Annotated in this window: 110 protein-coding genes and 3 pseudogenes (2 of these 113 running past the window's edge); 49 read left to right on the forward strand and 64 right to left on the reverse strand. The window is 72.2% G+C overall.

The features are described from left to right. Nucleotides 1-319, forward strand: the final stretch of a protein-coding gene (locus tag ACWEVP_RS22660) for an amino acid ABC transporter permease (protein ID WP_452064548.1). The gene continues 596 nt to the left of window position 1, outside the view; the window shows 319 of its 915 coding nt (coding positions 597-915); its start codon lies beyond the left edge, outside the window; its stop codon occupies nt 317-319. A 94-nt stretch (nt 320-413) separates the two neighbouring features. Then, complete coding sequence (locus tag ACWEVP_RS22665; protein ID WP_452064549.1) at nt 414-1,151, forward strand: SDR family NAD(P)-dependent oxidoreductase; 738 nt, start codon at nt 414-416, stop codon at nt 1,149-1,151. A 131-nt stretch (nt 1,152-1,282) separates the two neighbouring features. Here ACWEVP_RS22665 and ACWEVP_RS22670 read toward each other — a convergent pair whose 3' ends face one another. Continuing rightward, complete coding sequence (locus tag ACWEVP_RS22670; protein ID WP_452064550.1) at nt 1,283-1,957, reverse strand: YoaK family protein; 675 nt, start codon at nt 1,955-1,957, stop codon at nt 1,283-1,285. Continuing rightward, a complete protein-coding gene (locus ACWEVP_RS22675) occupies nt 1,950-2,885 on the reverse strand; it encodes a DUF4037 domain-containing protein (protein ID WP_452064551.1) in 936 nt (311 codons plus the stop codon). Before ACWEVP_RS22675 ends, ACWEVP_RS22670 begins: the two co-directional genes overlap by 8 nt. Before the next feature lie 171 nt (nt 2,886-3,056). Between ACWEVP_RS22675 and ACWEVP_RS22680 the strand changes: the two genes are divergently transcribed. Next, nucleotides 3,057-3,908, forward strand: a complete 852-nt coding sequence (locus ACWEVP_RS22680; RefSeq protein WP_452064552.1) for a helix-turn-helix domain-containing protein — start codon at nt 3,057-3,059, stop codon at nt 3,906-3,908. Here the strand turns inward: ACWEVP_RS22680 and ACWEVP_RS22685 are convergent. The 3 genes from ACWEVP_RS22685 to ACWEVP_RS22695 are packed head-to-tail and all read right to left on the reverse strand — an operon-like array spanning nt 3,895 to nt 6,197. Continuing rightward, a complete protein-coding gene (locus tag ACWEVP_RS22685) occupies nt 3,895-5,007 on the reverse strand; it encodes an amidohydrolase family protein (RefSeq protein ID WP_452064553.1) in 1,113 nt (370 codons plus the stop codon). The two genes, ACWEVP_RS22680 and ACWEVP_RS22685, sit on opposite strands and share 14 nt — an antisense overlap. Beyond that, the gene (locus tag ACWEVP_RS22690; protein WP_452064554.1) at nt 5,004-5,531 is read right to left on the reverse strand and encodes a GNAT family N-acetyltransferase; all 528 of its coding nucleotides are present in this window, start codon (nt 5,529-5,531) and stop codon (nt 5,004-5,006) included. Before ACWEVP_RS22690 ends, ACWEVP_RS22685 begins: the two co-directional genes overlap by 4 nt. 18 nt (nt 5,532-5,549) lie before the next feature. Continuing rightward, nucleotides 5,550-6,197 carry a class I SAM-dependent methyltransferase gene (locus ACWEVP_RS22695; protein ID WP_452064555.1) on the reverse strand — a complete coding sequence of 216 codons (648 nt, stop codon included), beginning with the start codon at nt 6,195-6,197 and terminating at the stop codon, nt 5,550-5,552. Nucleotides 6,198-6,288: 91 nt separating this feature from the next. On the opposite strand from ACWEVP_RS22695, the gene ACWEVP_RS22700 reads away from it, so the two are divergent. Then, a complete protein-coding gene (locus ACWEVP_RS22700; RefSeq protein ID WP_452064556.1) occupies nt 6,289-6,900 on the forward strand; it encodes a TetR/AcrR family transcriptional regulator in 612 nt (203 codons plus the stop codon). A gap of 54 nt (nt 6,901-6,954) precedes the next feature. On the opposite strand, the gene ACWEVP_RS22705 is transcribed toward ACWEVP_RS22700, so the two are convergent. Genes ACWEVP_RS22705 through ACWEVP_RS22720 form a run of 4 tightly spaced genes read right to left on the reverse strand, consistent with a single transcriptional unit; the run spans nt 6,955 to nt 10,781 of the window. Continuing rightward, nucleotides 6,955-7,707, reverse strand: coding sequence for a succinate dehydrogenase/fumarate reductase iron-sulfur subunit (locus tag ACWEVP_RS22705; RefSeq protein ID WP_452064557.1), 753 nt, complete (start codon nt 7,705-7,707; stop codon nt 6,955-6,957). Next, a complete protein-coding gene (locus ACWEVP_RS22710; RefSeq protein ID WP_452064558.1) occupies nt 7,704-9,620 on the reverse strand; it encodes a fumarate reductase/succinate dehydrogenase flavoprotein subunit in 1,917 nt (638 codons plus the stop codon). Before ACWEVP_RS22710 ends, ACWEVP_RS22705 begins: the two co-directional genes overlap by 4 nt. A 52-nt stretch (nt 9,621-9,672) precedes the next feature. After that, nucleotides 9,673-10,497: a hypothetical protein gene (locus ACWEVP_RS22715; RefSeq protein ID WP_452064559.1), complete on the reverse strand. Its 825-nt coding sequence runs from the start codon at nt 10,495-10,497 to the stop codon at nt 9,673-9,675. Further along, on the reverse strand, nt 10,494-10,781 hold the full coding sequence (locus ACWEVP_RS22720; protein ID WP_163046790.1) for a hypothetical protein: 288 nt from the start codon (nt 10,779-10,781) through the stop codon (nt 10,494-10,496). Before ACWEVP_RS22720 ends, ACWEVP_RS22715 begins: the two co-directional genes overlap by 4 nt. Before the next feature lie 252 nt (nt 10,782-11,033). On the opposite strand from ACWEVP_RS22720, the gene edd reads away from it, so the two are divergent. The 4 genes from edd to ACWEVP_RS22740 all read left to right on the forward strand — a co-directional run bounded on the left by edd (nt 11,034) and on the right by ACWEVP_RS22740 (nt 17,100). After that, complete coding sequence (edd, locus tag ACWEVP_RS22725; RefSeq protein WP_452064560.1) at nt 11,034-12,923, forward strand: phosphogluconate dehydratase; 1,890 nt, start codon at nt 11,034-11,036, stop codon at nt 12,921-12,923. Continuing rightward, complete coding sequence (eda, locus tag ACWEVP_RS22730; RefSeq protein ID WP_452064561.1) at nt 12,920-13,525, forward strand: bifunctional 4-hydroxy-2-oxoglutarate aldolase/2-dehydro-3-deoxy-phosphogluconate aldolase; 606 nt, start codon at nt 12,920-12,922, stop codon at nt 13,523-13,525. Before edd ends, eda begins: the two co-directional genes overlap by 4 nt. A 204-nt stretch (nt 13,526-13,729) precedes the next feature. Beyond that, complete coding sequence (locus ACWEVP_RS22735; protein ID WP_452064562.1) at nt 13,730-15,697, forward strand: PEP/pyruvate-binding domain-containing protein; 1,968 nt, start codon at nt 13,730-13,732, stop codon at nt 15,695-15,697. Between the two features lie 17 nt (nt 15,698-15,714). Beyond that, a complete protein-coding gene (locus ACWEVP_RS22740; RefSeq protein ID WP_452064563.1) occupies nt 15,715-17,100 on the forward strand; it encodes an MFS transporter in 1,386 nt (461 codons plus the stop codon). Between the two features lie 346 nt (nt 17,101-17,446). On the opposite strand, the gene ACWEVP_RS22745 is transcribed toward ACWEVP_RS22740, so the two are convergent. The 4 genes from ACWEVP_RS22745 to ACWEVP_RS22760 all read right to left on the reverse strand — a co-directional run bounded on the left by ACWEVP_RS22745 (nt 17,447) and on the right by ACWEVP_RS22760 (nt 21,453). Next, a complete protein-coding gene (locus tag ACWEVP_RS22745; RefSeq protein ID WP_167455171.1) occupies nt 17,447-17,992 on the reverse strand; it encodes a regulatory protein RecX in 546 nt (181 codons plus the stop codon). Nucleotides 17,993-18,077: 85 nt separating this feature from the next. Further along, a complete protein-coding gene (gene recA / locus ACWEVP_RS22750) occupies nt 18,078-19,124 on the reverse strand; it encodes a recombinase RecA (RefSeq protein ID WP_452064564.1) in 1,047 nt (348 codons plus the stop codon). Between the two features lie 239 nt (nt 19,125-19,363). Further along, entirely contained in the window at nt 19,364-19,558 is a 195-nt protein-coding gene (locus ACWEVP_RS22755; RefSeq protein ID WP_436392660.1) for a DUF3046 domain-containing protein, read from the reverse strand. 44 nt (nt 19,559-19,602) lie between these two features. After that, nucleotides 19,603-21,453, reverse strand: coding sequence for an Hsp70 family protein (locus tag ACWEVP_RS22760; protein WP_452064565.1), 1,851 nt, complete (start codon nt 21,451-21,453; stop codon nt 19,603-19,605). Between the two features lie 179 nt (nt 21,454-21,632). Here ACWEVP_RS22760 and ACWEVP_RS22765 point away from each other — a divergent pair, with 179 nt between their 5' ends. The 6 genes from ACWEVP_RS22765 to def are packed head-to-tail and all read left to right on the forward strand — an operon-like array spanning nt 21,633 to nt 31,155. Continuing rightward, nucleotides 21,633-22,883, forward strand: a complete 1,251-nt coding sequence (locus ACWEVP_RS22765) for a four-carbon acid sugar kinase family protein (RefSeq protein WP_452064566.1) — start codon at nt 21,633-21,635, stop codon at nt 22,881-22,883. Then, nucleotides 22,880-23,908 carry a 4-hydroxythreonine-4-phosphate dehydrogenase PdxA gene (gene pdxA / locus ACWEVP_RS22770; protein ID WP_452064567.1) on the forward strand — a complete coding sequence of 343 codons (1,029 nt, stop codon included), beginning with the start codon at nt 22,880-22,882 and terminating at the stop codon, nt 23,906-23,908. Before ACWEVP_RS22765 ends, pdxA begins: the two co-directional genes overlap by 4 nt. Beyond that, on the forward strand, nt 23,905-25,182 hold the full coding sequence (locus ACWEVP_RS22775; protein WP_452064568.1) for an MFS transporter: 1,278 nt from the start codon (nt 23,905-23,907) through the stop codon (nt 25,180-25,182). The genes pdxA and ACWEVP_RS22775 overlap by 4 nt, the downstream gene beginning before the upstream one ends. After that, nucleotides 25,154-25,954 (forward strand): DeoR/GlpR family DNA-binding transcription regulator, encoded by an 801-nt coding sequence (locus ACWEVP_RS22780; RefSeq protein WP_452064569.1) that lies wholly within the window; start codon nt 25,154-25,156, stop codon nt 25,952-25,954. Before ACWEVP_RS22775 ends, ACWEVP_RS22780 begins: the two co-directional genes overlap by 29 nt. Then, nucleotides 25,935-30,617, forward strand: a complete 4,683-nt coding sequence (locus ACWEVP_RS22785; RefSeq protein WP_452064570.1) for a DEAD/DEAH box helicase — start codon at nt 25,935-25,937, stop codon at nt 30,615-30,617. Before ACWEVP_RS22780 ends, ACWEVP_RS22785 begins: the two co-directional genes overlap by 20 nt. Nucleotides 30,618-30,654: 37 nt before the next feature. Beyond that, on the forward strand, nt 30,655-31,155 hold the full coding sequence (gene def, locus ACWEVP_RS22790) for a peptide deformylase (RefSeq protein ID WP_452064571.1): 501 nt from the start codon (nt 30,655-30,657) through the stop codon (nt 31,153-31,155). Between the two features lie 20 nt (nt 31,156-31,175). Here the strand turns inward: def and ACWEVP_RS22795 are convergent, their stop codons facing one another. From ACWEVP_RS22795 to ACWEVP_RS22810, 4 genes are all read right to left on the reverse strand, one after another. Beyond that, nucleotides 31,176-32,252, reverse strand: a complete 1,077-nt coding sequence (locus tag ACWEVP_RS22795) for a GNAT family N-acetyltransferase (RefSeq protein WP_452064572.1) — start codon at nt 32,250-32,252, stop codon at nt 31,176-31,178. A gap of 95 nt (nt 32,253-32,347) precedes the next feature. Beyond that, nucleotides 32,348-33,079: a VOC family protein gene (locus ACWEVP_RS22800; RefSeq protein WP_452064573.1), complete on the reverse strand. Its 732-nt coding sequence runs from the start codon at nt 33,077-33,079 to the stop codon at nt 32,348-32,350. Nucleotides 33,080-33,138: 59 nt separating this feature from the next. Beyond that, nucleotides 33,139-33,909, reverse strand: coding sequence for a maleylpyruvate isomerase family mycothiol-dependent enzyme (locus ACWEVP_RS22805; RefSeq protein WP_452064574.1), 771 nt, complete (start codon nt 33,907-33,909; stop codon nt 33,139-33,141). Continuing rightward, nucleotides 33,899-34,312, reverse strand: coding sequence for an SAV_6107 family HEPN domain-containing protein (locus ACWEVP_RS22810; protein WP_452064575.1), 414 nt, complete (start codon nt 34,310-34,312; stop codon nt 33,899-33,901). Before ACWEVP_RS22810 ends, ACWEVP_RS22805 begins: the two co-directional genes overlap by 11 nt. A gap of 1,097 nt (nt 34,313-35,409) precedes the next feature. Here ACWEVP_RS22810 and ACWEVP_RS22815 point away from each other — a divergent pair. Both ACWEVP_RS22815 and ACWEVP_RS22820 read left to right on the forward strand, forming a co-directional pair. Continuing rightward, on the forward strand, nt 35,410-35,922 hold the full coding sequence (locus tag ACWEVP_RS22815) for a YbaK/EbsC family protein (RefSeq protein ID WP_452064576.1): 513 nt from the start codon (nt 35,410-35,412) through the stop codon (nt 35,920-35,922). Then, entirely contained in the window at nt 35,919-36,491 is a 573-nt protein-coding gene (locus tag ACWEVP_RS22820) for a GNAT family N-acetyltransferase (protein ID WP_452064577.1), read from the forward strand. The genes ACWEVP_RS22815 and ACWEVP_RS22820 overlap by 4 nt, the downstream gene beginning before the upstream one ends. An 18-nt stretch (nt 36,492-36,509) precedes the next feature. On the opposite strand, the gene ACWEVP_RS22825 is transcribed toward ACWEVP_RS22820, so the two are convergent. Further along, nucleotides 36,510-37,376, reverse strand: coding sequence for a DMT family transporter (locus ACWEVP_RS22825; RefSeq protein WP_452064578.1), 867 nt, complete (start codon nt 37,374-37,376; stop codon nt 36,510-36,512). 500 nt (nt 37,377-37,876) lie between these two features. Between ACWEVP_RS22825 and ACWEVP_RS22830 the strand changes: the two genes are divergently transcribed. Next, on the forward strand, nt 37,877-38,110 hold the full coding sequence (locus ACWEVP_RS22830) for a helix-turn-helix domain-containing protein (protein ID WP_452064690.1): 234 nt from the start codon (nt 37,877-37,879) through the stop codon (nt 38,108-38,110). After that, nucleotides 38,046-38,567: pseudogene (locus ACWEVP_RS22835) on the forward strand (IS30 family transposase); the annotation flags it as partial. The gene ACWEVP_RS22830 and the pseudogene ACWEVP_RS22835, both read left to right, overlap by 65 nt. Before the next feature lie 59 nt (nt 38,568-38,626). On the opposite strand, the gene ACWEVP_RS22840 reads toward ACWEVP_RS22835, so the two are convergent. Then, nucleotides 38,627-40,309 carry a DUF885 domain-containing protein gene (locus tag ACWEVP_RS22840; RefSeq protein ID WP_452064579.1) on the reverse strand — a complete coding sequence of 561 codons (1,683 nt, stop codon included), beginning with the start codon at nt 40,307-40,309 and terminating at the stop codon, nt 38,627-38,629. Between the two features lie 42 nt (nt 40,310-40,351). Then, nucleotides 40,352-41,236 (reverse strand): methylenetetrahydrofolate reductase, encoded by an 885-nt coding sequence (locus ACWEVP_RS22845; protein WP_372668704.1) that lies wholly within the window; start codon nt 41,234-41,236, stop codon nt 40,352-40,354. Nucleotides 41,237-41,285: 49 nt separating this feature from the next. Here ACWEVP_RS22845 and merB point away from each other — a divergent pair, with 49 nt between their 5' ends. From merB to ACWEVP_RS22870, 5 genes and pseudogenes are all read left to right on the forward strand, one after another. Continuing rightward, the gene (merB, locus tag ACWEVP_RS22850) at nt 41,286-41,978 is read left to right on the forward strand and encodes an organomercurial lyase (RefSeq protein ID WP_452064580.1); all 693 of its coding nucleotides are present in this window, start codon (nt 41,286-41,288) and stop codon (nt 41,976-41,978) included. 60 nt (nt 41,979-42,038) lie between these two features. Further along, a complete protein-coding gene (locus ACWEVP_RS22855) occupies nt 42,039-43,130 on the forward strand; it encodes a polyprenyl synthetase family protein (protein ID WP_452064581.1) in 1,092 nt (363 codons plus the stop codon). 1 nt (nt 43,131) lies between these two features. Beyond that, nucleotides 43,132-44,604, forward strand: a complete 1,473-nt coding sequence (gene crtI / locus ACWEVP_RS22860; protein ID WP_452064582.1) for a phytoene desaturase family protein — start codon at nt 43,132-43,134, stop codon at nt 44,602-44,604. Then, nucleotides 44,601-45,177: pseudogene (locus tag ACWEVP_RS22865) on the forward strand (phytoene/squalene synthase family protein). The gene crtI and the pseudogene ACWEVP_RS22865 overlap by 4 nt, the downstream one beginning before the upstream one ends. Next, nucleotides 45,174-45,953, forward strand: coding sequence for an LLM class F420-dependent oxidoreductase (locus tag ACWEVP_RS22870; protein ID WP_452064583.1), 780 nt, complete (start codon nt 45,174-45,176; stop codon nt 45,951-45,953). The pseudogene ACWEVP_RS22865 and the gene ACWEVP_RS22870 overlap by 4 nt, the downstream one beginning before the upstream one ends. On the opposite strand, the gene ACWEVP_RS22875 is transcribed toward ACWEVP_RS22870, so the two are convergent. From ACWEVP_RS22875 to ACWEVP_RS22890, 4 genes are all read right to left on the reverse strand, one after another. Continuing rightward, entirely contained in the window at nt 45,954-46,475 is a 522-nt protein-coding gene (locus tag ACWEVP_RS22875) for a CGNR zinc finger domain-containing protein (RefSeq protein WP_452064584.1), read from the reverse strand. Between the two features lie 33 nt (nt 46,476-46,508). Further along, on the reverse strand, nt 46,509-46,808 hold the full coding sequence (locus tag ACWEVP_RS22880; RefSeq protein WP_452064585.1) for a hypothetical protein: 300 nt from the start codon (nt 46,806-46,808) through the stop codon (nt 46,509-46,511). A gap of 358 nt (nt 46,809-47,166) precedes the next feature. After that, nucleotides 47,167-47,412, reverse strand: a complete 246-nt coding sequence (locus ACWEVP_RS22885) for a hypothetical protein (RefSeq protein ID WP_452064586.1) — start codon at nt 47,410-47,412, stop codon at nt 47,167-47,169. Between the two features lie 177 nt (nt 47,413-47,589). Further along, nucleotides 47,590-47,958 carry an Rv2175c family DNA-binding protein gene (locus ACWEVP_RS22890; protein WP_364447219.1) on the reverse strand — a complete coding sequence of 123 codons (369 nt, stop codon included), beginning with the start codon at nt 47,956-47,958 and terminating at the stop codon, nt 47,590-47,592. Nucleotides 47,959-48,061: 103 nt separating this feature from the next. Between ACWEVP_RS22890 and pknB the strand changes: the two genes are divergently transcribed. From pknB to ACWEVP_RS22915, 5 genes are all read left to right on the forward strand, one after another. Further along, nucleotides 48,062-50,095: a Stk1 family PASTA domain-containing Ser/Thr kinase gene (pknB, locus tag ACWEVP_RS22895; RefSeq protein ID WP_452064587.1), complete on the forward strand. Its 2,034-nt coding sequence runs from the start codon at nt 48,062-48,064 to the stop codon at nt 50,093-50,095. A 17-nt stretch (nt 50,096-50,112) separates the two neighbouring features. Then, complete coding sequence (locus ACWEVP_RS22900; protein WP_452064588.1) at nt 50,113-50,301, forward strand: hypothetical protein; 189 nt, start codon at nt 50,113-50,115, stop codon at nt 50,299-50,301. Nucleotides 50,302-50,356: 55 nt separating this feature from the next. Beyond that, nucleotides 50,357-51,862, forward strand: a complete 1,506-nt coding sequence (locus tag ACWEVP_RS22905; RefSeq protein WP_452064589.1) for an SPFH domain-containing protein — start codon at nt 50,357-50,359, stop codon at nt 51,860-51,862. A gap of 136 nt (nt 51,863-51,998) precedes the next feature. Further along, a complete protein-coding gene (locus ACWEVP_RS22910) occupies nt 51,999-52,703 on the forward strand; it encodes a hypothetical protein (protein WP_452064590.1) in 705 nt (234 codons plus the stop codon). A 185-nt stretch (nt 52,704-52,888) separates the two neighbouring features. Further along, the gene (locus tag ACWEVP_RS22915) at nt 52,889-54,205 is read left to right on the forward strand and encodes a wax ester/triacylglycerol synthase family O-acyltransferase (RefSeq protein WP_452064591.1); all 1,317 of its coding nucleotides are present in this window, start codon (nt 52,889-52,891) and stop codon (nt 54,203-54,205) included. Nucleotides 54,206-54,213: 8 nt separating this feature from the next. On the opposite strand, the gene ACWEVP_RS22920 is transcribed toward ACWEVP_RS22915, so the two are convergent. After that, the gene (locus tag ACWEVP_RS22920; RefSeq protein ID WP_452064592.1) at nt 54,214-55,035 is read right to left on the reverse strand and encodes a helix-turn-helix transcriptional regulator; all 822 of its coding nucleotides are present in this window, start codon (nt 55,033-55,035) and stop codon (nt 54,214-54,216) included. An 86-nt stretch (nt 55,036-55,121) separates the two neighbouring features. Between ACWEVP_RS22920 and ACWEVP_RS22925 the strand changes: the two genes are divergently transcribed. After that, on the forward strand, nt 55,122-55,904 hold the full coding sequence (locus ACWEVP_RS22925; protein ID WP_452064593.1) for an SDR family NAD(P)-dependent oxidoreductase: 783 nt from the start codon (nt 55,122-55,124) through the stop codon (nt 55,902-55,904). Here the strand turns inward: ACWEVP_RS22925 and ACWEVP_RS22930 are convergent. The 6 genes from ACWEVP_RS22930 to gltB all read right to left on the reverse strand — a co-directional run bounded on the left by ACWEVP_RS22930 (nt 55,901) and on the right by gltB (nt 67,195). Continuing rightward, nucleotides 55,901-57,292: a class II 3-deoxy-7-phosphoheptulonate synthase gene (locus ACWEVP_RS22930; RefSeq protein WP_452064594.1), complete on the reverse strand. Its 1,392-nt coding sequence runs from the start codon at nt 57,290-57,292 to the stop codon at nt 55,901-55,903. The genes ACWEVP_RS22925 and ACWEVP_RS22930 overlap by 4 nt on opposite strands. A gap of 68 nt (nt 57,293-57,360) precedes the next feature. Next, on the reverse strand, nt 57,361-58,485 hold the full coding sequence (locus tag ACWEVP_RS22935) for a ScyD/ScyE family protein (protein ID WP_452064595.1): 1,125 nt from the start codon (nt 58,483-58,485) through the stop codon (nt 57,361-57,363). A gap of 149 nt (nt 58,486-58,634) precedes the next feature. Next, entirely contained in the window at nt 58,635-60,017 is a 1,383-nt protein-coding gene (locus ACWEVP_RS22940; RefSeq protein WP_452064596.1) for an alpha/beta hydrolase, read from the reverse strand. Between the two features lie 81 nt (nt 60,018-60,098). Further along, entirely contained in the window at nt 60,099-60,986 is an 888-nt protein-coding gene (locus ACWEVP_RS22945; protein ID WP_452064597.1) for a trypsin-like serine peptidase, read from the reverse strand. Nucleotides 60,987-61,143: 157 nt separating this feature from the next. Further along, nucleotides 61,144-62,649 (reverse strand): glutamate synthase subunit beta, encoded by a 1,506-nt coding sequence (locus ACWEVP_RS22950; protein ID WP_452064598.1) that lies wholly within the window; start codon nt 62,647-62,649, stop codon nt 61,144-61,146. Continuing rightward, complete coding sequence (gene gltB / locus ACWEVP_RS22955; RefSeq protein ID WP_452064599.1) at nt 62,642-67,195, reverse strand: glutamate synthase large subunit; 4,554 nt, start codon at nt 67,193-67,195, stop codon at nt 62,642-62,644. Before gltB ends, ACWEVP_RS22950 begins: the two co-directional genes overlap by 8 nt. Nucleotides 67,196-67,506: 311 nt before the next feature. Between gltB and ACWEVP_RS22960 the strand changes: the two genes are divergently transcribed. Beyond that, nucleotides 67,507-68,292, forward strand: a complete 786-nt coding sequence (locus ACWEVP_RS22960; protein ID WP_452064600.1) for an SDR family oxidoreductase — start codon at nt 67,507-67,509, stop codon at nt 68,290-68,292. A 3-nt stretch (nt 68,293-68,295) separates the two neighbouring features. Here ACWEVP_RS22960 and lgt read toward each other — a convergent pair whose 3' ends face one another. The 4 genes from lgt to ACWEVP_RS22980 are packed head-to-tail and all read right to left on the reverse strand — an operon-like array spanning nt 68,296 to nt 73,051. Further along, complete coding sequence (lgt, locus tag ACWEVP_RS22965; RefSeq protein WP_452064601.1) at nt 68,296-69,318, reverse strand: prolipoprotein diacylglyceryl transferase; 1,023 nt, start codon at nt 69,316-69,318, stop codon at nt 68,296-68,298. A gap of 18 nt (nt 69,319-69,336) precedes the next feature. After that, nucleotides 69,337-70,506 (reverse strand): M20 metallopeptidase family protein, encoded by a 1,170-nt coding sequence (locus tag ACWEVP_RS22970; protein ID WP_452064602.1) that lies wholly within the window; start codon nt 70,504-70,506, stop codon nt 69,337-69,339. Next, complete coding sequence (locus tag ACWEVP_RS22975; protein WP_452064603.1) at nt 70,503-71,627, reverse strand: amidohydrolase family protein; 1,125 nt, start codon at nt 71,625-71,627, stop codon at nt 70,503-70,505. Before ACWEVP_RS22975 ends, ACWEVP_RS22970 begins: the two co-directional genes overlap by 4 nt. Then, nucleotides 71,624-73,051: an APC family permease gene (locus ACWEVP_RS22980; protein ID WP_452064604.1), complete on the reverse strand. Its 1,428-nt coding sequence runs from the start codon at nt 73,049-73,051 to the stop codon at nt 71,624-71,626. The genes ACWEVP_RS22975 and ACWEVP_RS22980 overlap by 4 nt, the downstream gene beginning before the upstream one ends. 50 nt (nt 73,052-73,101) lie before the next feature. On the opposite strand from ACWEVP_RS22980, the gene ACWEVP_RS22985 reads away from it, so the two are divergent. Continuing rightward, nucleotides 73,102-74,460, forward strand: coding sequence for a glutamine synthetase (locus tag ACWEVP_RS22985; protein ID WP_452064605.1), 1,359 nt, complete (start codon nt 73,102-73,104; stop codon nt 74,458-74,460). Here ACWEVP_RS22985 and ACWEVP_RS22990 read toward each other — a convergent pair. From ACWEVP_RS22990 to ACWEVP_RS23025, 8 genes are all read right to left on the reverse strand, one after another. Next, a complete protein-coding gene (locus ACWEVP_RS22990) occupies nt 74,413-75,096 on the reverse strand; it encodes a peptidoglycan recognition protein family protein (protein WP_452064606.1) in 684 nt (227 codons plus the stop codon). The genes ACWEVP_RS22985 and ACWEVP_RS22990 overlap by 48 nt on opposite strands. A 46-nt stretch (nt 75,097-75,142) precedes the next feature. Continuing rightward, nucleotides 75,143-75,691, reverse strand: coding sequence for a Uma2 family endonuclease (locus ACWEVP_RS22995; protein ID WP_452064691.1), 549 nt, complete (start codon nt 75,689-75,691; stop codon nt 75,143-75,145). A gap of 75 nt (nt 75,692-75,766) precedes the next feature. Beyond that, the gene (locus ACWEVP_RS23000) at nt 75,767-76,144 is read right to left on the reverse strand and encodes a MerR family transcriptional regulator (protein ID WP_452064607.1); all 378 of its coding nucleotides are present in this window, start codon (nt 76,142-76,144) and stop codon (nt 75,767-75,769) included. Between the two features lie 34 nt (nt 76,145-76,178). Next, nucleotides 76,179-76,970 carry a tryptophan synthase subunit alpha gene (trpA, locus tag ACWEVP_RS23005; protein ID WP_452064608.1) on the reverse strand — a complete coding sequence of 264 codons (792 nt, stop codon included), beginning with the start codon at nt 76,968-76,970 and terminating at the stop codon, nt 76,179-76,181. Beyond that, nucleotides 76,967-78,196 carry a tryptophan synthase subunit beta gene (trpB, locus tag ACWEVP_RS23010; protein WP_452064692.1) on the reverse strand — a complete coding sequence of 410 codons (1,230 nt, stop codon included), beginning with the start codon at nt 78,194-78,196 and terminating at the stop codon, nt 76,967-76,969. The genes trpA and trpB overlap by 4 nt, the downstream gene beginning before the upstream one ends. Continuing rightward, on the reverse strand, nt 78,175-78,984 hold the full coding sequence (gene trpC, locus ACWEVP_RS23015) for an indole-3-glycerol phosphate synthase TrpC (protein WP_452064609.1): 810 nt from the start codon (nt 78,982-78,984) through the stop codon (nt 78,175-78,177). The genes trpB and trpC overlap by 22 nt, the downstream gene beginning before the upstream one ends. 124 nt (nt 78,985-79,108) lie before the next feature. Next, nucleotides 79,109-79,636 (reverse strand): Trp biosynthesis-associated membrane protein, encoded by a 528-nt coding sequence (locus tag ACWEVP_RS23020; protein WP_452064693.1) that lies wholly within the window; start codon nt 79,634-79,636, stop codon nt 79,109-79,111. A gap of 34 nt (nt 79,637-79,670) precedes the next feature. Then, complete coding sequence (locus tag ACWEVP_RS23025; protein WP_452064610.1) at nt 79,671-81,227, reverse strand: anthranilate synthase component I; 1,557 nt, start codon at nt 81,225-81,227, stop codon at nt 79,671-79,673. Between the two features lie 54 nt (nt 81,228-81,281). Here ACWEVP_RS23025 and ACWEVP_RS23030 point away from each other — a divergent pair, with 54 nt between their 5' ends. Further along, a complete protein-coding gene (locus ACWEVP_RS23030; RefSeq protein WP_452064611.1) occupies nt 81,282-81,929 on the forward strand; it encodes a TetR/AcrR family transcriptional regulator in 648 nt (215 codons plus the stop codon). On the opposite strand, the gene ACWEVP_RS23035 is transcribed toward ACWEVP_RS23030, so the two are convergent. Then, the gene (locus tag ACWEVP_RS23035) at nt 81,910-82,860 is read right to left on the reverse strand and encodes a hypothetical protein (protein ID WP_452064612.1); all 951 of its coding nucleotides are present in this window, start codon (nt 82,858-82,860) and stop codon (nt 81,910-81,912) included. The two genes, ACWEVP_RS23030 and ACWEVP_RS23035, sit on opposite strands and share 20 nt — an antisense overlap. A gap of 162 nt (nt 82,861-83,022) precedes the next feature. Between ACWEVP_RS23035 and ACWEVP_RS23040 the strand changes: the two genes are divergently transcribed. Both ACWEVP_RS23040 and ACWEVP_RS23045 read left to right on the forward strand, forming a co-directional pair. Continuing rightward, a complete protein-coding gene (locus ACWEVP_RS23040) occupies nt 83,023-83,856 on the forward strand; it encodes a helix-turn-helix domain-containing protein (RefSeq protein ID WP_452064613.1) in 834 nt (277 codons plus the stop codon). A gap of 71 nt (nt 83,857-83,927) precedes the next feature. Next, nucleotides 83,928-84,068, forward strand: a complete 141-nt coding sequence (locus ACWEVP_RS23045; protein ID WP_452064694.1) for a DUF397 domain-containing protein — start codon at nt 83,928-83,930, stop codon at nt 84,066-84,068. Here ACWEVP_RS23045 and ACWEVP_RS23050 read toward each other — a convergent pair. The 5 genes from ACWEVP_RS23050 to hisF all read right to left on the reverse strand — a co-directional run bounded on the left by ACWEVP_RS23050 (nt 84,023) and on the right by hisF (nt 87,017). Next, entirely contained in the window at nt 84,023-85,060 is a 1,038-nt protein-coding gene (locus ACWEVP_RS23050) for a DUF3592 domain-containing protein (protein WP_452064614.1), read from the reverse strand. The genes ACWEVP_RS23045 and ACWEVP_RS23050 overlap by 46 nt on opposite strands. A gap of 100 nt (nt 85,061-85,160) precedes the next feature. Continuing rightward, a complete protein-coding gene (locus ACWEVP_RS23055) occupies nt 85,161-85,514 on the reverse strand; it encodes a DUF1304 domain-containing protein (protein ID WP_452064615.1) in 354 nt (117 codons plus the stop codon). Next, nucleotides 85,511-85,873, reverse strand: a complete 363-nt coding sequence (hisI, locus tag ACWEVP_RS23060; protein WP_452064616.1) for a phosphoribosyl-AMP cyclohydrolase — start codon at nt 85,871-85,873, stop codon at nt 85,511-85,513. The genes ACWEVP_RS23055 and hisI overlap by 4 nt, the downstream gene beginning before the upstream one ends. Continuing rightward, entirely contained in the window at nt 85,870-86,247 is a 378-nt protein-coding gene (locus tag ACWEVP_RS23065) for a hypothetical protein (RefSeq protein WP_285454215.1), read from the reverse strand. The genes hisI and ACWEVP_RS23065 overlap by 4 nt, the downstream gene beginning before the upstream one ends. Next, nucleotides 86,244-87,017, reverse strand: a complete 774-nt coding sequence (hisF, locus tag ACWEVP_RS23070; protein WP_452064617.1) for an imidazole glycerol phosphate synthase subunit HisF — start codon at nt 87,015-87,017, stop codon at nt 86,244-86,246. Before hisF ends, ACWEVP_RS23065 begins: the two co-directional genes overlap by 4 nt. A gap of 38 nt (nt 87,018-87,055) precedes the next feature. On the opposite strand from hisF, the gene ACWEVP_RS23075 reads away from it, so the two are divergent. The 5 genes and pseudogenes from ACWEVP_RS23075 (at nt 87,056) to ACWEVP_RS23095 (ending at nt 92,051) form a co-directional block, all read left to right on the forward strand. Next, nucleotides 87,056-87,784 carry a TetR/AcrR family transcriptional regulator gene (locus ACWEVP_RS23075; RefSeq protein ID WP_452064618.1) on the forward strand — a complete coding sequence of 243 codons (729 nt, stop codon included), beginning with the start codon at nt 87,056-87,058 and terminating at the stop codon, nt 87,782-87,784. Then, a pseudogene (locus ACWEVP_RS23080) lies at nt 87,757-88,901 on the forward strand (phytase). Before ACWEVP_RS23075 ends, ACWEVP_RS23080 begins: the two are co-directional and overlap by 28 nt. A 138-nt stretch (nt 88,902-89,039) precedes the next feature. Next, nucleotides 89,040-90,533 carry a right-handed parallel beta-helix repeat-containing protein gene (locus ACWEVP_RS23085; RefSeq protein WP_452064619.1) on the forward strand — a complete coding sequence of 498 codons (1,494 nt, stop codon included), beginning with the start codon at nt 89,040-89,042 and terminating at the stop codon, nt 90,531-90,533. Nucleotides 90,534-90,594: 61 nt separating this feature from the next. After that, the gene (locus ACWEVP_RS23090; RefSeq protein WP_452064620.1) at nt 90,595-91,092 is read left to right on the forward strand and encodes a SigE family RNA polymerase sigma factor; all 498 of its coding nucleotides are present in this window, start codon (nt 90,595-90,597) and stop codon (nt 91,090-91,092) included. Beyond that, nucleotides 91,089-92,051, forward strand: a complete 963-nt coding sequence (locus ACWEVP_RS23095) for a hypothetical protein (protein ID WP_452064621.1) — start codon at nt 91,089-91,091, stop codon at nt 92,049-92,051. The genes ACWEVP_RS23090 and ACWEVP_RS23095 overlap by 4 nt, the downstream gene beginning before the upstream one ends. On the opposite strand, the gene ACWEVP_RS23100 is transcribed toward ACWEVP_RS23095, so the two are convergent. Then, nucleotides 92,041-92,979, reverse strand: a complete 939-nt coding sequence (locus ACWEVP_RS23100) for a hypothetical protein (protein ID WP_452064622.1) — start codon at nt 92,977-92,979, stop codon at nt 92,041-92,043. The two genes, ACWEVP_RS23095 and ACWEVP_RS23100, sit on opposite strands and share 11 nt — an antisense overlap. A 147-nt stretch (nt 92,980-93,126) precedes the next feature. Here ACWEVP_RS23100 and ACWEVP_RS23105 point away from each other — a divergent pair, with 147 nt between their 5' ends. From ACWEVP_RS23105 to ACWEVP_RS23115, 3 genes are read left to right on the forward strand one after another with little or no spacing between them, the layout of a single operon-like run. After that, nucleotides 93,127-93,840, forward strand: coding sequence for an ABC transporter ATP-binding protein (locus ACWEVP_RS23105; RefSeq protein ID WP_452064623.1), 714 nt, complete (start codon nt 93,127-93,129; stop codon nt 93,838-93,840). Beyond that, on the forward strand, nt 93,837-94,571 hold the full coding sequence (locus tag ACWEVP_RS23110) for an ABC transporter permease (protein WP_452064624.1): 735 nt from the start codon (nt 93,837-93,839) through the stop codon (nt 94,569-94,571). Before ACWEVP_RS23105 ends, ACWEVP_RS23110 begins: the two co-directional genes overlap by 4 nt. A 13-nt stretch (nt 94,572-94,584) precedes the next feature. Beyond that, nucleotides 94,585-94,971: a PPOX class F420-dependent oxidoreductase gene (locus ACWEVP_RS23115; protein WP_452064625.1), complete on the forward strand. Its 387-nt coding sequence runs from the start codon at nt 94,585-94,587 to the stop codon at nt 94,969-94,971. Here the strand turns inward: ACWEVP_RS23115 and ACWEVP_RS23120 are convergent. The 5 genes from ACWEVP_RS23120 to ACWEVP_RS23140 are packed head-to-tail and all read right to left on the reverse strand — an operon-like array spanning nt 94,955 to nt 98,153. Next, nucleotides 94,955-95,431 (reverse strand): GNAT family N-acetyltransferase, encoded by a 477-nt coding sequence (locus tag ACWEVP_RS23120; RefSeq protein WP_452064626.1) that lies wholly within the window; start codon nt 95,429-95,431, stop codon nt 94,955-94,957. The two genes, ACWEVP_RS23115 and ACWEVP_RS23120, sit on opposite strands and share 17 nt — an antisense overlap. 44 nt (nt 95,432-95,475) lie before the next feature. After that, nucleotides 95,476-95,817 (reverse strand): DUF1330 domain-containing protein, encoded by a 342-nt coding sequence (locus ACWEVP_RS23125; protein ID WP_452064627.1) that lies wholly within the window; start codon nt 95,815-95,817, stop codon nt 95,476-95,478. 57 nt (nt 95,818-95,874) lie between these two features. Beyond that, the gene (priA, locus tag ACWEVP_RS23130) at nt 95,875-96,612 is read right to left on the reverse strand and encodes a bifunctional 1-(5-phosphoribosyl)-5-((5-phosphoribosylamino)methylideneamino)imidazole-4-carboxamide isomerase/phosphoribosylanthranilate isomerase PriA (protein WP_364445586.1); all 738 of its coding nucleotides are present in this window, start codon (nt 96,610-96,612) and stop codon (nt 95,875-95,877) included. Between the two features lie 36 nt (nt 96,613-96,648). Beyond that, nucleotides 96,649-97,266 carry an imidazole glycerol phosphate synthase subunit HisH gene (hisH, locus tag ACWEVP_RS23135; RefSeq protein ID WP_452064695.1) on the reverse strand — a complete coding sequence of 206 codons (618 nt, stop codon included), beginning with the start codon at nt 97,264-97,266 and terminating at the stop codon, nt 96,649-96,651. Between the two features lie 32 nt (nt 97,267-97,298). Continuing rightward, the gene (locus tag ACWEVP_RS23140) at nt 97,299-98,153 is read right to left on the reverse strand and encodes a hypothetical protein (RefSeq protein ID WP_452064628.1); all 855 of its coding nucleotides are present in this window, start codon (nt 98,151-98,153) and stop codon (nt 97,299-97,301) included. Nucleotides 98,154-98,323: 170 nt separating this feature from the next. Here ACWEVP_RS23140 and ACWEVP_RS23145 point away from each other — a divergent pair, with 170 nt between their 5' ends. Genes ACWEVP_RS23145 through ACWEVP_RS23155 form a run of 3 tightly spaced genes read left to right on the forward strand, consistent with a single transcriptional unit; the run spans nt 98,324 to nt 100,290 of the window. Beyond that, complete coding sequence (locus ACWEVP_RS23145; protein ID WP_372668814.1) at nt 98,324-98,500, forward strand: hypothetical protein; 177 nt, start codon at nt 98,324-98,326, stop codon at nt 98,498-98,500. Nucleotides 98,501-98,548: 48 nt separating this feature from the next. Then, on the forward strand, nt 98,549-99,724 hold the full coding sequence (locus ACWEVP_RS23150; RefSeq protein ID WP_452064629.1) for an acyl-CoA dehydrogenase family protein: 1,176 nt from the start codon (nt 98,549-98,551) through the stop codon (nt 99,722-99,724). A gap of 35 nt (nt 99,725-99,759) precedes the next feature. Then, nucleotides 99,760-100,290, forward strand: a complete 531-nt coding sequence (locus ACWEVP_RS23155) for an NIPSNAP family protein (protein ID WP_452064630.1) — start codon at nt 99,760-99,762, stop codon at nt 100,288-100,290. A 42-nt stretch (nt 100,291-100,332) separates the two neighbouring features. Here ACWEVP_RS23155 and ACWEVP_RS23160 read toward each other — a convergent pair whose 3' ends face one another. Beyond that, complete coding sequence (locus ACWEVP_RS23160) at nt 100,333-101,217, reverse strand: transketolase family protein (RefSeq protein WP_452064631.1); 885 nt, start codon at nt 101,215-101,217, stop codon at nt 100,333-100,335. Beyond that, nucleotides 101,214-101,909: a thiamine pyrophosphate-dependent enzyme gene (locus ACWEVP_RS23165; protein WP_452064632.1), complete on the reverse strand. Its 696-nt coding sequence runs from the start codon at nt 101,907-101,909 to the stop codon at nt 101,214-101,216. The genes ACWEVP_RS23160 and ACWEVP_RS23165 overlap by 4 nt, the downstream gene beginning before the upstream one ends. A gap of 53 nt (nt 101,910-101,962) precedes the next feature. Between ACWEVP_RS23165 and soxR the strand changes: the two genes are divergently transcribed. Both soxR and ACWEVP_RS23175 read left to right on the forward strand, forming a co-directional pair. Then, on the forward strand, nt 101,963-102,424 hold the full coding sequence (gene soxR, locus ACWEVP_RS23170; RefSeq protein ID WP_452064633.1) for a redox-sensitive transcriptional activator SoxR: 462 nt from the start codon (nt 101,963-101,965) through the stop codon (nt 102,422-102,424). Between the two features lie 33 nt (nt 102,425-102,457). Next, on the forward strand, nt 102,458-102,991 hold the full coding sequence (locus ACWEVP_RS23175) for an RNA 2'-phosphotransferase (protein WP_452064634.1): 534 nt from the start codon (nt 102,458-102,460) through the stop codon (nt 102,989-102,991). Nucleotides 102,992-102,994: 3 nt separating this feature from the next. Here ACWEVP_RS23175 and ACWEVP_RS23180 read toward each other — a convergent pair whose 3' ends face one another. Next, nucleotides 102,995-103,582, reverse strand: coding sequence for a TetR/AcrR family transcriptional regulator (locus ACWEVP_RS23180; RefSeq protein ID WP_452064635.1), 588 nt, complete (start codon nt 103,580-103,582; stop codon nt 102,995-102,997). Between the two features lie 205 nt (nt 103,583-103,787). Between ACWEVP_RS23180 and ACWEVP_RS23185 the strand changes: the two genes are divergently transcribed. After that, entirely contained in the window at nt 103,788-105,980 is a 2,193-nt protein-coding gene (locus tag ACWEVP_RS23185; protein WP_452064636.1) for an MMPL family transporter, read from the forward strand. Between the two features lie 43 nt (nt 105,981-106,023). Here the strand turns inward: ACWEVP_RS23185 and ACWEVP_RS23190 are convergent, their stop codons facing one another. The 4 genes from ACWEVP_RS23190 to hisD are packed head-to-tail and all read right to left on the reverse strand — an operon-like array spanning nt 106,024 to nt 109,197. Continuing rightward, nucleotides 106,024-106,182, reverse strand: a complete 159-nt coding sequence (locus tag ACWEVP_RS23190; protein WP_452064637.1) for a hypothetical protein — start codon at nt 106,180-106,182, stop codon at nt 106,024-106,026. Then, a complete protein-coding gene (gene hisB, locus ACWEVP_RS23195) occupies nt 106,179-106,778 on the reverse strand; it encodes an imidazoleglycerol-phosphate dehydratase HisB (RefSeq protein WP_452064638.1) in 600 nt (199 codons plus the stop codon). Before hisB ends, ACWEVP_RS23190 begins: the two co-directional genes overlap by 4 nt. Next, nucleotides 106,775-107,875 (reverse strand): histidinol-phosphate transaminase, encoded by a 1,101-nt coding sequence (locus ACWEVP_RS23200; protein ID WP_452064639.1) that lies wholly within the window; start codon nt 107,873-107,875, stop codon nt 106,775-106,777. Before ACWEVP_RS23200 ends, hisB begins: the two co-directional genes overlap by 4 nt. Then, entirely contained in the window at nt 107,875-109,197 is a 1,323-nt protein-coding gene (gene hisD, locus ACWEVP_RS23205) for a histidinol dehydrogenase (protein WP_452064640.1), read from the reverse strand. Before hisD ends, ACWEVP_RS23200 begins: the two co-directional genes overlap by 1 nt. A gap of 83 nt (nt 109,198-109,280) precedes the next feature. Here hisD and ACWEVP_RS23210 point away from each other — a divergent pair, with 83 nt between their 5' ends. Next, entirely contained in the window at nt 109,281-110,075 is a 795-nt protein-coding gene (locus ACWEVP_RS23210) for a carbon-nitrogen hydrolase family protein (RefSeq protein ID WP_452064641.1), read from the forward strand. Here the strand turns inward: ACWEVP_RS23210 and ACWEVP_RS23215 are convergent. Together ACWEVP_RS23215 and ACWEVP_RS23220 are read right to left on the reverse strand one after the other, a co-directional pair. Further along, on the reverse strand, nt 110,072-110,743 hold the full coding sequence (locus ACWEVP_RS23215; RefSeq protein ID WP_452064642.1) for a response regulator: 672 nt from the start codon (nt 110,741-110,743) through the stop codon (nt 110,072-110,074). The genes ACWEVP_RS23210 and ACWEVP_RS23215 overlap by 4 nt on opposite strands. After that, nucleotides 110,740-111,292 carry the 3' portion of a response regulator gene (locus tag ACWEVP_RS23220; RefSeq protein WP_452064643.1) on the reverse strand. 140 nt of this gene lie beyond the right edge of the window, so 553 of the gene's 693 nt are visible here — the last part of the coding sequence; its start codon lies off the right edge, out of view; its stop codon occupies nt 110,740-110,742. Before ACWEVP_RS23220 ends, ACWEVP_RS23215 begins: the two co-directional genes overlap by 4 nt.

The following is a 111,292-nucleotide window of genomic DNA, read 5'->3' on the forward strand; positions in this document are numbered from 1 at the left end:
GCCGGCCCTGGTCAGCCAGCTGGTGGTCATCCTGAAGGACACCGCGCTCGCCGGCCAGCTGACCATCGGCTACGACGAGCTGATCCGCGGCTCCGGGCCGATCACCGGCAACTTCAACAACACGATCCCGACGCTGATCGTCATCGCGATCATCTTCATCGTGTTGAACCTGGCCCTGTCGTGGTTCGCCTCGTGGCTGGAGCGCAAGCTGTCGCGGCGGAAGAAGGCCCCGCGCGGCGCGAAGCCGCTGGAAGCCGCTCCAGCGGCGGTGACCGCGGCGACGGACTTCTCCACCGGGAACAGTTCGGGCGGTCTCTGAGGTTCCGCGGAAACGGGTGGGTGCGCGAATCGCACCCACCCGCTTTTTCGTGCCCGGGTTGTCCTACCCGGGGGTCTCCCCTAGCGTCGAGCGCATGGGCGTCGCACTGGTGACCGGCAGTTCCCGCGGACTCGGCCGGGTGATCGCGCGCAGACTGGCGCGGGACGGGCTCGCCGTCGCGGTCAACGGGCACAGTGACGACGCCGACCTCGAGACGGCGGCGGAGGGCATCCTCGCGGAGGGCGGCAAGGCGGCGGCGTTCGCCGCCGACGTGACGGACCGGCGTCAGGTCGGCGAGCTCGTCGACGGCGTCACGGCGCTGCTGGGCCCGATCACGGTGCTGGTGCTGAACGCGACCGGCCCGCAGCCCGAGGCTCCGGTGTCCCAAGTGGACTGGCCGGACCACCTGGCGCAGCTGGACTTCTTCGTGCGGTCGCCGGTGCTGCTCGGGCACGCGGTGCTGCCGGGGATGCGGGCCCGCGGCCACGGCCGGATCGTCCACGTCGACTCGGAGGTCGCGGATCGCCCGCCGCCCGGCCGCTCGGCGTACGCGACGGCGAAGAGCGCGCAGATCGGCCTGACCCGCGCGTGGGCGCGCGAGCTGGCCCCGGACGGCATCACGGTCAACACGGTGGCCCCGGGCTTCGTCCCCGTGGAGCGCCACGCGGAGGTCGACGAGACGGAGCGCGAGGCGTACCGCGCGTCCGTCCCGGCGGGCCGGCTCGGCACCCCGGAGGACGTCGCGGCGGCGGTGAGCTTCTTCGCGTCGGAGGAGGCGGGGTTCGTCACCGGCCAGCGCCTGCTGGTCGACGGCGGGCGCGCCCTCGGCTGACCTGGCTGCCGGGGTTCGGGCCGGCGATCAGCCGCGGCACGGCGCACGGCGAGCCGCCTGCCGACACCTGCGTCAGCGACGTCGTGTGCGGTCCCGGCGGCGCACACGGGATCACTGTGGACGAACGCAGTTCAGGCCGGGTTCCCGGCCGGCCCGCGCTGCCGCGACAGCACCGCCAGCACGCCGAGGATCAGCAGCAGGGCCAGCGCCAGCGCCGTCCACATCGCGACGTGCAGCTGCAACAGCCCGCCGGCCAGCGCGCCCACCAGCATCGCCCCCACGGCCGCCACCTTCCGCAGCGGGTGCGCCCCCGGGCCGCCCGCTGCCTTCGAGTCCGCCGCGAAGCCGGTCAGCGTCATCGTCAGGACGGTTGTCGTGAGGTCGGGCGCGCCGATCCGGCGGACCGCCGCGTTCTGCACGCCCATCGCCACGCCCAGCACGACGATCAGCAGCTCGCCGCCCGCCCGGGTGCCGGTGCCGAGCGTCGCCGACAGCACCACCGCCACCGCCACCAGCGCCGCCTGGACCGCGGTCGCCTGCCGGAGGGCGTCGTGGTCGTCGTCCCGGCGGGCCAGCCGCCCGCCGGCGAGCGCGCCCGCCAGGAACGCCAGCACCGCGGTCAGCGACGCGAGCACCGACAGCGTCGTCTCCCCCGCCGCCGCGAACCCCAGGAACACGACGTTGCCGGTCATGTTGGCCACGAACACCCGGCCCAGGCCGAGGAAGCTGACGGCGTCGACGACCCCGGTCACGACGGTCAGCGTCAGCAGCAGCGCGGCCAGGTCGCGCGGTTTCGGTTCAGCCATGCGCGCAGTCAACCACCGCACGGGTCAGCTCGCGGTGCCCGAGCACGTCGGTGCTGTCGACGAACTGGTCGATCGCTCCGGTCATCGGCCGCTCCCCGGCCAGGGAGCGGACGAACCGCTCGGCGTGGACCACCCGGAACGGGCGATCGAAGAAGCGGCTCACGCGCGGCTCGACCGGTTCGGTGAGGCCGAGCGCGTTGTGCAGCCCGGCGACGTTCTCGTAGGCCGCGACGAGGTGCCGTTCGCGTTCTCGCCAGTCCGTCGCCGCGAGGGCGCCGGTGAGGTGCGGGCTCAGCGCCGCGGCCGCGGGCAGCCGCGCGAAGGCGCTCCCGAGCCACTTGCTGTACGGCGGGTACCGGCGGGCCATGAGCAGGCACAGCCGCATGAGGTCCCGCACGAGCCGCGCCGCGACGACGGCCGAGCCCAGTTCGTCCCCGACCTCCCCGCACCGGCCGACGAACGAGTCCTCCTGGCCGATGCGCTGCCACTGGCACGCGAGGACGTACCGCCAGACGTCGTCCGGGTACCAGGCCACGCGGCGCCTGAGCGCCTCGAAGCCGAGGTCGTCGTGGTGCACCGCCCCGCCGGTGAACTCGGCGAAGACCTGGGTCGGGGTGGCGAGCCAGTCGCGGCGGCCGGCGTGGCGCGGGTCGAAGCCGAGGAAGCCGCGCACCCACCCGTCGAGCGTCGCGACCACCAGTTTCGCCGGGTGGCCGCCGAAGGTGGCCGGGACCGGGACGTCCCGGACCTCCGGGAGGAAGAGGAAGACGCGGGCGGTCCAGTCGTGGTCGGTGGAGCGCGCGGTGTCGAAGCCGAGGACCTCCGAGCCGGGCCCGACCAGCGCGGCGCTGTGCGGCCCGTCGACGACCGGGGCGACCGCTTCGGCGTAGAAGCGGCGGCTCAGCTCGATTCCGGAAAGGAACGTCATGAATGCCAGTGTGGCCTACTAACGCGCGAAGCGCCCTTCATTATGCGAAGCTGCTTCGCAGCGCTTCGTGAGCGAAATCCGTTGTCGCACAGGCAGAACAGCAACATCCGTTCCGGTGAACCCCTGCGCGGCAGGAGCCGTTTTGTCGGTGGTTGCCTTTAGCGTGCGGGCATGACCGAAAAGAGCACGGTACGCACGCGCGAAATGGGCGTCGAGCTGAAGTCCCAGCGCGAGGCGAAACAGATGTCACTGCGTGAGGTGGCCCGGCGCGCCCACTGGTCGGCGTCGAAGGTGTCCGGCTGGGAGAACGGCAGGCGCATCTCGCCGATCGACCTGGCGATCTACCTCGCGCACTGCGGCACCGAGGCGCCCGAGCGCGAGCGGCTGCTGCACCTGACCCGGCCACCGAGCGAGCTGTACTGGGTGCGGCCGTACTTCGACGAGCTCGTCGACCCGATGAAGTCCTTGATCATCCAGGAAAACCTGGCGACGGCGGTGATCTCGAACAGCCCGGCGGCCCTGCCGGGCATGCTCCAGACCGAGGACTACGTGCGCAGCGTCTACGAGCTGTCCGGGCGCTACACGACAGACCGGCTGAAGACACTGGTCCGCGCGAGGATCGAGCGGCAACGGCTGCTGCAGCGCCGAAACCCGCCCCACTGCGTCTACTTCGTGTACGAGCACACGCTGAGATCGATCCTGCGCGACCCGGCTTTGATGCATGAACAGCTGCAGTCGTTGGTACTGGCCACGAACCTCCCCCACTGCACGATCCGCGTGGTGCCCGCCTCGGCACCGCCGTACCACCTGGTCGGCAGCCGGTTCACCATTCTGGAGTTCGCCGAACACCCGCCGGTGGCCTACGAAGAAACCTTCTCCGCCGGGCTGTTCGTCGACGACCGGGTGGCGGTCGAAGCCTTCTACGTCCTCCGCACGAGGCTGGAACAGGCGGCCTTGTCCGAACGCGAGTCGCGGGAGTTCCTGGTCCGCCTGACCGAGGAGTTCGAACTCATGGCGAAGTGACCAGCCGGCCGTCGTGCCAGACCGCCCGGACCCGGGCCGGCAGATCCGACACGTCGAGATCCACGCCGTCGAGCAACACCACGTCCGCCCGCAGCCCCGCCTCGACCCGCCCGCGGTCGTGCTCGAGCCTGAGCAGCCGCGCCGCCTCGGAGGTCGCCGCCTTCACCGCGGCCGCGTCCCCCAGCACCGCGGCCAGCAGGCGCAGCTCGGTCGTCAAGTCGACATGGGGACGCGGGGCCAGGTCCGACCCCGCGGCGATCCGGACGCCCGCCTCCGCCGCGAGGCGCAGCGAACGCCGGTGCGTGCCGGCGAACTCGGTGTCGCTCATCGGCGACAACGTCGGCACGTACCAGGCGTCCGCCAGGGCCGTGACGGCGTCGTCGTCGAGGAACGTGCCGTGCTCGATGCTGCGCGCTCCCGCCCGGGCCGCCGACGTCACGGCCGCCGAGGTGTGCGCGTGCGCCAGGACGTCGCGGCCGCAGCGGGCGGCCTCGTCGACCACGGCGGCGAGCTCGTCGTCGGTCGGGCGGACGTCCACGCCCGCGCGGACCGCCCGCATCGAGCCGCTCGCGCCGACCTTGATCCAGTCGGCGCCCGCGCGCACCATCCGGCGGACGGCCGCGCGGGCGGCGTCCGGCCCGTCGAACAACGGGTCCGGCAGCGACGGGTCGCCGTAGTTGTCGACGGCGCCGGCGGCCGGATCCCACGCGTCGCCGAGCCCGCCGGTCGGCCCCAGCTGGCGCAGGCTGACCAGCAGGTCCGGCCCGGTGATCCAGCCCTCGGCCAGCGCGTGCTTGAAGCCGGCGTCGGCGCCCCAGGCGTCCCGGACAGTCGTGATGCCCCGCGCGAGCAACCGCCGCAGCACCGGCACGGCCTCGAGGATCCGGGCGCTGCGCGGCAACGGCTCGGGGCGCCGGAAGGCGACGTGCACGTGGCAGTCGATGAGCCCCGGGATCAGCAGCCCACCGGAGCAGTCGACGGGCGGGCCTTCGAGGCCGAGCCCGACTTCGGCGATCCGGGCGCCGTCGAGCCGGACGTCCGCACGGGTCGTCTCCCCGGTCTCGGGGTCGAACACGTGCGCCCCGGCGAGCACCGTCACCCGAGCGCCTTGCGGTAGACGAGGAAATCGCACGGCGTGGCCAGCGACGGCGCGAGGTGCGGGTAGTCCACCGCGAGGTCGGCGCGGTGCGTCACGCGGTAGCCGAGCCGGTCGTACCACTCGGCGAGGAACTGCTTGGCCGGGTGCGTCCACTCGCGCGGCACCAGCAGTTCCAGCTGCATCTCACGGCAGCCCGCGTCCCGGCTCGCCCGCTCGGCGAACGCCACCAGCTCGCGCCCGATGCCGAGGCCGCGTCGCGCGGGATCGGCCGCGAGCATGCCGAACTCGCCGGTCGTCTCGTCGAGCCGCCGGACGCGCACCGACCCGGCGAGGTCACCGTCGGCGAACGCGACGGCGATCTCCCCGGCCCGCGCGAAGCCGGCCACCTCGTCAGCGGCGGTCCGGTCGGTGCTGCCCAGCCACAGCCCCTTCTCGGACTCGGCGTAGACCTGGTTCACCAGCCCGGTGATCCGGCCGATCAAGGCGGGGTCGGCGGACGGCGGCAGCAGCTCGATCTCCAGCACCCTGCCATCCTGCCGTGATCACGGCTTCGACGCTCGCACGCAGAGCAGGAACCCGCCGGCCCGGCTCTCCGACTCCACCTCGAAGCCGGCCTCCGCGAGCATCGGCGAAATCCGTTCGACCGGGTTGTCCCGCATCTGCGGCCCGGCGGTCGTGCCCACGAGGTGCCGGCCCAGGCGGCCGCGGGGCGGGCGGAAGTCCGCCAGCAGGATCCGGCCGCCGGGGCGCAGGACCCGGAACATCTCGCGGAACGCCGTGCCCCGCACCGCCTCCGGGATGTGGTGCACGGCGAGGCTGGACACCACGACGTCGAACGAGCCGTCCGGCGCGGCCAGCGCCTCGGCCCGGCCCGCTTCGAACGAGCAGTTCGCCGTGCCGCGCAGGCGGCGCGCCTGCGCGACCATCGGCTCGGACGGATCGATCCCGACCGCCCGCCCGCCGGGCGACGCGGCTTCGGCCGCCAGCGCCGTGAGGTACCCGGGTCCGCAGCCGACGTCCAGCACCCGGTCCCCCGGCGCGACGCCCGCCAGCTCCACCAGCCGGCCGAACGTGCGCTTCCGCCGGCCGGCGAACACCGCCACCGACAGCACTTCGTACGCCCGGGCGTGCTGGATCGCTCCCGGCGCCCGCGCGTCCGGTCGTCCGTGCAGCAGTTGTCCCAGCTTCATGACCCACCCCATAACTTAGTCGCGACTAAGAACGTGTCCGCCAGGTTAGTCGTCACTAAGTAGGACGGCAAGGGGCACTACGCTGGGTCTCGTGACCGAGTCAGCCCGCCGGGTCCGGATGAGCGCCCCGGACCGTCGCGAATCGATCCTCGCCGCCGCCACCGAGGTCTTCGCCGAGGTCGGCTACCTGCGGGGCAAGACCTCCGCCGTGGCGCGCCGGGTCGGCGTCAGCGAGCCCGTCGTGTTCCAGAACTTCGGGACCAAGGCCGCCTTGTTCGCCGCCGTGGTCGACCGCGCCGCGGACCACGTCTGCCGGCTCATCGACCGGACGACCGAGAGCGCGACGCCGGTCGCCGTGCTGCTCGAGACGATGCTGGACCCGGGCCACCTCGACCAGGTGCACAGCGCGGGCTCGATCGGCGCGATCTTCGCCGACGCCGCCGCCATCACCGGGGAACCCGAAGTCGAAGCGGCCGCGAAGAAGTCCACGCAGCGCTTCGCCGGCTCGCTCACCGCGCTGCTGGACCGCGGCCGCGCCGAGGGCGAACTCCGCGCGGACCTCGACGCCGAAGCCGCCGCCTGGTGGCTGCTCTCGCTGGTCGCGTCGCAGAAATTCCGGCGCCGGACCGCCGCGGAGCCGGCCGCGGTCGAAGCCCGGCTCGCCGCCGGCACGCTCGGCTTCCTGCTGGCGCCGCGGAAATGAAGACGCTCGCGAACCGGCTTGATCGCACGGTTCGCGAGCGTCGGGAGGGAAGCGCTACTTGTCGCGGCGGAAGAGCTTGTTGCCCAGCCACACGATCGGGTCGTACTTGCGGTCGGCGACGCGCTCCTTCATCGGGATGAGCGCGTTGTCGGTGATGTGGATGCCTTCCGGGCAGACCTCGGTGCAGCACTTGGTGATGTTGCAGTACCCCAGGCCGTGCTCGTCCTGCGCGGCGTCCCGGCGGTCGGCGACGTCGAGCGGGTGCATCTCCAGTTCCGCGATGCGCATCAGGTACCGCGGCCCGGCGAACGACTCCTTGTTCTCCTCGTGGTCGCGCACCACGTGGCAGGTGTTCTGGCACAGGAAGCACTCGATGCACTTCCGGAACTCCTGCGACCGCTCGACGTCCACCTGTTGCATCCGGTACTCGCCGGGCTTCAGCCCCGGCGGCGGCGTGAACGACGGGATCTCCCGCGCCTTCGTGTAGTTGAACGACACGTCGGTGACCAGGTCGCGGATCACCGGGAACGTCCGCAGCGGCGTCACCGTGATCACCTCGTCCTCGGTGAACGTCGACATCCGCGTCATGCACAGCAGCCGCGGCTTGCCGTTGATCTCCGCCGAGCACGAGCCGCACTTGCCCGCCTTGCAGTTCCAGCGCACCGCCAGGTCCGCGGCCTGCGTGGCCTGCAGCCGGTGGATGATGTCGAGGACGACCTCGCCCTCGTTCACCTCCACCGTGAAGTCCTGCAGGCCGCCGCCCGTGTCGTCGCCGCGCCACACCCGGAAACTCGCCTTATAGCTCATGCTTTGCTCCCGGGGTGGGTTTCGAGCTCACCGTCGGTGTAGTACTTCCCGAGCTCGCCGAACTCGAACAGCTCCAGCAGGTCCTGCCGCAGCGGCACCTGCTCCTTCACCGTGACGTCGATGTCCGGCACGACCGGGTTGTCCCCGTCCGAGGCCGAGCACACCAGCAGCTTGTGCCGCCACTCGGGGTCCATGCCGGGGAAGTCGTCGCGCGTGTGCCCGCCGCGGCTTTCGGTCCGCGTCAACGCGGCCTTCGCGACGCACTCGCTGACCATCAGCATGTTGCGCAGGTCGATCGCGAGGTGCCAGCCGGGGTTGAACTGCCGGTGCCCCTCCACCGTGACGCGCAGGATCCGCTCCCGCAGCTCGCCGAGCTTCGTCAGCGCCTGCTCGATCTCGCCCGCCTTGCGGATGATGCCGACCAGGTCGTTCATCGACTGCTGCAGCTCGGTGTGCAGGGTGTACGGGTTTTCGGCCGACGCGCCGGCGGGCGGGTCGAACGGCGCGAGCGCCATCTTCGCCGCGGCGTCCACATCGGACTCCAGCACCGCGGGCCTGCCGTCGAGACCGGACACGTACTCGGCCGCGCCGAGGCCCGCGCGCCGCCCGAACACCAGCAGGTCCGACAACGAGTTGCCGCCGAGCCGGTTGGACCCGTGCATGCCGCCCGAGCACTCGCCGGCGGCGAACAGGCCGGGCACGCTCGCCGCCGCCGTGTCCGGGTCGACCTCGATGCCGCCCATGACGTAGTGGCAGGTCGGGCCGACCTCCATCGGCTCCGCCGTGATGTCGACGTCCGCCAGTTCCTTGAACTGGTGGTACATCGACGGCAGCCGCTTCTTGATCTCCTCGGTCGGCAGCCGGCTGGCGATGTCGAGGAAGACGCCGCCGTGCGGGGACCCGCGTCCTTCCTTGACCTCGGAGTTGATCGCGCGGGCCACCTCGTCGCGGGGCAGCAGGTCCGGCGTGCGCCGGTTGTTGTCCGCGTCGGCGTACCAGCGGTCGGCTTCCTCTTCGCTTTCGGCGTACTGGCCCTTGAACACCTCGGGCACGTACTCGAACATGAACCGCTTGCCGTCGGAGTTCTTCAGCACGCCGCCGTCACCGCGCACGCCCTCGGTGACGAGGATGCCCTTGACGCTCGGCGGCCAGACCATCCCGGTCGGGTGGAACTGGACGAACTCCATGTTGATCAGCTTCGCGCCCGCGCGCAGCGCCAGCGCGTGGCCGTCGCCGGTGTACTCCCACGAGTTCGACGTCACCTTGAACGACTTGCCGATGCCGCCGGTGGCGAGCACGACCGCGGGTGCCTCGAAGAGGATGAACCGGCCGCTCTCGCGCCAGTAGCCGAACGCGCCGGCGATCTTCCCGTCGGTGGTGAGCAGCTCGGTGACCGTGCACTCGGCGAAGACCTTGATCTTGGCCTCGTAGTCGCCGGTCTCGGCGAAGTCCTCCTGTTGCAGCGAAACGATCTTCTGCTGCATCGTGCGGATCAGCTCGAGGCCGGTGCGGTCACCGACGTGAGCGAGCCGCGGGTAGGTGTGCCCGCCGAAGTTGCGCTGGCTGATCCGGCCGTCGGCGGTGCGGTCGAACAACGCGCCGTAGGTCTCCAGCTCCCAGACGCGGTCGGGCGCCTCCTTGGCGTGCAGTTCGGCCATCCGCCAGTTGTTGAGGAACTTCCCGCCGCGCATGGTGTCGCGGAAGTGGACCTGCCAGTTGTCGTTCGAGTTCGCGTTGCCCATGGACGCGGCGCACCCGCCCTCGGCCATCACCGTGTGCGCCTTGCCGAACAGGGACTTGCACACGACGGCGACGCGGAAACCGCGTTCGCGCGCCTCGATCACCGCGCGCAGACCGGCGCCACCGGCCCCGATCACCACCACGTCGTAGCTGTGGCGTTCGACCTCGGTCATAGAAGAATTCCACCTCGGAACTGGGGACGTCAGTTTTAGGGAGAAAGGCGTGCTAGTTGACGAATCTCAGGTCCGAGATCGCGCCGCTGGCCACGAGCATGACGTAGAAGTCGGTCAGCACCAGCGTGCCGAGCGTCGTCCAGGCCAGCGCCATGTGCCGGGTGTTGAGCTTCGTGACCTGCGTCCAGATCCAGTAGCGCACCGGGTGCTTGGAGAAGTGCTTGAGCCTGCCGCCGGTCACGTGCCGGCACGAGTGGCAGGAAAGCGTGTACGCCCACAGCAGGACCACGTTGCCGAGCAGGATGATGTTGCCCAGCCCGAACCCGAAGCCGCCGGTCTTCCCGTGGAACGCCGTGATCGCGTCGTAGGTGTTGATCAGCGAGACGATCAGCGCGACGTAGAAGAAGTAGCGGTGGACGTTCTGGATGATGAGCGGCAGCCGTGTCTCGCCCGTGTACTTCGCGTGCGGTTCCGCGACGGCGCAGGCGGGCGGGGAGAACCACACGGCCCGGTAGTAGGCCTTGCGGTAGTAGTAGCAGGTCAGGCGGAAGCCGAGCAGGAACGGCAGCACGACGAAGCCGAGCGGGATCCAGCCCGGCAGGTCGCCGAACCAGTGGCCGAAGTGGCTCGAGCCCTCGACGCAGGAAGTGGACAGGCAGGGCGAGTAGAACGGCGTCAGGTAGTGGTAGTCGGGCACCCAGTACGCGGTGCGCACGAACGACCGGACCGTCGCGTAGATGATGAACGCCGACAGCCCGAGCACGGTCAGCAGCGGCTGGAGCCACCACCGGTCCGTGCGGAGGGTGCGCTCGGCGATCCGGGCCCGCTTGGGGGCCCGGACGCCGGTGCCGACGCCGTTGTCAGCCGGAGCGCTCACCGCTGGTCGCGCTTGTAGCCGCCGACGCCTTCGTCATCGGCGCCGTGCCAGAGCGCCGGGTCGTAGGGGGTGTCGGGCACCGGGACGCGCTCGGCGGGCTTCGCCTGGGCGGGCACGGCCAGGGGCGTGCCGTCGAGGTCCGCGGTGTCGATGTCGAGGCGCTCCACGTCGTTGGCGAGCCGGCGGACCGCCGACGCGTCGCCGTAACGCGAGCGCAGTGCGCCGACGCACTGCCTGAGCTGGCCGATGGTTCGCCGCAGCTCGGCGATTTCGGAGGTGGACATCAATCCTCCCGGTGTGGTGGGGCCGGCGGAAGCCGGGCGGGCGATCACTCGCCCCTACGGCTTTACCGTGCGTCGTGCAGTGTGACAACTAGCACACTAACGGCTCTGGGGGTGATCGGGGTCACGCGGGTCGATCTTCTGAATCGATTTTGATTCGGCGTTTTCCCGAGGTACTGTGGCCAGTGTCACGACCCAGAGGCGCCAGCGTTGCCGTCCCGCGGACCACCCCACACCAGTGATCCGGAGCCGGACATGAGCCCCACCCCCACCACGAAGCTGCACCGAGTCGTCGCCGACGTCACCGAACGCGTCGCGGCCCGCAGTGCCGCGACCCGCGCGGCCTACCTCGGCCGCGTGGCCGCCGCGCACGAAGAAGGCCCGGTCCGCCGCGGTCTCGCGTGCAGCAACCTCGCCCACGGTTTCGCCGCGATGGACGGCGTCGACAAGGAGGCGCTGCGGGCCGCGCGGGCCCCCGGCGTCGCGATCATCTCGTCCTACAACGACATGCTGTCGGCGCACCAGCCGATGCAGGAGTACCCGGCGTGGCTGAAGAAGTCCGTGCGCGGCGCGGGCGGTGTCGCCCAGTTCGCCGGCGGCGTGCCCGCGATGTGCGACGGCATCACCCAGGGCCGGGCGGGCATGGAGCTGTCCCTGTTCAGCCGCGAGGTCATCGCGATGTCGACGGCGATCGCGCTGTCGCACGACATGTTCGACGCCGCGCTGTTGCTGGGCGTCTGCGACAAGATCGTGCCCGGCCTGCTGATCGGCGCCCTGTCGTTCGGTCACCTGCCCGCGCTGCTCGTCCCGGCGGGGCCGATGAACTCCGGGCTGCCGAACAAGGAGAAGGCCCGCGTCCGGCAGCTGTACGCCGAGGGTCTCGCGACCCGCGAAGACCTCCTCGACGCCGAGGCGGCGTCGTACCACTCGGCCGGCACCTGCACCTTCTACGGCACGGCCAACTCCAACCAGATGGTCGTCGAGGTGATGGGCCTGCACCTGCCCGGCGCCAGCTTCGTCCAGCCGGGCTCCTCCCTGCGCCAGGCGCTCACCGAGGAAGCCGGACGGCGGATCGTCGAGATCTCGCGCGGCGAGCAGTACACGCCGGTCGCGCGGATCCTCGACGAAAAGGCGTTCGTCAACGGCGTCATCGCGCTGCTCGCCACCGGCGGCTCGACCAACCACACGATGCACCTGGTCGCGATCGCCGCGGCCGCGGGCATCCAGCTGACCTGGGACGACTTTTCGGACCTCTCGGCGGTCGTGCCGCTGCTGGCGCGGGTCTACCCGAACGGCAGCGCCGACATCAACCACTTCCACGCCGCCGGCGGCATCCAGTTCCTGGTGGGCACGCTGCTCGACGCGGGGTTGCTGCACGAGGACGTGCACACGGTCGCCGGGTTCGGGCTGCACCGCTACCGGGCCGAGCCGATCCTGTCCGACGGCGAGCTGGTCTGGCGCGACGTGCCCACCCGCAGCCTCGACGAGGACGTGCTGCGCCCGGTCTGGCGCCCCTTCGCCGCCGACGGCGGGCTGCGGATGGTCGAGGGCAACCTCGGCCGCGCGGTGATCAAGGTGTCGGCGGTGGCGCCCGAGCACCGCGTCGTCCAGGCGCCGGCGCGGGTGTTCACCACCCAGGAGGCGTTCAAGGCCGCGTTCGAAGCGGGCGAGCTGGACCGCGACGTCGTCGTGGTGGTCCGGCAGCAGGGGCCGCGGGCCAACGGCATGCCGGAGCTGCACGGGCTCACCCCGGCGCTGGGTGTGCTGATGGACCGCGGGCACGCCGTGGCGTTGCTCACCGACGGCCGCATGTCGGGCGCGTCGGGCAAGATCCCGGCGGCCATCCAGGTGACGCCGGAAGCCGCGGCGGGCGGCCCGATCGCGCGCATCGCCGACGGCGACGTCATCCGGCTGGACGCGACTTCGGGCTCCCTCGACGTGCTCGTCGGTGACGAAGAACTCGCCCGCCGTGAGCTTGTGGACTCCCCGCCGTCCGAAGCATCCTGGACCGGCACCGGCCGAGAGCTGTTCGCCGCGTTGCGCCGGACGGTCGGCCCTGCTGACCAGGGCGCTTCGGTGTTCGGCGGTCTGACCCCGGAGCACTTCGGAACGCCCGCTTTCACAACCCAGGAGGTCGGTCAGTGACCACCGGTCAGGACCTGCTCGAGCTGTCCCCCGTGATGCCCGTCGTGGTGATCGACGACGCCGACGACGCGGTGCCCACGGCCCGGGCCCTGCTCGCCGGCGGGATCGGGGTCATCGAGCTGACCCTGCGCACCCCGGCGGCGCTCGCCGCGATCGAGCGCGTCGCGGCCGAGGTGCCGGAGATCGTCATCGGCGCCGGCACCATCACCGCGGCCGACCACGCGAAGCAGGCGGCGGACGCGGGGGCGAAGTTCCTCGTGACGCCGGGCTGCACCGACGCGGTCGTCGACGCGTGCTTCGAGACCGGGCTGCCGTTCCTGCCCGGCGCGAGCACGGTGTCCGAGGCGATGCGGCTGGCCGAGCGCGGGCTCACGGCGTTGAAGTTCTTCCCGGCCGAGGCGTCCGGTGGCGTCGCGTACCTGAAGTCGATCGCGGGTCCGTTGCCGCAGCTGAAGTTCTGCCCGACGGGCGGGATCACCGTCGCTTCGGCGCCGTCGTACCTGGCGCTGCCGAACGTCGGCTGCATCGGCGGTTCGTGGCTGACGGCCTCGCTCGACCCCGCGACGATCGAGAAGCTGGCCGCGGAAGCCGCACAGCTGTAGCGGAAATCACCCCGCGTGGTGATCGCGCCCGAACGGCGGAATGCGCGTCCGCATTCCGGGAGCACCGTTCCAGCTTTCTGGAACGGTGCTCCGAGCGGGTGTGGCGGCGGTCATGAATCCCGCTGAATGGAGCAATCGCGGCTCCAGTGGGTGATTTACCGGCCTGTTATCGTTTCCTCTCGCTGTTTCGAGCGAGGAGATCCGGTGTCCCTGACCGATGTGGTCGCCCCCAGTCCTGCCCCCGAGAACGTCGCCGCACTCGTCGGCGAACGTCTTTCACTGTCCGCCCTCCACCAGTTGGGCGGCACCCTCGGCGGCTATTCCTTCGTCAAGGTCGTGGTCGACCGCGAAAACGCGGTGATCCACTTCCTGAACGACGCCCGCCATTCCTTTCACGCGATCTATATCGGGGAAGAGATCCTCGGCGTCCCCGAAGAACGGGTGCGCGCGGAGATCGATTCCTACAACCAGGAGTTCTACCACGCACCGGACCGCCGGTTCCTGCTCGGCATCCTGGCCCGGCACCCGCAGCTGCTTTCCCTCGAGACGGTCGAGGTCGACACGATGCCGGCCGCGCTGATCCGCGAGTTCCACGCGTTCGTCGCGCGGTACGTCGACCCGGCGCTGCCGCTGGTGTTCAAGCCCGCCAACCAGCTGCAGGAACGGATCGTCCGGGAGATCCCGCCGGGCGAGCTGCCCCGGGTGTTCGCGCACGAGCTGTTCTCGACGGCGCCGTTCGTCCCGCTGAACCCCGGCACCGCGACGGGCCGGCTTCGCGCGTTCCGCACCGAGGCCGAGTACCGCGCCGCGACGCTGGAGTGGTCGGACATCATCGTGATGGACCGCGTCCCGGACGACATCCCGCGGCTCTCGGGCATCGTCAACGCCCGCCACACGACGCCGTTGTCGCACACCAACGTCCTCGCCACCGGCTGGCAGATCCCGAACGCCGTGCAGGTGGGCGCCCTGGCCGACATCGAGGGTCGCGGGCTCGACGGCAAGTGGGTCGAGTACACAGTGGACGCTCGAGGGCTCTCGCTGCGGGAGGTCCCCGAGCCGGCCTCGGCGGCCCCGCCGAAGTGGTACGCCCAGCGCGTCAAGCTGGAGGAGCCGGAGTCCGAGCACAGCCCGATCGTGAACTTGAAGCGGTTGCGCGCGACCGACCGCTACCGGTACGGGACGAAGGCGGCCAACCTGGGCGAGCTGCACCACGTGCTGGCACACGGTTCGCAGCGGCTGCTCGGCTTCTACCAGGTGCCGCGCCCGCCGCGGGAGAACCTGCTGCCGTACCTGGCCCGGCTGCTGGACGTCCCTGTCGACGCCGATCTGGGCGCCGCGGCCCGGCGGCTGCTCGACGAGCGCGTCCGCGTGCCCCGCGGGATCGCGTTGCCGTTCTCGTTGCAGCGGCGGTTCCTCGAGTCGTCACCGAGGATCCAGCAGGCCATCGGCAAGCTGAAGATGGCGCTGGAACTGGACGCCCGCGAAATCGAGCCGCTGTGCGTCGAGCTGCAGAGCCTGATCCGAGCGGCGCGGCTGCCGGGCGCGCTCGCCGGGGAGATCGACTCCGCGCTGGTGTCGCAGCTGGCCGGGGTGCGCTCGTTCGTCGTGCGCAGCTCGTCGAACGCCGAAGACCTGGCCGGGTTCTCGGCGGCCGGGATCTACGAGTCGCTCAACCACGTCACCACGGCCGAGCGGATCTTCGCCAGCGTCAAGGAGGTGTGGGCGTCGCTGGTATCGGTGCGCAGCGTCCGGCTCCGGCACCAGGCCGGCATCTCCCTCGACGAGTGCTACATGGGCGTGGTGATCCAGGAGCAGGTCGCGGCCGACTTCGGCGGCGTGCTGGTGACGACGAACCCGATGAACCGCGCGGACTTCCGCACGGTGTACGTCAACGTGTCACCGCGCGTGACCGACGTCGTCGAGGGGTCGGCGCTGCCCATGCAGTACCTGTACTCGACGGTCGAGGGCGGCGGCCGCACGGTGTCGCTCGGCGACGCCACGGCGGACCTCGACGCGCGGGCGCACGACCAGCTGCAGCGGCTCGCGATCGCCGGCCGCCTGCTGCAGGGGCACTTCTCGCCCGACTACACGTTCGACTCGCCGGTGGACGTCGAGTGGCTCGCCGACGGCGAGCACCTCCACCTCGTGCAGCTGCGCCCGTATTCCGTTTGAATTCAGGAGAAACCGTCATGCTGGGCCTTCGCCTGCCCGCGAACCCCGCCGTCCGGCGCACCGTCCGGCTGACCTACGGGTTCCAGTTCTTCTTCGGCCTGCTGCTGTGGGTGCCGATCTTCTACCAGTACCAGAAGCTCGTCGGCCTGTCCGACGGCGAGATCTTCGGCATCCAGAGCATCTACTACGTCGTGTTCTGCCTGCTGGAGATCCCGACCGGGATGCTCGCCGACCGGTTCGACTACCGCACGTCGCTGGCGGCCGGCGCGGGCGTGCTCGTGGCGGCGAACCTGGTGCCGGTGTTCCTCGGCTCGTACACCGGGTTCCTGCTGCACTTCGTCCTGATCGCCCTGGCGCGGTCGCTGGTGTCGGGCGCGCAGAGCGCGTACCTGTACGAGTACCTGCACACTTCGGGCGCCGGTGAGCACTACCTCCGGGTGGAGGGCGTCGGCCGGGCGTACAGCCTGGTGGGCAAGATCGTGTACTGGCCGGTGATCGGCCTGCTGATGGCGTGGAACCTCCCGTCCCCGTACTGGCTGACGGCGATCAACGCGGGCGTGGCACTGGCGTTCGCGCTGAAGCTCCCGCCGATCCCCGGCGGCCGCCGGGTCACGGGCAAGACGGCGTCGCTGCTGGCGGGCGTCGGCGGCGCGCTGTCGGCGTTGCGTTCGTCGCGGTGGCTGGTGCTGCTGATGGTGCAGGGCATCGCGATGTTCACGCTGGTGCGGATCTGCCAGGTGAACCTGTTCCAGCCGATCCTGGAGTCGAAGTCGTTGTCGGTGAACTGGTACGGCGCGGTGCTGGCCGCCATGACGGTCTTCGAGGCACTGGGCGCGGCCCGCCCGCACCGCCTCCGCCGCGCGATCGGCCCGGTGGGGTCGGTGTTCACGCTGACGATCGTGATGGCGCTGTGCCTTGGTGTGGTCGTGTTCGTGGGTGCCCTCCCGGCGGTGGTCCTGTTGTGCGTGTTCGCGGTGGCGACGGGGATTTCGTTCCCGGTGCAGAAGCAGCTGCTGAACGACTCCATCCCGGACTCCCGCTACCGCGCGACGCTCCTGTCGATGGAGTCCATTGTGGACCGTGCGGTGTGCGCCCTGGTGGCGGTGGCGCTGGGCGCGTACCTGGCGGCCGGGCGGCTCGACGAGTTCCTGGTGCTGTCGGCGGTGGTCACGTGTGTGGTGATGGGGTTGCTCGCGGTGCTGCTGCTGGCGGTCCGCAAGCACCGCTCGGACCGCCGGGTACCCACCGGGCAGGCACCCGCGGAACCGGCCGTGCCGCTCCGCGTTTCGCCGGCGGACCCGCGGCCGGCGGATTCCACCGCGCTCAGCGGCTCGGCGGGTCCGGAAGGCCGGTTCTCCGGCTCGCAGTTCCGGCGGCGAGAGGTGGACCAGGTCGGCAACTGAGCCACCTGGCAAGCCCGCGCCCGGGGAGCCGGCAGCCCCGGTCGCCGACCGTCGACGGCCGGTCCCACGAGGGCATCAGACCTGGCCGGCAACCGCCCGGCGGGCGCGATCGCCCCCGCGCCGGCAACGGCCGCCCGCGCGGCCATCCTCATGCCGGCAACACCAACCACCACCCAGCCGACGCAGCCATCCCCACACCGGCAGCACCGAACACCACCCAGCCGACGCAGCCATCCCCACACCGGCAACACCGACCTTCGCCGGCCGGCGCGGCCATCCCACGTCGGCAACACCAACCACCGCCCAGCCGGCGCGGCCTTCCCCGCGCGCGCCGGCCGGGGGCGGGTCAGTCGATGACGGCGTCGTCGAGGAGGGTGGACTCCGCGCCGTACTCGCGGAGTTCCTCCCTGATCACCGTGTACGCCAGCCCCTGCGGGTAGCCCTTGCGGGCGAGGAAGCCGAGCAGCCGGCGCAGCGCCGTCTGCTCGTCGACGTTGCCGAGGGATCCGAGGCGCTTGCGGACCAGTTCCCTGGCCATCTGCTCCTCGGATTCGCGGTCGACCTCTCCCGCCGCCTGCGCGGCGACCTCACCGTCGACGCCCTTGCGCCGCAGTTCGGCCACCAGCGCGGTGCGGGACAGCCCCTGGTTCGCGTGGCGGGACTTCACCCACAGCTGGGCGAACTCCTCGTCGTTGACCAGCCCCGCCCGGTCGAGCTTGCCGAGCAGGGTTTCACTGGTCTCCTCGTCGAATCCCTTGCGCTGCAACGCCTGCCGCAGTTCTTCCTGAGTCCGCGGTCGAGCGGCCAGGAGATCGAAGCAGATCTCCTTGGCCTTCTTGTACCGCTCCTCGGGAGGCAACTCGGCCGGCGGAACCTTGGGCGCCCTCGCCACCTACGTCACTCCTCGTCTTCACAAACCCGCGCCCGAAGTCAACGCGACCACGGCCGGCGGGGGTCCGGGGGTCCGCCCCCTTCGATCAGAAGTCGACCGGCGCCGGGACGGCTTCGACCGCGGCCGCGTCGAGCTGCGGGCCGATGCCGAGCTTCTCCTTGATCCGCTTCTCGATCTCGTTGGCGATGTCCGGGTTGTCGCGCAGGAACCGGCGCGCGTTCTCCTTGCCCTGGCCGAGCTGGTCGCCTTCGTAGGTGTACCAGGCGCCGGACTTGCGCAGGATCGACTGGTCGACACCCATGTCGATCAGCGAGCCCTCGCGGGAGATGCCCTGGCCGTACAGGATGTCGAACTCGGCCTGTTTGAAAGGCGGGGCCACCTTGTTCTTGACGACCTTGACGCGGGTCCGGTTGCCGACCGCCTCGCCGGCGTCCTTCATCGTCTCGATGCGGCGCACGTCCAGGCGGACCGATGCGTAGAACTTCAGCGCCTTGCCACCGGTGGTCGTCTCCGGGGAGCCGAACATGACGCCGACCTTCTCGCGGAGCTGGTTGATGAAGATCGCCGTGGTGCCCGAGTTGGACAGCGCACCGGTGATCTTCCGCAGCGCCTGGCTCATCAGGCGGGCCTGGAGGCCGACGTGCGAGTCGCCCATCTCGCCCTCGATTTCGGCGCGCGGCACGAGCGCGGCGACGGAGTCGATGACCAGGATGTCGAGCGCGCCGGAGCGGATCAGCATGTCCGCGATCTCCAGGGCCTGCTCACCGGTGTCCGGCTGGGAGACCAGCAGCGCGTCGGTGTCGACGCCGAGTGCCTTGGCGTACTCCGGGTCGAGCGCGTGCTCCGCGTCGATGAACGCCGCGATGCCGCCGGCGCGCTGTGCGTTCGCCACGGCGTGCAGGGCGACCGTCGTCTTACCCGAGGATTCCGGGCCGTAGATCTCGACGACCCGGCCGCGGGGCAGCCCGCCGATGCCGAGCGCGACGTCGAGGGCGATCGACCCGGTGGGGATCACGGCGATGGGCGGCCGGGTGTCCTCGCCCAGGCGCATCACCGAGCCCTTGCCGTACTGCTTGTCGATCTGCGCGAGCGCGAGCTCGAGCGCCTTGTCCTTGTCGGGTGCTGCAGGCATGGAAGTCCACCTCGCTGGTCGAAGCCCCGGCTCTCCGGGGGCTCTGTGTCGGTTCTTCAGCTGTCCGGTCCGACGCTAGCGGCGGGGACCGACAATTCCAGGCGCGGCGCCCAATCTGTGGATCGCTGGACCCGATGTGGACAACACCATAGACGAACACCTGTTCGAGGTCGGCAGCGACACACCCTTGCGCTAGGATTTTTCGCCCACCCGGGTCGGACGCCCGGGAAACGCCCAGGTCAGCGCCGTTCGCGCGGGACGTCGAAGGCGTCGCAGACCTCTCGCCAGATCTCCTTGGCCGGGATTCCCGCGGTCAGCGCCTGGTCGACGGTGCGCCCGCCGAGCCCGCTGAGCACGTGGTCCCTGGCCAGCACCTGGGCCCGCCCGGGGCCGAACTCCTCGGCCATGAGCCGCCGGAAAACCGTGATCCGCATCGGACCCACTCTAACCGGCGGCGCGAACGGTCCGTTCGCGCCGCCTACTCCCCCGGCTGGACGCTCGCCTCGAAGTAGTCGGCCAGCGTGCCCGGCGTGGTCGCCTCGGCCTGGTCCGCCGAATTCAGCTGGTAGATGAACCCCACCAGCGGCCGGTCCGACACCGTGAACACGAGCACCGCCGACGTCCGGCCCGCGGCCGACGAGTAGTGCCCCTTGAGCCCGTTGCCGCCCCAGTCGGCCTCCGTGCGGTCGCCGCCCGCCGAGGTGAGCAGGCCGTCGGTGTACTGCTTGAGCCGGTCGGCGTTGTCGCCCTGGACGTAGGTCACCTGCGTGCCCGCCCGGCCCGGCGCGGAGCACGTCGAGGACACGCCGAGGCTCTCCGCCGGCGCCGCCGGGCCGTTGCCCATGCCCGGCTTGCAGTCGCCGGTGTCGGCGATCTTCCCGGCGAGCTGGCGCAGGCAGCCGGTGAGGCCCTTGGCGTCGGCCTGCCCCGGCGTCCTGCACTGGTCGGCGGTGTAGGTCGTCGCCGAGGACGACGACGTCAGGAAGTACGTCAGCCCCGCCGCGAGCACCACCACGACCGCGGCCGCGATCCCGATGAGCAGCTTCTTCTTCCCGCCGGGCTTCGGCTCGGTCTTCTCCGCCGCGGCCGCGGGCGAGTACGCGGGGAAGTTCGACGGCACCGGCTGCGGCCCGCTGGGCGGGAAGTTCGACGGCGCGTACCCGGGGTACTGCGGCGGCGGAGCCGGGGGCGCGTACTGCGGGCGGGGCGGGCCGCCGGCGGCGACGGCCCCTTCGACGTTCTGCGTCCGCGCGCCCATGCCGTCGCGCGCCACGTGCTGCGCACCGAGCGCGACGGCGGTCTCCGGCTGGTCGAGGCTGCCCGGCACGACACCGAGCTTCTCCGCGATCATCGTGCCGACCAGCGGCAGCCGGCTCGACCCGCCGACGAGGTAGATGCCGGCCAGCCGGTCCGGGGTCAGCCCGGACGAGCGCAGCGTCCGCGACAGCAGTTCGACGCTGCGCAGCATCGCCGGCCGGACCAGGCCCTCCAGCTCGCCGCGCGTGACCAGGACGTCCTTGAACGGCTCGGGCATCGGCACCTCGGTCTGCGGGTGCCGCGACAGCGCCTCCTTGGCCGCCTTGACGTCCTCCTGCAGCGCGCGCCGGGTCCGCCGGTCGCCGGTGGACTCCGGCCGCAGGAGCCGTTGCCAGCGCTGCGGGTCCGAGTGCGAGACCTCGCGCCCGACGTGCACCATGAGCGCCTGGTCGACGTCGAGGCCGCCGAGGTCGGGCAGGCCGTCCTCGGCGAGCACGGTGAAGCCGTTCTGCGTGGCGCCGACGACGGCGACGTCGAAGGTGCCCGCCCCGAGGTCGTAGACGGCGAGCGCCTGGCCCGGTGCGAGGGACTTGCCGGGGAACGACGCGAAGTGCGCGGCCGCGGCGACCGGTTCGGGCACCAGCAGGATGTTCTGGCCCATGCCGGCGAGCCGGGCGGCCGACATCAGCACGTTGCGGCGGGTCTGGCCCCACTGCGCGGGGTGGGTCAGCCGGACCTCGTCGGGCTGCTCGCCGCCGAGCTGGCGGGACGTTTCTTCGAGGACGCGGCGCAGGATGGCGGCCAGCGCGTCGGTCACCGGGACGACGTCGGTGCCGAGCAGCAGGGTCTGCTCGTCGATGCGGCGCTTGGGGTTCGGCTCGAAGCGCGTCGGGTCGAGGCGGGCGCGGCGCTCGGCGTCGCGGCCGACCATGATCGTGCCCTCTTCGGTGGCGAACACGGCCGACGGCATGTTGGCCGAGCCGTCGACCTCGACGACCCGGGGCGGCCTGCCGTGCGCCGACAGGACGGCGACGGTGTTGGACGTCCCGAGGTCCACGGACAGGATCCGCACAGCACTCCCCTTCGCGAAACACGCCGTGACGGCGTTCGCGGTGATGCTGCCATGCGCGCGGTCACCGTGCGTGCGGACCCGCGAAAGTCACCGCCGCTTGACGGAGAGGTGGATCACGGTGCACGATAGTTGCGCAGTTCGGTCAATCGAGTTGCACGAACTGCGCAAAGGAGCGGGTGATGCCGAAACTGCTCGTCCTCGGGGACGACCTGACCGGCAGCAACGCGACCGGAGCGCTGTACGCCCGCTTCGGGCTGCGCGCGGTTTCCGTCAACGCGCCGCTCGAACCGGACGCGCCCTGCCTCCGCGCGGGAAGCGGGATCGACGCGCTGGTGGTCAACCTGGGTACCCGGCACGCCTCGCCGCCACACGCCGCGCGGGCGGTCCGGGAGGCGGTCGAGCTGGCCGGGCCCGTCGAGCTGACGGTGAAGCGCGTGGACACGACCCTGCGCGGCAACGTCGGGGTGGAGACCGAGGCCGTCCTGGCCTCGGCGCCCGACGCCCGCGCCCTGGTCGTGCCCGCGTTCCCGGACGCCGGCCGGGTCACCCTCGGCGGCCTGCACCTGGTCGACGGCGTGCCGCTGGCCGAAAGCCCGGCCGCCCGCGACCCCCTCGCCCCGGTCGGGACGTCGCGGATCCGCACGCTGCTGCGGCCCACCGACCGCGAGATCGCCGAGCTGCCACTGGACGTCGTCGAAGAAGGCGTCGACGCGGTCGAGGCGGCCCTGCGCGGTCCGGCCGGGGTCGTCGTCTGCGACGCCACGACGAACCGGCACCTCACCACCGTCGCCAAGGCGGCCGCCCGGCTCGCGGCCGAAGGCACGCGCTGGATATCCGTGGATTCCGGGCCGTTCGGCGTCCGGCTGGCGGCCGCGCTGGGCCTCGCGCCCGGCCACGGCACCGTCCCGCCGGTGCTCGCGGTGATCGGCAGCATCACCGGGCAGACCCGTGATCAGGTGCTGGAAACCGAGCTGGTGCTGGACGCGCGGTACGTCGACGTCGACCCGGACCGGCCCGATCCGCCGGCGATCGCGGCCGCGGCCGGGGAACTCCTCGCCGCCGGGCACCGCGTGGTCGGCATCCGGACCGTCGCACCCGCGCCGGGCGCGCCGGTCGACGCGGGCGTCGCGGCGCGGATCCCGCCGGCGCTGGGCGAAGCGACCCGGCTGGTGCTCGGCGCGCACCGGATCGGCGGGCTCTACGCCACCGGCGGTGACATCGCCGTCGAGGTCACGAAGGCACTCGAGGCCGACGGCTTCGAGATCGACACCGAAGTGCTGCCGCTGGCGGTCGCCGGGCGGCTTTCCGGCGGCCCGCACAGCGGGCTCCCCTTCGCCACCAAGGGCGGGTTGATCGGCGGCCGGGACGCCGCCGTCGCCTGCCTGGAACACCTCAACCACGTGCTGGCCACCGGAAGGAAGAACCCGTGAGCGACCTCCCGATCCTCGCCGTCACCCTCGGCGACCCCGTCGGCATCGGCCCGGAGATCACCCTCAAGACCCTCGCCGAGCCCGAGTCCCTGCAGCTGGCCCGCGGGGTGGCGGTCGGCGACGCGATCGTGCTGGAACGCCTGGTCCGGCACCTCGGCCTGCACCTGGAGATCAACCCGATCGCCACGGTCGCCGACGCGCGCTTCACCACCGGCGTGATCGACATCCTCAACCTCGGCGTGGTCCGGGAGGACCTGCCGTGGGGCGAAGTCAACGCGACCGCGGGTGCCGCCGCCGTCGGCGCGATCGAAGTGGCCACCCGGCTCGCGCTGGCCGGCGAGGTCGACGCGGTCGTGACGGCGCCGATCAACAAGGAGGCGATCTGGGCGGCGGGCTCGAAGCACCTCGGGCACACCGAGATGCTCGGCGAGCTGACCGGCTCGACCCGGTTCAACACGATGTTCTGGGTGTCCGGGCTGAAGATCTTCTTCGCCACCCGGCACCTTTCGCTGCGCGAAGCGATCGACCGGATCACGCGGGAGAACATCGAGCACGCGATCCGCGAGGCCTACACCGCGCTCGAAGTCTTCGGCACGGAGAAACCGAGACTCGCCGTGGCGGCGCTGAACCCGCACGGCGGCGAGAACGGCAAGTTCGGCGACGAGGAGATCGTCGCGATCGCGCCCGCGGTGGCCGCCGCGCGCGCCGCCGGGCTCGACGTCGTCGGTCCGATCCCGGCGGATTCCGTGTTCCACCAAGGGATCCAGGGCCGGTTCGACGGCGTGCTCTCGCTTTACCACGACCAGGGGCACATCGCGTCGAAGACGTACGACTTCGACGGCACGGTCTCGGTGACGGTCGGCCTGCCGATCCTGCGCACCTCGGTCGACCACGGCACGGCGTTCGACATCGCCGGCACCGGCCGCGCGTCGCACGGCACGATGCGCGCGGCGTTCAAGGCCGCGGCCACGCTGGCGCCGTACGCGCGGAAGCTGCCCGCCATCTACCCGCCGGGCGTCCGGTGATCCCCCGCAAGCGCTGGGCGTACGTCATCCCGGTCGCCGTGGTCATGTACATGCTGGCCTACCTCGACCGCACGAACGTCGCGGTGATCCTGCCCTACATCGGCGACGACTTCCCGTTGTCGGCCAGCGCGAAGGGCCTGGCGAGCGGCATCTTCTTCGTCGGCTACCTCGTGCTGCAGATCCCGGCCGCGGTGCTGGCGGCGAAGTGGAGCGCCCGCAAGACGGTGCTGATCCTGATGATCGCGTGGGCGTTCGCGGCGGTGCTCTGCGGCCTGGTGCGGAACGAGACGCAGCTGCACCTGGCGCGGCTGCTGCTCGGGCTGTTCGAGGGCGGTGTGTGGCCGGCGGTGCTGATCCTGCTAGCGTCTTGGTTCCCGCAGGCCGAACGGGCCCGGGCGAACGCGCTGTGGATGACGTGCCTGCCGATCTCGGCGATCGTCATGTCCCCGCTGTCCGGGCTGATGCTCGACCACATGTCCTGGCGCTGGGTGTTCGTCATCCAGGGCCTGCCGCCGCTGCTGTGGGCGGTCGTCTGGTGGTTCGCGGTGGCCGACCGGCCGGCGAAGGCCCGCTGGATCTCCGCGGAGGAACGCGAGTACCTCGAAACCACCCTGCGGGCCGAGGAAGAAGCGAAGCCCGCGTTCGTCAGGCAGGGTTACCGGCAGGCACTGGCCAACCGGCAGGTGCTGCTGCTGATCGGCGTCTACTTCTTCTGGATCACCGGCTTCTACGGCTTCAGCCTGTGGCTGCCGTCGGTCGTGAAGACGATGACGGGCGGCTCGGCCACCGCCGTCGGGTTCCTGTCGGCGGTGCCGTACGTGCTGGCGCTGGCCGGGATGGTCGCGTGCGCGCACTGGTCGGACCGCACCGGCAACCGGCGGCTGGCCGTCGCCGTGCCGCTGGTCGTGGCCATCGCCGGACTGCTGCTCGGCAACCTCGTGCACTGGCCGGCGTGGGTGCAGCTGGTGCTGCTCTGCGTCGTCGCGACCGGCGTCTACATGCCGTACGGGCCGTTCTGGGCCATTCCCAGCCGCATCCTCGGCATCGAGGTCGTGGCCGTGGCGATGGGCCTGATCAACGCGCTGGGCAACCTCGGCGGGTTCGCCGGGCCCTACCTGGTCGGCTGGCTCACCGACGTCACCGGCGGCGCGACCACCGGGTTCGTCGTGCTGGCGGCGTTCCTCGCCGTGGCCGCCGCGCTGGCGTTCTTCGGACTGAAACCGGCCGTCGTGGAAGACTCGGCGCATGTCCCAGCCGCGACCAGGAACCCGTGACCGGCGCGCGATGCTCCTCGAGGCCGTCCGCGACGGCTCGGGCGGCATCGCGGAGCTGGCCGAGGAGTTCGGTGTCTCGGAGTCGACGATCCGCCGCGACCTCGCCTCCCTCGCCGGCGCCGGGCACGTCGTGCGCACCTACGGCGGCGCGCTCGACACCGAACGCAGCCCGCGCGAGAAGGACCGCGAGAACGCGGCGGCGAAGGACGCCATCGCCCGGCAGGCCGCAGCGCTGGTGCGCGACGGCGAAGTCGTGCTGCTCGACGCCGGCACGACCACCGGCAGGCTCGCCCGCCACCTCGCCCACCGCGAGGGGCTGACCGTGGTCACGAACGGCGTCACCGCCATCCGCGAGCTGGCCGGCTTCGCCGGGATCGACCTGATCGTCCTCGGCGGCCGGCTGCGGCACCCCAACGAGGCCATCCTCGGCGAGAGCGTGCTCGCCCAGCTGCGGCACATCTCCCCCGATCGGGTATTCCTGGGCGCGGACGGCGTGGTGCCCGGGCGGGGGCTGTGCTGCCCGTCACTGGAGCAGTCGGTGGTCAAGCACGCGATGCTGCACGCGGGCGCCGAGGCCTACGTGCTGGCCGACCACTCCAAGCTGGACCAGGCCCCTTTTTCCTACTGGACGCCGCTCGACCGCGAGTACCGGCTGATCACCGACGAGCCGGAGATCGACGCGGTGTACCCGGCGTTCGCCGACAGCGTGATCGTGGCCGACCGGCCCGAAACTGTCGGTGGTGCCGCGCATCATGGACGACGTGGCAGTTGACGTGCTCGACCTCTTCTCCCCCGCGACCCGGGACTGGTTCGCGGGGGCCTTCGCCGCGCCCACCGCGGCCCAGGAAGGCGCCTGGCAGGCGGCGCACGCGGGCGAGCACGCCCTCGTCGTCGCGCCGACCGGGTCCGGCAAGACCCTGTCCGCGTTCCTGTGGGCGCTGGACCGGCTTTCCGTGGAACCACCGCCGGCGGAGGCCACCAAACGCTGCCGGATCCTCTACGTCTCGCCGCTGAAGGCCCTGGCCGTCGACGTCCAGCGGAACCTGCGCGCCCCGCTCGCCGGCATCTCACAGGCCTCCCGGCGGCTCGGGCTCCCGGTGCCCGAGATCGAGGTCGGCATGCGCACCGGCGACACCACCGCGGCCGAGCGCCGCTCGTTCGGCAAGACCCCGCCGGACGTGCTGGTGACCACGCCGGAGTCGCTGTTCCTCATCCTCACCTCGTCGGCGCGGGAGTCGCTGCGCGGCGTGGAGACCGTGATCGTCGACGAGGTGCACGCGGTCGCCGGCGGCAAGCGCGGCGCGCACCTGGCGCTGTCGCTGGAGCGGCTGGACTCGCTCCTGCCGAAGCCGGCGCAGCGGATCGGCCTGTCGGCGACGGTCCGCCCGATCGACGAGGTGAGCGCGTTCCTGGCCGGCGGCCGTCCGGTGCGGGTGGTCCAGCCGAAGCTGGCGAAAACCATCGAAGTGCGCGTCGAGGTGCCGGTCGAGGACATGAGCAACCTCGACGCACCGCGCAGCGGCCCGGCGCCGAGCCCGCTCGACGCGCTGGAGTCCCTCGAGTCGCTGACCGAGGCGTTCCCGCCCGGCGACATCGCCCCGGGCGGCCTGGGGACGCTGGAGGAGATCGCGGGCAACCCCGTGCAGCGGCCGTCGATCTGGCCGGCCGTCGAAGAGCGCGTGCTGAGCCTGATCCGGGCCCACCGGTCGACCATCGTGTTCGCCAACTCCCGCCGGCTCACCGAGCGGATGACGGCCCGGCTCAACGAACTGGCCGCGGAGCAGACGGAGCTCACGCCGGAGGACTCGTTCCCGGCCGAGGCCGTCGGGCAGTCCGGGGTCAGCACCGGTGCGCCGCCGGTGATCGCCCGGGCGCACCACGGGTCCATGTCGCGGGAGCAGCGCACCCACGTCGAGGAGGACCTCAAGTCCGGGCGGCTGCCGTGTGTGGTGGCGACGTCGTCGCTGGAGCTGGGCATCGACATGGGCGCGGTCGACCTGGTCGTCCAGATCGAGGCGCCGCCGACGGTGGCGTCCGGCCTGCAGCGCGTCGGCCGCGCCGGGCACCAGGTCGGTGCGGTCTCTTCCGGCGTGATGTTCCCCAAGTTCCGCGGCGACCTCGTCTCCTGCGCGGTGGTCGCCGAACGGATGGCGGCCGGCGCGATCGAGGCCGTCCGCTACCCGCGCAACCCCCTGGACGTGCTGGCGCAGCACGTCGTCGCGATGGTGGCGCTGGAGCCCTGGACGGTGCCGGACCTGGCGGCGCTGGTGCGGCGGGCGGCGCCGTTCGCGTCGCTGCCGGACGACGCGCTGCACGCGGTGCTCGACATGCTCGCCGGCCGGTACCCGAGCGAGGAGTTCGGCGAGCTGCGGGCGCGGATCACGTGGGACCGCGTCGGCGGCGAGCTGCGCGGGCGCCCCGGCTCGCAGCGCCTCGCCGTCACTTCCGGCGGCACGATCCCGGACCGCGGCCTGTTCACCGTGATGACGCCGGGCGGGGACGACAAGCCCGGTTCGCGCGTCGGCGAGTTCGACGAGGAGATGGTGTACGAGTCGCGCGTCGGGGACACCATCCTGCTCGGCACGTCGTCGTGGCGGATCACCGACATCACGCACGACCGGGTCATCGTGGTGCCCGCGCCGGGCGAACCGGCGCGGATGCCGTTCTGGAAGGGCGACGCGCCGGGCCGTCCGCTGGAACTCGGCCGGGCGCTGGGGAAGTTCGTCCGCGAACTGTCCACTTCGGACGCGGACAAGGCACGGGAGCGGGCCACCGCAGCGGGGTTGGACGAGCGGGCGTGCGACAACCTGCTCCAGTACCTGGCCGAGCAGAAGGAAGCCACGAGGCACGTCCCGAACGACCGGACGATCCTGCTGGAGCGGTACCGCGACGAGCTGGGCGACTGGCGGATCGTCGTGCACTCGCCGTTCGGCGCGCAGGTGAACGCGCCGTGGGCCCTCGCGATCGCCGCGCGGCTGCGGGAGAACCGCGGGGTCGACGCGCAGGTGGCGCACTCCGACGACGGCATCGTCCTGCGCCTGCCCGACGCCCTCGACGCCGACGGCGCGGACGTCACGATCGGCGCGGACGACATCCTGCTCGATCCCGAAGAGGTGGAGCAGCTGATCGTCGCGGAGGTCGGCGGCTCGGCCGTGTTCGCGGCGCGGTTCCGGGAGTGCGCGGCGCGGTCGCTGCTGCTGCCGCGCCGGGATCCCCGGCGCCGCACTCCCCTGTGGCAGCAGCGGCAACGCGCGTCGCAGCTGCTGTCGGTCGCGGCGAAGTACGAGCGGTTCCCGGTCGTGCTGGAGGCGATGCGCGAGGTCCTGCAGGACGTCTACGACGTGGGTGGCCTGCGCGAGCTGATGGCCGACGTCCGGGCCCGCAAGGTCCGTCTCGTAGAGGTCGAGACGCCGGCCGCGTCGCCGTTCGCGCGCAGCCTGCTCTTCGGTTACGTCGGGATGTTCCTGTACGAGACCGACGCGCCGCTGGCCGAGCGGCGGGCGGCGGCGCTGTCGCTGGATTCGGCGCTGCTGGCCGAGCTGCTGGGCACCGAGGCGATCCGGGAGCTGCTGGACCCGGAGGCCGTCGCCGAGGTGACCCGGTCGCTGCAGCGCCTCGACCCCGACCGGCACGCGCGCTCGGCGGAGGACGCCGCCGACCTGCTGCGGTTCCTCGGCGACCTGACCGTCGAGGAGGCCGCGGAGCGCGGGATCCGGGCGGAATGGCTCACCGAGCTGGAGGCGGCGCGGCGGGCGATCCGCGTGCGGATCGGTGGCACCGAACGGTTCCTGGCGATCGAGGACTCCGGCCGGGTCCGGGACGCGTTGGGCACCGCCCTGCCGGTGGGCGTGCCCGAGGCGTTCACCGAACCGGTCGCGGACCCGCTCGGCGACCTGCTGTCGCGCTACGCCCGCAGCCGGGGGCCGTTCGCGGCGGCGGACGTGGCCAAGCGGTTCGGGCTCGGGATGGCCGTCGTCACCGGGGTCCTCGACCGGATGACCGGCGAAGGCCGCCTGGTCCGCGGCGAGCTGAGCCCGGTCGGGCACCCGGACACCCACGGCGTGGGCAGTTCGGTCAGCACTGAGTACTGCGACTCCGCGGTACTGCGGCGGCTACGGCGAGCGTCGCTGGCGAAGCTGCGGGCCGAGGTCGAGCCGGTCGAACCGGCGGCGCTGGGCCGGTTCCTGCCGTCGTGGCACGGGTTCGGCGGCCGCGTCCGGGCGGCGCCGACGGCGGACGACGTGCTGTCGGTGGTCGAGCAGCTGGCCGGGGCGCCGTTGCCGGCGAGCGCGGTGGAGTCGCTGATCCTGCCCGGGCGGCTGCCTGGCTACTCCCCCGCGCTGCTGGACGAGCTGACGACCGCGGGCGAGGTCACGTGGGCGGGCTGCGGCGCGCTGTCCGGCGGGGACGGCTGGATCGCCCTCGCGCCCACCGACGTCGCCGACCTGCTGCTGCCGGAAGTCGTCGAGGACATCCCGACCGGTCCGCTGCACGAGGCTCTCCTGTCCACTTTGGAGGGTGGTGCGCTGTTCTTCCGGCAGCTGGTGGACCGCGCGAGCGTGCTGGTGGACAAGGCCCCGAACGACGCCGAAGTGGTGGCCGCGCTGTGGGACCTGGTGTGGGCAGGGCTGGTCACCGGCGACACACTGGGGCCGCTGCGGGCCCAGGTGGCCGGGCACGGCGCGCACAAGCCGCGGCGCCAGGCACCCCGCGGCCGGTACGCGCGGCTGCGGGCGGGGCGGCCGCAGATGCCGTCGCGGTCGGGGCCGCCGACCGTCGCCGGCCGCTGGGCGCTGACGCCGAACCGCGAGACCGACGCGACCCGCCGCGCCCACGCGCGCACGGAGGCGTTCCTCGAACGCCACGGCGTCCTGACCCGCGGGGCGCTCGACACCGAACGCGTCACCGGTGGGTTCTCCGGGATCTACAAGGTGCTGCGCGGCATGGAGGACACCGGCCAGGTGATCCGCGGCTACGTGGTGGAAGGGCTGGGCGCGGCCCAGTTCGCGGCGAAGGGCGCGGTGGACCGGCTGCGCGCGCTGTCGGGTCCGGGCCGTCCGGCGCCCGGCCGCGCGGTGGTGCTGGCGGCGGCGGACCCGGCCCAGCCGTACGGCGCGGCGCTCCCGTGGCCGGCGGCGACGGGCGACACGAAACACCGTCCGGCCCGCAAGGCCGGCGCGCTGGCTGTGCTGGTGGACGGCGTGCCGGCGCTGTACGTCGAGCGAGGAGGCAAATCACTGCTGAGCTTCACGGAAGAGCGGCAACCGCTGGTGGACGCGGCACAGGCGCTGTCGGCGGCGGTGCGGGAGGGCTGGCTGGGCCAGCTGTCGGTCCAGCGCGCCGACGGCGAGCAGGCCCTGACCTCGGAGCTCGCGGAGGTGCTGAGGGAGGCGGGTTTCCGGGCCACACCGTCGGGCCTGCGCCTGCGGGCCTAAGCTGCCGGTTCGACACCGCACGAAGGATGTTCTGCTCATGGCGATGCGCGAACTGCGCTATTTCGGCGACCCGATCCTCAAGTCCGTCTGCGACCCGGTCACCGTGTTCGACGACAAGCTCGAGGCGCTCGTGCGCGACCTGGTCGACTCGGTGAAACCCGCCGGACGCGCCGGGCTGGCGGCACCGCAGATCGGGGTCGGGCTGCGCATCTTCAGCTACGACGTCGCCGGGCTCACGGGGTACGTGATCAACCCGGAGATCGCCGAGCTGTCGGAGGAGACGCACGAGATCAACGAGGGCTGCCTGTCGGTCCCGGAACTGTGGTTCCCCACGAAGCGGGCGAAGCACGCGAAGGTCCGCGGCGTCGACATCCACAACGAGCCGATCGAGGTCGAGGGCGAAGACGTGCTGGCCCAGTGCCTCCAGCACGAGACCGACCACCTCGACGGCATCCTCTACCTGGACCGGCTGACCGCCGACCGCAAGAAGACGGCGCTGCGCGAGGCTCGCGAGAAGGACTGGTTCTGGAAACGCTGACCGGCTGAGCCCCGGCCTGCTCAGTCGCGCAGGAACATCCTCAGCTGGGTGCTCTCCTCGGCCGAGCGTTCCGTGCGCAGGCCCGCGCGAGCGGCCGTGCGCGGCAGCACGTCGTCGCCGGACAGGCAGTCCGCCCGCAGCTCCGTGATCCCCTGCGCCTCCGCGAGCGCCGCCAGGCGGGACAGCAGCTCCGTGCCGATGCCCTGGTGCTGCCAGTCGTCCTCCACCAGCAGCGAGATCTCGGCGCCACCGGAAGCCGACGGGATCAGCTGGGCCAGCCCGATCACGTCGCGGCCGAAGACGGCCAGCACGCTCGTCCCGCGCGGCGGCACCAGCAACCGGTGCAGCCAGCGGCGCGGGACCGTGCGGACGCCGGTGTGGTAGCGCCGGAAGAGCGTCGCCGTCGAGCAGCGGCGGTGCAGTTCGGCCACCGCGTCGGCGTCGGCCGGGACGCCTTTGCGCAGGACGATCGCCGCGCCGTCCGGGCGGTTCAGCACCACCGGGCCAGCGACGTTGCGGGCCGCCGCGCCCAGCAACGTCACCAGCGCCTCGGCGCGGGTGAGTTCCAGCTGCACGAAGGGCGCCCACCGGCGCCGCGCCACCAGCGCGTCCCCGCCGCCCAGCGCGAACACCGCGCGGTGCCCGCTCTCGGTGCGGCCCGGGTTCGCCTCGGCCGCGGGGACGCGCGTGACCACGTCCGCGGCCAGCACGTCCTTCAGCACCTCGGCGAGCCGGGCCGGGTCGTCGATCGCGCGCCGGGTCGCGAGCAGCGTCGACGACGAGGGGTCGACCAGCTCGTGGACGTCGGCGTCGATGATCGCCGTGCACTCGCAGCCCTCGGCGCGGATGGCGTCGACGAGGTGCTGCCGGGGCAGGCCGGTCGCGGGGCGCAGCACGATCTCGTCGAGCACTCCGCCGGGCACGGGCAGCACCGTCAGGCCGAGGATGTTGCACTCGAGATCGGCGAGCCGGATCGCGATGCGGGCCAGGGTGCCGGGGTGGTCGTGCATCCGGACCCGCACCCGCCACGCCGACGGCGAACCCGCGTCGACGTCGGCCGCCGGGTCGAGCTGGGGCAACGCTCTGGAGGTCTCCATGCCCCCACGGTCCCCCGCGCGTGTTGCCGCTCCGGGACGCGAGTGTTTCGCGCAGATCAGCGTTCGGGACGGCTCGGCAACGCGGGCGAAACGCCTCAGCGCGGGGTCAGCACGCAGAACTCGTTGCCTTCCGGGTCCATCAGGACGCGCCACGGCAGGTCCGGGCCGCCGAGGTCGGCCGGCGCCGCGCCCGCGGCCACCACTTCGGCCACCGACGCACCGTGGTCGGCGCCGGCCGGGGGCGCGACGTCGAGGTGCAGGCGGTTCTTGACCCGCTTCACGTCGTCGTTGCGGAGGAACTCCAGCCACGGCCCTCGCCCCGACGGCGCCCGCAGCCCGACCAGGACGTCACCCTCGCGGGCGCTGATCGGCCGGCCCGTCAGCCGGGTCCAGAAGCCGGCCAGGCGCTCCGGGTCGTGGGCGTCGACGACGATCGACGCGACCGCGCCCGACCCGGCGTAGCGGTCGCGGGGTTCGAGGACGCAGAACTCGTTGCCCTCCGGGTCGGCCAGCACGACCCACGGCACGGCGCCCTGCCCGAGGTCGACGCGGCGGCCGCCCAGCTCCAGGGCGCGCGATACCAGCTCCTCCTGGTGGGCGAGCGTCGTGCTCGCCAGGTCCAGGTGGATCCGGTTCTTCACCTCCTTGGGCTCGGGCACCGGGACGAACACCAGGTCCAGGTCCCAGCCGTCGGTTTCCGGGGCGCGCACGTCGACCTCGTCCGGCTCCTCGACGGCGACGCGCCAGCCGAGCAGCGCGGCCCAGAAGTCGGCGAGGACCCTCGGCCGCGCCGCGTCGATCACCAGGTTCACCAGGCGCGTGTTCATGCGCCGCAGGCTAGCCGCCACCCCCGACAGTTCCGGTTCGGCTTCCCCACCTACCGGGTTCATCGGGTCGCGAGCCGCAGCAGCGCCCAGAGCTGGGCCGCCTGGTCGTGCACGCCCCGCACGGTCACCGAGGTCAGGGACGACCGGCCCCACAACCACAGGTAGATGCGCTCGGGCTCGGCGGCGGTGACGACGTCGTCCGCGGCCTCGGCCTCCTCGGCCGAGCAGCGCCAGGCCTCCGTCACGTCGGGCCCGGCGCGCGCGATCCAGCTGTGCGCGCCGGTGCGCACGCCGACCGAGCCCGCCTTCGTGCCGGTCAGGCCCAGCATCGGCAGTTTCTGGCCGAACCACAGCGTGAGGGCCTCGTCGATGCCGTCGATCGCGAGGTCTTCGTCGATCCCGCGCGGCTCCGCGCCCGCCGCCTGGTCGACGTCGACGCGGTGGACCAGGGTTTCGTGCAGCATCCGGCGGCGCCAGAATCCGTACGTCGGGTCCGCCGGCCACCATGTGTCGGCGTGGTCCTCGGGATCGTGGGCGGCGAGCTCGTCGAGCAGCTCCGTCAGACCGGTTTCGAGGTAGGCGGTCAGGCTCTGGCCGGGCTCGGGGTCGCGCTGCCAGTCGTCCGGGCCGCGGCCGTCGGCCAGCCGGCGCCGGACCATCCGGTAGAGGCTCCCGACGTGCCGGGCGACCTCGCCGAGTGACCAGCCGGGACAGGCGGGCACCGGCGCTTCGGTCGGCGCCGCCTGGACGGCTTCGGCCAGCACCCGGCCTTCGATCCCCAACGCGGTGAGCAGCCGCCCCTGGTCGACCGGGCCGTGCTCACGCGACATGGGCTTCCCCGGTGATCGGCAGGCCGTGCACGAGGCGGCGGACGAGTTCGAGGAAGGGCGTGGCGGCGCGCACCAGCCCGGCGGCCGACTCGGCGGTGACCTTGCCGGTGATCCCGGCCTGCGCGGCGGCGCGCGCGGCCGAGTTGCTCGCGAAGAAGGCGGACCATTCACGCAGTTCGGGGGCGACGGAGTCGAGCAGCACCCAGCTGCTGGCCGGCCGGGCACGCCCCCGGTGCGGACGGCCCCGGGCGGCGAGCACGGCGGCGGCCCCGCGCAGGGCGGCGAGGTAGGCGCCGACGAACTGTTCGACGGGATCGGTCTCGCGCTCGGCTTCGGCGAGACCACGCCGGGCCTGGGCGAGCAGCCCGGCGGCCACGGGCGGAGCGGGCGGGCGAAGGGACATGGGCAGCTGGGACTGCTCGAGCTCACCATCGGCGGCAGGCTGGTGCGGAGGCACCGGCAGCGGGGACTGCGCATCAGCAGCAGCAGGCGGTCGCAGCTCAGGCGCGGCGGGCGGCCGCGGCGCTTCGGCAGGCCGAGGCTGCTCGGACACCGACGCCACGACAGCGGGCGACTCCAGCTCGGCGGCCGGACGCGCCGGCTCGGCGGAATCGCCGGCCCCAGACCCTCCGGCAGGCCGAGCCCGCTCAGACACCGACCCCACGGCAACAGGCGACTCCAGCACGGCGGCCGGACGCGCCGGCTCGGCGGAATCGCCGGCCACAAACCCTCCGGCAGGCCGAGCCCGCTCAGACACCGACCCCACGGCAACAGGCGACTCCAGCACGGCGGCCGGACGCGGCAGCTCGGCGGAATCGCCGGCCACAAACCCTCCGACAGGCCGAGCCCGCTCAGACACCGACCCCACGGCAACAGGCGACTCCAGCACGGCGGCCGGACGCGGCAGCTCGGCGGAATCGCCGGCCACAAACCCTCCGACAGGCCGAGCCCGCTCAGACACCGACCCCACGGCAACAGGCGACTCCAGCACGGCGGCCGGACGCGGCAGCTCGGCGGAATCGCCGGCAGCAGGCCGAGCCTGCTCAGGCACCGACGCCGCGGCAGCGGGCGGCACCGGCTCGGCGGCCGGACCCGTCGTCATCGGCAGCTCCGGCTGGCCGGCGTCCACCGGGCGGCGCCGCGGCTTGCGGGGCTCCACACACCCCGGGACCGGCGGGGCCGACGACACCGACGGGCGCAGCGGGGACCGCCCGGTGTGCGGGCGCAGGGTCATAGGCAGCTGCGGCTGCCCCGGCTCCGTGGGGGACACGACCTCGACGGACATGACGACCCTCCTCCTGCTGCGCGGGTGAGCCCGATCATGTGCCCGGCGCCGAGACGCTTCCCCCGCCCCGGAGCCGGGCACCTGACCGGTGCGCGCTCACCGATGTCGAACGTCTGTTCGAACAAAATCCAGAGTAACCCTCCACCCGGCCTCCGCTCAACCCCGGGGGTGGAATCCCGCGGGACACCAGGTCGGTGGCGTGATCTCATAGGCTCATGAGTTCGCTGGACCACCCCGCCGTCGCCAAGGTGGCGGCCGCGCTGGCCGAAGCCGGGCAGCACGCCGCCGCCGAGGGCATCCGCGTGCTGCCCGCCGAAGTCCGGACCGCCGCTCAGGCGGCCGAAGCGCTCGGCGTGCCCGTGGGCGCCATCGCCAACAGCCTCATCTTCCGCCTGGGGTCCGACAAAAACGCGCTCCTCGCCCTCACCTCGGGGGCGCACCGCGCGGATCCGGCCACCCTCGAACGCCTGGCCGGGGCCGAAATCGGCAAGGCCGACGCCGATTTCGTGAGGGCGCACACCGGACAGCCGATCGGCGGGGTCGCGCCCACCGGGCACCCCACCAAGCTGCCGACGCTCGTCGACACCGCGCTGCGCGCCCACGACGTCGTGTGGGCCGCCGCGGGGCACCCCAAGACCGTCTACCCGACCACCTTCGCCGAGCTGGTGGCCTTGACCGGGGGCACCCCCGGCGCGCTCGACGGCGCGGAGGAAGATGGATCGCTGTGACCGCGATGCCCGCCGGCTGCTCCCGCTACGTCCAGCTCTCGACGGACGAGTTCCGCGCACGCCTGCCCGAAGCCCTGGACATCTACGTCCGGGCGATGCGGTACCCGGCGGGCACCGCCGAGCAGCGCGCGCCGATGTGGCTCACCCACGCGCTGCGTGAGGGCTGGCGCTGCATGGCCGCGCTCGACGCCGACGACGTCCTGCTCGGGCTCGCCTACGGCTACCGCGGCCGGGCCGGGCAGTGGTGGCACGAGCAGGTCCGCCACGGCCTGAGCCGCCGCTTCGGGCCCGAGGCGGCCGAGCGCTGGCTGTCGGACTACTTCGAGCTGACCGAGATCCACGTCAAGCCGGAGAACCAGGGCCACCAGATCGGCGAGGACCTGCTGCGCGGTCTGCTGGACGGCGTGCCGAGCGCGAACGTCCTGCTGTCGACGCCCGAGGGCACCAGCCGGGCGTGGAAGCTCTACCGGCGCACCGGCTTCGTCGACGTCCTGCGCGACTACCACTTCGCCGGCGACCCGCGGCCGTTCGCGATCCTGGGGCGGTCGCTGCCCCTCGACGCGCGCTGAGCCGAGGGGCAGCGTCCGCTACCGGGGTTCCGGCCGCCAGTACCCGATCACCAGCGCCGCGACCAGCACGCCGGCGCCGCACCACGCCGTGACGCTCAGCCGTTCGCCGAACAGCAGCGCGGCCAGGACCGTGGCGGTCAGCGGCTCGAGCACCGCCGACAGCGCACCCAGGACGGGGTGCGCCGTCGCGAGGCCGCGCAGGTACGCGGCGTAGGCGAGCGCGGTCGGTACCGCGCCGAGGTAGCAGACCACCGCGAGGACGTCGGCGTGCAGCGGCAGCGCCATGCCCGTCCAGCTCGCCGCGGGGGTGAGCAGGAGGCCGCCGATCAGGCCGCCGAACGCGGTCGTGGCCAGCGGGTCCATGACCGGTTTCGCGGTGAGCAGCGTCAGTGCCGCGAAGCCGGCCGCGGCGAGCAGCGCGAAGCCGACGCCGCCGAGGAGGTGGGCGGGTTCCTCGGGTGACCAGCGCAGCAGGACGAGACCGGCGAGGGTGCCCGCGACCGAGACGAGCGTCCAGCGGCCCGGTTTCCGCACCGCGGCCAGGGTGACGAAGACCGGGGCCGCGCCGATCGTGGTCATGGTCGCGATGCTGACGGAACTGAACGCGACGGCGGCGAAGTAGCTCGCCTGGAAGAGTGCGAACAGCCCGCCGACGGCGAGGAGCCGCCGGGCCGCCGGGGCGGTACGCGGAAGGGCGCCGCCTTTGAGGAGGACGGCCAGGGTGGCGATCCCGCCGCCGACGAGCAGCCGGTAGGCGGCGACGGCGAGCGGGTGGAGGCCGGCCAGCTGGGCGAGCAGCGAGCCGGCGAGGCCGCCGGTGCCCCAGAGGACACCGGCGAGGACGAGCGCGGCCGAAGAGCGGGCGCGCGTGGGGAGAACGAGCAAGGGAAACGCTCCTGCGTCGAAGGAAAAGGGAGTTCGACGACGCGGGGCGGTACGCAAGACGAATCAGCCGCGGGCGCTGGAGGCCACACGGCGGAGGACCACCCCGCTCAGTCGCGGGGCGGCGGGGTGACGAAGAGAATTCGGCGCACGAAGGGGAACTTAGCGCCGGGTGAGGGGCGGCGCGATGGGTTTTCCACAGGGCGGTGCAGTTGTGGACAGCCAAGCCGCGAGAGGGCTTTTCCAGCGGGTTTGTCGGGCGGGGCCGATAGGCTGGACGTGGGGACGCCCCCCTGGGTGGGCGGTTTCCAGGGGTGGCTGCAACACCTGAGTGTTCAGGAGTTGCCGCATGTCCTGACCGCCGAGCGGGTGGCTTACTTTGCGCTGGTGGAAGCGGGAACTGGCAGCGGAGAGGCAGCCGGCGGGTCGGAGTGCATTACCGGACCGCCACACGCTGGCGGGCAAAGGTGGCCCAGGCCGCAGCTACTCCGCCGTCGGTGGGGGTGTCCTCGCGATTGTCGAGCTTGGATGAGCGGGGCCGGATCGCTGATCGGGTCCGAGAGCCCGGGGTTTCGCTGCGGGCGATCGCTGCGGAGCTGGGCCGCCCGGTGTCGACAATCAGCCGGGGACTGGACCGCAACCAGCAACCGAATGGCGTATATCCGCCCGGATCGGCGACGGCCGCGGATGGCCACCCCGATGGTGATGATCAGCGACCGGCCGGCCGAGGCCGCTGATCGGGCGGTGCCGGGCACGGGGAAGGCGATCTGATCATGGGCGCTCACGACCGCCGCGCGATCGCCACACTGGTCGAACGCACTACCCGCTACGTCGTGCTGCTGCCCCTGCCCGGCGGCTATGCCCCGACCCTGGTTCGTGACGCCCTCATCGCGAAGATCGCCGCATTGCCAGCGCAGCGAGAGGCACCTGCACGGCCGGTTCACCGCGGCCACGGACATGCCGGTCTGCTTCTGCGACCCGCACGCCACCCTGGCAACGCCGCTCGAACGAGAACACCAACGGCCCGCTGCGCCAGCACTTCCCCACGGCACCGACCTCTCGATGCACACCGCCGCGCACCTCGATGCCGTCGCCACCGAACTCAAACACCGCCCCAGAACGACCCTCGACCGGGCCAGCCCAACGCATGACACAGTCACTCAACACCACCCACCAGCAGCAGTGTGGCAATGACCGCTAGAAGACGCCGAAGGGCGGGGGCCGCCCGTGGTCGGCGGGCCCCCGCGCACACCTCAGTCCAGCTGGGCCAGCTGCTCCCGCAGCGTGTCCAGGCCCATCCCGCCCATGCGCAGCGCCTCCGTGTGGAACCGCTTGATGTCGAACTCCGCGCCCGCCCGGGCCTGCGCGTCGGCCCGGGCGGCCAGCCACAAGCGCTCGCCGATCTTGTACGCCGGTGCCTGGCCCGGCCACCCCAGGTACCGGTCGATCTCGTCGCGGACGTGCGCCTGGTCCGTGATCGTGCGGGTCAGCATGAACTCCAGCCCCAGCTCCGGGGTCCACCGGGACCCTTCGTGGAAGCCGGTGCCGGCGGGGATGACCAGCTCGAGGTGCATCCCCAGGTCCACCACGACCCGGGCCGCACGGAACAGCTGCTCCGACAGCATCCCCAGCAGGTCGCCGTCGTCGGCCAGGTAGCCCAGCTCCTCCATCAGGCGCTCCGCGTACAGCGCCCAGCCCTCCGCGTGGCCCGAGGTGAACGCCATCAGGCGCTGGTACTTGTTCAGCCCCTCGGACTGGTCCACCGCCGTCGCGATCTGCAGGTGGTGACCCGGGGCTCCCTCGTGGTAAACGGTGCTCGTCTCTCGCCACGTCGAGAACTCGTCGCGGCCCGACGGCAGGGACCACCACATGCGGCCCGGGCGGCCGAAGTCCTCGCTCGGGCCCGTGTAGTACGCGCCGACGCCGCCGCCCGGCGGGGCGATCTTGCACTCCAGGGCCATCACGCGGTCGGAGATGTCGAAGTGCTTGCCGCGCAACGACTTCAGCGCCTCGTCCGACAGGTGCTGCATCCACGCTTCGAACTCGGCGCGGCCGCGGACGCGGTAGCGCGGGTCGGCGTCGAGAACCGCCGCGGCTTCCGCCAGGGACGCGCCCGGTTTGATGCGGTTCGCGACCGCGCGCATCTCGGACTCGATGCGCGCGAACTCCGCCCAGCCCCACTCGTACGCTTCGCGCAGGTCCAGCGCCGCACCGACGAAGTAGCGCGACCACAGGCGGTAGACGTCCTCGCCGACCGCGTCCTTCACCGGGGCCTTCGGGGCCAGCTCGGCGCGCAGGAACCCGGCGAACTCCGCGAACGCCTCCTCGGCCGCCCGCGCGCCGTGCGCGAGATCCGCCGCGAGCGACGGCGAAGACGCGCCCTCGACCAGCCGGGTGAAGAAGCCCGTCTCGTCCTTCAGGCCGGCCCAGGTCTCGCACTGCTCCGCGACCTTGCCGACCTGGCGCAGCGCCGCGACGTGCCCCGCGTCGGCCGCCGTGAGCAGGCCGCTGCGGACGTTCGCCAGCGCGTGCGGGACCTCGCCGAGGCGCGCCGACACGACCGACCAGTCCTGCTCGGTTTCCAGGGGCATCAGGTCGAACGCCATCCGCAGCTCCTGCACCGGGCTGGAGATGACGTTCAAGCTCGCGACGTCGAGGCCGGCCTCGTGGATCTCCAGCTCCAGGCCGACGCGCTCGGTGAACACGGCCTTGGCGGCGCGCTCGGCGGCGTCGCGCGGCTCGGCGGCGGTGACGGCGGCGTGCGCCCGCGCGGCCAGCCCGGCGCGCTCGGCGAACCCGTCCGCCGAGTAGTCGGTCAGCCGGTCGTCGTACCCCGTGACGCCGTAAGCGGTCGCGGCGACCGGGTCCGCGGCCGCGTAGTCGTCGACGTAGCGGTCACAGATGCCGTGCACGCCGTCGGAAGCAGTAGAAGCCATGCGGCGCACGCTACCGGCCCACGACCGGCCGGTGGTACGTACTTAAGCACGGGCCGGGACGAGCCCCAGCCGCGCGATCACCTCGCGCGTCGCCTTCGACCGGTTGAACGTGTAGAAGTGCAGGTTCGGCACGCCTTCGGCGATCAGCTTCTCGCACAGCTCGGTGGTGACGTCGATGCCCGCCGCGCGGAACGCCTTGGGGTCGTCGGCCAGCGGTTCGAGCCGGTCGAGGACCTTGCGGGGGGCCGGCGCGCCGGACAGCTTGATCGTCGTCTGCAGGGTCCGCATGGTCGTCAGCGGCATGACGCCCGGCAGCACCGGAACGTCGCAGCCGGTCGCGGCGACCCGGTCGCGCAGCCGCAGGAAGTCCTCGGGGTCGTGGAACAGCTGCGCGATCGCGAAGTCCGCGCCCGCGCGCAGCTTGCGGACCAGGTACTTCGTGTCCGACTCCAGGTCGGACGAGCGCGGGTGGCCGTAGGTGTACGCCGAGACGCCGACGCAGAAGTCACCCAGCTCACGGACCAGTTGGACCAGCTCTTCGGCGTAGGTGAGGCCCTCGGGGTGCGGGATCCACTCGCCGTAGACGTCGCCGGGCGGGTCGCCGCGCAGCGCGAGGATGTTGCGGACACCGACCGAGGCGTACCAGCCGATCACGTTCCGCAGCTCGGCGACGGAGTGGTTGACCGCGGTCAGGTGCGCCATCGGCACCAGCGTCGTCTCGGTCGCGACGCGGGCGATGCTGCGGACCGTGCCGTCGCGGCTGGAGCCGCCGGCGCCGTAGGTGATCGACATGTAGGCCGGGTCGTAGGGCTCGAGCTCCCGGATCGCCTTCCACAGGACGGCCTCGTCCGCCGCGTCCCGGGGTGGGAAGAACTCGATGGAGAACTTCGGCCCGTCTCCTCGCAACCGCTCGATCACCGACGTCATACCTCGAATGTTAAGGGTCTCCGCTCTAGACTCGATACAGGAGTGAGCGATGAGGTACGACGACGCGAGCTGGGACGAAGACGTGCGCCTGGCCGTTTACCACGCCTTCGCCGACCGCGGCCGCGCGCCGACCGGGCCGGAGCTGGCCGACGCCGCGGGCGGGTCCCTCGCCGTCGCCAAGCAGGCGCTGCACCGCCTCGCCGACGCCCACCACCTGGTTCTCGACGAGTGCGAGCACGTGGTGCTGGCCCACCCCTTCGCGGCCAAGTCGCTCGGTTTTTCCGTGATGGGCTCGCACACGCTCTGGTGGGGCGGCTGTGCCTGGGACTCCTTCGCCATCCCCCACCTGGTCGACGACGAGCCGGAGGTGCTCGTCGCGACCCGCTGCCCGGGCTGCGGCCAGCCGCACGCCCTGGTCGTGAACCGGGCGGAACCGCCGGAGGGCGCGCAGGTGGCGCACTTCCTCGTGCCCGCCGCCCGGATGTGGGACGACGTGCTGCACACCTGCGGGAACCAGCGGCTGTTCTGCTGCGAGTCCTGTGTGGACGCCTGGCTCGCGGCGACCGGGGGCGAAAAGGGGTACGTGATGGACCTCGTCACGCTCTGGCGGCTCGCCCGCGGCTGGTACGCGGGCCGGCTCGAGCGCGGTTACCGGCGGCGCGAGCCGGACAGCGCGGTCGCCTACTTCGCCGAGGCGGGCCTGACCGGGCCGTTCTGGGCCCCGGCCACGGCCGGAGTCTGATTCGCCACATCCGGGTGCCCCGGCGCCCCGCACCCCCGCGGGTTCGGCGAGGATGGCGGGATGAACGCGCCCGTCTCCGACGCCAATCTGCCCGTCCACGTCGAGCGCGCGCTGGCCGGGTTCCTCGACACGGCGGGCACCGCGATCCTGGACACCGAGCCGACCGTGGCCGCCGGGATCGACGCGCTGCGCGGGTTCGTGCTGAACGGCGGCAAGCGGCTGCGCCCGACCTTCGCCTGGTGGGGCTGGCGCGGCGCGGGCGGCGACCCGGCGGGCCCGGACGCCGAAGGTGTGCTGCAGGCGGTGGCCAGCCTGGAGCTGATCCAGGCGTGCGCGCTGATCCACGACGACCTCATCGACTCCTCCGACTCGCGCCGCGGCTTCCCGACCGTGCACATCGCGGGCGCGAAGCTGCACGCCGACCGAGGCTGGCTCGGCTCCCCCGCGACGTTCGGCCTGGCCACCGCGGTGCTCGTCGGCGACCTGGCCCTGGCCTGGGCGGACGACATGTTCGCCGAGGCCCCGCTGCCCGCGGAGACGCTCGCCGCCGCGCGCCCGGCCTGGCGCGCGATGCGCACCGAGGTCCTCGCCGGCCAGTACCTCGACGTCCGCACGCAGGCCACCGGCGACGCTTCCGTCGAGGCCGCGCTGAAGATCGACCGGCTGAAGACCGCCGCCTACACCGTCCAGCGGCCGCTGCACCTGGGCGCCGCGCTCGGCGGGGCGTCCGACGAGCTGATCGCCACGCTGCTGGAGTTCGGCGGCGAGGTCGGCGTGGCGTTCCAGCTGCGCGACGATCTGCTGGGCGTGTTCGGCGACCCGTCGGTCACCGGTAAGCCCGCCGGTGACGACCTGCGCGAGGGCAAGCGCACGCTGCTGGTCGCGCTCGGCCTGCAGCTCGCCGCCGAGAAGGGCGAGACGGCCGCGGCCACCGTGATCGCGGACGCGATCGGCGACGCGGACCTCTCCGACGAGGGCGTCGAGACCGTGCGGATGGCGTTGCGGCAGGTCGGCGCGGTCGACGCGGTCGAGCGGCGGATCGACGAGCTGACGACGGCGGCGCTGGCCGCGCTGGACCGCGCGCACCTGGCCGGGCCCGCGCCCGAAGCGCTGACCGGTCTGGTCGTCAAGGCCACCCAGCGGACGTACTGACGTGCGGACGATCGACGGCCCGGCCGACCACGTCGTCGTGATCGGCGCCGGGCTCGCCGGCCTTTCGGCGACCCTGCACCTGCTCGGCGCCGGCCGGCGCGTGACGCTGCTCGAACAGGCGGACACCCCGGGCGGGCGCGCCGGGCAGGAGAACTTCGGCGGCAACGCCGTGGACACCGGCGCGAGCGTGCTGACCATGCCGGAGCTGCTGGAAGAGGCGTTCGCCGCCGTCGGCGAGCCCCTGGCGAAGAACCTGCGGCTGACCCGGCTGGACCCGGCGTACCGGGCGCGGTTCGCCGACGGCAGCTCGCTGGCGCTGCACACCGACGGCGACGCCATGGAAGCCGAGATCCGCGAGTTCGCCGGTGCCCGCGAAGCGGTGGGCTACCGGGCGCTGCGGCGCTGGCTGAGCGAGCTGTACGCCGTGCAGAAGGACCGGTTCATCGGGACGAACTTCGACTCGCCCGCCGACCTGGCGCACCCCGCGCTGGCGAAGCTCGCGGCGCTGGGCGGGTTCGGCAGGCTCGGCCCGCGCGTCGGCCGGTACCTGCTCGACGAGCGCGTCCGGCGGCTGTTCACCTTCCAGGCCCTCTACGCCGGCCTCGACCCGGCGAGCGCGATCGGCGCGTACGGCGTCATCTCGTACATGGACACCGTCGGCGGCGTCTACTACCCCGAAGGCGGCATGGGCGAGATCGGCCGGGCGATGACCGGCGCGGCCGCGCGGGCGGGCGCCGACGTCCGGTTCGGCACCGAAGCCGCCTGGCTCGAACGGGTGAATTCGCGGGTGCGGGCGGTCCGGACGCGCTCGGGCGAGCGGATCGCGTGCGACGCCGTCGTGCTGGCCACCGAGCTGACGGCGGCCTACCGGCTCCTCGGCGCGCGGCCCAAGCGGCTCGTGCCGCTGCGCTACTCGCCGTCGGCCGTCGTCCTGCACGGGCGGACCACCGAGAAGTGGGACCTCGGGCACCACACGATCTTCTTCGGCGACGCCTGGGAGCGGACGTTCGCCGAGATCATCCGTGAGGGCAAGCTGATGAGCGACCCGTCGCTGCTGGTCACGCGGCCGACGGCGACCGACCCCGGGCTGGCCGGCCGCGGTGGCGAGATCGTCTCGGTGCTCGCGCCCGCGCCGAACCTGCGCGGCGGGCCGATCGACTGGGACCGCGTCCGCGAGCCGTACCGCGAAGAGCTCTTCCGCACGCTCGAAGCGCGTGGCCTGACCGGGTTCGGCGACGAGTTCACCGTCGACGAGACGATCACCCCGGCGGACTGGGCGGCGCGCGGGCTCGCCGCCGGGACGCCGTTCTCGCTGGCGCACACGTTCGCGCAGACCGGCCCGTTCCGGCCGGCGAACCTGGTGCGCGCGGCGGGCAACGTCGTGCTGGCCGGCTGCGGCACCACGCCCGGCGTCGGCATCCCGCCCGTGCTCATTTCCGGACGGCTGGCGGCGGAACGGATCACCGGCCGGTGAACGAACTCGACGCGGCGGGCATCCTCTCGCCGGACCTGCGGGCCGCGTACACGGAGTGCCGCCGCATCAACGCCCACCACGGTCGCACGTTCTTCCTGGCCACCCGGCTGCTGCCGGCGCGGGCCTTCGCGCGGATGGCCGACGAGCTGGTCGGCAACCCCGAACCGGGCAGCGATCCGGCGGCGTCCCTCGACCGGGTCGGCGACCTGGTGCTCACGGCCCTGCCCGACACCGTGCGGCGCTACGGCATCGGGCGGAAGCGTTCGACGCGTTCCTGAAGTCCCTGCGAATGGACCTTTCGCCGGTCAAGTACCGGACGTTCGCTGAGCTGAGCGAGCACACGTACGGCTCGACCGCGGCCGGCTTTACCTGCCGACGTCGGAACTCGTCGCGCGGACGCGGGCGGCGTACCGGCGGGCCGAAGCGGGGGTTTCGCAGCTGCTCCCGCACTACGACATCCTCACCCGGCGGGCGGTGGTCCCGAAGTCACGGAGGCTGGTAGTCGCACTACCCCCGTTGGCCGTGGTCTGGGCGCGCGGGACGTTCCAAGGCGGTCGTAGGCTGCGATCATGACCGAACGACGCATCCGGATCGGCCTGCAGCTCCAGCCGCAGCACGCCGACTACGACACCATCCGGCGCACCGCCTCGGCGGCCGAGGACCTCGGCGCCGACATCGTCTTCAACTGGGACCACTTCTACCCGCTGTACGGCGATCCCGACGGCCTGCACTTCGAGTGCTGGACGATGCTGGGCGCGTGGGCCGAGTCGACGTCCCGCGTGGAGATCGGCGCGCTGGTGACCTGCAACAGCTACCGCAACCCCGAGCTGCTGGCGGACATGGCGCGGACCGTGGACCACATCTCCGGCGGCCGGCTCATCCTCGGCATCGGTTCGGGCTGGTTCGAGAAGGACTACGACGAGTACGGCTACGAGTTCGGCACGGCCGGCGGCCGCCTCGACGACCTGGCGGAGTCGCTCCCGCGCATCGAGTCGCGGCTGGGCAAGCTGAACCCGGCGCCGACGCGCAAGATCCCGGTCCTGATCGGCGGCGGCGGCGAGAAGAAGACGCTCAAGCTGGTGGCCAAGCACGGCGACATCTGGCACGGCTTCGGCGACCCGGAGGTCGTCGAGCGCAAGGTGAAGATCCTCGACCAGCACTGCGCGGACGTCGGCCGCGACCCGGGCGAGATCGAGCGCTCGTGCGGCGTGCAGGGCGAGCCGGACGAGCTGGGCCCGAAGCTGCTGGGCCTGGGCGTCACGACGTTCACGGTCGGCGTGGGCGGCCCGGACTACGACCTGGGCGCGCTCGAGAAGTGGATCGCCTGGCGGGACAAGACGAACGGCTGATCACGCTCGTGCCCGGTGCGCGGCGACCCTTTCCCGTGTCGCGCACCGGGTTGAGCAGTACCTCCGCGGGCTCCCGCCGCCGGTGTGGGCGAACGGTTTCCCGCACGACGCGGACGCGCACAACCCGCCCGGCACGTCCTGGCGCTCGGCCAGCAGTGACGCCAGCCCCAGCGCCGACGACGTCACCAGCCACGCTCCCCACGGCCCGTCGTCGGCCGCGTCCACGTGCAAGTGCCAGCCGTAGCCCTCTTCGTGGTCCGTCAGGCGCGGTGGGCCCGCGTACTTCGCGAACAACGCGTTGAGCACCGCGGCCGCCGTGGTCACGTCCGGGGCCGCGAACACCTCGCGCAGTTCGCGCGCGGCAGCCCGCAACTCCAGCACGTCCGCGGCCGACAGGGAAACGTCCGGTTCGCCGTGCGCGTGCAGAACGCGAGCCACGGCCCGCGGAGCGGGGTCGGGCACCAGCAGCACGCCCAGCAACTCGACCGCGCGCTGCACGGAATCCCGGTGCGGAAAGGCCATACCCCACTGTAACGTCTTGCCCATGTTGAGGCGTTACCTGGCCGGGGCGACGCTCGCGCGGACCGGCGACGAGCTGTCCGGGCCCGCCCTGCTGCTGCTCGGGCTGACCGCGGGCCCGCACGCCGGGTCGGCGCTGCTCGCCGGGCTGACCGCGGCCGCCGCCGTGGGCGGGCCCGTCTTCGGCGCCTTCCTCGACCGCAGTCCCGCGCCCGGACGGCTGCTCGCCGGCGCCCTCGCCGGGTACGCCGGCGGGCTCGCGGTCATCGCCACGGTCTTCGGGCACCTGCCCCTGGCCGGCGTGGTCGCCGTCGCGGTCGTGACCGGCCTGCTCAACCCGGCCATCGCCGGCGGGTGGACGGCTCAGCTGCCCGCTGTCGCCCGACCGCGGCTCGAGAGAGCCAGCCGCCTCGACGCCCTGACCTTCACCGCCGCCGCGCTCGCCGGTCCCGGGCTCGCCGGGCTCCTCGGCGGCCCCCTCGGTCTCGGGCTGGCCGTCGGCCTGGTCGCGGCGGCCACGCCGATCGCCTGGCGCCTCCCCGAGAAGCGGCGCGCGGCCGGGACCCGCCTGCGCGACGGCTTCACGGTCCTCGTCCGCAACGTCCCGCTCAGGCGCGCGACGACGGCGTCGACGATCTCCTGCGCGGGCATCGGCATGGTCACCGTCTGTTATCCCCTGCTGGGCGCGGCTCACCTACGCGGCCCAGAGGACGGCGCCCTCCTGCTGACCGTCCTCGCGGTCACGTCCCTGCTCGCCAACGCGGTTCTCACCCGGAGACCGCTGCCGCCGGAGCGGACCGTCTGGCTGAGCACCCTGGTCCTGGCCGCGAGCGCCGCGCTGGCGGCCGCCGGCCACGGCGTCACGCTGCTGGTCGCCGCCGCCGCGCTGGCCGGGATCGCCGAAGGACCGCAGCTCACGGCCTTGTTCGCGATCCGCCACCGCGAGGCACCGGAGCACGTGCGGGCTCAGGTGTTCACGACGGCGGCGAGCGTGAAGATCACCGGCCTGGCGGCGGGAGCGGCGCTGGCCGGCCCGCTCGCGGCGTGGTCGCTGCCGGCGTGCCTGTGCGCCGCCGCGGCCGTGCACCTCAGCGCCGCTGCGACGTATCTGCGCAGGTCAGAAAGCCATCGCCTGCGCGCGCCGCTTGACCTCGGTGCCGTGGCTGGTGCGCAGGGCGTTGATCGGGGTGCTGCCGGGCAGGGTCTCGTCGGCCGTGAAGAGCCAGCGCAGCATCTCGGTCCGCGAGAACCCGGAGTCGGCGAGCACCGTGATCGTGCCGGCCAGGCCCTTGACGACCCCGTCCTTGACGAAGAAGTCGCTGGGCACGCACAGGTCGCCGTCGCGCTTGAGGGCGATCAGCTGCCCGTCGCGCAGCATCTGGCGGACCTTGTTGGCGGAGGTCCCGAGGACGTTCGCCACCTCCGCCAGCGGAAGAACCGCGATGGCGGTGTCGAGGACGTCGTCGGCGACAGGAATCCCACTCACACGTGACACTCTGCCACATTCCGCACTCACTCCCGCTAGTGCGCACGGGTGACCCGCGAGGTCTCCTCCACGAACCGTGTGCGGTTCCGTACGATCCATACTCGTGACTCGCACCCACCCCAGCCTGGTCGGCACGCTCCTCGAGCGGCGCTACCGGGTGGACCGGCTGCTCGCGCACGGGGGGATGTCTTCCGTCTACCGGGGGACCGACACCCGGCTGGACCGGCCGGTCGCGATCAAGATCATGGACCCGCGGTTCGCCGACGACCGGTCGTTCGTGGACCGCTTCGTCCGGGAAGCGCAGTCGGCGGCCCAGCTGCACCACCCGCACGTGGTGGCGGTGCACGACCAGGGCTTCGACCTGCCCCAGGGCGCCGAGTCCGGTCTCGCGTTCCTGGTGATGGAGCTGGTGGACGGCGGGACCCTGCGCGACCTGCTGGACGAGAAGGGCCCGCTGGACGTCGCGCTGGCGCTGAGCGTGGCCGAGCCGGTGCTGTCGGCGCTGGCCGCCGCGCACCGGTCGGGACTGGTGCACCGGGACGTCAAGCCGGAGAACGTGCTGATCGGCCGGACCGGGCCGCACACCGGCGGCGCGGTGAAGGTCGCCGACTTCGGCCTGGTGCGGGCCGTGGCGAGCGCGGGCACGACGAGCTCGAGCGTCATCCTCGGCACCGTCGCCTACCTGTCGCCGGAACAGGTCGAAACCGGCTCGGCGACCGCGCGCGGCGACGTCTACTCGGCCGGCATCCTGCTCTACGAAATGCTGACCGGGCAGGTGCCCTACACCGGCGACACCGCGATCTCGGTGGCCTACCGGCACGTGAACGACGACGTCCCGCGGCCGAGCGAGCTGCGCCCGGACCTGCCGCCGGAGCTCGACGAGCTGATCACCCGCGCGACCCGCCGGGACCCCGAGCTGCGCCCCGCCGACGCCGGGGAGTTCCTGACCGAGCTGACGGCGGTGCGCGCGCAGCTGGGCCTGCTGCCGGTGACCGTCCCGGTCCCGGTGTCGCACGGCCAGGGCGACCTCGCCGACACCGAGCGCACGCTGCCGCGGATCCCGCAGGTGCCCGGCGGCGAGATGACCATGCCGGTGCACCGGCCGAACGCGACGCGGGCGCTGAGCCACCCGGGCACCCCGCCCCCGGGCATCACCCAGCAGATCCCGCCCGTGCGGCCGCCGGTGGCGCGGCGCCGGAGCGAGCCGGAGCCGGAGAAGCCGGCCGACAACCGGAAGCGGATCGCCGTCATCGCCGGCGCCGTACTGCTGTTCGGCGGCCTGATCACGGCGTTCATCTTCATGCTCACCGACACCGGCGGCGACAAGACCGCGACCGTGCCGAAGCTCGTCGGGCTGAACCAGGCCGCGGCGGGCGACGCGCTGCGCGCGGTGAAGCTGACCCCGAAGTTCAGCCAGGAGTACGACAACTCGGTGCCGTCGAACACGGTGCTGCGCGCCGAGCCCGCCGAGGGCACGCCGCTGACCCCGAACTCGACGGTGTCGGTCGTGCTGTCCAAGGGCCGCCCGACCGTGCCGGACGTGCGGCCCGGCACCGCGCTGCCCGACGCCGAGCAGGCGATCAAGACCGCGCAGCTGACCCCGGTGCGCGGCACCGACGACTACGACGCCGAGGTGCCGCAGGGCGCGGTGATCCGCACCGAGCCGTCCGCGGGCAGCCAGCTGAACATCGGCGGCCAGGTCACGATCATCGTGTCGAAGGGCCCGATCCCGCTGCCGCCGGTCCCGGACGTCACCGGCCGGAGCAAGGACGAGGCGTTCCAGCTGCTGCAGCAGGCCGGGTTCGAGCCGTTCCAGGCGGGCGAGGAGTTCAAGCAGGAGGTCCCGGGCGGCGCCGTCACGCGGACCGACCCGCCGGCGAACTCCCAGGCCAAGGAGAAGCGGATCGGCGTCTTCGTCAACAACGCCGTCCAGGTGCCGGACGTCCGGTTCCGCTCGTTCGACGACGCCCAGAAGATCCTCGAGCAGGCCGGGCTGAAGGCCGACCGCGACGGCGGCCGGGGCCGCGGTCCCGGTGGCGGCGGTGGCGGCTTCGACTTCGTCTTCCAGCAGGACCCGCAGCCGGGCACGTTCGTGCAGAAGGGCTCCAAGGTCAAGCTGAAGGGCTTCGGGGGATGATCGGGAGCCGAGGCCGTGTGACCGGCACGATCGGCCCCGGCCTCATCGGCGAAGTCCTGCTGAACGTCCGGGGCGGCACGGAGGCGTTCTACGCCTACCCGGCCGACCCGGACGAGACGTTCAGCTCCGGGACGCAGGTCCTGGTCGTCGACTTCGAACCCCCGCGGACGGTTTACGTCGAGCGGTGGCAACCGTTGAGCCGCTGACGGCGTCGAAGGGGCACCAACACACCCACAACAGAAAAGCGAGGGGGTCGGTGCCATGAGTCTCGTGGAAATCCTGCTGTATTCGGTAGGTGGGCTCATCGTCGCGCTGGTGGTGATCTTCGGGATCCTGCGGCTGCTGTACAAGGTCGCGGAGCCGAACGAGGCGCTGATCATCTCCGGGCTCGGTGTCCGCGTCGACCGCGCGGACACCGCGGACAGCCTCGGCTTCAAGATCATCACCGGCCGCGGCGTGAACGTCCTGCCCGGCTTTCAGACCGCGCGCCGGCTCTCGCTGGACACCCGCGGCGTCAACCTGCAGGTCTCCTGCGTCACCAAGCAGGGGCTGCCGGTGACCGTCCGGGCGGTCGTCATCTACAAGGTCGGGGACGACTTCGCGTCGATCGCCAACGCCGCCCGCCGGTTCCTGGACCAGCAGAAGGGCATGAACGACACGATCCACGAGCTCTTCTCCGGGCACCTGCGCTCGATCGTGGGCGGGCTGACCATCGAGGAGATGATCCACAACCGGGACGCGCTCACCGGCGAGGTGCGCCAGTCCTCGGCCACGGAGATGATCAAGCTGGGGCTGATCGTCGACTCGCTGCAGATCCAGGAGATCGACGACGAGTCCGGCTACATCCTGAACCTGGGCAAGCCGCACGCCGCCGCGGTCGCCGCGTCGGCCCGCATCGCCGAAGCGCAACGCGACCAGGAGGCCGCCGAGGTCGAGCAGGTCTCCGCCGCGAAGAAGGCGGCGGCGGTCCGCGAGAGCCAGATCCAGCAGGCCGGCTACCAGGCCGAGGTCGACCAGGCGCGGGCGAAGGCGTCGCAGTCGGGCCCGCTGGCCGAGGCGACCGCGCGTCAGGAGGTCGTCGTCCAGGAGACGCGGGCGGCCGAGCTGGAGGCGGCGCTGGCCGAGCAGCGGCTGCAGTCGCAGGTCCGCAAGCCGGCCGACGCGAAGGCGTACGACACGCGCACGACGGCCGACGCCGCCCGTGACGCCTCGATCGCCAAGGCGCAGGCCGAGGCGAAGGAGACCGAGCTGCGCGCCGCGGCGGACGCCACCCGCGTGAAGACGGCCGCCGAGGCCGAGGCGCAGGCCACGAAGGCCCGCGCGGAGGCGACGGCGGGCGCGACCCGGGCGACCGGTGAAGCCGAGGCGGCCGCGGCCAAGGCCCGCGGTCTCGCCGAGGCCGAAGCCGCGAAGGCACGCGGCCTGGCGGAAGCCGAGGCGGCCCGTGCGAAGGGTCTCGCCGAGGCGGACGCGATCAAGGCGCGGGCGGCGGCGCTGGCGGACAACCAGGAAGCGGTCGTCGCCCAGCAGCTGGCCGAGCGCTGGCCGGAGATCGTCGAGGCGGGCGCGAGCGCGTTCGGCAACGTCGACCACATGGTCGTGCTCAACGGCGCGGACGGGATGTCGGACATGTTCGCCAAGGCGCTCTCGCTCGGCGGAACCGGTCTCGGCCTGGCCCGGCAGCTGATGGACGCCATGGGCAAGCCGGCCGAGAAGGAGCTCGAAGAGACCGCGCGGACGAACGGCGAACTCAAGCTGAGCGACTAGCGGGTCACGCTGCGTACGGCCTTTGTGTCCCGGATCACGGGAGGCAGGGGCCGTACGCCCGTTCGGGGGCGGAAATTCCCGGGCGGTTGTCCTACCGTGGGCGCATGGTGCCGGACAGCGTGTCGCGGGCCGCCCGATGAGCAGCTTCTTCACCGGCGGTCCCCGCGAGCGTCCCCTGTTCCCCGTCCCGGAACAGGAGCTCTACGCGTTCAACGGCCGGCACTGGACCGATCCCCCGCGCGAGTACATCGTCCCGGCCGTGCTGCCGCTGGCGCAGCCGCTGGGCCGGTCCGAGCGCACGGTCGTGGCGCTGCGGGCGGTCGAGGTCTGGCCGGAGGCGCTCACGCTGCGTGTCACGGTGTACTCCCGGGACAGCCTGGTCGACGACCCCGCCGAGGGCCTGATCGACCACCGGCGCAAGCCCGACTACAACGGGCTGCTGATCGGCGTGCTCTACGCCGACGGCAGCCGGGCGAGCTCCGAGACGGTCTCGGTGCCGTCGGCGTCCGAACCGGAGGAACCGGTGCTGCGGGCGCACCCCGTCGGCGGCACGCGCTTCGCCGTCGAGCACGAAGTGTTCCTGTGGCCGCTCCCGCCGGCCGGCCCGCTGAAGCTGGTCGTCCAGTGGACGGACCGGGAGATCCCCGAGACGCGCACGACGCTCGACGGCGGCGCGATCCGGGCCGCGGCGAAGGACGCCGCGGAAATCTGGCCGGGGCTGGGCAAGCGGCAGGTGAACGGCCTGCCGGTGCGCCGCGTCGGCAAGCAGGTGGCGCTCACCCCCGAATGGGGGCCCGCCGTGGTCCGGGCGGAAGAACCCCCGCCTGCGCCGGAAAGCTGAACGTTCTTCTTGATCTGTGATCCCGGGCACCGGCGCCCGGGGTGTCTCGAATGGATGAACGGGGTGGGTAGTTAGCGTCGTGGAAACACTTCGACCACCCGACCGTCATGTCGGGCTGGTGCAGTGAGGTTTCCTCCCTTCCGACGCACGTGGCCGTGCAACCCGCGAACCCGGAAAGGTCGCCCATGGCAGGCTCACCGCTCAGCGCGCTCGACGTCGCTTTCCTGTGCCTGGAAAGCGAAACCTCCCCGATGCACATGGGTGCGGTGGTCACCTTCGCCGCCCGCGGCCCGGTGGACCCGGCCGCGCTGACCGCGTTGCTGGCCGAGCGCGCCGCCCGGCTGCCGAAGCTGCGCCAGCGCGCCCGCGCGGAGCTGTTCCCGCCCGGTTCGGCCAGCTGGACCGACGACCCGGAATTTGTTGCGGCGAACCACATTCACCACGTGACACTCAGTTCGCTGTACGAGCCGGACCCCCTCGCCGCGTACGCGTCGCGGTGGATCGCCGAGCCGCTCGACACGTCCCGGCCGCTGTGGCACCTCACCCTCGTCACGGGACTTCCGAACGGGAAGTTCGCGCTGTTGCTGAAACTCCACCACGCGCTGACCGACGGGGCCGGCGCGTACGCCGTGGCGGCCGGCCTGCTCGACGGCGTCAAGCTGCCGGAGCGGATCGCGCCGTCGTCCCCGCCGATCCCGGCGCCGCGCTCCACTTTGGACACGGTGAAGGACGCGCTGGGCACGGTCTGGGGCCAGGCGAACGAGACGGCCGGGATCGCGTCGTCGCTCGTGCGGGCCGCGCGGCCGCCGCTGTCGCCGGTGTCGGCGCCGCAGTCGGCCGAGCGCCGCCTCGGGTTCGTCCGGCTGCCGCTGTCCGAGCTGCGCCGCGTGCGCAAGGCCCACGGCGGCACGACCAACGACGTCGTGCTGGCGGTGCTGTCCGGCGCGCTGCGCGAATGGCTGGTGAACCGCGGCCACCGCGCCGACGGGCGCACGCTGCGCGCGCTGATCCCGGTGAGCGTCCGCGGCCGGGCGGCCGACCAGCTCGGCGGCAACAAGCTGTCGGGCTACCTGTGCGACCTGCCGGTCGGCGAGGACGACCCGGTCGAGCGGCTGCGGGTGGTCCGCCGGGCGATGACCCGCAACAAGGCGGCGGGCCCGAGCCGTGGCGCGGGGGCGCTCCCGCTGCTGGCCGGCCGCGTCCCGCCGCTGCTGCACCGCCTGGGCACGCGTACGGCGGGCCTGGCCGCGCCGATGCTGTTCGACCTGGTGATCACGACGGTCCCGGTGCCCCCGGCGCGGCTGTCCCTCGGCGGCGCCCGGCTGGCGGAGGTGTACCCGTTCGTCCCGCTGGCCCCCCGGCACGCGGTCGGCATCGCGGTGGCGACCTACCGCGACTCGGTCCACATCGGACTGCAGGTCAACGGCGAGGCGGTCCCGGACGTCGGCTCCCTGCGGGACGCGGTGCTGAAGTCCGCGGCGCGCCTGCTCGACGCCTCCTGACCCGCTCCTCAGGACGCGGCCCCGACCACTTCCAGGAACGCCAAGGCCTCCGCGCTGCGGGAGCCGGGCGGTGCCGTGTAGAGCACCAGGTGCTGGTCGCGCTCGGGGAGGGCGAGGGAGTCGCAGTCGACCGTCACCTCGCCCACCGTCGGGTGGCGGAACGTCTTGGTGAGCACCGGCGTCGCCCGGACGTCGTGCCTCTCCCACAACCGGGCGAAGTCGGCGCTGCCCTCCCGCAGCTCCTCGACGAGCCCGCGCACCGCCGGGTCGGCCGGGTAGCGGGCCAGGGTGGCACGCAGCTCCATGACGACGGTGAGCCGGAACTCCGCGACGTCGGACACCCCGTACAACGCCGGCCCGAGGAACGCCTTCCGGGCGAGGTTGCGCCGCTCGGGCGGGGCCGCGGCGAAGTCCTCCATGAGCGCCGCCGCGAGGTCGTTCCACGCCAGCACCTCGAACGTGGCGGAGATGACCATGGCGGCCGTCTGCGGCAGCCGCTGCAGCAGCGCGAGGATGCTGGGCCGCACGTCGCGGCGGTGCACGTCGGTCCGGATCGGGGCGGTGCCCGCCACGACGTGCAGGTGCTCGATTTCGGCGTCGGTCAGCCGCAGCGCCTCGGCGATCCCGGCCAGCACCTCGCCCGACGGGCGCGGCGCCCGGCCCTGCTCGAGGCGGACGTAGTACTCGGTGGAGATGTGCGCGAGCACCGCGACCTCCTCGCGGCGCAGGCCCGGGGTCCGCCGGCGCGGCCCGGCGGGCAGGCCGACGTCCTGCGGCCGCAGCCGCTCACGACGGCTGCGGAGGAACGCCCCGAGCTCCTGCTTGTCCACCTCACCAGTATGCGGACGTTCCGGCGCCGGATCCTGGTACGGCTTGTGCCTGCCTCCCAGTGGCCGCCCGGGGCACCGTCGGTGTCATGACGAACCCCAGTGACTCCCCCTCGATCGGCCTGCTCACCGGCAAGGTCCTGCTCATCACCGGCGCCAGCCGCGGCATCGGCGCGGCCGCGGCGCGCCTCTTCGCCCGGGAGGGCGCCGCCGTCGTGCTGGCCGCACGCGGCACCGAGGCCCTCGACCGCATCGCCGGCGAGATCCGCGAAGCGGGCGGCACCGCCGACGCCGTGGCGCTGGACCTGGCCGACCCCGCGAGCATCCGGGCCGCCGTCGACCGCGTCGAGCAGCTCCACGGCCGCCTCGACGGCGCGTTCAACAACGGCGCGGCCATCCAGCGGCCCGGCCCGCTCGAGACGACCGCCGAGGACGACATCGACGTCCAGTTCGCGGTCAACTTCCGCGCGCACTGGATCGCCATGACCGCCGAGGCCGCGCTCATGCGCCGGAGCGGCGGCGGGGCGATCGTGAACACCTCCAGCATCGGCAGCCGCCGCGCCAACCCCGCCCTGCCCGCCTACGGCGCGATGAAGCGGGCGCTGAACAGCCTCACCGAGACCGCGGCCGTGACCTGGGGCCCGCAGGGCATCCGGGTCAACGGCCTCACCCCCGGCGGGACCGCCACGGACATGATCGACGCGTGGGAGGCGGCGTCACCCGGGGTCGTCGACCGGATCACGGCTTCGATCCCGCTCGGGCGCATGGCCGAACCCCGCGAGGTCGCCGAGGCGGCCGCCTGGCTGCTCAGCGACCGCGCGTCGATGGTGACCGGCGCGATCGTGCCGGTCGACGGCGGGGCCGGAGCCTAACCGCGGAGCATCTCCGCGACCAGGAACGCCAGCTCCAGCGACTGCTGGGTGTTCAGGCGCGGGTCGCAGGCCGTCTCGTAGCGGCCCGACAGGTCGATGTCCGAGATCTCCTGCGCCCCGCCCAGGCACTCCGTGACGTCCTCGCCCGTCAGCTCGACGTGGATGCCGCCCGGGTAGGTGCCCAGCTGGTTGTGGACCTCGAAGAAGCCCTGGACCTCGTCGACGATGCGGTCGAAGTGGCGGGTCTTGTACCCGGTGGAGGACTCGTGCGTGTTGCCGTGCATCGGGTCGCACTGCCAGATGATCTTGTGCCCGGAGGCCTCGACCTTCTCCACGATGGCCGGCAGGACCTCGCGGACCTTGCCGTTGCCCATCCGGGAGATGAGCGTCAGGCGGCCCGGCTCGAAGCGCGGGTCGAGCCGCTCGACGTACTCCAGCGCCTGCTCGGGCGTGGTCGTCGGGCCGATCTTCAGCCCGATCGGGTTGGCCAGCAGCTCGGCGAACGCGATGTGCGCGCCGTCGAGCTGGCGGGTCCGCTCGCCGATCCACAGGAAGTGCGACGACAGGTTGTACAGCTTCGGGTTCGACGCGTCGGCGTTGTCGAGCCGCAGCATCGACCGCTCGTACTCGAGCAGCAGCGCCTCGTGGCTGGCGAAGATCTCGGTGGACTGCAGCGAGGTGTCGGTGACGCCGCAGGCCGACATGAACCGCAGGCCGCGGTCGATCTCGTTGGCCAGTGCCTCGAAGCGCTGCGCCGCGGGCGAGGCCGTGACGAAGTCCTTGTTCCAGTCGTGCACCTGGTGCAGGTCGGCCATGCCGGCGCCGGTGAGGGCGCGGACCAGGTTCATCGCCGCGCCCGCGTTCGCGTAGGCGCGGATCATCCGGCCGGGGTCGGGCACGCGCAGCTCGGGCTTGGCGACGAGGGAGTTGATGATGTCACCGCGGTAGACCGGCAGGCCCAGCGCGTCCGTCGCCGACGACCGCGGCTTCGCGTACTGGCCGGCGATGCGGCCGACCTTGACCACCGGCAGGCTCGCGCCGTAGGTCAGCACGACCGCCATCTGCAGCAGCGTGCGCAGGTTGGCGCGGATGTGCGGCTCGGTGTTGGACTCGAACGTCTCCGCGCAGTCACCGCCCTGCAGCAGGAACGCCTCGCCGCGGGCGACCATCGCCAGCCGGTCCTTGAGCCGGTCGATCTCGGCCGGGACGGTGATCGGCGGCACGCTCTCCAGCACGCCGCGGACCCGCCGCGTCGCCTCCGGGTCGGGCCACTCCGGCTGCTGCGCGGCGGGCAGGGCCAGCGCCTTGTCGAGCCGCGCGCGCAGCTCCGGCGGCAGCGGCGGCAGTTCGGGCAGGGTGTCGACGGGGACGTCCACAGTCCAGTTCACGAACACCAGGATAAGGTTCCCTCTCTTGGGCGCTTCCTCAGGTTCACCGACCCCCCGGTCGAGGGCGGTCAGCCGCGCGGGACGAGCCGGACGACCGAGCCCGTGCCCTGCGACGTGCCGTTGTTGCTGACGAACACCTCGTCACCCCGCACGGCCAGCCCGGTCGCCGCGGCCAGGCCGTCCGACGCCAGCACGGTCCGGCTGCCGTTCTTCTCCACCCGGGTCAGCACGCCCGGAGAAGGCGGCGCCGCGATCCCGTCTCGAGCGAACGTCAAGGCCAGCAGCCTGCCCGTGCGGTCGAAGGCCAGGTCGGTCAGGGCCGTGAAGCCGTCGGCGTGGATCCGGGGCTGCTGCCCGGGCACCACCCGCCACACGCGGGCCGCGCCGACGGCGATGCTGCTCAGCTCGGACACGTAGAGCGCGCCGTCCGGGCCGGTCACGACCGACGTCGGCACGCTCTGCACCGGGATCTGCGTCCCCGGCGGCAGGCCGAGCACGGGCGGGGCGGTGACGAGCTTCGGCGGGAACACCGCGAGCACGCTGATCCGGCCCCGGCCGTCGACGTAGAGCAGGTCGTTGCCCGCCGCGTCCGTGACCGCGAAGCCGTCGCGGTAGCGCGTCATCCCGAACGGGTTCGAGTCGATCACCGGCGTGTCCGGGCCGGCCCCGGCGCCGTGGTCGGGGTTGTTCTTCGCCTCGAACGCGGCGAAGTCCGGACCGGGCACGACGTGCCGGCCGAAGGCGGCCGACAGCTTCCCGAGCAGCCGCCCGTCCTGGCCGAACGGATTGGCGCCGGTCGCCGGGTCGATGAGCACGTCGCCGGCGAGCAGGGCCGGGAGGCCGTGGACGAACGCGACGTCCGTCGGGCCCGCGACCGCGGCCCCGCCGGGCGCGGCCGCGGACGGCAGGCCGGTCAGGATCCGGCGAACGCCGCCGTGGCCGTCGAGCAGCGCCACCGCGCCGCTGAAGCCGAAGCAGGCAGGCCCTTCGGGGCCTTCGACGCACTTCCCGGTACCACCGGCGCCGGCTTCGGCGACGTAGACCTTGCCGTCGTGGACGGTCAGGTGCCGGGGGTTGTTCAGCCCGGTGGCGACCGTCTTCAGGCCGCCCTGGCCGGCTTCGGCGCCGGGCGCGGCGACGACCACGGCCGCGGCCGACACGGCCGCCACCGCGGCCCGCACGAGTCTGGACATGACTTGCCACCTCTCCGCCCGGCCCCGTGATTGATCCACAGTGGACCCGGGAGCCGTGGCGGAGTGATTGTGCGCCACGGAAACCCGAAAATCGGCGGCGACGACCGGATGGGTGACCTAGTCAGCCCCATCGGGCAGCGGGGATTTTCTCACCGGCACGCGCGGTCCGTCACCGGGAAAACCCCGTCGCGCAGGTACTCCAGCACCGCCGCGTTCCCGCAGGCGTTGTCCCGCGTGAAAACACCGTGCCCGCCCGCGTCGACCGTCACCAGCCGCGCCCGGTTTCCGAACGCCGCTCGCGTTTCGCGGGCGCCCGACAGCGGGGTCGCCGGGTCACGCTCGTTCTGCACCAGCAGCACGTCGGCCGGGCCCGCGCCGCCGACGCGCACCGGGGGTTCGGTGCGCTCGACCGGCCAGAACGCGCACGGGTTCACGTTCGCCGCCGCCGGGCCGAACATCGGGTGCCGCTGCCGTTCGCGCTCGACCGCGTGCCGGTAGTAGCCGAGCTGCTCGGGCCAGTCCGAGTCGTTGCACAGCACCTGCAGCTGGAGGGCCGCGTGGTTGTCGCCGTCGAGCGGGCCCGCTTCCGCGCGGGCCGTGCCCGCCCACTCGGCGGCGAGCGCGGGGAAGAACGCGTCGTCGTACAGCGCGTTCCAGGTGTTCGCGCGGAACTCCGGCCCGCGGGCCGCGGCCAGTTCGAAGAACTTCGCCGTCACCGCCGCCGGCGTCCGCCCGAGGTGGTAGGCGTCGTCGCGGGCGGCGGCCCAGGCGGCGAAGTCCGGGAAGCGGTCGTCGAACCCCTCGGCGAAGCGCTGGTTGGCGCGGACGTCGAGGCCGGCCGGGCCGAGGACGCTGTCGAGCACGATCCGGTCGCCGCGGTCCGGGAACATCGACGCGTACGCGGCGCCGAGGTAACTGCCATAGGACACGCCGTAGTAGGAGATCTTCCGCTCCCCCAGCGCTTCCCGGATCCGGTCGAGGTCGCGTGCGGTGTTCGCGGTCGTCATGTGCGGCAGGAGGTCCGCAGTCGCGGCCTCGCCGCACTGCTTCGCGACCACACGCGCTTTGGCCGCGGTCGCGGCGACGTCACGCGGGCCGTCCGCGTACGGGCCCAGCACGGCGCCGCGCTGCTCGGGCGTCATCGCGCACGTCACCGGCGTGCTGTAGCCGGTGCCGCGCGGGTCGAACCCGATGACGTCGTAGGCGTCCGGCAGGCCCGAGCCGCCCATCCGCTGCACCAGCTGGGCGGGCATGGCGAGCCCGGGACTGCCCGGGCCGCCGGGGTTCATCAGCAGGACGCCGCGCCGCTTGCCGGGCACGCCGGCGTGCCGGGAGATCGTCAACTCGATCGTGCGGTCCGGGTGCGCGTAGTCGAGCGGGACGCGTAGGGTCGCGCATTCGAGCCCGGCCGTGGGCGAGGGCGACCTGCCGTAGTCCGGGCACGACGTCGTCCACTCGAGACTCGGGGACGCGTCCGCCGGAGGTGCGGCGAGCAGGGACAGGAAAGCCAGGAACACCAACGATTTCCGCATACCCCGAGCCTGGCCCGGGAGCTGCGCGCGGGCGTCAGCCCAGGGGCCGGACCCTTGCGTCCTCCCCTGGGCTGACAGTGCTCACGCGGCTTGCGCGCGGTTGTACAGGTTCTGCGCGTCGGTGCCGAAGTACGGCCCGAACATGTAGCCGGGCAGGAAGGTGTAGCCGAAGCTGTTCACCGAGGCCTGGACGCCGGCGCCGGTGCCCTCGTTGAACGACAGGAACCACGGCCCGCCGCTGGAGCCGCCCGTCATGTTGCACCGCATGGCGTGGTCCTGCGTCAGCAGGAAGTCGGTGAAGGTGCTGCCGCTGCAGTAGATCAGCTTCGTCCCGTCGTAGGGCGAGGCGGCCGGGTAGCCGAAGGTGTACATACTCTGGTTCTTCGGCTGGTTGAAGGCGATGCCCTGGGCGCCGACGACGTCGGTGAGCTTCTGCCCGTTGAGCGGGTTCACCACGGCCATGCCGACGTCGTAGTTCATGTCTTCACTGGCTTCCCACTGCGGCGTGGTCAGCGTGGACTTGGCGGCCCACTGGCCGTAGGGCGCGTTGCCGTTGTCGTAGCCCGGCACGAAGACCCACTCGGTGTGCCAGGTGCCCTGGTACTTGACGCAGTGCCCGGCGGTGACGACGACGCTGCCGTTGGCGCTGGTGACGGCGTCCCCGGAGCACGAGGCCTTCTGGCCGTTGAAGAGGAAGAACACGCGGCCGGCGGTCTGGGTGACCTTGCCGCCGCCGGTCCAGGCGCCCCCGCCGTTGGGGATGCTCTGGATGATCGCGCTCTGCCCGCGCGCCACGTCCTTCGGCGTGAAGGCGGGGGTTTTGACGAGGTTGTCCATCGGGATGGCCGCCCGCATGGCATCGGGCGTCCAGAAGGGCTTCGGCGCGGCCTGGGCGGGCGCGCCGACCAGGGCGAACGCGAGGGAAAGGATCGCGGTGACGACCGCTGCCCGGAAAGTCGTGTGCTTCAAGACGCCCACCTTCCGCCGAGGTGAATTGCCGCGGAACCGGCACAGTTACCCGAAAGTAGTTGTCCGTGCGCGGAGAGCGCAGCCGCCATTCGGAGCAATGGGTCGAAACGGTCGAAAGCCCCCTCACCAGCGGCGAGGGGGCTTTCGGAGCCGGAAATCAGACGACGGCGAGGGGCAAAGCCGTCGGGTGGACCGGGGCCGGGAGGTCCGACGCCCCGGTCAGGAACGCGTCGACCGCGTTGGCCACCGAACGGCCCTCCGCGATCGCCCACACCACCAGCGACGCGCCGCGGTGGGCGTCGCCGCAGACGAACACCCCCGGGGTCTCCGTCTGCCAGTCCGCGCCGCACGACAGCGTGCCGCGCTTGGTCAGCGACAGGCCCAGCCCGTCCAGCAGCGGCATCTCCTCGACGCCTTCGAAGCCGATCGCCAGCAGGACCAGGTCCGCGGGCAGCGTCTCGACCTCGTCGTTGACCGGGATCACCTCGCGGCGGCCGGTCGCCGGGTCCTTCTGCACCTTCACCTGCTGGAGCTCCACCGCCGTGACGCGGCCTTCGGAACCGACGAACCGCTTGACCGCCACCGCGAACTTCCGCTCGCCCGCCTCCTCGTGCGCCGGGTACGTGCGCAGGATGTAGGGCCAGGTCGGCCACGGCGACCGCTCGTCGTCCCTCGCGGACGGAGGCATCGGGTACTGGTCCAGCTGCGTCACCGAAAGCGCGCCCTGGCGGGTGGCCGTGCCGTAGGAGTCGGCGCCGGTGTCGCCGCCGCCGATGATCACGACGTGCTTGCCCTTCGCGTCGATCGACGGCGGGCCGTCGCCCTCGACGAACTTGTTGGCCGGCACCAGGTGTTCCATCGCCAGGTGGATGCCGGCCAGCTCGCGGCCCGGCGTCGTCGTGTCGTCGCGGCCGCGCAGCGCGCCGACCGCGAGCACGACGGCGTCGTACTGCTCGCGCAGTTCCTCCACCGACAGGTCGACGCCGACCTCGCAGCCGGTGACGAACCGGGTGCCTTCCTTGCGCAGCTGCGCGAGGCGCCGGTCGAGGACCTTCTTCTCCATCTTGAACTCGGGGATGCCGTAGCGCAGCAGGCCGCCGAGGCGGTCGTCGCGCTCGAACACCGTGACCTCGTGGCCGGCGCGCGTCAGCTGCTGGGCGGCGGCGAGCCCGGCCGGGCCGGAGCCGACGACCGCGACGCGCTGCCCACTGGGCACTTCGGACACCTGCGGCTGGACGTAGCCCGCTTCCCAGGACTGGTCGGCGATCGTCTGCTCGACGCGCTTGATCGCGACCGGGCCGCCCGACAGCGGCGAGATCGACAGCACGCAGCCCGCCTCGCACGGGGCCGGGCACAGCTTCCCGGTGAACTCGGGGAAGTTGTTGGTGGCGTGCAGCCGGTCGCTCGCCGCGGCCCAGTCGCCGCGGCGGACCAGGTCGTTCCACTCCGGGATCAGGTTGCCCAGCGGGCAGCCGGAGCCCCCGGAGTGACAGAACGGGATGCCGCAGTCCATGCACCGCGACGCCTGCTTGCGCACCTTTTCGTTGCGCTCCCCGGAATCGACGTCGGCGTAGACCTCGCCCCAGCTCGCCAGCCTGTCCTCTTTGGACTTCTTCTTCGGCTCTTCGCGGTCGTACTTCAGGAAACCGGTCGGGTCAGCCACGAGCGGCCTCCATGATCGCCTCGTCGACGTCGCGGCCGGCGGCGCGGGCCGCCTTCGCCGCGTCCAGGACCCGCTGGTAGTCGCGCGGCATCACCTTCGTGAACGCCACGGAGCGGCGCGGCCAGTCGCCGAGCAGCGAGGCCGCCACCGCGGAGCGGGTGAGATCGTAGTGCTGTTGCACGGTTTTCTTGAGCCAGGCGAGGTCGTCCGCGCTCGGCTTGAGCAGGTCCACCATGTCCTGGTTGACCTTCTTGGCGTCGACGTCGAGCAGGAACGCGATGCCGCCGGACATGCCGGCCGCCAGGTTCCGCCCGGTCGGGCCGAGCACCACCGCGCGGCCGCCGGTCATGTACTCGAAGGCGTGGTCGCCGACGCCCTCGGCGACGACCGTGGCGCCGGAGTTGCGGACGCAGAAGCGTTCGCCGACCTGGCCGCGCAGGAAGATCTCGCCGCCGGTGGCGCCGTAGGCGATCGTGTTGCCCGCGATCGTCTGCGCCTCGGCGGCGAAGGCCGCCTCCGGGTCGGGGCGGACGACGATCCGCCCACCGGACAGGCCCTTGCCGACGTAGTCGTTCGCGTCGCCGACCATGTCCAGGGTGATGCCACGCGGCAGGAACGCGCCGAGCGACTGGCCCGCCGACCCGGTGAGCGTGACGTTGATCGTGCCCTCGGGCAGGCCGTCCCCGCCGTAGCGGCGGGTGATCTCCGAGCCGAGCAGCGTGCCGACGGTCCGGTTGACGTTGCGCACCGGCATTTCGATGTTGACGTGGTGCGCGTCTTCCAGGGCCGCCTCGGCGAGCTGGATGAGCGTGCGGTCCAGGGCGTGCTCGAGGCCGTGGTCCTGGCCGCGGGTGCGTCGCTTGGCGCCGCCGTACGGAGTCTCCGAGGGCATCTCGAAGATCGGCGCCAGGTCCAAACCGGACGCCTTCCAGTGGTCGACGGCCTCGTCGGTGTTCAGCAGCTCGGCGTGGCCGATGGCTTCGTCGAGGGTGCGGAAGCCCAGCGCTGCCAGGGTTTCCCGGACCTCTTCGGCGACGAACTCGAAGAAGTTGACCACGTGCTCGACCTGGCCGGTGTAGCGCTTGCGCAGTTCCGGGCTCTGCGTGGCGACGCCGACCGGGCAGGTGTCGAGGTGACAGACGCGCATCATGATGCAGCCCGCGACGACGAGGGGGGCCGTCGCGAAGCCGTACTCCTCGGCGCCGAGCAGCGCCGCGATGACGACGTCGCGCCCGGTCTTCATGGCGCCGTCCACCTGCACGGTGATCCGGTCGCGCAACCCGTTGAGCAGCAGCGTCTGCTGGGTCTCGGCGAGGCCGATCTCCCACGGCGTGCCCGCGTGCTTGAGCGAGTTCATCGGGGACGCGCCCGTGCCGCCGTCGTGGCCGGAGATGAGCACGACGTCGGCGTGGGCCTTGGACACCCCGGCCGCGACCGTGCCGACACCCAGCGAGGACACCAGCTTCACGTGGATGCGGGCGTGCTCGTTGGCGTTCTTGAGGTCGTGGATCAGCTGGGCGAGGTCCTCGATGGAGTAGATGTCGTGGTGCGGCGGCGGCGAAATGAGGCCGACGCCCGGCGTCGAGTGCCGGGTGCGCGCGATCCACGGGTACACCTTGTTCGGCGGCAGCTGGCCGCCCTCGCCGGGTTTCGCGCCCTGCGCCATCTTGATCTGGATGTCGTCGGCGTTGACCAGGTACTCGCTCGTCACGCCGAACCGTCCACTCGCGACCTGCTTGATCGCGCTGCGACGTTCGGGGTCGTAGAGCCGCTCGGGGTCCTCGCCGCCCTCACCGGTGTTGGACCGGCCGCCGATGCGGTTCATCGCGATGGCCAGCGTTTCGTGGGCCTCGGCCGAAATCGAGCCGTACGACATCGCGCCGGTGTTGAAGCGCTTGAAGATCGCTTCGGCGGGCTCGACCTCGTCGAGCGGCACCGGCTCGCGGACGCCTTCCTTGAACTTGAACAGACCGCGCAGCGTGCCGCCTTCGCGGTAGAGGCGGTGCACTTCGTCGGTGTACTTGCGGTAGACCTCGTCGCGGCCGGTCTTGGACGCGTGCTGCAGCAGGAACACCGTCTCCGGGGTGAACAGGTGCAGCTCGCCCTCGCGGCGGTAGGCGTACTCGCCGCCGGTGTCGAGTCCACGGTGGACGCGCTCGGTCGGGTTGTCCGGGTACGCGCGGCGGTGCCGGACGGCGACCTCTTCGGCGAGCACCTCGAGCCCGACGCCGCCGAGCTTCGAGGACGTCCCGGTGAAGTACTCGTCGAGCAGGTCCTGGCTCAGGCCCAGGGATTCGAAGACCTGGGCGGCGGTGTACGCGCCGACCGTCGAGATGCCCATCTTGGACATGATCTTCAGGACGCCCTTGACCAGCGCCTGCACGTAGTTGCGGACCGCCTTCGCCGGCTCGATGCCGGTGACCGCGCCCTGCCCGATCATGTCCTCGATGGTCTCGAAGGCCAGGTACGGGTTGACCGCGGCGGCGCCGTAGCCGAGCAGCAGCGCGATGTGGTGGACCTCGCGGGCGTCACCGGATTCGACGACCAGCGCGACGCGCAGGCGTTCCTTGGTGCGGACCAGGTGGTGGTGCACCGCGGAGACCAGCAGCAGCGACGGGATCGGCGCCATCCGGTGGTCGGAGTCGCGGTCGGACAGCACCAGCGTGCGCGCGCCGGCGGCGATCGCTTCGGACGCCTCACGGCGGACGCGCTCGATCGCGCCGGCCAGCGCCTCGGCGCCACCGTCCACTTCGTACAGTCCGGAAAGGACACTGCACGCGAAGCCGGGGAGGTCGCCGTCGTCGTTGATGTGGATGAGCTTGGCCAGCTCGTCGTTGTCGATGACGGGGTACGGCAGCTTCAGGTGCCGGCAGGAGGCCGGGCCGGGGGCCAGGAGGTTGCGCTCCGGGCCCATGATCCGCGCCATGCACGTGACGAGCTCTTCGCGGATCGCGTCCAGCGGCGGGTTGGTCACCTGGGCGAAGTTCTGCTTGAAGTAGTCGTAGAGCAGCCGGGATCGCTGGGACAGCACCGCGGGCGGGGTGTCCGAGCCCATCGAGCCGATCGGCTCCGCGCCCTTCTCGGCCATCGGCGCGAGCAGGATCTTCAGCTCTTCTTCGGTGTAGCCGAAGGAAAGCTGGCGGCGCAGCACCGAGTCGTGGCTCTGCACGACGTGGTCGCGGTCGGGCAGCTCGGCGATCTTCAGCAGGCCCGCGTGCAGCCAGCCCTCGTACGGGAGCTTGCCGGCGAGCGCGGACTTGACCTCTTCGTCGTCCACGATCCGGCCCGCTTCGGTGTCCACGAGGAACATCCGGCCGGGCTTGAGCCGCCCCTTGGCCACGACGTCCTTGGGCGCGACGTCGAGGACGCCGGCCTCGCTGGCGAGCACGACGCGGTCGTCGGCCGTGCGCCACCAGCGCGCGGGGCGCAGGCCGTTGCGGTCCAGGACCGCGCCGACCAGGGTGCCGTCGGTGAAGGTGACGCACGCGGGGCCGTCCCACGGCTCCATGAGGCTCGCGTGGAACTGGTAGAACGCGCGGCGCTCGGGCTTCATGGTGGAGTGGTTCTCCCACGCCTCCGGGATCATCATCAGCACGGCGTGCGGCAGCGACCGGCCGCCCAGGTGCAGCAGCTCCAGGACCTCGTCGAAGGACGCGGAGTCGGACGCGTCCGGCGAGCAGATCGGGAACAGCCGGGACAGGTCGCCGGGGATGAGGTCGGACTCCAGCAGCGCCTCGCGGGCCCGCATGCGGTTGCGGTTGCCGCGGATGGTGTTGATCTCGCCGTTGTGGGCCACGAACCGGAACGGGTGGGCCAGCGGCCACGACGGGAAGGTGTTGGTGGAGAAGCGGGAGTGCACCAGCGCGATGGCGCTTTCCAGGCGTTCGTCACGCAGGTCGGCGAAGAACGCGGGCAGCTGCTCCGGGGTCACCATGCCCTTGTAGACGATCGTCCGCGAGGACAGGGACGGGAAGTAGGTGCCGCAGCCGGAGTTCGCGCTTTCGTGCTCGACGCGCTTGCGCAGGCAGAAGGCGAGCCGGTCCAGCTCCAGGCCGGTTTTCCCGTCCGCCGTCACGAACAGCATGGCGAAGTGCGGCATGACCGAGCGGGCGGTCGGGCCGATGTCGGCGCGGTCGGCGTCGACGGGGACCTCGCGCCAGCCGAGGACCTCCAGTCCTTCTTCGACGGCGATGCGTTCGGCCAGCCCGACGGCCTTGCGGCGCTGCTCGGTGTCGTCGGGCAGGAACGCGATGCCGGCGGCGTAGGCGTGGTGGCCGCGGGAGTCGGGTTCGGGGAGCGCGAAGCCGGCTTCGGCGCGCAGCAGCGTGTCGGGGAGTTGCAGCAGGATGCCGGCGCCGTCGCCGCTGGTGGGTTCGGCGCCGGCGGCGCCGCGGTGGTCGAGGTTGGTCAACGCGGCGAGGCCGTCGGTGACGATTCCGTGGGAGCGCCGCCCGCGGATGTCGGCCACCATGGCCACACCGCAGGAGTCCTGTTCGGTCTCGGGGTCGTAGAGACCCTGCTTGCCGGGGATGGCGGAGAAGATCATGAAGGGACCTCCTTCGTCGTCTGTCGTGCGGGGCCGGGCTACCGGCCGGGGAGCGCACGGGACGACGATGGCCCGCTTGTTAGCGCGACTTTAACACCTGGGAAACATGGCAGCAGCACTTCAGAGCGCCCCGGACGGCGTCGGACGGTAACGATCTGGCTGCGCGGAACGACGTAGTTCCTGATGGGTTCCCGGTAGTTCGTTTTGCTAAGTATACGGCCCGGAAACTCGCGTCAAGCTTAACGTGACGGGCCCGACGCGGCAGCGCGGATTTGTGTCACCGGTCACTAGAACGTGTTACATTTCGCCGCATGATCCTCGATCGGTTCAAGCTCACCGACCAGGTCGCGGTGGTCACCGGCGCCGGAAGGGGAATCGGCGCGGCCACGGCCGTGGCCCTCGCCGAAGCGGGTGCCGACGTGGTCATCGCCTCCCGCACCGCCACCCAGCTCGACGAGGTCGCGGCGCGGGTCGCGGCGGCCGGCCGCCGGGCGATCCCGGTCCCCGCCGACCTCTCCTCGCCGGAAGCGGCGGCGGCACTGGCGTCGACGGCGGTGGCGGAGTTCGGGCGCCTCGACCTGGTGGTCAACAACGTCGGCGGCACGTACCCGCGGCCCCTGCTGGAGTCGACGGTGGACTTCATGGAGGAGGCGTTCCGCTTCAACGTGGCGACGGCGCACGCGCTGACGGTGGCGGCGGCGCCCGCACTGCTGGAGGCGGGCGGCTCGGTCGTCAACATCTCGTCGGTGATGGGCCGGGTGTCGGGCCGCGGCTTCGCGGCGTACGGCACGGCGAAGGCGGCCCTGGCGCACTACACACGCTTGGCGGCGGCGGACCTTGCGCCCCGGGTGCGGGTGAACGCGATTTCGGTGGGGTCGGTGGCGACGTCGGCGCTGGAGATCGTGGTCGGCAACCCGGAGCTCAAGGAGAAGATGGAGGGCGCGACGCCGCTGGGCCGCATCGGCGAGGCCGAGGACATCGCGGCGACGGTCGTGTTCCTGGCGTCCCGGGCGGGCGGGTACGTCACGGGGAAGATCCTCGAGGTCGACGGCGGGCTGCAGGCGCCGAACCTGAACCTGGGCCTGCCCGACCTCTGACGCTCAGCTCTCGTCGGCCTTCTTCGGCTCTTCGGCCGGAGCGGCCTCCTCCGAAGCGGCGGGCTTCTCCGGCGCCGGTGCCTCGGCGGCCACCTTCGCGTGCTCGGGCTCGTCCTCCGAGGCCGCGACCGGCGTCTCGTCCGGACCGACCGCGTCCTTGCTGACCAGCGTCTCCGGCAGCTCCCGCGGCCCGCGCTTGCCCGCGAGCACGAAGTACACCACCGCCGCGACGAACAGCAGGATCGACGTCCACACGTTCACCCGCAGCCCGAGGATGTGGTTCGCGGTGTCCGTCCGCATCATCTCGATCCACCCGCGGCCCACGGTGTAGCCCGCGACGTACAGCGCGAACGCCCGCCCGTGGCCGAGCTTGAAGCGCCGGTCCGCCCACACCACCAGCAGCGCGACCAGCAGGTTCCAGATCAGCTCGTACAGGAACGTCGGGTGGACCGGGCTCTCCGGCAGCGGGATGTGCCCCGTCGCGACGCCGTTCAGCAGGTTGTCCGGGTCCTCCGGGTTGAAGCGCTGGTAGACCTCGAGCCCCCACGGCAGGTCCGTGTGCGCGCCGTAGAGCTCCTGGTTGAAGTAGTTGCCGATGCGGCCGATGGCCTGCGCGACGACGATGCCCGGGGCGATCGCGTCCGCCATCGCCGGCAGCGGGATGCCCTTGCGGCGGCACGCGATGAGCGCGCCCACCGCGCCGAGGGCGATCGCGCCCCAGATGCCGAGGCCGCCGTCCCAGATCGCGAACGCCTTCCAGGGGTTCTTGCCCTCGGTGAAGTACAGCTCGGGGTCGGTGATGACGTGGTACACCCGGCCGCCGACCAGGCCGAACGGCACGGCGAACACCGCGACGTCGATGACCGTGCCCTTGGTGCCGCCACGGGCCACCCAGCGCCGCTCGCCCCACCAGATCGCCACGATGATGCCGGCGATGATGCACAGGGCGTACGCGCGGACGGGGATCGGCCCCAGGTGCCAGACGCCCTGGTCGGGGCTCGGGATCGTCGCGAGGTAGGCGCTCATCACGCGGCCACCGTAGCGCTAGGCCGCCGAAGCCTCCAAGGCGGCCAGGTACCCCGCCACCAGCGCGTGCGCCACCTGGACGACAGCCTGGTCGCGCGGGAGGAACCGTTCGTCGTGCAGGCTGGGCACGCCGGCCGTGTCGCCGAGGCCGACGAACAGCATCAGGCCGCGCGTCCCGCCGCCGCAGTAGTGGGCGAAGTCGTCCGCGCCGAACGACCGGAACCCGTCGTCGACGACGAAGCCGCCGTGGCTCAGCCAGCGCCGCGCCCCCGCCGCGAGCGCCGGGTCGTTGTCCAGCACCGGCTCGCACGGGCTGATCTCCAGCTCGGCGGTGCAGCCGTGGGCCCGCGCCGTGCCGTGCACGATGTCGGCGAGCACCTCCAGGGCCCGGTCGCGGTCCTTCGCGCGCATCAGGCGCAGCGAGCCGAACGCCGTCGCGCTGTTCGGGACGACGTTGGCCGCGGCGCCGGCCTGGATCCGGCCGACCGAGCAGACCGCGCCGAACACCGGGTCGATCCGCCGGGACGCGATCTGCTGGAGGCTCACGACCAGCTGCGACAGCGCCAGGATCGGGTCGCGCAGCAGCTGCGGGTAGCCGGCGTGGCCGCCCTGGCCGTGCAAGGTCACCTCGAACTCGTCGGTGGAGGCGTTGACCGGGCCCGGCACCGCCGCGACGACGCCGTGCGCGATCCGCGGCTGGACGTGCGCGCCGATCACCGCGTCCACCCCGGCCCCGGCCAGCACCCCGGACTCGACGATGTCGAGCGCGCCCGGCGGCGAGGTTTCCTCGCGCGGCTGCAGCAGCGCGAGGATCGGCCGCGGGACGCCGACGCGCAGCGCCGCCCGGCAGACGGCGACCAGCGCGGCCAGGTGGACGTCGTGGCCGCACGCGTGCATGAACTCGTTGCCCGACGCCCACGGCACGCCGGTGCCCTCCAGCACCGGGAGGGCGTCGAGCTCGGCCCGCAGCGCCACGGCCGGGCCCTCGCCGCCGGGCAGGGGGATCGCGCGGCCGGTCTTGGCGACGCGGATGCCGTCGCCGGCCCCGAGCGCGCCGGCGACCAGCCGGGCGGTGTCCTCTTCGTCCCCGGAACCGCGCGGGTCGGCGTGCACCGCGTGCCGCAGCTCGATCGCGGCGGGCAGCTCGTCCTCGATCGCGCCGGTCCAGGCGTCCCACAGGTCACTCACGCGCTCTCCCAGCGGTAGATCCTCTTCGCGTTCTCGTGTCCCACCAAAGCACACAGCCGGACGGCGTCCACTTCGGACATCGCGCCGGCGTCGAGCCCGGCGCGCACGAAGTCCGAAAGTCCCCGCCGGAACAGGGCCGTGCCCAGGTGGTACAGCTCGGCCAGGCCGAACGCGTCGGTGGAGAAGAGGACCTTCCCGAAGGGCGCCAGCTCCAGCAGCTCGGCCAGGATCGCCGGCGCGCGGAACCCCGCGTTGTGGGTGGCGAGCCCGACGTCGACGAACACGTGCTCGAAGACCTGCGCCAGGTAGGCGGCGTTGCGGTGGAACGGGTAGTTGTGCAGCAGGAGGATCGGCACGCCGCGGTCGCGGGTCGCGCGCAGCAGCCCGGTCAGGTGCAGCGGGTCGCAGCGGCGCAGGTCGACATCCGCGTCGCCGTAGCCGACGTGGAACTGCACCGGCAGCCCGAGGTCGAGCCCGGTGAAGACGAGGAACCGGTGCAGCACCTCGTCGGCCAGCCGGCCGCCGCCCGCGGCGAGCCACCGCCCGGCGGCGGCTTCGACCTCGGCCGGCGACGGCCGCTCCCCCGCCAGTTCGAGGCCGACGCGGTAGGCCGCGATCGACTTGAGCCCGACGGCGGTCGCCGCGCGTTTCCCCAGCTCGTCGGCGAACGCGGTGGCGAACCCGTGTGCCGTGCTGCCGCGGATGACCTGCTCGGCGACCTGTTCCAGCCGGACGACGTCGTGCGCGCGGGCGCCGGCCAGCTGCGCGAACTCACCGGTCGTGGTGAGCGCGTCGGGCAGGAAACCGCCGTCCAGCAGGAAGTCGGTCGTGCCGGTGGCCCGCAGGAACCGCCGCGCCACCTCGGCCGCGCCCAGTTCGGCGCGGCGTTCGAGGTAGCCGTCGGGTTCCGCGTGCTCCGGCAGGTCGAGCACGGGTGCGCAGTGTGCGCGCACCGCGAGCCCGATCAGCGAGTCGAAGAGGCTGGTGCCGAGCGGCGACGTCGTGTCCGCCTCGGTGAGCATCGCCTCGAAGCCCGCGCGGTCCACGTCGCCGGTGACGACGCCGTGGCAGTGGTGGTCCACCAGCGGCAGGTCCGCGACGAACGGGAGCAGGTCGGTCATGCGCCTCCGTCCACGGTGGTCAGCCTCTCCCCCACCCTACGAGCGAACCCGGGTGCGGACAGCACCAAGATCACCGCCAGCACCAGCACCGCGCCGGCCACCACCGGGAACCACCGCGCCGCGCCCTCGGTCGGGTAGGGCACGACGTTGACGTAGACGGTGTAGCCGAGCACCGCGAGCGCGCCGATCGGGAACACGAGGTGCCACGCCGGCACGCGCATCCGGCGCTTGACGAACAGCAGCAGGATCGCGCCGACCGTCGTGAGCAGGTAGATCACCAGCAGGATCAGCGTCCCGATCGACCCCGACCACGCGAACGTGTCCGCCGCCGTCGCGCCGAAGAACAGCGCGCACACCACGATGATCAGCGCCGCCGCCACCGTCACGGCCGTCACCGCGGCGACCGGCGTACCCCGCGAGGACGTCCGGCCGAGGCCGCCACCTGCGTCGCGGCCCAGGGCGTAGAGCAGCCGGGAACCGCCGACCACGCAGGCCAGGCAGCAGCCGAACGCGCTGATCGCGGCGCCGACGCTGATGACGTCGCCGACCCACGCGCCCGCGTAGCGGCTGCCGAGGTCGCCGAGCAGGGACGGCGAGTCGTGGAACGCCGTCGCGTCGGTGCCGAACGCCATCATCTCGACGGCGGTGACCACGACGAAGTAGACACCGCCGAAGATTGCCGTGCCGAGGATCGCGCGCGGGATGTTGCGCTTCGGGTCGTGGGTCTCCTCGCCGAGCGTCGCGGCGGCCTCGAACCCGGCGAAGGACAGGAAGCCGAAGACCGCGCCGAGGAACACCCCGGACAGGCCGGTTTCCGGGACGAAGACGTCCATCGTGAAGCGCGCGCCGCCCGGTGCGCCGCCGGCCAGCAGCCGGACCAGGATCACGACCGTGACCAGCAGGATCACCGCGATGGTCGCGCCTTCGACGGCGAGCAGCGTGCTCGTGCCGCGGCGCGCGGGCACCACCGACAGCAGCCACGCGCCGATCAGCGCGACGGCCGTCAGCACGAACGGCCCCCAGGACGGCGGGTCCGGCCAGATGCCCACCTGCGTCAGGAAAGCCGTGCCGAGCGTGCCCGCGGCCGAGCTGGTGACGACCGCGTAGAAGGTGTACGTGCCGAGGAGGCCGATGCCGGAGACGACGCCGGCGCGCGGGCCGAGCGTCGCGCCGACGAACGCGTACACCGATCCCGCGTGCTGGTAGTGCCGGCAGAGCTTGACGAAGCCGTAGGCGACCAGCAGCACGCCGACCGCCGAGAGCAGGAAGGCGAGCGGGACGGCTCGGCCGGCGGCGGCCGCGGTCTGCTGGGGGTTGATGTTGGCGGCCATGCTGGGGGCCATCAACGCCACCGACAGGCCGACGGCCTGCCAGACGGAGAGGGAGCGGCGCAGGCCTGGACGGGTTTCGACGGTGTCTGACACGATCTCCACCTCTTTTCTCGAAGTGTCCAGTGAACATCGACGGGAGCAGGATGAGCCAGCTCGATCGGGCAGAACTCGCACAGCAGGGCGCGCTGCGGGCGGACGCCCTGCGCGCGGCCGGCGTCGAGCTCGTCGCGCTGACCTTCGTGGACAACAGCGGCATCGCGCGCGTCAAGGCCGTCCCGGTGGACCGGCTGTGGTCGGCGGCGGCGTGGGGCGTCGGCGCGTCGAACTCGTTCGACTTCTTCCTGGCCACCGACGACATCACCGACGGCACGTACTCGAAGGGCCCGGTCGGCGACCTGCGGCTGCACCCCGACCTCGACGCGCTCGTGCCGCTGGCCGCGCAGCCGGGCTGGGCGTGGGCGCCGCTCCGCAAGTACGACACCGAAGGCGAACCGCACCCGCAGGACGCGCGGGCACTGGCCGCGGCCGCGGCGGCGCGGGTCGCGGAACTCGGCTACACCGTGCGGACGGCGTTCGAGATCGAGTGGGTGATCACGGCGGCGGACGCGCCGGACGACCCGCGCTCGGCCGCCGCGGGCCCGGCCTACGGTTTCGCGCGGCTGTCCGCCCAGGCTTCGTACTTGCGCGCGCTGGTGTCCACTTTGTCCGCTCAAGGCGTGACGGTGGAGCAGATCCACCCCGAGTACGCGGCCGGGCAGTTCGAGCTGTCGGTGGCGCCGGACGGCCCGGTGCGCGCGGCGGACGTCGCGGTGCTGACCCGCGAGACGATCCGGACGGTGAGCGAGCAGCACGGGCTGCGGGCGTCGTTCACGCCGAAGTTCTCGCCGGACGGCGTGGGCAACGGTGGCCACGTCCACCTGAGCCTGTGGGACGGCGACCGGAACCTGTGCGCCGGCGGCGACGGCCGGTTCGGCCTGACGCCGACGGCGGAGGCGTTCGGCGCGGGGATCTTCACCCGGCTGCCGGCGCTGCTGGCGATCGGCGCGCCGTCGGTGGTCAGCTACCTGCGGCTCGAGCCGCACCACTGGGCCGGGGTGTTTTCGGTGTGGGGCCTGGAAAACCGCGAGGCGCCGCTGCGGCTCGTGCAGGGCCCGGCCGGGCAGCGCGACCGGGCGGCGAACTTCGAGGTCAAGTGCTTCGACCTGACGGCGAACCCGTACCTGGTGGTGGCGGCGCTGCTGTTCGCGGGCCTGGCCGGGCTTTCCGCCGAAGCGTCGTTGCCGGAGCCGGTGGACGTCGACCCGGGCACGCTCCCCTCGGCGGTCCGGCTGCCGACGTCGCTGGCGGACGCGGTGACGGCGTTCGAGGCGGACTCCGCGTTGACATCGGCGTTCGGCGCGGAGTTCGCGACGACGTTGATGGACGTGCGCCGCGGGGAGATCGCCGCGCTGGGCTCACTGCCGCCCGGCGAGCTGTGCGCGCTGATGCGCTACCTGCATTGAGACTTCTTCCCTGAGCTGGGGCAGCTTCGCGTAGAGGCGGTCACCGGGGCACTCGGTGTTGTAGAAGTCGCGGTGGCCCTTGATCTCCTCGACGCCGATGCCGTACTGGCGGCAGATGTGGGCGCAGAGGACGACGAGCGAGGCCCACTGCGCTTCGGGCGGCTCGACGCTGGTGTAGGTGCCTTCGTTCTCGATGCCGATGGCGTTGGTGTTCTGGCCGGGGCAGTGCGCGCCCTGGATCATGGTGGTGCCGCTCTTGAGGGCGTCGAGGCTGCCGTGCCGCCCTTCGAGCCGGTACCCGCCGCGGCTGACGGTGAAGTGCTGGCCGGTGTCGGACCAGCCGTTGTTGTCGATGTGGTCGTGCTGGTCGTCGCGGGCCACCTGAAAGGCGTGGGTCAGGGAGTAGTCGGTGCTGTTGGGGCAGGCGATGTGGTGGACCAGGACGCGGTTCGCGGGGTGGTCGAGGGTGGTGAGGGCATCGGCGGGCGGACGGGCACCCCACTCGGCACAGGAGTAGATCCGCGGTTCGGTGGCGGCTTGGGCCGTCCGCGGGAGGAGAAGCCCGGCGGTTCCGGCGGCGACCAGACCGGCGGCGCCGCGGAGGAAGGTGCGCCGCGGGAGGGGTGCGATGTCCATGGGGTGGATCTTGGGCCGGGCGCGTACAGCTTTCGTACAAAGGCTTTCAGAGGCGGAGGGTGACCGCGAAGGGGCGGGTGAGGTGGAGTTCGCCGTTGTCGCTCTTGGCGATGGGCTCGTAGTCGTCGCCTTGGAGTTCGAAGAGAGTTGCGACAGTCGGCTCGAGTGGCTCCACCAGGAGGTAGAACGGGATCAGCGCCTCGGCGTAGACGGCCCTTTTCAGGATCCGGTCCTGCGTTTTCGTCGAAGGCGAAACGATCTCCGCGGCCAACAGGACCTCGCTCGCCTGGTAAGCCACGGTGTCGGCTCCAGGGCAGTTGACGATGACCAGGTCGGGGGTCAGCAGTCTCCGCGCTGCGAGGCGGACGTTGACCCCGGGCAGCAACTCGGTGCCGTCCGGCAATGCGGGCGCGCAGGCGGTCTGGAGCTTTCCCAGAAGCCGCTGGTGTGCCAGTCCCGGCCACGGGCTGACGAGCAGCATCCCGTCGACGAGTTCGATCCGTTGGAGCATGGTTTGTTCTTCGGGCAGGGCGAGAACTTCGTCGGCTGTCCAGCCGTCCGGTCCTGGCGGCAAGAGGAACGCGTTGTGGATCATCACACGAGGAGTATGCGGACCGCCACCGACAACTCTGGATCAGGTGAAGGGGTCACGCCGGCAGAACAGCGCTGCTCAGCCCGCCGGGGCCAGCTCTCCCGCGCCGCTGTACAGCTGGATCTTGAAGCGGATGTGGTCTTGGTGCTCCTTCAACCGCGCGATCTGCGACGCCACCCTGGCCTCGTGCTCCCGCAGCACGTCGACCCGTTCCTCGCGCGTCGCCTCGCCCGACCGGAGCAGCTCCACGAACCTCAGCATCTCCGCCACCGGCATGCCCGTGTACCTCAGGCAGCGCAGCAGCTGCAGGAACTCCACGTCCTGCTCGGTGAAGAAGCGCCGGCCGCCGGCCGTTCGGCCCACCTCGTGGAGCAGGCCGATGCGCTCGTAATACCGCAGCGTGTCGATCGAGAAGCCGGTCTTTTCGGTCACCTGGGCCGGGGTGTAGGTGGTCACGGCACCCAGCCTCGCACCTGGAGCGCACTCCAGGTCAAGCCGTCGCGACCGCCCGACGGACGCCTTCGGCCAGCTCCGCCGACAACGCGCGCACCCCGGACGTGCCCTCGGCCGCCGCCGTGACCAGGGCCGAACCCACGATCACCGCGTCCGCGAACGACGCCACCTCGGCCGCCTGGTCGCCCGAGCGGACACCCAGACCGACGCCGATCGGCAGCGAAGTGTGCGCCCGCGTGCGGCGGACCAGCTCCTCCGCTCCCGCGCCGACCTGGTCGCGCGCGCCCGTCACACCCATCACCGCGGTCGCGTAGATGAAGCCCGACGACGCGGCTGCCGTCAACGCCAGCCGCTCCTCCGACGACGAAGGCGCCACGAGGAACGTCCGGTCCAGGCCGTGCTCGGAAGATGCGGATATCCACGCACCGGCCTCGTCCGGGATCAGGTCCGGCGTGATCAGGCCGAGCCCGCCCGCCGAAGCGAGGTCGCGCGCGAAGCGGTCCACGCCGTAGCGGTTCACCGGGTTCCAGTACGTCATCACCACGGCCCGGCCGCCGCGGGCCGACACCGACTCGACCACCTCGAACAGGTTCTTGAGGCGGAAGCCGTTGTCCAGCGCGGTCACGGACGCGGCCTGGATGGTCGGGCCGTCCATCACCGGGTCCGAATACGGGACGCCGACCTCGATCAGGTCCGCGCCGCCGTCGACGCACGCCGCGATCAGGTCCTTCGAGCCCTCGACCGTCGGGAAGCCCGCCGGGAGGTAGCCGATCAGCGCGGCCCGGCCCTCCGCGCGGGTCGTCGCGAAGAGGTCGTCGATCCCGCTCACTCGTCCACCAGCCCGAACCACTTCGCCGCCGTGTCCATGTCCTTGTCGCCGCGGCCCGACAGGTTGACGACGATCAGCCCGTCCGGACCCAGTTCGCGGCCCAGCACCAGCGCGCCGGCCAGCGCGTGCGCCGACTCGATCGCCGGGATGATGCCCTCGGTGCGCGAGAGCAGCTTGAACGCGTCCATCGCCTCGGCGTCGGTGACCGGCCGGTACTCGGCGCGGCCGGTGTCCTTCAGCCACGCGTGCTCCGGGCCGACGCCCGGGTAGTCGAGCCCCGCCGAGATCGAGTGCGACTCGACCGTCTGGCCGTCCTCGTCCTGCAGCAGGTAGGTCATCGCGCCGTGCAGGTTGCCCGGGGTGCCCTTCGTGAGCGTCGCGCCGTGGCGGTTGCCCTCGATGCCCTCGCCGCCCGGCTCCAGGCCGACCAGCCGCACGGACGGGTCGTCGTAGAAGCCGGAGAAGATGCCGATCGCGTTCGATCCGCCGCCGACGCACGCCGCGACGACGTCGGGCAGGCGCCCGGTCTGCTCGAGGATCTGCTCGCGGGCCTCGGTGCCGATGACGTGGTGGAAGTTGCGCACCATGGTCGGGAACGGCGCCGGACCGGCGGCCGTGCCGAACAGGTAGTGCGTGGTGTCCGCGTTGGTCACCCAGTCGCGCAGGGCCTCGTTGATCGCGTCCTTCAGCGTCCGCGAACCGGTCTTGACCGGGATCACCTCGGCGCCGAGCAGCCGCATGCGGGCCACGTTCAGCGCCTGGCGCTCGGTGTCGACCTCGCCCATGTAGACGACGCAGTCGAGGTCGAGCAGCGCGCACGCGGTGGCCGTCGCGACGCCGTGCTGGCCCGCGCCGGTCTCGGCGATCACGCGCTTCTTGCCCATGCGCTTGGTGAGCAGCGCCTGGCCCAGCACGTTGTTGATCTTGTGCGAACCGGTGTGGTTCAGGTCTTCCCGCTTGAGGAACACCCGCGCGCCGCCGGCGTGCTCGCCGAAGCGCTTGGCCTCGGTGAGCAAGGACGGGCGGCCCGCGTAGTCCTTCAGCAGGCGGTGGAACTCGTTCAGGAAGTCCGGGTCGTGCCGGGCCTTGTCGTACTCGGTGGCCACCTCGTCGACGACGCCGATCAGCGCCTCCGGCATGAACCGCCCGCCGTACGGGCCGTAGTAGCCCCGCTCGTCCGGGTCGTGCTTGTCGTGCTCTCGGGTCACCGCGAAGGCCTCGGGCAGGCGGGGTGGGATCCGGCGGTGACCAGCTTGACCAGGGCGCCCTTCGGGTCGCCGGACGCGACGAGCCCCTCGCCGACCAGCACCGCGTCGGCGCCGTGACCGGCGTAGGACATCAGGTCGCCCGGGCCGCGGACACCCGACTCGGCGACCTTGTAGACGTCCATCGGCAGGCCGGGGGCCAGCCGCGAGAAGACGTCCCGGTCCACCTCGAGGGTGTGCAGGTTGCGCGCGTTGACGCCGATGACCTTGGCGCCCGCCTCGAGGGCCCGGTCGGCCTCCTCGGCGTTGTGGATCTCCACCAGCGCGGTCATGCCGAGCGACTCGACGCGGTCGAGCAGCGCGACGAGCGCGTTCTGCTCCAGCGCGGCGACGATCAGCAGCACCATGTCGGCGCCGTGCAGGCGGGCCTCGTGCACCTGGTAGGGGCTGACGACGAAGTCCTTGCGCAGGATCGGGACGTCGACCGCCGCGCGGACCGCGTCGAGGTCGGCCAGCGAGCCACCGAAGCGGCGCTGCTCGGTGAGCACGCTGATCACGCGCGCGCCGCCGTCTTCGTAGTCCTTCGCCAGCGCGGCCGGGTCGGGGATGTCGGCCAGGTCGCCCTTGGAGGGGCTGCGCCGCTTGACCTCGGCGATGACGCCGATGCCGGACTCGCGCAGCGCGGACATCACGTCGCGGGGCGCCGGGGCGGCCGCCGCGCGGATCTTCAGCTCGTCGAACGGCAGCACGGCCTCGCGTGCCGCGAGGTCCTCGCGCACGCCGGCGACGATGTCTTCGAGCACGGTCACCGGGCGCCCCCGCCCGGGTACGTGCTCACGGATTCACTCGCAAGGTCGCTCACAAAAACCTTCCCCTTCCCGCCGAAACGATGCTAACCCCCGCATCTGGAGCGCCCGGTTCCGGGTGCGCGCGTTACTCCGAATGCCTCCCCCTCGCGTCCGTCGGATCCTCTCCCTCCGACAGCGCTTCCCACAGCTCGGCGTCCGGATCGCGGACCTTCTTGCGCGTGGCCGGTGCCGCGTACCTGGTGCCCAGCCGCGCCGTCTTGGCCGCGCCTTTGACGGCTGCCAACCCGCCGGCCGCGACGAGAATTCCCCCGAGCACGGCCAGGCCGCGGCCCAGCAGCATCTCGGTGACGGGCAGGCCGTCGGCCCAGCCGGAGAACTTCACGCCGGACACGCCCGACCAGACCGCGGCGACGCCGGCCAGTGCGAGCACGACGCCGAGCACGCGCCGCGCCCAGCCGCCGGTCGCGATCACCCCGGCCACGCCGGCCAAGGCGAGCAGGGCCAGCGGGACGAGGGCCGTCGCGCGCTGCTCGCCGGTCTCGCGGTGGAGCACCGTGCCGCGCACGCCGCCGTCGCGGAACTCCGCGAACCACGTCAGCCGTGACGCGCCCCACAGCGCGAGCGCGCCGAGCAGGAGCGCGACCACGATCATCCACAGTGGACGGCGCGACGGCTTGGCCTCCTCCTCAGACATGCGCGGAGTCCGCGGCCGGGTCGAGGGAGCCCGCGGCGACCATCGTCTGGGCGGCGGCCACGGCCGAGAGCACGGTCCTGGCCTTGTTCAGCGACTCGGTGTCCTCGTAGTCCGGCACCGAGTCGGCGACCACCCCGCCCCCGGCCTGGACGTGCGCGATGCCGTCCTTCACCAGCGCGGTGCGGATCGCGATCGCCGTGTCGGCGTCACCGGCGAAGTCGAGGTAGCCGACGACCCCGCCGTACAGCGCGCGGCGGACCGGCTCCAGCTCCTCGATCAGCTGCATCGCACGCACCTTCGGCGCGCCCGAAAGCGTCCCGGCCGGGAAGCACGCCGTGACCGCGTCGAACGCCGTCTTGCCCTCGGCCAGCTCGCCGGTGACGGTCGACACGATGTGCATGACGTGGCTGTAGCGCTCGATCTGGAAGAAGTCGACGACGCGCACGGTGCCCGGCTTGCAGACCTTGCCGAGGTCGTTGCGCCCGAGGTCGACGAGCATCAGGTGCTCGGCGCGCTCCTTCTCGTCGGCCAGCAGGTCCTTGGCCAGCTGCGCGTCCTCTTCGGGGTCGGCGCCGCGCCAGCGCGTGCCCGCGATCGGGTGCGTGGTCGCGCGGCCGTCCCGCACGGTCACGAGGGATTCGGGGCTGGAGCCGACGATGTCGAAGCCGTCCAGCCGCAGCAGGTACATGTACGGGCTCGGGTTGGACGTGCGCAGCACGCGGTAGATGTCGAGCGCGTCGGCCGCGGTCGGGATCGCGAACCGTTGCGACGGAACGATCTGGAACGCTTCACCGGCCTTGATCGCCTCGACGGCTTTCTCGACGGCCGCGTGGAAGTCCTCCTTGGAGCGCTTCCGGACGAACTCCGGCGCGGGCCGGTCGAAGGCGGCGACAGTGGCCGGCGCGGCCACCTGCAGCTGCTCGGTCATCGCGGACAGCCGGGCGACGGCGTCGTCGTAGGCGGCGTCCACGCGCTCGGGCGAGTCGTCCCAGTTGACGGCGTTCGCGATGAGCGTGACCGTGCCCTCGTGGTGGTCGAACGCCGCGAGGTCGGTGGCCAGGAGCATGGTCAGCTCGGGGATGTCGAGGTCGCGCTCGGCCAGCTCGGGCAGCTTTTCCAGCCAGCGCACGGAGTCGTAGCCGATGTAGCCGACCATGCCGCCGGTGAGCGGCGGCAACCCGGGCAGCGGCTCGGTGTGCAACGCTTCGATCGTTTCGCGCAGGACGGTCAGCGGGTTGCCTTCCGACGGCAGGCCGACCGGCGGGGTGCCGGTCCAGACCGCTTCGCCGTCACGGACGGTCAGCGCCGCCGGGCTGCGGACACCGATGAACGACCAGCGCGTCCAGGAGGCACCGTTCTCCGCGGACTCGAACAGGAACGTGCCCGGCCGGTCGGCGGCGAGCTTGCGGTAGACCCCGATCGGCGTTTCGCCGTCGGCCAGGACCCGGCGCACGACCGGGATCACGCGGCGGCTTTCGGCGAGGGCGCGGAAGTCCTCACGGGACGGGCTGACCGAGCCGGGACCGGACCCGGTGGATGCGCTGACCATGCCCCTCATTGTGCTGCACCCCGGGTTGGGGGATCTCCTGGACCCCTGAATTCAATGATTGTTGAATTCACTGGGGGTGTGCGTCATGATGAGAGCGTGAGCACCACCGAGCCTACTTCGCGGCGCCGCGGGCGGCGCCCCGCCGGTCAGGACACCCGCACGGCGTTGATCGAGGCCGCCAGGGCCGTGTTCGCCGAAAACGGCTACGACGGCGCGACCGTGCGCGCGATCGCCACCCGCGCGGGCGTCGACGCGGCGATGGTCAACCACTGGTTCGGCGGCAAGGAAGGCCTGTTCGCCCAGGCGGTGCTCAAGCTGCCGTTCGACCCCCTGGAGCTGCTGGGCCTCCTGCGCGACGGCCCGGACGACGAGCTCGGCGAGCGCATCGTCCGCACCTTCCTCACCCGCTGGGACAGCGCGGGCGGCGGGGTGTTCGTGGCGCTCATCCGCAGCGTCAGCGGCAACGAACAGGCCGGGCACGTGCTGCGCGACTTCTTCCAGAAGTTCTTCACGGCGCTGATCTCCTCCATCGGCTCGGAGGACGTCCCGCTGCGCATGACGCTGTGCGCGTCCCAGATGGTCGGCATGGGCATGATCCGGTACGTGGCGAGGTTCGAGCCGTTCGCCACCGAGGAGGTCGAGGTGCTGGTGCGCGCGGTGGCGCCGAACCTGCAGCGCTACCTCACGGGCGAGATCGGCTGACCCGCTCCCGGATCGCGTGGACGGCCAGGACGTACGGGCCCTTCTCGTCCCCCACGACCATCGCCTTGCCCCAGCCGCCGACCCAGGCCTGCCGGTTCTTCCAGCCGGCCGACGGCGACAGGGCGAGGGCGCCCCAGGAGCGGCCGAGCGAGACCGCCGTCCCGTCGCGGAACTCCGCGGCCAGGTACCGCCCTCCGCCCAGCCCGTCGGTCACGCCGGCCCGTCGCCACCCGGTGCGCTCGACGGCCCGGATCCGGCGCCGCCAGCCGGCCGCCAGCCCGATCGAGAACGGCAGGCCGAACAGGGCGGCCAGGATCGGGACCATGCCGAAGCTCAGCTGGGCCTCGTCCTCGTTCGATTCGTCCGCGGTGCGCACGCGCGCGGGGTCGGCCGGGTCGTAGACGACGATCACCTCCTCGCCGCCCTGGTAGCGGCGGTCCGATTCCCAGAGGATCCGGTCGGTCCGGTCGCCGTGGCGCACCCAGATGTACGAAGTGCCCCTGGGGCTGGCGTGCACGTGGACGACCACGCCGGGCTCGTGGAAGCCGGTGGCGAGGAGATCCTCGGCGGCGGCGGAGACCAGGGCGACCTGGGTGAACCCGGCCGCGAGCACCACCGCCCAGCCCACGGCGAAGCCCGTCGCGCGACGGGAAACCCGGCGCAGGCGGGCGTCCAGTTCCGGGTGGTCACCGCCGGCGGGATCCGCCGCGGGCAGCCACCGGCCGAAATCCCGGGCGGCGGCCAGCGCGCCGCGGTCGAAGACCCGCAGCCCGTGCCGGCCGATGGCGGCGAACACGAGGCCACCGGCCAGGAGGATCGCGTTGCCCGGCAGGTCGTCGTCGCCGGAAAGGAGCGAGTACACCGTCGCCGCGGCGCCGAGCGTGGAAAGGACCGAAAAGAAGACGACGATACCCACCCAGAGTGCCCGCATGGAGTGATGGTAGGGCCGCTGGCCTGCGTGGACGCTGCGAGAAACGGCATACGACGGAGAGGCAACCGGAACGCCTCGTCGAGCGTGTAAGGGATCAGGCGTCACCTTTCGCTGACACCGTTCGCGCATTCGGGGAATCGACGGGATTCGTATCCTTTCCCCATGAAACCGACGTCTTCGGGGCCGGCCGCGAGAACACTCGCCGCTTCTCTGCGCGAAGAACGCGAAGCACGCAACGTCGGCCTTCGCCGGCTCGCGGACAAGCTGGGCGTGCTGCCGCAAGTGCTGTCGTTGTGGGAAAAGGGGCAGCGGCTGCCGAGCGTCGAGGACGTGTCGGCGATCCTCGCGCTGCTGGGCGTGACCGGGGAGAAACGGGACCGGATCCGGACCCTGGCACGGCATGCGCGGGAACCCAATTGGCTCGCCTCCAGCAATACCGACATTCCGTTCGCGCTCACGACCCGGCTGAACTTGGAGAGCACCGCGACGGTCATCACCACGTGGTCGCCGCTGATCGTTCCCGGGCTGCTGCAAACGCCGGACTACATCCGCTCGATCATGGACCAGCTCTCGCTACCGATCGAGCAGGCCGACAACCGGCTCCGGATCAGGCTCGATCGGCAGCAGATCCTCACTCGCCGGGACCCGGTGCGGTTCAGCGCCTTGATCGGCGAACAGTGCCTCCGCGAAAACTTCGGCGGCGCCGAGGTCATGTCCGACCAGGTCGATCACTTGCTGGCAATGTCCGAGCGGGCGAACATCAGCCTGCGTATCGTGCCGTCCGGAATCGGCTACCACCCCGGTTTGATCGGCCCGTTCGACATCTACGAGTTCGCCGACTCGCCGCCGATCGCCTCTGTCGAACATGTCAGCTCGACGGCCTTCCTCCACGAGGAATCCCAGACCACAAGCCATAAGCACGATGCTAAGGTGCTACGCGGATTAGCTCTGAGCGAAGAGGCTTCCCAGGCCCTGCTTCGGGAGGCCGCCCGATAACGGAGGCGATCGTGGGCTCGACCGGTTGGCGCAAGTCTTCCTACAGTGGCCCCAACGACAACTGTGTCGAGGTGGCGCTGGGGCCGGTCGTGGGGGTGCGGGACACGAAGGCCCGGCATGCGGGCCAGCTCACCGTCTCCGCCCGGGCGTGGCGGTCCGTGCTCGCTCACGCGTCCTCCCGCACGGTCAACGCGAACGCCGGGACCGCGTAGGGCTTTTCCCGCGAAGCGCTGTAGGGGAACAGCACCACCATGTCGCGTCCCCAGCCGCCGACCCAGGCGATGCGGTCCGGCGGGTCCTTCAGCTTCGCCGCGCCGTGGAAGGTGGACATGGCCGCGCGCAGGGCGATCGTCGAGCCGTCGGAATAGCGGACTTCGATGCCCGGCTGGAGGTAGTAGTTCGTCGAAGGCCGGGGGACCACCACCGTGACGGCGGCGCGGCGCCAGCCGGTCCGGCGGACCGCGAGGTACCGCCGTCGCCAGCTCAACGCCTGGTACAGCGCGATCGCGGGCACGAAAGCGAGCATCACCAGCACCACGACGACACCTCCCACCGGGGCCGGGCGGGCGGTGACGCGCTCGTCGGCGAGGCGCACGTTCCGCAGGCCGGGCGGGTCGTAGACCACCGTCACGACCTGGCCGGCCGAGTAGCCGCCGACGTCGTCCACGGCGACGTCCACCGTACGGGTGGTGCCGTCGACCCGGAGTTCCACGCGGACCAGCCGCGGGCCGCCGCCCGGCTGCACGACGCCGACGACTTCGCCGACCGCGCTGGTGCCGGTGCCGGTGTCCCGGCTTCCGGCGGTCGCACCGAGCACCACGAAGCCGACCACCACCGCGCACCAGACCGCCGCGAACACCGCCGCCCGGCGGGCCGACCGGCGCAGCCGCGCGGTCTCCGCCGCGAAGTCGACCACGCGCCCGCCGCCCAGCGGCTCCTCCGGGGGCAGCCACGACCCGAAGTCCGCCAGCGCCGCGGCCCGGCGGTCGCCGTCGACGATCCGGACCGCGACCAGGACCCCCAGCATCACCGGCGCGATCATCGCCGCGCACCAGGCCGGAAGCGCGTCCGTGCCCTCGCCGAGCGAAACCAGCGCGGGGGCCGCGAAGCCCGCGAAGAGCAGCGCGCAGCCGATGGCCGCCCAGTCCCACGCCGTCCGCTGCGCCGACGAGGGGCGGGCGACAGCGTCACCGTCCAGGTCCATGCGCGCAGCCTAGGGCGTCAAACCGGAGCTAAGCGGCATTCCGGCGATACCGCACACCGGGGCAACCCGGCGGCCCCGCCGGGCGTGCAAGCAGGCGGGTTCAGCGGGCGATCAGCAACGCGATCAGGGCCAGCGCGCCCGGCAGCACCTGCACGAACAGGATCCGCTTGCTGGCCGTCGCCGCACCGTACAGACCCGCGATGATCACGCAGACCAGGCCGTAGAGCTGGAGCTGGAACTGGCTCGCGACCAGGCCCCAGACGAGCGCCAGCGCGAGGAAGCCGTTGTACAGCCCCTGGTTCGCGGCCAGCGTCCTGGACTCCTCGGCGAACTCCGGCGTCGTGCCGAAGGCCGCGCGGGCGCGCGGGGTCGTCCAGAGGAACATCTCGAGGACGACGATGTAGACGTGGATCAGGGCGACCAGCCCGATCAGGACGTCGGCGACGATGGTCACGCGTGCTCTTTCTCGTCGGCCAGGAGCAGGCGCTCCTCGGTGTCGAAACAGGTGTGCGTGCCGGTGTGACAGGCCGGGCCGGTCTGGTCGACGCGCAGCAGGACGGTATCGCCGTCGCAGTCGATGCGCACTTCGCGGACGTGCTGGTAGTGGCCGGACGTCTCGCCCTTGACCCACAGCTTGCCCCGGCTGCGCGACCAGTAGGTGCCGCGGCGGGTGGACAGGGTCGCGGCGAGGGCGTCGTCGTTCATCCAGGCCATCATCAGCACGTCCGAAGTGGCGTGCTCGACGACGACCGCGGCGATCAGGCCGTCGGCGTTGCGCTTGAGGCGCGCCGAGACGGCCGCGTCCAGGGTCATGCCCGTACTCCCAGGATGTGCCGCTTGAGCGGCATCGAGTTCAACAGGACGAAGGCGTAGCCGTAGCCCGCGAAGGACAGGCCGGAGAACAGCTTGTTCCACCACAGCGCCGCGCCGAGCAGCAGGAACGCGTGCAGCAGCGCGAACACCACGGCGACGACCAGTCCGCCGATGCGGGCGCTGCCCATCTTGAGCACGAGCCCCGTCGTCACGACGCCGCCGAGGATGAGCGCGAGCGCGGGCATCCGGTAGATCTCCAGGCCCGACCCGGCGCTCAGCACCGGGATCAGGTCGAGCAGCGCCCACGCGACCGGCAGCCCGACCAGCAGCGCGGCGGTGACCTTCACCTCGACGGGTGCCTGCCAGGACTTCACCGGACCTCGACCCCGCCTTCGCGCAGCGCGTCCTTGACGTCGCCGATCTTCAGCTGTCCGAAGTGGAACACGCTGGCCGCGAGCACGGCGTCCGCGCCCGTCTTCACGGCGGGCAGGAAGTGCTCGACCGCGCCCGCTCCGCCGCTGGCGATCACCGGGACGCGCACGGCCTTGCGGACGAGCTCGATGAGCTCGAGGTCGAAGCCGTTCTTGGTGCCGTCGGCGTCCATGGAGTTGAGCAGGATCTCGCCGACGCCGAGCTCCTCGCCGCGGGCGGCCCACTCGACGGCGTCGATGCCGGTGCCGCGGCGGCCGCCGTGGGTGGTGACCTCGAAACCGGACGCGGTCGCCTCGCCGCCCTCGGGGACGCGGCGCGCGTCGACCGACAGGACGATGCACTGCGCGCCGAACCTTCTCGACGCTTCGCTGAGGAACTCCGGCCGGGCGATGGCGGCGGTGTTGATGCTCACCTTGTCGGCGCCGGTGCGCAGGAGCCGGTTGACGTCGTCGTTGCTGCGGACGCCGCCGCCGACGGTGAGCGGGATGAAGACCTGCTCGGCGGTGCGGCGGACGACGTCGTAGGTCGTCTCGCGGTCGCCGGAGGAGGCCGTGACGTCGAGGAACGTCAGCTCGTCGGCTCCCTCGGCGTCGTAGCGCCGGGCCAGCTCGACGGGGTCGCCGGCGTCGCGGAGGCCGGCGAAGTTGACGCCCTTCACGACCCGGCCCGCGTCGACGTCGAGACAGGGGATCACCCGCACCGCGACAGACATGCCCACCAGCGTAGTCACCGGTCTTCTAAGCTCGGACGATGGCACGGGCGGGACGGCGGCCGGGGCAGACGGAGACGCGCGAGAAGATCCTCGACGCGGCCCGCCACCGGTTCGCCGAGCTGGGGTACGACGGCGCGACGGTCCGCGGGATCGCCGCCGACGCGGGCGTGAACGCGGCCCTGCTGCACCACTTCTTCGGCAGCAAGCAGGCGCTGTTCGCGGCGGCGATGAACCTGCCGGTGAACCCGGCCACCCTGGTGCCCGCCATCCTGAGCGGCCCCCGCGCGGGCGTCGGCGAGCGGCTGGTCCGGGCGTTCCTGGGGGTGTGGGCGGTGCCCGAGGGGCGGACACCGTTCATCGCGATGCTGCGCGCGGCGGCGACGAACGAGCAGGTCGCGCTGATGATGCGCCAGTTCATCGAGCGCACGGTGCTGGCCGAGGTGGCGCGCGCGCTGGACGTGCCTCGAATTCGCGTGACGGGCATCGCGGCGCAGATGATGGGCATGGCGCTGCTGCGCTACGTGATCAAGCTGCCCCCGCTGGCCGACGCGGACGACGAGGAGATCGTCGCGCTGCTCGCCCCGGTGGCGCAGTACTACCTCGACGGCCGCGAAACTGTCGGTCCCCCGCGTAAGCTGGAAACCGGGGGCTGCGCCCCACCGCTCGTTCACGTTCCGGGCGCGTTCACGTCCCGGCCACCCGATTCGTCTACTTTGCGCCGGTGCGCAGACTCCTTCCGGTGGCCGTGGCCGCCGTCTCCCTGCTGACCGCCCTCCCCGCCTCCGCCGCTCCCCGCGATCCCGCGCCGGTGCTGCAGACCCAGGCCTTCGCCGAGCCCGCCGACGCCGACGACCCCGCCATCTGGGTCCACCCGCACGACCCCGCCAGCAGCGTCGTGCTCGGGACGCTCAAGGAGGGCGGCCTGGCGGCGTTCGACCTCGAAGCACGGACCCTGCAGCTCGTCCCGGCCGGGGACGGCGGGCGGTTCAACAACGTCGACGTCGTCGGCGACCTCGCCGTCGTCAGCGACCGGGGCCGGGACCGCGTCCGGGTCTACCGCATCGACCCGCGCGGCGCCGCCGCCGGGGAGGGCGTCCTGCGGGACGTCACCGACCCCGCCGCCGCGCGGGTGTTCCCGGAGTCCGATGTGGACGAACAGCGCACCGCCTACGGCCTGGCCGCGGGCCGCGACCCGGTCAGCGGGATCCGCTGGGCGGCGGTCACCCGGCGCCACGAGACGCGGGTGGCGCTGCTGGAGCTCGTCGACCGGCCCGGCGGCGCCGTCGGCACCGAACAGCTGGCCACCGTCGACCTGCCGTCCTCCTTCCGGCTGCCGGACGGCACGACGTGGTCGCCCTGCGAGGAGCCGGGCGAGGGACCGCAGCTGGAGGGGTCGGTCTTCGACGGCCGGGTGCTCTACACCGCCCAGGAAGACGTCGGGATCTGGCGGATCCCGCTCACCTCCCGCGGCTTCGGGCGGCCCGAGCTGATCGACCGCGTGCGCTCGTACGGCGTCCCGCAGCGGTGGGATGCGGCCACCGAGGCGTGCGTGCCCGACGGCGCCGACCCCGGCTTCGGGGCGAGTGGCTGACGGCCGACGCCGAGGGCCTGGCCGTCGCGCACCACACGCTGTTCGCCTCCAGCCAGGGCGACTCGCGGTTCGTGGTCTACGGCCCGCGCACGCGGGACCTGCGGATCGTCGCGGGCCGCGGCACGGACTCGGTGGAGCACTCCGACGGCTCGGCGATCAGCACCGCCCACCTCGGGAAGCGGTTCCCGCACGGCCTCCTGGTGGTGCACGACGGCGAGCGCCGCCCGGCCGCCGGTGACCTCGCGACCACGGGATTCGCCTTCGTGCGACTGGAAGACGTCCTCCCCCGTTAAGGGGATGAATGCATTGTCCAGCATTTGTCCAGTCCCGGTCACGGTGATTCTTTCACCGTGACCGGCCCCTTGTTTCACGACCCGAACATTCCACTGATGGCGGTATTCCCGCCATCGATCTCGCGTAGGTTGCACGGCATGCCGCGCCTTCATTCCGCGCTCGCCGTCCTGCTCCTGGCCACTTCCGCCACCCCGCTTTTCCCGGCCGCCGCACCCGCCGCCACACCGGCGGCCACCGCCGCGGTGTGCGACCACCAGCCGGCCCTGAACCCGCAGGCACCGGCCGGCGCCGTGGTCGTCGACCCGGCCGTCGAGGGCGACCTGTCGGTGAAAACGCAGTCCGCGCCGCCGGGGACGACCTTCTGGCTGCCGCCGGGCACGCACCTGCTGGCCCCCGACCAGTTCGGCCAGGTCATCCCGAAGGACGGCGACGTCTACCTCGGCGCACCCGGCGCCGTGCTCGACGGCCGTTCGGTCAACCGCGCCGCTTTCACCCAGCAGGCCAAGGACGTCGTGATCCGCGGCCTCACCATCCAGAACTTCGTCGCCCCGCAGGACCAGGGCGTGGTCAACCACGACTCCGGCGCGCACTGGGTGATCGAGAACAGCACCATCCAGAACAACCGCGGCGCCGCGCTGATGGCCGGCGTCCGCCAGGAAGTGCGCGGCAACTGCCTGCGCGACAACGGGCAGTACGGCATGAACGCCTACCGCCCCGACAACGCGATCACCGGCCTGGTCGTCGAGGGCAACGAAATCGCCGGCAACAACGTCGACGACTGGGAAACGCGCAGCCCCGGCTGCGGGTGCAGCGGCGGAATCAAATTCTGGGCGGTCGACGGGGCCGACGTGCGCGGCAACTGGATCCACCACAACCACGGCGCCGGCCTGTGGGCGGACACGAACGACAACGATTTCCTGATCGAGGACAACGTCATCGAGGACAATGACGCCGAGGCGATCTTCTACGAGATCAGCTACAACGCCGTCATCCGCCACAACGCCATCCGCCGCAACAACGTGGTCGCCGGCAGCAGGCGCGCGGCGCGCGGCGACAACTTCCCGTCCGCCGCGGTGTACATCTCGGAATCCGGGGGCGAGCCGCGCGTCCCGGCCCGCACCGACGTCCTGGACGTCTACGGCAACACGTTCGAGGACAACTGGTCGGCCATCACGCTGTGGGAGAACGCCGACCGCTTCTGCAACAGCCCGGCCAACACGTCCACCGCGAGCTGCACCAAGCTGGTCGCCGACCGGACCCTGTGCGCGGCGCCGGGCATCGACGACGACCCGCTGTACGGCGACTGCCGCTGGAAGACGCAGCGGGTCGAGATCCACTCGAACACGTTCCGCTTCGACCCGGCCCGGCCGGGGTGCAACGGCCTGTGCGGCCGGATGGCGGTGCTGTCCAACTACGGCACGTACCCGGCGTGGTCGCCGTACCGGGGAACGCTCGTGCAGGACGCGATCACTCACGACCAGGACAACTACTGGTACAGCAACGACTACTTCGGCCCGTGGACGTTCGTGGCCGGCGACAACTCCCGCAGCCTGACCCCGGCGCAGTGGCAGAACGAGCCGTGGAACCAGGACGACTGCGCCTCCTTCGACGGCGTGACCCCGAACTGCTGAGTGTGACCGCGGCCACAGCGCCCGCGTGCAGCGGTCCGGCCTCCTCACGCGTCCCCAGGGGGTGGGTTTCGAAGAGTTCGTGGCGGAGCGGCTGGACGGGCTGCTGCGCTACGCCACCGTCCTGACGAACGACCCGCACCTCGCGCAGGACATCGTCCAGGACGTGCTGCTGCGCGCCCAGCAGCGGTGGGACGGCATCGCCGCCCCGCCGTCCTACGTGCGCCGGATGGTCACCAACGAGTACCTGTCGTGGCGACGGCGGGCGGTGCGGCGGATGGTGCCGAGCAGCCACGACGTCCTCGACGCGCTCGGCCCGCCGTCGGCCGACCACTCGGCCGCCTACGACGAGCGGGACGCGATGCTCGGCCTGCTCGCCACGCTGCCCCGCAAGCAGCGCGCGGCGATCGTCCTGCGCTACTACGAGAACTACTCCGACACCGAGATCGCCGCCGTCCTGCGCTGCGGGACCTCCACCGTGCGCAGCCAGATCTCCCGCGCCCTCACCACCTTGCGGGCCACCCCGCGCGCCGACGTCCTCACCACCGGAGACCACGGATGACCCGCAGCGAGCACGAGACGGAAACGCTCATCCGGGACAGCCTCGAGCGCCTCGCCACCCGCGCCCCGGACGGCCGGGCGGTGCGGGACGCGCTGGCCCGCGCCGGGCGGCCGCGGCGTCCGGCGACGAAGCTGGCCCTGGTCGCCGCGGCGGTGGTCGTGCTGGTCGCCGGGGTCTTCGTGGGCACGCGGGCGCTCACCGGCCCGGACCTCGAACCGGCCGCGAGCCGCCCGATGCTCGGCTACAGCCCCGGCCGGCTGCCGGACGGCTTCACCGAGCAGTACCGCGAAGGCGGCCCGGGCACCACGCCGCAGGTCCGGCGGTGGTTCGCCGGCCCCGCGGAGATCACGCTGTCGGTCTACTCGACCGCCGACCCGGAGTGGTCGCAGACCCAGCTGCGGATCGCGTCGATCCGCGACCAGGTCCTGGTGCGCGGCCGCGTCGCGATGGTCACCGGCGACACCGGGACGGCCGCGCTGATCACCTGGCTCGCCGACGACGACCACGTCCTGACCGCGCGGGTCGCCGGGGTCCCGGACGCCCGCGCGGTGGCTCTGTCGATCGCCCAGGGGGTCACCGCCACGCCGGTCGGCGTGCGCGGTGAGCTCCGCTTCGGCCCGCTCCCGGCGGGGCTGACCGAGCGCTCGGCCGCGGTCAAGGGCACCGGCCCGGCCGACGCGAGCACCGAGCTGACCGCCGCCGACCCGGCCCGCCCGTCGGTGCCCGCGGTCCGGGTCGTGGCGAGCGCGAACTCCCCCGGCGTGGCCGGCGCCGCGCCCGTCACCGTCCGCGGCGGCCCGGGTTTCTTCTCGGGGGACACGGTCGCCGTCCGGCTGCCGTCCGGGCGCTGGCTGACGGTGTCGGGCGCGCGGCCGGAGGCCGAGCTGATCGCCGTCGCGAACGGCGTCCAGCTCGACCCCGCGCCCGACTACCGGTGGCTCGGCCGCGCTACCAGCTGACCATCGGGAACCAGATGATCCCCAGCCTGCCGAGCACGCGGACGTCCCAGTACAGCAGCGTGAACGTGCCGCCGACGAGCAGGGCGGCACCGGTCACCGCGGCGATCCGGGACGGTTTCGCGGCGAACCAGCGCTGCAGCCGCCCTCGCGTGGCGTAGGTCAGGATCAGGAACAGGACGGCCATGATCACGATGTTGCCGAGCGACTGCAGGGCGAACGCGGCGGCGCCGTAGAAGACGTTGTGCTGCTCGGCGGCGCTGCGGAACATGATCCGGAACAGCGGGTACGGCCGCCCGATGAGGAAGCCGCCGATGAGCGCGCCCATCAGGACGTGCGGCGCCGCCGGGTGCCGCCGGGTGAACGCCGCGAAGGGGTTGCCGACGATGCCGAGCGCGACCAGGCCCATCAGCAGGAACACGAGCCCGACGATCCCGAAGGCGACCATGGACTGGATGCTGCGCGGGCTCAGCCCGCTCGTCTGCGCGGTGGAGAACTGCGGCATGCCGGTGCCGACCAGCGCGACGATCACGCCGTAGGCGATCGAGACCGTGAGCATGCCCGCGGCGATCCAGCCGAGCGGCTTGAACGGGCTGCGCTTCTCCCCCGCCTGCCCGCCGACCAGCGGCGCGACCGCCCCGAACGCGGCGATGTTGCAGGCGGTGAACGAACCGGCGAGCCCGGAGACGAACGCGAACAGCGTGCCGGCGAGAGCGCCGCTGATCGGCGTCGCTTTCGCGTCGTAGCCGAGGAGCCCGTTGGCGACGCTGTCGCCGATCACGGAGTCCACGAAGGGCGCCGACCAGATCGCGGTCAGGCCGAACCCGGCCAGGACCGCGACGACGGCGATCGCGGCGCGGCGAGCCGGGTACGGCCCTTCGCCGAAGAAGCCTGCTTGGGGGTGGACGGGGACTTCCTGCTTGACAGCCATCGACGTTCCCTCCAGTAAGCGGGCGCACAGCCCGACCCGTAAATCGTCGCAAGACCGGGGGTTGGCGCGCTTCTGCCGTCATGCCTCATCGCGTTGCGCCGCCTGCCCCCTTGACTGCGGAAACTCACCGCGCGCAGAATTAAACACATGGCTAATTGGGCGCTCGAGGTCACCGGCCTGCGGGTCCGGCGCGGTGGCCGGCTCGTGGTGCGGGACGTGGGCTTCTCGGTGCCGCGCGGCACCGTCACCGGACTGCTCGGCCCGAGCGGCTGCGGCAAGACGACGCTGATGCGGGCGATCGTCGGCGTCCAGATCGTCGAAGGCGGCACAGTCACCGTGCTCGGCCTGCCCGCCGGCAGCTCGCCGCTGCGGCGGCGGATCGGCTACGCGACGCAGAACCCGGCGATCTACGCCGACCTGACCGTGCGGGAGGCCCTGCGGTACTTCGCCGCGGTGCTGCGCGCGCCGGCGTCCGATGTGGACCGGGTCATCGGCGAAGTGGGGCTCGGCGACCACGCCGGGAAGCTCGTCGGGTCGCTCTCCGGCGGCCAGCACAGCCGGGCGAACCTCGCCGTCGCGCTGCTCGGCACGCCGGAGCTGCTGGTGCTCGACGAGCCGACCGTCGGGCTGGACCCGCTGCTGCGCGACGAGCTCTGGGCCCTGTTCCGCCGGCTCGCCGAGGGCGGCGCCACGCTGCTGGTGTCCAGCCACGTGATGGACGAAGCCGCGCGGTGCGACCGCCTCCTGCTCATGCGCGAAGGCACTCTCCTGGCCGACGACGCGCCGCTCGCCCTGCGCGAGCGCACCGGCGCCGCCGACCTCGAAGGCGCCTTCCTGCACCTGGTGAGGGCCGCCTCGTGAACCCCGCGCTGACGCTCGCGACCACGCGGCGCATCTTGACGCAGCTGCGGCACGACCCGCGCACCGTCGTGATGCTGGTCCTCGTGCCGACCCTGCTGATGGTCCTGCTGCGGTACGTCTTCAACTCGACGCTGGTGTTCAGCCACGTCGCACCCGCGCTGCTCGGCGTGTTCCCGTTCCTGATCATGTTCCTCATCGCGTCGATCACGACGTTGCGGGAGCGGACGACGGCCACCCTCGAACGCCTGATGACGCTGCCGATCGCCCGGCTCGACCTGCTCTTCGGCTACGCGCTGGCGTTCGGCGCGATCGCCGTCGTCCAGGTTTCGCTGGCGGCCGGGGTGTCGCTGTGGTGGCTCGGGCTCGACCTCGCCGGGTCGGTCGGGATGCTGCTGGTGATCGCCGTCCTGGACGCGCTGCTGGGCATGGCGCTCGGGCTGTTCGTCAGCGCGTTCGCGCGCACCGAGTTCCAGGCCATCCAGTTCATGCCGGTGTTCGTGCTGCCGCAGATCCTGCTGTGCGGGCTGTTCGTGCCGCGCGGCGACATGGGGTGGCTGCTGCGGTGGCTCTCGGACGTCATGCCGCTTTCGTACGCGGTCGAGGCGCTCACGCGCGTCACGGCGTCGTCGACGGTGGACGCGGTCATCCTGCGCAACCTCGTGGTGGTGGCGTGCTGCGCGCTGCTGGCGCTGGTGCTCGGCGCGGCGACGCTGCGGCGCCGGACGCCGTGACTACCGTGGTGCCATGGCCTCCGAAACGGACCGGCTCGCCGCCGAGCGCTACGTCCTGCTGACCACGTTCCGCCGTGACGGGCGCGCGGTCCCGACCCCGATCTGGCTGGCGGGTGACGCGGGCGAGCTCGTGTTCTGGTCGGAGCGCAAGGCGGGGAAGGTGAAGCGCATCCGCAACAGCGGACGCGTCGAGGTCCAGGCGTGCGACCTGCGCGGGCAGAAGACGCACGGCGCCGTCGCCACCGGGCAGGCCCGGCTGCTGGACCTGGCGGAGACCGAGCGGGTCCGGAAGGCGATCGCCCGCAAGTACGGCCTCGTCGGGCGGGTCACGATGTTCTTCTCGAAGCTGCGCGGCCCGGCCGACCGGACGGTCGGGATCGCGGTCAAGCTGGACGGCTGAAGCTGCGGAACCCGCGGCGCAGGTAGTTCGGCAGCGCGTTCGGGTGGTCGAGCGTCGAGGTGTGCAGCCAGACTCTTTTCGTGCCGGGCAGTGCCCACGCGTCGGCGACGACGAGGGTGAGCGCATACCCGCCCAGCCCCTTGCCGACGAACTCGGGCAGCAGGCCGAAAGTGGTGATCTCGACGTCTCCGCCACCTTGCGGCTCGAAGTCGGCGGCGCCCGCCACCTCGCCGCGGTAGTCGACGAGCCGGTAGCGACGGCCCGGTTCGGCGAGCCAGCGTTCCCAGTCTTCGTCGCTCCTGGTCGCGCTCGGCCACCGGTGGGGCGTCCCGATCCGGACGTGCAGGTCCCGGATCACCGGGCCGGGATCGGTGGCTCGCAGCGTGACGCCGTCGACGACCGGCGCGGGGTTGAGCTGGTCGGCGGCGGTCATTTCGAGCTCGGTGACGATCTCTTCCACCCGCGGCAACCTACGGCGCCCGCAGGCCGGCTGTCAGCCCCTTATCAGGCGAGTGCCCGCAGCGCGGCCCCCAGCGCGGCCGAGTCGTGATCCGGGCCGCAGCCTTCGACGAGCACCAGGTCGCCGGGGATGTGGTCGGCCCGCAGGCGCAGGATCTCCTGGTAGGCGGCCGAGCCGTACCACTCGTGGGCGGCGTCGAGATCCGGGAACTCGATGACGACGAGCGTGCCGGGCCACTCCCCTTCCATGACCTCGACGGGCGAGCCGTGCACGACGAACTTGCCGCCGTAGGGGTCGAGCGTCGCCTGGATGCGTTCGAGGTACTGGAAAACCTCTTCGTGGAGCGTGGCGGGCGGGCGCAGGTGAGCGAGTCCGTAAGCGGTCATGGAGAGATCGTGACGCGCTTCGGGGCCCGGCGTCGATTACGCCGGAGGTAATGCTCGTCAGACCTTCGCGACCGCCGCCAGCGCCTCGGGCAGCGTGAAGGCCCCGGCGTACAGCGCCTTGCCCACGATCGACCCCTCGACCCCGTCCGAAGCCAGCCCGGCCAGCGCGACGAGGTCGTCCACACTGGACACCCCGCCCGAGGCGATCACCGGCGCGTCCGTGCGCGCCACGACGTCGCGCAGCAGCTCGAGGTTCGGGCCGCGCAGGGTGCCGTCCTTGCTCACGTCCGTCACGACGTAGCGGGACGCGCCGTCGCGGTCCAGGCGCTCCAGGACCTCCCACAGGTCGCCGCCGTCGGAGGTCCAGCCGCGGGCCGACAGGCGGTGGCCCGCCTCGGTGATCCGCACGTCCAGGCCGATCGCCACGCGGTCGCCGTACTCGCCGATCACCCGCGCGGTCCACTCCGGGTCCTCGAGCGCGGCGGTGCCGAGGTTGACGCGGCGGGCGCCGGTGGCCAGCGCGGCCTTCAGCGACGCGTCGTCGCGGATGCCGCCGGAGAGCTCCACCTGCACGTCGAGCCGGCCGACGACGTCGGCGAGCAGTTCGCGGTTGCTGCCCTTGCCGAAGGCGGCGTCGAGGTCGACCAGGTGGATCCACTCGGCGCCGTCGCGCTGCCAGGCGAGCGCCGCTTCCAGCGGGCTGCCATAGGAGGTCTCGGTGCCGGCCTCGCCCTGGACGAGTCGCACGGCCTGGCCATCGGCCACATCAACGGCGGGAAGCAGCGTGAAAGTCACGCCGGTAACTCTAGGGCGGAGACCCGGGTCACCCGGTCAGAGGGTCGCGAGCCAGTTGCGCAGCAGCTTCGCGCCGGCGTCGCCGGACTTCTCGGGGTGGAACTGGGTGGCCCAGAGCGGCCCGTTCTCGACCGCCGCCACGAAGTCCTCGCCGTGGTGGGCCCAGGTGACCTTCGGCTCCTGGCCGATGCCCGATTCCAGCTCCCACTTGCGGGCGGCGTAGGAGTGCACGAAGTAGAACCGCTCGTCCGGGTCGAGGCCGGCGAACAGCTGCGAGCCCGCGGGCGCGCGCACGGTGTTCCAGCCCATGTGCGGCAGGACGTCGGCGTCGAGCCGGTCGACGACCCCCGGCCACTCGCCCGTGCCCTCGGTCTCCTCGCCGTGCTCGACGCCGCGGGAGAAGAGGATCTGCATGCCGACGCAGATGCCGAGCACGGGACGGCCGCCGGCGAGGCGCTTGCCGATGATCCGGTGGCCCTTGACGTCCAGCAGCCCGGCCATGCACGCCGAGTAGGCGCCGACGCCGGGCACGACCAGGCCGTCGGCCTCGATCGCGGCATGCGGGTCGGCGGTGACCTCGACGTCGGCCCCGGCGCGCGCCACGGCGCGTTCGGCGGAGCGGAGGTTGCCGGAACCGTAGTCGAGGATCACCACACGAGACATGCCACCCAGCGTAGCCGGAGGGCTCAGCGGCGCTCGAACGAATAGACGTCCGTCACGGTGTTGCACGGCGACGGCGGCACGACCTCGACGCGCAGCACGCCGGCGTCGTAGTCGACGCCTTCCGGGGTGAAGGTGCCGGTGCAGGTGCTGACCAGCGGGACCTGGCCGATCTCCCGCACCTTCGCGGTGACGTCGTGGCCGTTCAGCGGCCGCGGGAGATCGATCTGCAGGAGCTGCAGGTTGGTCGGGTAGAGGTCGTTGTACGGGTCGCTCGTCGCGCAGATCAGGCGGGTCGGGCCGACGAAGTCGCAGCCCTGGGCGCTGCGGACGTGGTGGTCGAGGTGGATGCGGGCGGCGACCGGGAGGTCGCCGGCGGTCTTCGGGCCGCCGGGGTTGAGGAACGGCGTCGGGGAGACGTAGAGGCGGTCGATCTCGCCGAGCGGGCCGGAGACGAGCCACTGGCCGTCGGGGGTGGCGGCGACCTGGGCGTTGGCGTTCGCGGCGGGCTCGTCGGGCAGCAGCGGGTGGACGAACTCCGTCGTCGTGCCGTCGGGCCGGGTGACCAGGTACATCTTCTTCGTCGGCGTCGGCGTGACGGTGTCCTGGTAGACGTCGAAGACGTAGCCGCGCAGCGAATCCGGGTCGCCGACGTGGCCCCAGCCCTCGTCCTTGAGCGGCTGCGGGATGGTGGCGCCGTTGCGGTAGACGATTTCGGGGGCGTGACCGGGCAGGCGCAGCGTGGTGAGGCCCTCGCCGCTGATCCGGTTCTCGGCGGTCGTGTGGCCGGCCTGGCGCCAGCGGGCCTCGTGCGCGGAGGCGACGCCGGTGGCGGTGAGCAGGGCGGCGGTGGTGAGGGCGAGCAGACTGGCCGCGCGCATGTGCGCTCCTCGGGAGTTGAGGCGGTGGCGGCGGCGACGCGATTCTGCCACGGGGCGATCGCCCGCCGGAAGAATCTTGGAGAAGGACGTTTCGGCGTCCCGCTCGCTGGGTATCAAGTCACCCGATCGTGTGGGCTCAGCCCGCGCGACCGGACGCCAGGGAGGCGAAGATGGCCGAGGACGATCTGCTGTCCCAGATGCTGCACGCCTGGCGTGACGACATCGAGAGCGTGCCGTTTCCGCAGTTCAGCGAGCTGCTGATCCCCCGCCAGCAGGTCCGGCCGCGGTGCACGCCGTCCGCGTCTGCCGTCCGCGTGACGAACGCCACGCGGAGGACAGACGCCTGACTGTGGTTTCCTGCGGGAGCCGCATCGACGCGTCCCCCGGGAGCCCTCATGAGCAGCCGCACCCCTGACCCGCACGACTTCCTCGACCTCGACGCCGGGCTCGCCGAAGAGGAGCGCGCGATCCGCGACGCCGTCCGCGCGTACGCGAAGGACCACCTGCTCGACCGGGTCGCGGACTGGTACGAGACCGGCTCCCTGCCGGCCGCCGAGCTCGCCAAGGGCTTCGGCTCGCTCGGACTGCTGGGCATGCACCTGGAGGGCTACGGCTGCGCCGGCACGAGCGCGGTCGCGTACGGCATCGCGTGCCGTGAGCTCGAAGCCGTCGACTCGGGGTTGCGCAGCTTCGTGTCGGTGCAGGGGTCGCTGGCGATGTACGCGATCCACAAGTGGGGCAGCGAGGAGCAGCGGCAGGAGTGGCTGCCGCGGATGGCCACGGGCGACGCGCTGGGGTGCTTCGGGCTGACCGAGCCGGACGCGGGCAGCGACCCGGGCTCGATGCGGACGCGGGCGGTGCGCGACGGGTCGGACTGGGTGCTGTCGGGCACGAAGATGTGGATCACCAACGGAACGGTCGCGGACGTGGCGGTGGTCTGGGCCCAGACCGACGACGGGATCCGCGGCTTCGTCGTCCCGACGTCGACGCCGGGGTTCACGGCCAACGAGGTCAAGCACAAGCTGTCGCTGCGGGCGTCGCTGACGGCGGAACTGGTGCTGGACGGCGTGCGGCTGCCCTCGTCGGCGGCGTTCCCCGAGGTCCGGGGCCTGCGCGGGCCGCTGTCGTGCTTGAACGAAGCGCGGTACGGCATCTTGTTCGGCGTGGTGGGCGCGGCTCGCGCGTGCTACGAAGCGGCGTTGGAGTACACGCTGTCGCGGTCGCAGTTCGGCAAGCCGCTGGCGGGGTTCCAGCTGACGCAGCGCAAGCTGGCGGACCTGCTGGTGGAGGTCAACCGCGCCGGCCTGGTGGCGCTGCAGATCGGCCGGCTGAAGGACGCGGGGACGCTGCACCACAACCACGTGAGCTTCGGCAAGATGGCGAACGTCCGCTCGGCTCTGTCGGCGGCGCGTGAGGCGCGCTCGATGCTGGGCGCCAACGGGATTTCGCTGGAGTACCCGGTGATGCGCCACATGGCGAACCTGGAGACGGTGCTGACGTACGAGGGCACGGAGGAGATGCACGCGCTGTCGCTCGGCCAGGCGGTGACGGGGCTCGCGGCGTTCCGCTGAGCCGTTTTGTCGGTGGTGGCCGCTAGCTTGCTTCGGTGGACTTCTCTTCGTATGAGACGGTGCTGGAGCTGCGCCGCTACACGCTGCACCCGGGTCGCCGGGACGAGCTGATCTCGTTGTTCGAGCGCGAGTTCGTCGAGCCGCAGGAGGCCGCGGGGGCGCATCTGTTCGGGCTGTTCCGGACCCCGGCGTCGCCGGACGAGTTCGTGTGGCTGCGGGGGTTCCCGTCTCTTGCCGCTCGCGCCGACGCGCTTTCGGCGTTCTACACGGGGCCGGTGTGGCGCCGTTTCCGGGACGAGGCCAACGCGACGATGGCAGACTCGGACAACGTGCTGCTGCTGCGCCCGGTCGTGCGGGGGCTGGCTTCGCCTCCGCCGGGATCGGGGGTGTACGTCTCCCTGGAGGAGTCACCGTCGGCGTTCGCGGTGTTCGAGACGGAGCCGTCGCCGAACAACTTCCCCGCGTTGCCGGTGCGGACGGACGGGCCGTTCACGGTGTCCTTCAGCCGGTCTCCTTCGGACTACTCGGAGCCGCTGGAGCCGACTGCGCGGTCGTTGCTCCGATGAGAGTTCCTCGCGGAACTCGCGGTCCGCACCCGGCTCCGCCGGTCACTCCCCCAGGAAATCCCTGATCGACAACCCCAGCGACCCGGCATCCAGCCCATGGGCCAGGTCGTGGTCGGCGATCCCGCCGTAAGTCCGCACCTCCGCGTCCCGTCGCACGCCCAGCGACTTCAGCCGATGCGGCACGTCCGACAACGCTTCGGCCACCCAATGAGCCGAAGTTCCCGCCAGGTAAGGCTCCACGAGCACCACCGAAGGCGAAGCCGAAAGCACCGCCGACCGCAGGCCGGCGGCGTCGAACGGCCGGATCGTCGACGCGTACAACACCGTCACGTCCAACCCGGCACAAGCCCGGAGCACCCGATCCAGCATCGGGCCGACAGCGATCACCACACCGGCGGAACCGAACCGCAGCCGGGTGAAGCCGACCCCGAGGTGCGGGGAAGCGTTGGCCTGCGCCGAAAGCCGCACATAGACCCGGCCGTCCCCGGGGATCGACTCCAGCAGCAACCGGCGGGCCTCGGCCGCGTGGCCGGGCACGTGCACCGTCCAGCCCGGCAACGAATCGATCAGAGCCACGTCCCCGGGCGACTGGTGCGTCCGGCCCGCCATGGACATGTCGTACGAAGCCCCGTACGACACCAGCACCCCGCCCACGTCCTGGTGCGAAAAGTCCAGCTTGATCTGCTCGAACGCCCGCTCCACCAGGAACGACGGGAACGTGTGCACGATCGGCCGCAGCCCCGCCAGCGCCAGCCCGGCGCCCGCGCTCACCAGCAGCTGCTCGCGGATCCCCACGTTGATCACCCGATCCGGGTGACGCCGGGCGGCGCCGGCCAGCTGGGCCACCGAAATGTCCGCCAGCACCACCGCCACGTCCGGGTCCGCGTCCAGGATCTCCTCCGTGGTCCGCAGGAATGTCTCCCTCATGAAAGCTCCTTCGGCTCGACGACCGCGACCACGGCCAGCGGCCGGCCGGGATGCGGTGACGTGAACGCCTCGTACAGCGCCTGGTGGTCGCGGCCCGGGACCGTGCGCGTCTCCCAGCCCTCCCCCTCGAAGCGGCGCCCGATCCCGCCCGGCCAGCCGTGTGTCGACGACTGGTTGTCGATCACCACCGTCGTCAGGTTCTCCAGGCCCGACCGCGCCGCGACGACGATCGCTTCGTGGTTCGAGCCCTCGTCCAGCTCCGCGTCGCCCACCAGCGTCACCACCTTCGACGACAAGCCGCGGGCTCGCAGGCCCAGCGCCGTACCGAGAGCGATCGGCAGGCCGTGGCCCAGGGAACCGCTCGAGATCTCGACGCCCGGCACGCGCCGCCGGTCGGGGTGGCGGCCCAGGCGGGACAGCGCGTTCGACCACGTCGGCAGCTCGGCCTCCTCCAGAAAGCCTTTCACCGTCAGCACCGCGTAGTACGCCATCGGGCCGTGTCCCTTGGACAGCAGGAACCGGTCGCGGTCCGGCGCGCGGCTGGTCGACGGCGTGATGTCGAGCACGCGGTCGTAGAGCACCCACAAGACCTCCACAGTGGACTCCGCGGCGGCGTGGTGCTTGTCGTCGCCGGTCATCAGCGAAATCAGGCGCGGGAGGTCGGCGTAGCCCGGTTCGGTCGCGGTGGTCATGTCCCCGACGATGCAACCTCGACTAAACTCGAAGTCAAGGATAGCCTGACCAGGTGACGAGGCTCGCTGAACATCTCAGCATCGGACAGGTGGCGGACCGCAGCGGGGTGCCGCACACGGCACTGCGGTTCTACGAGGAAAAAGGGCTGATCAGCTCGGAGCGGTCGGCGGGCAACCAGCGCCGCTACCCGCGCTCGGTGCTGCGCCGGATCGCGTTCATCCGCGCCGCGCAACGGGTCGGTCTTTCGCTGGAGGACATCAGCACGGCGCTGTCGTCGCTCCCCGCCGACCACGCCCCGACGAAAGCCGACTGGGCACGCCTGTCCCGCGACTGGCAGCACGAGCTCGACGCCCGGATCGACGCCCTGCAACGCCTCCGCGACCGGCTCACCGGCTGCGTCGGCTGCGGGTGCCTGTCGTTGCGCAGCTGCGCGCTCTACAACAACGACGACGAGCTGGCCCGCTTCGGGCCGGGGGCGAGCAAACTGCGTCCCGCCGTCGAAGGTGGCATCTAAATCGCTTGCCCGCCGCGGGATCCTGGTCGGGAAATGAACGAGAAAGAAACGACCCGCATCTCCAAGCGGCTGTCCCTGCACCTGCGCCACGATCCCGCCGCCATCGGCCTCACGCTGAGCCCGGACGGCTGGGCGCCGGTCGAGCACCTCCTGCGCGCGCTGAAGATCACCCGCGAGCAGCTCGACGAAGTCGTCGAAACGAACAACAAGCGCCGCTTCGCCTTCGACGAAACGGGCACGCGCATCCGCGCCAGCCAGGGCCACAGCGTCGACGTCGACCTCGGGCTGGCCGACGCCGTCCCGCCGGACGTGCTCTACCACGGGACGGTCGCGAAGTTCCTCGACGCGATCCTGCGCGAAGGGCTGCGCCCGATGAACCGCCACGCCGTCCACCTCTCGGCGACGATCGACACCGCACGCGTCGTCGGCGCCCGGCGCGGGAAGCCGGTGATCCTGCGCGTCGACGCCGCGGGGATGACCGCCGCGGGGCACGCGTTCCAGGTGAGCGCGAACGGCGTGTGGCTGACGGCGGCGGTGCCGCCGGCGTTCCTGTACCGCGTCGGCTGACGACTAGGTCACCGGAGCGAGGCCGCGGCGGCGGGGGCGGCCCAGCAGGCGGCGGCCCACGTCCAGCAGTTCCGCGCGCAGCTCTTCGTCGCCCAGCCGGGCCAGGTCCGGGGACCCGCCGGCCATCGCGATGCCCGTCAGCGTCACCATGGCGTTGACCCGGGCTGACGGCGTCGGGTCCGGGCCCGACAGGATGCCCAGCAGCGCCTGGCCGAAGCCCTCCATGCCCCCGTGCGCCGACTTCTCGATCGCGCGGGCGATGCCCGGGTCGCTCGAGAACAGCGCCACCAGCGCGCGGTGCCGGATCACCAGGTCGACGAACCCCTCCAGCAGCAGGTCCACCTGCGTGCCGCGGCGCTTCTGCGCGGCCGCGCGCAGCACCAGTTCGTCCAGGTCGCGGACGCCGGGCTCGGCCACCGCCTCGGTGATCTCCGCCTTCGTCTTGAAGTGGTAGTAGACCGCGGCCTTGGTGACCCCCAGCGCGTCGGCGATCATCTGCAGCGACGTGCCCTCGACGCCGTGTTCGGTGAACAGCCGCAGCGCGGTCTGCAGCAGTCGGGTCCGGGTGTCCCCGTCCGGGCCGGCGGTCATTCTTCCTCCTCAGCGAGCCGTCGGAGCGTACGTCACTCCCTGTCGATCGGCAAACCGACTACTAGCCGATCGGCTGGGATAAACCTTGCTGTTCGGCAAGTCACATACTTGCCGATCGGCTTGGAGGTCTCCTTGCCGATCGGCTAGCTTGGTCAGTAATCAGATGGAGTGAACCGACCCCGTTCGGGCGAAACGGAGCTGACTCGTGGCGACCTTCCTGTACCGGCTCGGCCGGGTGTCCTTCCGACGGCGAGCGCTGGTCGCCGCCGTCTGGGCGGCCGTCCTCGTGGCGCTCGGGCTGGGCGCCCTCACGCTGTCCGGCCAGCTGTCGAACTCGGTGACGATCCCCGGCACCGAGTCGCAGCGGGCCGTCGACCAGCTGACCGAGAAGTTCCCGCAGGCCAACGCCGGTGGCGCCACCGCCCGCGTCGTCATCGAGGCCCCCGCGGGCACCACGGTCACCGACGCCAAGGGCAAGGCCGCCGTCGAGGCCCTGGTCGGGCAGCTGAAGACAGCACCGAAGGTCGCCGCCGTCGTCGACCCGTTCCAGGCGCGGTCGATCGCCCCCGACCAGCGCGTCGCGCTCGCCCAGGTCAGCTACGGCGCGAAGGCGTACGAGCTCACCGACGGTGATCGTCAGGCGCTGCTCGACACGGCGAACGCGGCCCGCGACGCCGGGTTCACCGTCGAGTTCGGCGGCGACGCCGTGCAGGGCATCCCCGAGACCGGCGCGACCGAAGGCCTCGGCGTGGCGGTCGCCGCCGTCGTGCTGATCATCACCTTCGGCTCGCTGGTCGCCGCCGGGATCCCGCTGCTCACCGCGCTGATCGGCGTCGGCACCGGCATGGGCGGCATCTTCCTCGCCTCGGGCTTCCTCGAGCTGAACTCGAACACGCCGATCCTCGCGCTGATGATCGGGCTGGCCGTCGGCATCGACTACGCGCTGTTCATCGTGTCGCGCTACCGGCACGAACTGCGCCTCGGCCGCGATCCCGAGGAGGCCGCCGGCCGCGCGGCCGGCACCGCGGGCTCGGCCGTCGTGTTCGCCGGGCTGACGGTCATCATCGCGCTCGCGGGCCTGACCGTCGTCGGCATCCCGTTCCTCGGCCAGATGGGCGTCGCCGCGGCCGTGACCGTCGCGGTCGCCGTGGTCATCGCGCTGACGCTGCTGCCGGCGATCCTCGGCTTCGCCGGCACCCGGGTGGCCGGCGAGCGCATCCGGCTGCGCCGCAAGCCGGTCGAAACGACGCACGGCGAGCGCTGGGCGCGGTTCGTGGCCCGCCACCGGATCCCGGTGCTGCTCGTCGCGCTGGCCGGGATGGCCGTCGTCGCGCTGCCCGCGCTGGGCATGCAGCTCGGTCTGCCCAACGACAGCACCGCCGCGCCCGAGTCGACGCAGAAGAAGGCGTACGACATCGCCAGCCGCAGCTTCGGCGAGGGGTCGAACGGGCCGCTGCTGGTCGTGGTCGACACCGGGGCCAGCACCAACCGCCAGGCCGCGCTCGGCCAGGCCGCGGCGGACATCCAGAAGCTGCCCGACGTCGCCGCCGTCACCCCGCCGCGCGTCAACCAGACCGGTGACACGGCGTTGCTCACGGTGATCCCGAAGAGCGGGCCGAGCAGCACCCGGACCGAGGACCTGGTCGCCGCGATCCGCAGCGAATCCGGTGTCCTGGAGAACGCGACGGGCGCGAAGCTGGCCGTCACCGGGCAGACCGCGGCGAACATCGACGTCTCGGAGAAGCTGTCCGACGCGATGCTGCCCTACCTCGCGCTGATCGTCGGGCTGGCGTTCGTGCTGCTGATGCTGGTGTTCCGGTCGGTGGTGGTGCCGCTGAAGGCGACGATCGGCTTCCTCGGCTCGGTCGCGGCGACGTTCGGCGCGGTGGTCGCGGTGTTCCAGTGGGGCTGGCTGACGGACCTGCTGGGCGTCGAGTCGACCGGTCCGATCATGAGCATGCTGCCGATCCTGCTGATCGGCGTGCTGTTCGGGCTGGCGATGGACTACCAGGTGTTCCTGGTGACGCGGATGCGCGAGGAGCACGTGCACGGCGCGGAGCCGCAGGAGGCGATGGTGACCGGCTTCCGCCACGGCGCGCGGGTGGTCGTCGCGGCGGCGCTGATCATGATCAGCGTGTTCGCCGGCTTCGTGCTCGCGGAGTCGACGCTGATCCAGTCGATCGGGTTCGCGCTGGCGTTCGGCGTGCTGGTGGACGCGTTCGTGGTCCGGATGACGCTGGTGCCGGCGGTGATGTCGCTGCTGGGCCGCGGCGCGTGGTGGCTGCCGAAGTGGCTGGACCGGATCCTGCCGGACGTGGACGTGGAGGGCGAGAAGCTGACGAAGCAGCTCGACGCCCCGGGCGACGAGCCCCGGGAGCTGGTCGGCGCGAGCCGCTGACGAACCAGGAAATGCCCCCTCGTCCGAGGGGGCATTTTCCGTCTCAGCTCATGAGCCAGAAGATGGCGCCGCCGATGGCGAGCAGGGCCGCGACCCCCAGCACCACGGCCATGAACTTGGCCGTTTTCCACGTCGAATAGACCCCGCCCACCAGGAAGCCGCCGAGGGCGAGCAGCAGGACGCCGATGACACTGTTGCTCACAGCACGCCCTTCGTCGACGGGATGCCGCCCGCGCGCGGGTCCGGCTCCGTCGCCGCTCGCAGCGCCCGGGCCACCGCCTTGTACTCCGCCTCCGCGATGTGGTGCGGGTCGCGGCCGTGGATCACCCGCACGTGCAGCGCGATCTGCGCGTGGAACGACAGCGAATCGAAGACGTGGCGGGTCAGCACGAACGGGTAGTTGCCGCCGATCGTGAAGGTGGTGAACTGCTCCGGCTCGCCCACGTGCACGCAGTACGGCCGGCCCGACACGTCGATCGCCGCGTGGGCCAGCGTCTCGTCCATCGGGATCCACGCGTCGCCGAAGCGGCGGATTCCGCTCTTGTCGCCCAGGGCCTGGCGGATCGCCTGGCCCAGCACGATCGCCGTGTCCTCGACCGTGTGGTGGGCGTCGATGTGGACGTCGCCGGTCGCCTCCACCTTGAGGTCGAGGGACCCGTGGACGCCGAACGCCGTCAGCATGTGGTCGTAGAACGGCACGCCCGTGGAGATCTCCACCTCGCCCGTGCCGTCGAGGTCCAGCTGGACGGAGATCGAGGACTCCTTGGTGGTCCGTTCGACCTTGCCAATGCGGGTCATCGCGAGACTTCCTTACTCGCCTCGAGGAAGGCGTCGTTCTCCTCCGGGGTACCGATGCTGACGCGCAGGTGCCCTTCGATGCCGGGCTCGCGGATCAGCACCCCCTTGTCCAAATAGGACAGCCACGCCGCGTGCGGGTCGCTGAACCGTCCGAAGAGGACGAAGTTCGAGTCGCTCGGCACCGGGTCGTAACCCAGGCCCGCCAGCGCCTCCACGACGCGGTCGCGTTCCGCGGCCAGCTTGTGCACACTGTCCAAAGTGGCGTCCGCGTGCCGCAGCGCCGCCCGCGCCGCCGCCTGCGTCAAGCGCGACAGGTGGTACGGCAGCCGCACCAGCTGCAGCGCGTCGACCACCGCCGGCGCCGCCGCCAGGTAGCCGAGCCGCCCGCCCGCGAACGCGAACGCCTTGCTCATCGTGCGCGAGACGATCAACGACGACGGGTAGTCGGCCAGCAGGTGGACCGCGCTGGCCTGCGAGGAAAACTCCGCGTACGCCTCGTCCACCACCACGATCCCGGTCGCCGCGTCCAGCACCGCGCGCAGCTCGTCCAGGGGGATCGAACCGCCCGTCGGGTTGTTCGGGCTCGTGACGAACACGATGTCCGGCCGCTTCTCCGCGATCACCGCCGCCGCGGCGGCCGTGTCGAGCGTGAAGTCGTCCCGGCGCGGCGCCGGGACCCACTCGGTGCGCGTGCCGGACGCGATGATCGGGTGCATCGAGTACGACGGCTCGAAGCCGAGCGCGCTGCGCCCGGGCCCGCCGAAGGCCTGCAGGATCTGCTGCAGCACCTCGTTGGACCCGTTCGCGGCCCAGACGTTCGCCTCCGACAGCACCACCCGCGTCGACACGCTCAGGTAGTCGGCCAGGTCCTGCCGCAGCGCCACCGCGTCGCGGTCCGGGTAGCGGTGCAGCTCGGCGGCCTCGGCCCGGACCGCCTCGGCGACGTCCGCGACCAGCTCGGGCGGCGGCGGGTACGGGTTTTCGTTGGTGTTGAGCCGGACCGGGACGTCCAGCTGCGGCGCGCCGTACGGCGTCTTGCCGCGCAGGTCTTCGCGCAGCGGCAGCTGGTCCAGGGTGACCTCTTCGCCGATCGTCATCAGAGCGAACCCCCGAAGCGCGCGGTGACGGCCTCGCCGTGCGCGGGCAGGTCCTCGGCGTCGGCCAGCGCGACGACGCGCCCGGCGACCTCGCGCAGCGCGTCCTCGCTGTAGTCCACGACGTGGATGCCCTTGAGGAAGCTCTGCACGGACAGGCCCGAGGAGTGGCGGGCGAACCCGCCGGTGGGCAGCACGTGGTTGGACCCGGCGCAGTAGTCGCCGAGCGACACCGGGGCGTACGCGCCGACGAAGATGGCGCCCGCGTTGCGGACCCGGGCGGCGACCGCGCGTGCGTCCGCCGTCTGGATCTCCAGGTGCTCGGCGGCGTAGGCGTCGACCACACGCAGGCCGTCGTCCACTGTGGACACCAGGATGACGCCGGACTGCTTGCCGGCCAGCGCTTCCGCGACACGCTCGGTGTGCTTGGTCGCCGCGACGCGGTTCACCAGTTCCTTGTCGACGGCGTCGGCCAGCTGCTCCGACGTCGTGACCAGCACGCTCGCCGCGAGGGGGTCGTGCTCGGCCTGGCTGATCAGGTCGGCCGCGACGTGCACCGGGTCGGCCGTCTCGTCGGCGAGGATGGCGATCTCGGTGGGCCCGGCTTCGGAGTCGATGCCGATCAGCCCGCGCAGGAGGCGCTTCGCCGCGGTCAGGTAGATGTTGCCCGGGCCGGTGACCACGTCGACCGGGGCGAGCTCGGCGCCGTCGGTGTCCGTGCCGCCGTACGCGAGCAGCGCGACGGCCTGCGCGCCGCCGGCCGCCCACACCTCGTCGACGCCGAGCAGCTCGGCCGCGGCGAGGATGGTCGGGTGCGGCAGGCCGTCGAAGGCGGCCTGCGGCGGCGAGCACACCACCAGCGATCCGACGCCGGCGATCTGCGCCGGGACGACGTTCATCACGACGGTCGAGGGGTACACGGCCAGCCCGCCGGGGGCGTAGAGGCCGACGCGCTCGACCGGCACCCACTTCTCGGTGACCGTGCCGCCGTCGACGACCGTGGTCGTGACGTCGGTGCGGCGCTGCTCGGCGTGCACCTTGCGGGCGCGGGCGATCGACTCCTCCAGCGCGGCGCGCACCGCGGGGTCGAGCTGCTCCAGCGCCCGCGTCAACGCGGCGCGCGGCACCCGCACGGACGCCGGCCGCACCTTGTCGAACTTCTCGGTGTACTCGAGGACGGCTTCGACACCGCGGTCACGGACCGCCTCGACCACCGGGCGCACGAGGTGCAGCGCCGCGTCCACGTCGTATTCGGCGCGAGGGAGCGTGGCGCGCAGTTCGGCGGCGGTCGGGACCTGCCCGCGCAGGTCGGTGCGGTTCAACATGCCTCCAGGGTACGAGGTCACGCCCAGCCGCTTTTCAGCGATACTCCCCGGTGACGGCCGATCCCAGCATGCAGGAGGCAGCGGTGGCGCGAATCGCGTTGTGCCAGGTCAACTCGGGTGACGATCCGGAGGCGAACCTGAAGCTGGTTCGCTCCGGCGTCGAGGCCGCGGTGGCCGACGGCGCGCGGATCGTCGTGTTCCCGGAAGCGACGATGGCGCGGTTCGGGCGGCCCCTCGCCCCGGTCGCGGAGCCGCTCGACGGCCCGTGGGCGTCGGCGGTGGCCGCGGTGGCGGCCGAGCACGACGTCGTGGTCGTCGCCGGGATGTTCACCCCGGCGGACGCGGGCCGGGTGCGCAACACGCTGCTGGTCACCGGCCGCGGGCAGCACCGCGGCTACGACAAGATCCACCTCTACGACGCGTTCGGCTTCGCGGAGTCGGACACGGTCGCGCCGGGCACCTCGGTGACCACGTTCGAGCTGGACGGCGTCGTCTACGGCGTCGCGACCTGCTACGACGTGCGCTTCCCGGAGCTGTTCCGCGCGCTGGCCGACGACGGCGCGGACGTCGTGCTGCTGCCGGCGTCCTGGGGCGCCGGCGAGGGCAAGCGCGAGCAGTGGGAGGTGCTGGTGCGGGCGCGGGCCCTCGATTCGGGCTGCTGGGTGCTGGCGTGCGGCCAGGCCGACCCGTCGGCGACCGGCGTCACGGTGAACCCGAAGGCACCGACCGGGGTCGGGTATTCGCTGGTCGCGGACGGGTTCGGCCGGGTGCACGCCGCCGCGGGCGCGGGCACGGAGACGCTCGTGGTGGACGTGGACCCGGCGGTGTCGGCCAAGGCCCGCACGGCGACGGGAGCCCTGGCCAACCGCCGGCTCTAGCGGAGGAGGCCTTCGCGGATCGCGACCCGGACGAACCCCGCGCGCCGGCGTTCGCCCGTCTTGTCGCGGATGCGGTCCAGGTAGGACCGGACCGTGCGGACGCTGATGTTCAGGATCTCCGCCACGTCGACGTCGCGTTCCCCGGCCGCCACCAGCCGGAGGACCTGCTTCTCGCGCTCGGACAGCACGATCTTGGGCCCCGCGTGCCGCTCTTCGCTGTCCTGGATGATCATCCCCGCGAGCGTCGGCGACACGTACGCGTTGTCGTCGGCGATCGTGCGGATCGCGCGCAGGAGCTCGTCGCCGTCGACGTCCTTCGACAGGAACCCCTTCGCGCCCGCCTGCATCGCCCCCAGCACCTCCGGCTGTTCCGCGTGCGCGGACACCACCAGCACCTTGTGCCCCATCTGCCCCACTTCCAGGACCGCGGCCGCGTCCTGGACGCCCCGGAGCTTGAGGTCGAGGACCACGACGCTGCCCGCCGGCTGGTCCTGCACCGCGAACCGGGCCACCGAATCCGCGACCGCGCCGAGCTCGATGTCGGGCGCTTCGGTGAGCACGCGCGTCAGCGCGTACCGGTAGAGCGGGTGGTCCTCGATCACGCCGACGGCGATCCGGCGCGGCGCCGGAGCCGGGGCCGGGACGTCGTTGTCGGCGGGTTCGCTCATTTGCGGCCGCCGCGACGAGGCCCGGAACCGCCGATCAGGCCGCGCCGGATGGCCTCCTTGACCAGGCCCGGCCGCCGCCGTTCGCCGGTCTTGTCGCGGATGCGGTCGAGGTAGCCCCGCACGGTCCGGACGCCGATGCCGAGGATCAGCGCGATGTCGACGTCCCGCTCCCCCGCCGCGACCAGCCGCAGCACCTGTTCCTCGCGCGGCGACAGCTCGACGTCCGCCGAGACGGCGGGCCGGTCCGCGTTGTCCTTCATGATCATCCCGGCGACCACGGCGGAGACGTACGCGCCGCCGTCGGCCACCGTCTTGATCGCGATCAGCAGTTCGTCCGCGTCGACGTCCTTGGAGAGGAACCCCCGCGCCCCCGCGGCGATCGCCCCCAGCACGACCTCGGGCTCGGCCTGCGCGGAGACCACGAGCACGTGGTGCCCGAGCTCGCAGACCTCCAGCACCGCCGCCGCCCCCGCGACGCCGGGCAGGCCCAGGTCCAGCAGTACCACGCTGCCCGGCGGCTGCCGGTGCACGTGGAACCGCGCCACCGAG

It is taken from the genome of Amycolatopsis sp. NPDC003865, assembly GCF_053605345.1.

Excerpts from the sequence above, each read along its gene's own strand:
- ACWEVP_RS22665 (WP_452064549.1), top strand. The coding sequence starts at position 414 with ATGGGCGTCGCACTGGTGACCGGCAGTTCCCGCGGACTCGGCCGGGTG.
- ACWEVP_RS22670 (WP_452064550.1), bottom strand. The coding sequence starts at position 1,957 with ATGGCTGAACCGAAACCGCGCGACCTGGCCGCGCTGCTGCTGACGCTG.
- ACWEVP_RS22675 (WP_452064551.1), bottom strand. The coding sequence starts at position 2,885 with ATGACGTTCCTTTCCGGAATCGAGCTGAGCCGCCGCTTCTACGCCGAA.
- ACWEVP_RS22680 (WP_452064552.1), top strand. The coding sequence starts at position 3,057 with ATGACCGAAAAGAGCACGGTACGCACGCGCGAAATGGGCGTCGAGCTG.
- ACWEVP_RS22695 (WP_452064555.1), bottom strand. The coding sequence starts at position 6,197 with ATGAAGCTGGGACAACTGCTGCACGGACGACCGGACGCGCGGGCGCCG.
- ACWEVP_RS22705 (WP_452064557.1), bottom strand. The coding sequence starts at position 7,707 with ATGAGCTATAAGGCGAGTTTCCGGGTGTGGCGCGGCGACGACACGGGC.
- ACWEVP_RS22710 (WP_452064558.1), bottom strand. The coding sequence starts at position 9,620 with ATGACCGAGGTCGAACGCCACAGCTACGACGTGGTGGTGATCGGGGCC.
- ACWEVP_RS22720 (WP_163046790.1), bottom strand. The coding sequence starts at position 10,781 with ATGTCCACCTCCGAAATCGCCGAGCTGCGGCGAACCATCGGCCAGCTC.
- edd (WP_452064560.1), top strand. The coding sequence starts at position 11,034 with ATGAGCCCCACCCCCACCACGAAGCTGCACCGAGTCGTCGCCGACGTC.
- ACWEVP_RS22740 (WP_452064563.1), top strand. The coding sequence starts at position 15,715 with ATGCTGGGCCTTCGCCTGCCCGCGAACCCCGCCGTCCGGCGCACCGTC.
- recA (WP_452064564.1), bottom strand. The coding sequence starts at position 19,124 with ATGCCTGCAGCACCCGACAAGGACAAGGCGCTCGAGCTCGCGCTCGCG.
- ACWEVP_RS22755 (WP_436392660.1), bottom strand. The coding sequence starts at position 19,558 with ATGCGGATCACGGTTTTCCGGCGGCTCATGGCCGAGGAGTTCGGCCCC.
- ACWEVP_RS22765 (WP_452064566.1), top strand. The coding sequence starts at position 21,633 with ATGCCGAAACTGCTCGTCCTCGGGGACGACCTGACCGGCAGCAACGCG.
- ACWEVP_RS22780 (WP_452064569.1), top strand. The coding sequence starts at position 25,154 with ATGTCCCAGCCGCGACCAGGAACCCGTGACCGGCGCGCGATGCTCCTC.
- ACWEVP_RS22785 (WP_452064570.1), top strand. The coding sequence starts at position 25,935 with ATGGACGACGTGGCAGTTGACGTGCTCGACCTCTTCTCCCCCGCGACC.
- def (WP_452064571.1), top strand. The coding sequence starts at position 30,655 with ATGGCGATGCGCGAACTGCGCTATTTCGGCGACCCGATCCTCAAGTCC.
- ACWEVP_RS22795 (WP_452064572.1), bottom strand. The coding sequence starts at position 32,252 with ATGGAGACCTCCAGAGCGTTGCCCCAGCTCGACCCGGCGGCCGACGTC.
- ACWEVP_RS22800 (WP_452064573.1), bottom strand. The coding sequence starts at position 33,079 with ATGAACACGCGCCTGGTGAACCTGGTGATCGACGCGGCGCGGCCGAGG.
- ACWEVP_RS22805 (WP_452064574.1), bottom strand. The coding sequence starts at position 33,909 with ATGTCGCGTGAGCACGGCCCGGTCGACCAGGGGCGGCTGCTCACCGCG.
- ACWEVP_RS22810 (WP_452064575.1), bottom strand. The coding sequence starts at position 34,312 with ATGTCCCTTCGCCCGCCCGCTCCGCCCGTGGCCGCCGGGCTGCTCGCC.
- ACWEVP_RS22815 (WP_452064576.1), top strand. The coding sequence starts at position 35,410 with ATGAGTTCGCTGGACCACCCCGCCGTCGCCAAGGTGGCGGCCGCGCTG.
- ACWEVP_RS22840 (WP_452064579.1), bottom strand. The coding sequence starts at position 40,309 with ATGGCTTCTACTGCTTCCGACGGCGTGCACGGCATCTGTGACCGCTAC.
- ACWEVP_RS22845 (WP_372668704.1), bottom strand. The coding sequence starts at position 41,236 with ATGACGTCGGTGATCGAGCGGTTGCGAGGAGACGGGCCGAAGTTCTCC.
- merB (WP_452064580.1), top strand. The coding sequence starts at position 41,286 with ATGAGGTACGACGACGCGAGCTGGGACGAAGACGTGCGCCTGGCCGTT.
- ACWEVP_RS22855 (WP_452064581.1), top strand. The coding sequence starts at position 42,039 with ATGAACGCGCCCGTCTCCGACGCCAATCTGCCCGTCCACGTCGAGCGC.
- ACWEVP_RS22870 (WP_452064583.1), top strand. The coding sequence starts at position 45,174 with ATGACCGAACGACGCATCCGGATCGGCCTGCAGCTCCAGCCGCAGCAC.
- ACWEVP_RS22875 (WP_452064584.1), bottom strand. The coding sequence starts at position 46,475 with ATGGCCTTTCCGCACCGGGATTCCGTGCAGCGCGCGGTCGAGTTGCTG.
- ACWEVP_RS22905 (WP_452064589.1), top strand. The coding sequence starts at position 50,357 with ATGAGTCTCGTGGAAATCCTGCTGTATTCGGTAGGTGGGCTCATCGTC.
- ACWEVP_RS22910 (WP_452064590.1), top strand. The coding sequence starts at position 51,999 with ATGAGCAGCTTCTTCACCGGCGGTCCCCGCGAGCGTCCCCTGTTCCCC.
- ACWEVP_RS22915 (WP_452064591.1), top strand. The coding sequence starts at position 52,889 with ATGGCAGGCTCACCGCTCAGCGCGCTCGACGTCGCTTTCCTGTGCCTG.
- ACWEVP_RS22925 (WP_452064593.1), top strand. The coding sequence starts at position 55,122 with ATGACGAACCCCAGTGACTCCCCCTCGATCGGCCTGCTCACCGGCAAG.
- ACWEVP_RS22935 (WP_452064595.1), bottom strand. The coding sequence starts at position 58,485 with ATGTCCAGACTCGTGCGGGCCGCGGTGGCGGCCGTGTCGGCCGCGGCC.
- ACWEVP_RS22940 (WP_452064596.1), bottom strand. The coding sequence starts at position 60,017 with ATGCGGAAATCGTTGGTGTTCCTGGCTTTCCTGTCCCTGCTCGCCGCA.
- gltB (WP_452064599.1), bottom strand. The coding sequence starts at position 67,195 with ATGATCTTCTCCGCCATCCCCGGCAAGCAGGGTCTCTACGACCCCGAG.
- ACWEVP_RS22960 (WP_452064600.1), top strand. The coding sequence starts at position 67,507 with ATGATCCTCGATCGGTTCAAGCTCACCGACCAGGTCGCGGTGGTCACC.
- lgt (WP_452064601.1), bottom strand. The coding sequence starts at position 69,318 with ATGAGCGCCTACCTCGCGACGATCCCGAGCCCCGACCAGGGCGTCTGG.
- ACWEVP_RS22975 (WP_452064603.1), bottom strand. The coding sequence starts at position 71,627 with ATGACCGACCTGCTCCCGTTCGTCGCGGACCTGCCGCTGGTGGACCAC.
- ACWEVP_RS22985 (WP_452064605.1), top strand. The coding sequence starts at position 73,102 with ATGAGCCAGCTCGATCGGGCAGAACTCGCACAGCAGGGCGCGCTGCGG.
- ACWEVP_RS22990 (WP_452064606.1), bottom strand. The coding sequence starts at position 75,096 with ATGGACATCGCACCCCTCCCGCGGCGCACCTTCCTCCGCGGCGCCGCC.
- ACWEVP_RS22995 (WP_452064691.1), bottom strand. The coding sequence starts at position 75,691 with ATGATCCACAACGCGTTCCTCTTGCCGCCAGGACCGGACGGCTGGACA.
- ACWEVP_RS23020 (WP_452064693.1), bottom strand. The coding sequence starts at position 79,636 with ATGATCGTGGTCGCGCTCCTGCTCGGCGCGCTCGCGCTGTGGGGCGCG.
- ACWEVP_RS23025 (WP_452064610.1), bottom strand. The coding sequence starts at position 81,227 with ATGGTCAGCGCATCCACCGGGTCCGGTCCCGGCTCGGTCAGCCCGTCC.
- ACWEVP_RS23030 (WP_452064611.1), top strand. The coding sequence starts at position 81,282 with ATGATTGTTGAATTCACTGGGGGTGTGCGTCATGATGAGAGCGTGAGC.
- ACWEVP_RS23035 (WP_452064612.1), bottom strand. The coding sequence starts at position 82,860 with ATGCGGGCACTCTGGGTGGGTATCGTCGTCTTCTTTTCGGTCCTTTCC.
- ACWEVP_RS23040 (WP_452064613.1), top strand. The coding sequence starts at position 83,023 with ATGAAACCGACGTCTTCGGGGCCGGCCGCGAGAACACTCGCCGCTTCT.
- ACWEVP_RS23050 (WP_452064614.1), bottom strand. The coding sequence starts at position 85,060 with ATGGACCTGGACGGTGACGCTGTCGCCCGCCCCTCGTCGGCGCAGCGG.
- hisI (WP_452064616.1), bottom strand. The coding sequence starts at position 85,873 with ATGACCCTGGACGCGGCCGTCTCGGCGCGCCTCAAGCGCAACGCCGAC.
- hisF (WP_452064617.1), bottom strand. The coding sequence starts at position 87,017 with ATGTCTGTCGCGGTGCGGGTGATCCCCTGTCTCGACGTCGACGCGGGC.
- ACWEVP_RS23075 (WP_452064618.1), top strand. The coding sequence starts at position 87,056 with ATGGCACGGGCGGGACGGCGGCCGGGGCAGACGGAGACGCGCGAGAAG.
- ACWEVP_RS23085 (WP_452064619.1), top strand. The coding sequence starts at position 89,040 with ATGCCGCGCCTTCATTCCGCGCTCGCCGTCCTGCTCCTGGCCACTTCC.
- ACWEVP_RS23095 (WP_452064621.1), top strand. The coding sequence starts at position 91,089 with ATGACCCGCAGCGAGCACGAGACGGAAACGCTCATCCGGGACAGCCTC.
- ACWEVP_RS23100 (WP_452064622.1), bottom strand. The coding sequence starts at position 92,979 with ATGGCTGTCAAGCAGGAAGTCCCCGTCCACCCCCAAGCAGGCTTCTTC.
- ACWEVP_RS23105 (WP_452064623.1), top strand. The coding sequence starts at position 93,127 with ATGGCTAATTGGGCGCTCGAGGTCACCGGCCTGCGGGTCCGGCGCGGT.
- ACWEVP_RS23115 (WP_452064625.1), top strand. The coding sequence starts at position 94,585 with ATGGCCTCCGAAACGGACCGGCTCGCCGCCGAGCGCTACGTCCTGCTG.
- ACWEVP_RS23125 (WP_452064627.1), bottom strand. The coding sequence starts at position 95,817 with ATGACCGCTTACGGACTCGCTCACCTGCGCCCGCCCGCCACGCTCCAC.
- ACWEVP_RS23140 (WP_452064628.1), bottom strand. The coding sequence starts at position 98,153 with ATGCGCGCGGCCAGTCTGCTCGCCCTCACCACCGCCGCCCTGCTCACC.
- ACWEVP_RS23145 (WP_372668814.1), top strand. The coding sequence starts at position 98,324 with ATGGCCGAGGACGATCTGCTGTCCCAGATGCTGCACGCCTGGCGTGAC.
- ACWEVP_RS23150 (WP_452064629.1), top strand. The coding sequence starts at position 98,549 with ATGAGCAGCCGCACCCCTGACCCGCACGACTTCCTCGACCTCGACGCC.
- ACWEVP_RS23160 (WP_452064631.1), bottom strand. The coding sequence starts at position 101,217 with ATGAGGGAGACATTCCTGCGGACCACGGAGGAGATCCTGGACGCGGAC.
- ACWEVP_RS23165 (WP_452064632.1), bottom strand. The coding sequence starts at position 101,909 with ATGACCACCGCGACCGAACCGGGCTACGCCGACCTCCCGCGCCTGATT.
- ACWEVP_RS23175 (WP_452064634.1), top strand. The coding sequence starts at position 102,458 with ATGAACGAGAAAGAAACGACCCGCATCTCCAAGCGGCTGTCCCTGCAC.
- ACWEVP_RS23180 (WP_452064635.1), bottom strand. The coding sequence starts at position 103,582 with ATGACCGCCGGCCCGGACGGGGACACCCGGACCCGACTGCTGCAGACC.
- hisB (WP_452064638.1), bottom strand. The coding sequence starts at position 106,778 with ATGACCCGCATTGGCAAGGTCGAACGGACCACCAAGGAGTCCTCGATC.
- ACWEVP_RS23200 (WP_452064639.1), bottom strand. The coding sequence starts at position 107,875 with ATGACGATCGGCGAAGAGGTCACCCTGGACCAGCTGCCGCTGCGCGAA.
- hisD (WP_452064640.1), bottom strand. The coding sequence starts at position 109,197 with ATGTTGAACCGCACCGACCTGCGCGGGCAGGTCCCGACCGCCGCCGAA.
- ACWEVP_RS23215 (WP_452064642.1), bottom strand. The coding sequence starts at position 110,743 with ATGAGCGAACCCGCCGACAACGACGTCCCGGCCCCGGCTCCGGCGCCG.